The organism is Mesorhizobium sp. M1428 (genome assembly GCF_040317515.1).
GTDB lineage: Bacteria > Pseudomonadota > Alphaproteobacteria > Rhizobiales > Rhizobiaceae > Mesorhizobium.
This window is the reverse complement of the sequence record NZ_JAMYKT010000014.1, coordinates 1-112,364: the sequence shown is the minus strand read 5'-3', so window position 1 is coordinate 112,364 and position 112,364 is coordinate 1. Positions and strand designations below refer to the sequence as shown.

104 protein-coding genes and 1 pseudogene (1 of these 105 running past the window's edge) are annotated in these 112,364 nt (G+C 62.9%); 61 read left to right on the top strand and 44 right to left on the bottom strand.

Annotation, left to right across the window (positions count from 1 at the left end; all coding sequences use genetic code 11):
* Window positions 1–681, top strand: the 3' portion of a protein-coding gene (locus NKG60_RS20415; RefSeq protein WP_352867470.1) for a bifunctional helix-turn-helix transcriptional regulator/GNAT family N-acetyltransferase. 255 nt of this gene lie to the left of the window's left edge; 681 of the gene's 936 nt are visible here — the last part of the coding sequence; its start codon lies off the left edge, out of view; its stop codon occupies window positions 679–681.
* 40 nt (window positions 682–721) lie between these two features.
* On the opposite strand, the gene NKG60_RS20410 is transcribed toward NKG60_RS20415, so the two are convergent.
* Entirely contained in the window at window positions 722–2,110 is a 1,389-nt protein-coding gene (locus NKG60_RS20410) for an FAD-binding oxidoreductase (RefSeq protein ID WP_352663245.1), read from the bottom strand.
* A gap of 150 nt (window positions 2,111–2,260) precedes the next feature.
* Between NKG60_RS20410 and NKG60_RS20405 the strand changes: the two genes are divergently transcribed.
* The 5 genes from NKG60_RS20405 (at window position 2,261) to NKG60_RS20385 (ending at window position 9,675) form a co-directional block, all read left to right on the top strand.
* Window positions 2,261–3,169, top strand: coding sequence for a LysR substrate-binding domain-containing protein (locus tag NKG60_RS20405; RefSeq protein ID WP_352663242.1), 909 nt, complete (start codon window positions 2,261–2,263; stop codon window positions 3,167–3,169).
* Between the two features lie 157 nt (window positions 3,170–3,326).
* Window positions 3,327–3,806 carry a MarR family winged helix-turn-helix transcriptional regulator gene (locus NKG60_RS20400; RefSeq protein WP_023717107.1) on the top strand — a complete coding sequence of 160 codons (480 nt, stop codon included), beginning with the start codon at window positions 3,327–3,329 and terminating at the stop codon, window positions 3,804–3,806.
* Window positions 3,803–4,981, top strand: coding sequence for an HlyD family secretion protein (locus NKG60_RS20395; protein WP_352663240.1), 1,179 nt, complete (start codon window positions 3,803–3,805; stop codon window positions 4,979–4,981). Before NKG60_RS20400 ends, NKG60_RS20395 begins: the two co-directional genes overlap by 4 nt.
* 297 nt (window positions 4,982–5,278) lie before the next feature.
* Complete coding sequence (locus tag NKG60_RS20390; RefSeq protein WP_292653931.1) at window positions 5,279–6,814, top strand: DHA2 family efflux MFS transporter permease subunit; 1,536 nt, start codon at window positions 5,279–5,281, stop codon at window positions 6,812–6,814.
* Window positions 6,815–6,987: 173 nt separating this feature from the next.
* Window positions 6,988–9,675, top strand: coding sequence for an EAL domain-containing protein (locus NKG60_RS20385; protein WP_352663236.1), 2,688 nt, complete (start codon window positions 6,988–6,990; stop codon window positions 9,673–9,675).
* A gap of 45 nt (window positions 9,676–9,720) precedes the next feature.
* Here the strand turns inward: NKG60_RS20385 and NKG60_RS20380 are convergent, their stop codons facing one another.
* From NKG60_RS20380 to NKG60_RS20370, 3 genes are all read right to left on the bottom strand, one after another.
* On the bottom strand, window positions 9,721–10,239 hold the full coding sequence (locus tag NKG60_RS20380; protein WP_352663233.1) for a CAP domain-containing protein: 519 nt from the start codon (window positions 10,237–10,239) through the stop codon (window positions 9,721–9,723).
* Between the two features lie 200 nt (window positions 10,240–10,439).
* A complete protein-coding gene (locus NKG60_RS20375; protein ID WP_352663230.1) occupies window positions 10,440–11,279 on the bottom strand; it encodes a hypothetical protein in 840 nt (279 codons plus the stop codon).
* A gap of 520 nt (window positions 11,280–11,799) precedes the next feature.
* Complete coding sequence (locus NKG60_RS20370; protein ID WP_352663227.1) at window positions 11,800–12,165, bottom strand: winged helix-turn-helix transcriptional regulator; 366 nt, start codon at window positions 12,163–12,165, stop codon at window positions 11,800–11,802.
* A 108-nt stretch (window positions 12,166–12,273) separates the two neighbouring features.
* On the opposite strand from NKG60_RS20370, the gene NKG60_RS20365 reads away from it, so the two are divergent.
* On the top strand, window positions 12,274–12,978 hold the full coding sequence (locus NKG60_RS20365; RefSeq protein WP_352663224.1) for a glutathione S-transferase family protein: 705 nt from the start codon (window positions 12,274–12,276) through the stop codon (window positions 12,976–12,978).
* A gap of 279 nt (window positions 12,979–13,257) precedes the next feature.
* On the opposite strand, the gene NKG60_RS20360 is transcribed toward NKG60_RS20365, so the two are convergent.
* The gene (locus NKG60_RS20360; protein ID WP_352869470.1) at window positions 13,258–13,560 is read right to left on the bottom strand and encodes a winged helix-turn-helix transcriptional regulator; all 303 of its coding nucleotides are present in this window, start codon (window positions 13,558–13,560) and stop codon (window positions 13,258–13,260) included.
* Between the two features lie 163 nt (window positions 13,561–13,723).
* Here NKG60_RS20360 and NKG60_RS20355 point away from each other — a divergent pair, with 163 nt between their 5' ends.
* Together NKG60_RS20355 and NKG60_RS20350 are read left to right on the top strand one after the other, a co-directional pair.
* Window positions 13,724–14,473, top strand: a complete 750-nt coding sequence (locus tag NKG60_RS20355) for an SDR family oxidoreductase (protein ID WP_352663219.1) — start codon at window positions 13,724–13,726, stop codon at window positions 14,471–14,473.
* A 129-nt stretch (window positions 14,474–14,602) separates the two neighbouring features.
* The gene (locus tag NKG60_RS20350; RefSeq protein WP_352663217.1) at window positions 14,603–15,427 is read left to right on the top strand and encodes a DUF2189 domain-containing protein; all 825 of its coding nucleotides are present in this window, start codon (window positions 14,603–14,605) and stop codon (window positions 15,425–15,427) included.
* 6 nt (window positions 15,428–15,433) lie between these two features.
* Here NKG60_RS20350 and NKG60_RS20345 read toward each other — a convergent pair whose 3' ends face one another.
* Both NKG60_RS20345 and NKG60_RS20340 read right to left on the bottom strand, forming a co-directional pair.
* Window positions 15,434–16,066 carry a LysE family translocator gene (locus NKG60_RS20345; protein WP_352663215.1) on the bottom strand — a complete coding sequence of 211 codons (633 nt, stop codon included), beginning with the start codon at window positions 16,064–16,066 and terminating at the stop codon, window positions 15,434–15,436.
* 119 nt (window positions 16,067–16,185) lie between these two features.
* On the bottom strand, window positions 16,186–18,153 hold the full coding sequence (locus NKG60_RS20340) for a pilus assembly protein TadG-related protein (RefSeq protein ID WP_502912319.1): 1,968 nt from the start codon (window positions 18,151–18,153) through the stop codon (window positions 16,186–16,188).
* Window positions 18,154–18,492: 339 nt separating this feature from the next.
* Here NKG60_RS20340 and NKG60_RS20335 point away from each other — a divergent pair, with 339 nt between their 5' ends.
* Together NKG60_RS20335 and NKG60_RS20330 are read left to right on the top strand one after the other, a co-directional pair.
* Window positions 18,493–19,353 (top strand): TIGR01459 family HAD-type hydrolase, encoded by an 861-nt coding sequence (locus NKG60_RS20335; protein ID WP_352663209.1) that lies wholly within the window; start codon window positions 18,493–18,495, stop codon window positions 19,351–19,353.
* A 9-nt stretch (window positions 19,354–19,362) separates the two neighbouring features.
* On the top strand, window positions 19,363–20,346 hold the full coding sequence (locus tag NKG60_RS20330) for a bifunctional riboflavin kinase/FAD synthetase (RefSeq protein ID WP_352663206.1): 984 nt from the start codon (window positions 19,363–19,365) through the stop codon (window positions 20,344–20,346).
* A gap of 73 nt (window positions 20,347–20,419) precedes the next feature.
* Here NKG60_RS20330 and NKG60_RS20325 read toward each other — a convergent pair whose 3' ends face one another.
* A complete protein-coding gene (locus NKG60_RS20325) occupies window positions 20,420–20,974 on the bottom strand; it encodes an HdeD family acid-resistance protein (RefSeq protein ID WP_352663204.1) in 555 nt (184 codons plus the stop codon).
* Between the two features lie 513 nt (window positions 20,975–21,487).
* Between NKG60_RS20325 and NKG60_RS20320 the strand changes: the two genes are divergently transcribed.
* Complete coding sequence (locus tag NKG60_RS20320; protein WP_352663201.1) at window positions 21,488–22,393, top strand: alpha/beta hydrolase; 906 nt, start codon at window positions 21,488–21,490, stop codon at window positions 22,391–22,393.
* A 200-nt stretch (window positions 22,394–22,593) separates the two neighbouring features.
* Window positions 22,594–23,406, top strand: coding sequence for a MipA/OmpV family protein (locus NKG60_RS20315; RefSeq protein ID WP_352663198.1), 813 nt, complete (start codon window positions 22,594–22,596; stop codon window positions 23,404–23,406).
* A gap of 16 nt (window positions 23,407–23,422) precedes the next feature.
* Here the strand turns inward: NKG60_RS20315 and NKG60_RS20310 are convergent, their stop codons facing one another.
* The 3 genes from NKG60_RS20310 to NKG60_RS20300 form a co-directional block, all read right to left on the bottom strand.
* A complete protein-coding gene (locus tag NKG60_RS20310; RefSeq protein ID WP_352663195.1) occupies window positions 23,423–23,857 on the bottom strand; it encodes an RES family NAD+ phosphorylase in 435 nt (144 codons plus the stop codon).
* 2 nt (window positions 23,858–23,859) lie between these two features.
* Window positions 23,860–24,234 (bottom strand): Xre family toxin-antitoxin system antitoxin, encoded by a 375-nt coding sequence (locus NKG60_RS20305; RefSeq protein ID WP_352663193.1) that lies wholly within the window; start codon window positions 24,232–24,234, stop codon window positions 23,860–23,862.
* Between the two features lie 72 nt (window positions 24,235–24,306).
* Complete coding sequence (locus NKG60_RS20300) at window positions 24,307–24,492, bottom strand: hypothetical protein (RefSeq protein ID WP_352649682.1); 186 nt, start codon at window positions 24,490–24,492, stop codon at window positions 24,307–24,309.
* A 43-nt stretch (window positions 24,493–24,535) separates the two neighbouring features.
* On the opposite strand from NKG60_RS20300, the gene ileS reads away from it, so the two are divergent.
* Complete coding sequence (gene ileS / locus NKG60_RS20295) at window positions 24,536–27,526, top strand: isoleucine--tRNA ligase (RefSeq protein ID WP_352869479.1); 2,991 nt, start codon at window positions 24,536–24,538, stop codon at window positions 27,524–27,526.
* Between the two features lie 195 nt (window positions 27,527–27,721).
* Entirely contained in the window at window positions 27,722–28,402 is a 681-nt protein-coding gene (locus NKG60_RS20290; protein WP_352663187.1) for a hypothetical protein, read from the top strand.
* A 69-nt stretch (window positions 28,403–28,471) separates the two neighbouring features.
* Here the strand turns inward: NKG60_RS20290 and NKG60_RS20285 are convergent, their stop codons facing one another.
* Window positions 28,472–28,924: a nucleoside deaminase gene (locus NKG60_RS20285; RefSeq protein WP_352479909.1), complete on the bottom strand. Its 453-nt coding sequence runs from the start codon at window positions 28,922–28,924 to the stop codon at window positions 28,472–28,474.
* A gap of 76 nt (window positions 28,925–29,000) precedes the next feature.
* Here NKG60_RS20285 and NKG60_RS20280 point away from each other — a divergent pair, with 76 nt between their 5' ends.
* The 5 genes from NKG60_RS20280 to NKG60_RS20260 all read left to right on the top strand — a co-directional run bounded on the left by NKG60_RS20280 (window position 29,001) and on the right by NKG60_RS20260 (window position 35,209).
* Window positions 29,001–30,929 carry a pseudouridine synthase gene (locus NKG60_RS20280; RefSeq protein WP_352975397.1) on the top strand — a complete coding sequence of 643 codons (1,929 nt, stop codon included), beginning with the start codon at window positions 29,001–29,003 and terminating at the stop codon, window positions 30,927–30,929.
* A complete protein-coding gene (rsmD, locus tag NKG60_RS20275) occupies window positions 30,910–31,464 on the top strand; it encodes a 16S rRNA (guanine(966)-N(2))-methyltransferase RsmD (protein WP_352663183.1) in 555 nt (184 codons plus the stop codon). Before NKG60_RS20280 ends, rsmD begins: the two co-directional genes overlap by 20 nt.
* A gap of 97 nt (window positions 31,465–31,561) precedes the next feature.
* Window positions 31,562–32,926: a M16 family metallopeptidase gene (locus NKG60_RS20270; protein ID WP_352663180.1), complete on the top strand. Its 1,365-nt coding sequence runs from the start codon at window positions 31,562–31,564 to the stop codon at window positions 32,924–32,926.
* A 166-nt stretch (window positions 32,927–33,092) separates the two neighbouring features.
* The gene (locus NKG60_RS20265) at window positions 33,093–34,343 is read left to right on the top strand and encodes a M16 family metallopeptidase (RefSeq protein WP_502903362.1); all 1,251 of its coding nucleotides are present in this window, start codon (window positions 33,093–33,095) and stop codon (window positions 34,341–34,343) included.
* Window positions 34,340–35,209: a patatin-like phospholipase family protein gene (locus tag NKG60_RS20260; RefSeq protein WP_352663174.1), complete on the top strand. Its 870-nt coding sequence runs from the start codon at window positions 34,340–34,342 to the stop codon at window positions 35,207–35,209. The genes NKG60_RS20265 and NKG60_RS20260 overlap by 4 nt, the downstream gene beginning before the upstream one ends.
* A 249-nt stretch (window positions 35,210–35,458) precedes the next feature.
* On the opposite strand, the gene NKG60_RS20255 is transcribed toward NKG60_RS20260, so the two are convergent.
* Window positions 35,459–36,355, bottom strand: coding sequence for an MBL fold metallo-hydrolase (locus NKG60_RS20255; protein WP_352663171.1), 897 nt, complete (start codon window positions 36,353–36,355; stop codon window positions 35,459–35,461).
* A 144-nt stretch (window positions 36,356–36,499) separates the two neighbouring features.
* Between NKG60_RS20255 and NKG60_RS20250 the strand changes: the two genes are divergently transcribed.
* The gene (locus NKG60_RS20250) at window positions 36,500–37,432 is read left to right on the top strand and encodes a LysR family transcriptional regulator (RefSeq protein WP_352663168.1); all 933 of its coding nucleotides are present in this window, start codon (window positions 36,500–36,502) and stop codon (window positions 37,430–37,432) included.
* 144 nt (window positions 37,433–37,576) lie between these two features.
* On the opposite strand, the gene NKG60_RS20245 is transcribed toward NKG60_RS20250, so the two are convergent.
* Together NKG60_RS20245 and NKG60_RS20240 are read right to left on the bottom strand one after the other, a co-directional pair.
* Window positions 37,577–38,116 carry a dihydrofolate reductase family protein gene (locus NKG60_RS20245; RefSeq protein ID WP_352663165.1) on the bottom strand — a complete coding sequence of 180 codons (540 nt, stop codon included), beginning with the start codon at window positions 38,114–38,116 and terminating at the stop codon, window positions 37,577–37,579.
* 223 nt (window positions 38,117–38,339) lie between these two features.
* Complete coding sequence (locus NKG60_RS20240; RefSeq protein ID WP_352975452.1) at window positions 38,340–40,070, bottom strand: adenylate/guanylate cyclase domain-containing protein; 1,731 nt, start codon at window positions 40,068–40,070, stop codon at window positions 38,340–38,342.
* 454 nt (window positions 40,071–40,524) lie between these two features.
* On the opposite strand from NKG60_RS20240, the gene NKG60_RS20235 reads away from it, so the two are divergent.
* A complete protein-coding gene (locus tag NKG60_RS20235) occupies window positions 40,525–41,424 on the top strand; it encodes an HNH endonuclease (protein ID WP_352663162.1) in 900 nt (299 codons plus the stop codon).
* 416 nt (window positions 41,425–41,840) lie between these two features.
* Window positions 41,841–44,030: an adenylate/guanylate cyclase domain-containing protein gene (locus tag NKG60_RS20230; protein WP_352663159.1), complete on the top strand. Its 2,190-nt coding sequence runs from the start codon at window positions 41,841–41,843 to the stop codon at window positions 44,028–44,030.
* Between the two features lie 42 nt (window positions 44,031–44,072).
* On the opposite strand, the gene NKG60_RS20225 is transcribed toward NKG60_RS20230, so the two are convergent.
* Both NKG60_RS20225 and NKG60_RS20220 read right to left on the bottom strand, forming a co-directional pair.
* The gene (locus NKG60_RS20225; protein WP_352663156.1) at window positions 44,073–44,582 is read right to left on the bottom strand and encodes a YHS domain-containing (seleno)protein; all 510 of its coding nucleotides are present in this window, start codon (window positions 44,580–44,582) and stop codon (window positions 44,073–44,075) included.
* A 27-nt stretch (window positions 44,583–44,609) separates the two neighbouring features.
* Window positions 44,610–45,146 (bottom strand): ankyrin repeat domain-containing protein, encoded by a 537-nt coding sequence (locus NKG60_RS20220; protein WP_352663153.1) that lies wholly within the window; start codon window positions 45,144–45,146, stop codon window positions 44,610–44,612.
* Window positions 45,147–45,773: 627 nt separating this feature from the next.
* Here NKG60_RS20220 and NKG60_RS20215 point away from each other — a divergent pair.
* The 6 genes from NKG60_RS20215 to NKG60_RS20190 all read left to right on the top strand — a co-directional run bounded on the left by NKG60_RS20215 (window position 45,774) and on the right by NKG60_RS20190 (window position 54,003).
* The gene (locus NKG60_RS20215; protein ID WP_352975392.1) at window positions 45,774–47,342 is read left to right on the top strand and encodes a DUF6600 domain-containing protein; all 1,569 of its coding nucleotides are present in this window, start codon (window positions 45,774–45,776) and stop codon (window positions 47,340–47,342) included.
* A 209-nt stretch (window positions 47,343–47,551) separates the two neighbouring features.
* Entirely contained in the window at window positions 47,552–48,601 is a 1,050-nt protein-coding gene (locus NKG60_RS20210; RefSeq protein ID WP_352663147.1) for a LacI family DNA-binding transcriptional regulator, read from the top strand.
* A 70-nt stretch (window positions 48,602–48,671) separates the two neighbouring features.
* Complete coding sequence (locus NKG60_RS20205) at window positions 48,672–49,925, top strand: ABC transporter substrate-binding protein (protein ID WP_352663144.1); 1,254 nt, start codon at window positions 48,672–48,674, stop codon at window positions 49,923–49,925.
* 284 nt (window positions 49,926–50,209) lie between these two features.
* Complete coding sequence (locus tag NKG60_RS20200; protein WP_352975390.1) at window positions 50,210–51,136, top strand: carbohydrate ABC transporter permease; 927 nt, start codon at window positions 50,210–50,212, stop codon at window positions 51,134–51,136.
* The gene (locus tag NKG60_RS20195; RefSeq protein ID WP_352663138.1) at window positions 51,136–51,993 is read left to right on the top strand and encodes a carbohydrate ABC transporter permease; all 858 of its coding nucleotides are present in this window, start codon (window positions 51,136–51,138) and stop codon (window positions 51,991–51,993) included. The genes NKG60_RS20200 and NKG60_RS20195 overlap by 1 nt, the downstream gene beginning before the upstream one ends.
* A 27-nt stretch (window positions 51,994–52,020) precedes the next feature.
* Window positions 52,021–54,003, top strand: a complete 1,983-nt coding sequence (locus NKG60_RS20190) for a glycoside hydrolase family 127 protein (protein WP_352868078.1) — start codon at window positions 52,021–52,023, stop codon at window positions 54,001–54,003.
* Here NKG60_RS20190 and NKG60_RS20185 read toward each other — a convergent pair.
* Complete coding sequence (locus NKG60_RS20185; RefSeq protein ID WP_352975389.1) at window positions 53,990–54,736, bottom strand: gamma-glutamylcyclotransferase; 747 nt, start codon at window positions 54,734–54,736, stop codon at window positions 53,990–53,992. The genes NKG60_RS20190 and NKG60_RS20185 overlap by 14 nt on opposite strands.
* 156 nt (window positions 54,737–54,892) lie before the next feature.
* Here NKG60_RS20185 and NKG60_RS20180 point away from each other — a divergent pair.
* From NKG60_RS20180 to NKG60_RS20170, 3 genes and pseudogenes are all read left to right on the top strand, one after another.
* Window positions 54,893–54,970, top strand: a pseudogene (locus NKG60_RS20180) (hypothetical protein); the annotation flags it as partial.
* Between the two features lie 100 nt (window positions 54,971–55,070).
* Window positions 55,071–56,234 (top strand): putative hexosyltransferase, encoded by a 1,164-nt coding sequence (locus NKG60_RS20175; protein ID WP_352663129.1) that lies wholly within the window; start codon window positions 55,071–55,073, stop codon window positions 56,232–56,234.
* Entirely contained in the window at window positions 56,221–56,853 is a 633-nt protein-coding gene (locus NKG60_RS20170) for a hypothetical protein (RefSeq protein WP_352663126.1), read from the top strand. Before NKG60_RS20175 ends, NKG60_RS20170 begins: the two co-directional genes overlap by 14 nt.
* Here NKG60_RS20170 and NKG60_RS20165 read toward each other — a convergent pair.
* From NKG60_RS20165 to NKG60_RS20145, 5 genes are all read right to left on the bottom strand, one after another.
* The gene (locus tag NKG60_RS20165; RefSeq protein ID WP_352663123.1) at window positions 56,850–57,290 is read right to left on the bottom strand and encodes a GtrA family protein; all 441 of its coding nucleotides are present in this window, start codon (window positions 57,288–57,290) and stop codon (window positions 56,850–56,852) included. The two genes, NKG60_RS20170 and NKG60_RS20165, sit on opposite strands and share 4 nt — an antisense overlap.
* Entirely contained in the window at window positions 57,283–57,975 is a 693-nt protein-coding gene (locus tag NKG60_RS20160; RefSeq protein WP_352663120.1) for a class I SAM-dependent methyltransferase, read from the bottom strand. Before NKG60_RS20160 ends, NKG60_RS20165 begins: the two co-directional genes overlap by 8 nt.
* Window positions 57,950–58,990, bottom strand: coding sequence for a glycosyltransferase family 2 protein (locus NKG60_RS20155; RefSeq protein WP_352663366.1), 1,041 nt, complete (start codon window positions 58,988–58,990; stop codon window positions 57,950–57,952). Before NKG60_RS20155 ends, NKG60_RS20160 begins: the two co-directional genes overlap by 26 nt.
* A gap of 464 nt (window positions 58,991–59,454) precedes the next feature.
* The gene (locus tag NKG60_RS20150; protein ID WP_352663117.1) at window positions 59,455–60,837 is read right to left on the bottom strand and encodes an FAD-binding oxidoreductase; all 1,383 of its coding nucleotides are present in this window, start codon (window positions 60,835–60,837) and stop codon (window positions 59,455–59,457) included.
* Window positions 60,838–61,137: 300 nt separating this feature from the next.
* A complete protein-coding gene (locus NKG60_RS20145) occupies window positions 61,138–62,328 on the bottom strand; it encodes a sulfite oxidase (RefSeq protein WP_352663113.1) in 1,191 nt (396 codons plus the stop codon).
* A gap of 226 nt (window positions 62,329–62,554) precedes the next feature.
* Here NKG60_RS20145 and NKG60_RS20140 point away from each other — a divergent pair, with 226 nt between their 5' ends.
* Window positions 62,555–63,562: an AraC family transcriptional regulator gene (locus NKG60_RS20140; RefSeq protein WP_352975386.1), complete on the top strand. Its 1,008-nt coding sequence runs from the start codon at window positions 62,555–62,557 to the stop codon at window positions 63,560–63,562.
* A gap of 76 nt (window positions 63,563–63,638) precedes the next feature.
* On the opposite strand, the gene efp is transcribed toward NKG60_RS20140, so the two are convergent.
* A complete protein-coding gene (gene efp / locus NKG60_RS20135) occupies window positions 63,639–64,205 on the bottom strand; it encodes an elongation factor P (protein WP_023674374.1) in 567 nt (188 codons plus the stop codon).
* A 114-nt stretch (window positions 64,206–64,319) separates the two neighbouring features.
* Here efp and epmA point away from each other — a divergent pair, with 114 nt between their 5' ends.
* The gene (gene epmA / locus NKG60_RS20130; protein ID WP_352663106.1) at window positions 64,320–65,366 is read left to right on the top strand and encodes an EF-P lysine aminoacylase EpmA; all 1,047 of its coding nucleotides are present in this window, start codon (window positions 64,320–64,322) and stop codon (window positions 65,364–65,366) included.
* 45 nt (window positions 65,367–65,411) lie between these two features.
* On the opposite strand, the gene NKG60_RS20125 is transcribed toward epmA, so the two are convergent.
* Genes NKG60_RS20125 through NKG60_RS20110 form a run of 4 tightly spaced genes read right to left on the bottom strand, consistent with a single transcriptional unit; the run spans window position 65,412 to window position 69,752 of the window.
* A complete protein-coding gene (locus tag NKG60_RS20125; RefSeq protein WP_352663103.1) occupies window positions 65,412–66,239 on the bottom strand; it encodes an ABC transporter permease in 828 nt (275 codons plus the stop codon).
* A gap of 2 nt (window positions 66,240–66,241) precedes the next feature.
* Window positions 66,242–67,522, bottom strand: coding sequence for an ABC transporter permease (locus tag NKG60_RS20120; protein ID WP_352663100.1), 1,281 nt, complete (start codon window positions 67,520–67,522; stop codon window positions 66,242–66,244).
* Window positions 67,523–67,527: 5 nt separating this feature from the next.
* Window positions 67,528–68,577: an ABC transporter substrate-binding protein gene (locus tag NKG60_RS20115; protein ID WP_352663097.1), complete on the bottom strand. Its 1,050-nt coding sequence runs from the start codon at window positions 68,575–68,577 to the stop codon at window positions 67,528–67,530.
* A gap of 5 nt (window positions 68,578–68,582) precedes the next feature.
* The gene (locus NKG60_RS20110) at window positions 68,583–69,752 is read right to left on the bottom strand and encodes an ABC transporter ATP-binding protein (RefSeq protein WP_502903367.1); all 1,170 of its coding nucleotides are present in this window, start codon (window positions 69,750–69,752) and stop codon (window positions 68,583–68,585) included.
* A 312-nt stretch (window positions 69,753–70,064) separates the two neighbouring features.
* On the opposite strand from NKG60_RS20110, the gene NKG60_RS20105 reads away from it, so the two are divergent.
* The 8 genes from NKG60_RS20105 to lpxK all read left to right on the top strand — a co-directional run bounded on the left by NKG60_RS20105 (window position 70,065) and on the right by lpxK (window position 78,538).
* The gene (locus NKG60_RS20105; RefSeq protein WP_352663091.1) at window positions 70,065–71,453 is read left to right on the top strand and encodes an aminotransferase-like domain-containing protein; all 1,389 of its coding nucleotides are present in this window, start codon (window positions 70,065–70,067) and stop codon (window positions 71,451–71,453) included.
* A 10-nt stretch (window positions 71,454–71,463) separates the two neighbouring features.
* Window positions 71,464–72,714 (top strand): NAD(P)/FAD-dependent oxidoreductase, encoded by a 1,251-nt coding sequence (locus NKG60_RS20100; protein WP_352663088.1) that lies wholly within the window; start codon window positions 71,464–71,466, stop codon window positions 72,712–72,714.
* Between the two features lie 239 nt (window positions 72,715–72,953).
* On the top strand, window positions 72,954–74,297 hold the full coding sequence (locus NKG60_RS20095) for a TldD/PmbA family protein (protein ID WP_352457105.1): 1,344 nt from the start codon (window positions 72,954–72,956) through the stop codon (window positions 74,295–74,297).
* Complete coding sequence (locus tag NKG60_RS20090; protein ID WP_352663082.1) at window positions 74,284–75,090, top strand: 3'(2'),5'-bisphosphate nucleotidase CysQ; 807 nt, start codon at window positions 74,284–74,286, stop codon at window positions 75,088–75,090. The genes NKG60_RS20095 and NKG60_RS20090 overlap by 14 nt, the downstream gene beginning before the upstream one ends.
* 74 nt (window positions 75,091–75,164) lie before the next feature.
* Window positions 75,165–75,410 carry a DUF4170 domain-containing protein gene (locus NKG60_RS20085; protein ID WP_023674378.1) on the top strand — a complete coding sequence of 82 codons (246 nt, stop codon included), beginning with the start codon at window positions 75,165–75,167 and terminating at the stop codon, window positions 75,408–75,410.
* Between the two features lie 5 nt (window positions 75,411–75,415).
* The gene (locus tag NKG60_RS20080; protein ID WP_352663079.1) at window positions 75,416–76,195 is read left to right on the top strand and encodes a lysophospholipid acyltransferase family protein; all 780 of its coding nucleotides are present in this window, start codon (window positions 75,416–75,418) and stop codon (window positions 76,193–76,195) included.
* Entirely contained in the window at window positions 76,192–77,508 is a 1,317-nt protein-coding gene (gene waaA / locus NKG60_RS20075; protein ID WP_352663076.1) for a lipid IV(A) 3-deoxy-D-manno-octulosonic acid transferase, read from the top strand. The genes NKG60_RS20080 and waaA overlap by 4 nt, the downstream gene beginning before the upstream one ends.
* A gap of 1 nt (window position 77,509) precedes the next feature.
* Entirely contained in the window at window positions 77,510–78,538 is a 1,029-nt protein-coding gene (gene lpxK, locus NKG60_RS20070; protein WP_352663073.1) for a tetraacyldisaccharide 4'-kinase, read from the top strand.
* A gap of 249 nt (window positions 78,539–78,787) precedes the next feature.
* Here lpxK and NKG60_RS20065 read toward each other — a convergent pair whose 3' ends face one another.
* Window positions 78,788–79,021 carry a DUF2093 domain-containing protein gene (locus tag NKG60_RS20065; RefSeq protein WP_031211156.1) on the bottom strand — a complete coding sequence of 78 codons (234 nt, stop codon included), beginning with the start codon at window positions 79,019–79,021 and terminating at the stop codon, window positions 78,788–78,790.
* A gap of 230 nt (window positions 79,022–79,251) precedes the next feature.
* Entirely contained in the window at window positions 79,252–80,178 is a 927-nt protein-coding gene (locus NKG60_RS20060; protein ID WP_352663070.1) for a LysR substrate-binding domain-containing protein, read from the bottom strand.
* Window positions 80,179–80,268: 90 nt separating this feature from the next.
* Between NKG60_RS20060 and NKG60_RS20055 the strand changes: the two genes are divergently transcribed.
* Window positions 80,269–81,162: a DMT family transporter gene (locus NKG60_RS20055; protein ID WP_352663067.1), complete on the top strand. Its 894-nt coding sequence runs from the start codon at window positions 80,269–80,271 to the stop codon at window positions 81,160–81,162.
* A gap of 243 nt (window positions 81,163–81,405) precedes the next feature.
* Here the strand turns inward: NKG60_RS20055 and mutL are convergent, their stop codons facing one another.
* Window positions 81,406–83,256: a DNA mismatch repair endonuclease MutL gene (gene mutL / locus NKG60_RS20050; protein WP_352663064.1), complete on the bottom strand. Its 1,851-nt coding sequence runs from the start codon at window positions 83,254–83,256 to the stop codon at window positions 81,406–81,408.
* A gap of 80 nt (window positions 83,257–83,336) precedes the next feature.
* Window positions 83,337–84,239: a LysR family transcriptional regulator gene (locus NKG60_RS20045; protein ID WP_352663061.1), complete on the bottom strand. Its 903-nt coding sequence runs from the start codon at window positions 84,237–84,239 to the stop codon at window positions 83,337–83,339.
* Window positions 84,240–84,342: 103 nt separating this feature from the next.
* Between NKG60_RS20045 and NKG60_RS20040 the strand changes: the two genes are divergently transcribed.
* On the top strand, window positions 84,343–85,332 hold the full coding sequence (locus NKG60_RS20040) for a zinc-dependent alcohol dehydrogenase family protein (RefSeq protein WP_352868096.1): 990 nt from the start codon (window positions 84,343–84,345) through the stop codon (window positions 85,330–85,332).
* Between the two features lie 20 nt (window positions 85,333–85,352).
* On the opposite strand, the gene NKG60_RS20035 is transcribed toward NKG60_RS20040, so the two are convergent.
* A complete protein-coding gene (locus NKG60_RS20035) occupies window positions 85,353–86,255 on the bottom strand; it encodes a LysR substrate-binding domain-containing protein (RefSeq protein ID WP_352975381.1) in 903 nt (300 codons plus the stop codon).
* Between the two features lie 92 nt (window positions 86,256–86,347).
* Here NKG60_RS20035 and NKG60_RS20030 point away from each other — a divergent pair, with 92 nt between their 5' ends.
* From NKG60_RS20030 to NKG60_RS20010, 5 genes are all read left to right on the top strand, one after another.
* Window positions 86,348–87,898, top strand: coding sequence for a trimethylamine methyltransferase family protein (locus NKG60_RS20030; protein ID WP_352663052.1), 1,551 nt, complete (start codon window positions 86,348–86,350; stop codon window positions 87,896–87,898).
* A gap of 41 nt (window positions 87,899–87,939) precedes the next feature.
* Complete coding sequence (locus tag NKG60_RS20025; protein WP_352663049.1) at window positions 87,940–89,589, top strand: ABC transporter substrate-binding protein; 1,650 nt, start codon at window positions 87,940–87,942, stop codon at window positions 89,587–89,589.
* A gap of 105 nt (window positions 89,590–89,694) precedes the next feature.
* Window positions 89,695–90,174 (top strand): DUF3828 domain-containing protein, encoded by a 480-nt coding sequence (locus tag NKG60_RS20020; RefSeq protein ID WP_352663046.1) that lies wholly within the window; start codon window positions 89,695–89,697, stop codon window positions 90,172–90,174.
* A 4-nt stretch (window positions 90,175–90,178) separates the two neighbouring features.
* Window positions 90,179–90,736 carry a hypothetical protein gene (locus NKG60_RS20015; RefSeq protein ID WP_352663043.1) on the top strand — a complete coding sequence of 186 codons (558 nt, stop codon included), beginning with the start codon at window positions 90,179–90,181 and terminating at the stop codon, window positions 90,734–90,736.
* Window positions 90,737–90,747: 11 nt separating this feature from the next.
* Window positions 90,748–91,932 carry a mandelate racemase/muconate lactonizing enzyme family protein gene (locus NKG60_RS20010; protein WP_352663040.1) on the top strand — a complete coding sequence of 395 codons (1,185 nt, stop codon included), beginning with the start codon at window positions 90,748–90,750 and terminating at the stop codon, window positions 91,930–91,932.
* A 29-nt stretch (window positions 91,933–91,961) separates the two neighbouring features.
* Here NKG60_RS20010 and queF read toward each other — a convergent pair whose 3' ends face one another.
* A complete protein-coding gene (gene queF / locus NKG60_RS20005; protein WP_023674394.1) occupies window positions 91,962–92,423 on the bottom strand; it encodes a preQ(1) synthase in 462 nt (153 codons plus the stop codon).
* Between the two features lie 114 nt (window positions 92,424–92,537).
* On the opposite strand from queF, the gene NKG60_RS20000 reads away from it, so the two are divergent.
* Window positions 92,538–94,583 carry an oxidoreductase gene (locus tag NKG60_RS20000; RefSeq protein WP_352663037.1) on the top strand — a complete coding sequence of 682 codons (2,046 nt, stop codon included), beginning with the start codon at window positions 92,538–92,540 and terminating at the stop codon, window positions 94,581–94,583.
* Between the two features lie 140 nt (window positions 94,584–94,723).
* Here the strand turns inward: NKG60_RS20000 and NKG60_RS19995 are convergent, their stop codons facing one another.
* Window positions 94,724–95,131, bottom strand: coding sequence for a hypothetical protein (locus tag NKG60_RS19995; protein ID WP_023674396.1), 408 nt, complete (start codon window positions 95,129–95,131; stop codon window positions 94,724–94,726).
* Window positions 95,132–95,249: 118 nt separating this feature from the next.
* Between NKG60_RS19995 and NKG60_RS19990 the strand changes: the two genes are divergently transcribed.
* Together NKG60_RS19990 and NKG60_RS19985 are read left to right on the top strand one after the other, a co-directional pair.
* Window positions 95,250–95,678, top strand: coding sequence for a MarR family winged helix-turn-helix transcriptional regulator (locus tag NKG60_RS19990; protein WP_352663034.1), 429 nt, complete (start codon window positions 95,250–95,252; stop codon window positions 95,676–95,678).
* Window positions 95,679–95,700: 22 nt separating this feature from the next.
* Window positions 95,701–95,943, top strand: coding sequence for a type II toxin-antitoxin system Phd/YefM family antitoxin (locus NKG60_RS19985; protein WP_352663031.1), 243 nt, complete (start codon window positions 95,701–95,703; stop codon window positions 95,941–95,943).
* A gap of 5 nt (window positions 95,944–95,948) precedes the next feature.
* Here the strand turns inward: NKG60_RS19985 and NKG60_RS19980 are convergent, their stop codons facing one another.
* Entirely contained in the window at window positions 95,949–98,021 is a 2,073-nt protein-coding gene (locus NKG60_RS19980) for a putative bifunctional diguanylate cyclase/phosphodiesterase (protein WP_352663028.1), read from the bottom strand.
* Window positions 98,022–98,285: 264 nt separating this feature from the next.
* Between NKG60_RS19980 and NKG60_RS19975 the strand changes: the two genes are divergently transcribed.
* A complete protein-coding gene (locus tag NKG60_RS19975) occupies window positions 98,286–99,473 on the top strand; it encodes a glycine C-acetyltransferase (protein WP_352663025.1) in 1,188 nt (395 codons plus the stop codon).
* A 67-nt stretch (window positions 99,474–99,540) separates the two neighbouring features.
* The gene (gene tdh, locus NKG60_RS19970; protein WP_352975379.1) at window positions 99,541–100,575 is read left to right on the top strand and encodes an L-threonine 3-dehydrogenase; all 1,035 of its coding nucleotides are present in this window, start codon (window positions 99,541–99,543) and stop codon (window positions 100,573–100,575) included.
* A 243-nt stretch (window positions 100,576–100,818) separates the two neighbouring features.
* Here tdh and NKG60_RS19965 read toward each other — a convergent pair whose 3' ends face one another.
* Window positions 100,819–101,262, bottom strand: a complete 444-nt coding sequence (locus NKG60_RS19965) for a MarR family winged helix-turn-helix transcriptional regulator (protein ID WP_352663019.1) — start codon at window positions 101,260–101,262, stop codon at window positions 100,819–100,821.
* 140 nt (window positions 101,263–101,402) lie between these two features.
* Between NKG60_RS19965 and hmgA the strand changes: the two genes are divergently transcribed.
* The 5 genes from hmgA to NKG60_RS19940 all read left to right on the top strand — a co-directional run bounded on the left by hmgA (window position 101,403) and on the right by NKG60_RS19940 (window position 105,834).
* On the top strand, window positions 101,403–102,716 hold the full coding sequence (gene hmgA, locus NKG60_RS19960; protein WP_352663016.1) for a homogentisate 1,2-dioxygenase: 1,314 nt from the start codon (window positions 101,403–101,405) through the stop codon (window positions 102,714–102,716).
* Window positions 102,717–102,726: 10 nt separating this feature from the next.
* On the top strand, window positions 102,727–103,590 hold the full coding sequence (locus tag NKG60_RS19955; RefSeq protein WP_352975378.1) for an MBL fold metallo-hydrolase: 864 nt from the start codon (window positions 102,727–102,729) through the stop codon (window positions 103,588–103,590).
* A 366-nt stretch (window positions 103,591–103,956) separates the two neighbouring features.
* Complete coding sequence (locus NKG60_RS19950) at window positions 103,957–104,979, top strand: fumarylacetoacetate hydrolase family protein (protein ID WP_352663010.1); 1,023 nt, start codon at window positions 103,957–103,959, stop codon at window positions 104,977–104,979.
* The gene (locus tag NKG60_RS19945; protein WP_352663007.1) at window positions 104,976–105,269 is read left to right on the top strand and encodes a hypothetical protein; all 294 of its coding nucleotides are present in this window, start codon (window positions 104,976–104,978) and stop codon (window positions 105,267–105,269) included. Before NKG60_RS19950 ends, NKG60_RS19945 begins: the two co-directional genes overlap by 4 nt.
* 4 nt (window positions 105,270–105,273) lie before the next feature.
* Entirely contained in the window at window positions 105,274–105,834 is a 561-nt protein-coding gene (locus tag NKG60_RS19940; RefSeq protein ID WP_352663004.1) for a DinB family protein, read from the top strand.
* Here NKG60_RS19940 and NKG60_RS19935 read toward each other — a convergent pair.
* From NKG60_RS19935 to hppD, 3 genes are all read right to left on the bottom strand, one after another.
* Window positions 105,813–106,187, bottom strand: coding sequence for a type II toxin-antitoxin system VapC family toxin (locus NKG60_RS19935; protein WP_352663001.1), 375 nt, complete (start codon window positions 106,185–106,187; stop codon window positions 105,813–105,815). The two genes, NKG60_RS19940 and NKG60_RS19935, sit on opposite strands and share 22 nt — an antisense overlap.
* Window positions 106,184–106,411, bottom strand: coding sequence for a type II toxin-antitoxin system Phd/YefM family antitoxin (locus tag NKG60_RS19930; protein WP_352662998.1), 228 nt, complete (start codon window positions 106,409–106,411; stop codon window positions 106,184–106,186). Before NKG60_RS19930 ends, NKG60_RS19935 begins: the two co-directional genes overlap by 4 nt.
* Before the next feature lie 69 nt (window positions 106,412–106,480).
* Complete coding sequence (gene hppD, locus NKG60_RS19925) at window positions 106,481–107,596, bottom strand: 4-hydroxyphenylpyruvate dioxygenase (RefSeq protein ID WP_352662995.1); 1,116 nt, start codon at window positions 107,594–107,596, stop codon at window positions 106,481–106,483.
* A gap of 153 nt (window positions 107,597–107,749) precedes the next feature.
* On the opposite strand from hppD, the gene NKG60_RS19920 reads away from it, so the two are divergent.
* The gene (locus tag NKG60_RS19920; protein WP_023674409.1) at window positions 107,750–108,217 is read left to right on the top strand and encodes an Lrp/AsnC family transcriptional regulator; all 468 of its coding nucleotides are present in this window, start codon (window positions 107,750–107,752) and stop codon (window positions 108,215–108,217) included.
* A 218-nt stretch (window positions 108,218–108,435) separates the two neighbouring features.
* On the opposite strand, the gene NKG60_RS19915 is transcribed toward NKG60_RS19920, so the two are convergent.
* The 4 genes from NKG60_RS19915 to aztA all read right to left on the bottom strand — a co-directional run bounded on the left by NKG60_RS19915 (window position 108,436) and on the right by aztA (window position 111,614).
* The gene (locus NKG60_RS19915; RefSeq protein WP_352662992.1) at window positions 108,436–108,774 is read right to left on the bottom strand and encodes a protein tyrosine phosphatase family protein; all 339 of its coding nucleotides are present in this window, start codon (window positions 108,772–108,774) and stop codon (window positions 108,436–108,438) included.
* Window positions 108,775–108,959: 185 nt separating this feature from the next.
* Window positions 108,960–109,901 carry a zinc ABC transporter substrate-binding protein AztC gene (aztC, locus tag NKG60_RS19910; protein ID WP_352662989.1) on the bottom strand — a complete coding sequence of 314 codons (942 nt, stop codon included), beginning with the start codon at window positions 109,899–109,901 and terminating at the stop codon, window positions 108,960–108,962.
* Window positions 109,902–109,923: 22 nt separating this feature from the next.
* Complete coding sequence (aztB, locus tag NKG60_RS19905; protein WP_023674413.1) at window positions 109,924–110,799, bottom strand: zinc ABC transporter permease AztB; 876 nt, start codon at window positions 110,797–110,799, stop codon at window positions 109,924–109,926.
* Window positions 110,799–111,614: a zinc ABC transporter ATP-binding protein AztA gene (gene aztA, locus NKG60_RS19900; RefSeq protein ID WP_352662986.1), complete on the bottom strand. Its 816-nt coding sequence runs from the start codon at window positions 111,612–111,614 to the stop codon at window positions 110,799–110,801. Before aztA ends, aztB begins: the two co-directional genes overlap by 1 nt.
* A gap of 211 nt (window positions 111,615–111,825) precedes the next feature.
* On the opposite strand from aztA, the gene NKG60_RS19895 reads away from it, so the two are divergent.
* Window positions 111,826–112,170, top strand: coding sequence for a RidA family protein (locus tag NKG60_RS19895; protein WP_023674415.1), 345 nt, complete (start codon window positions 111,826–111,828; stop codon window positions 112,168–112,170).
* Window positions 112,171–112,364: the final 194 nt, after the last annotated feature.

The following is a 112,364-nucleotide window of genomic DNA, read 5'->3' as shown; positions in this document are numbered from 1 at the left end:
CGCGCCACGATCGAGGCGGATGCGCGGCGCTCGTCGATCGCGCTCACCAAGGCCGGGCGGCAGGCTTTCGCGCCGCTGAACCAGGGCTCGCACGACCAGGTCGCGGCTTTGCTCGAACGGCTTTCGGTTGCCGAACAGGACAGGCTGGTCAAGGCCATGCAGACGGTGCAGCGCCTGCTGGACGGGACCGCCGAACCCAAGATTCCCTACACGCTGCGGCCTCTGCAGGTCGGCGACATCGGCTGGATCATCCATCGCCAGGGTCTGCTCTACGCGCAGGAATATGGCTGGGACGAGACCTATGAAGCGCTGGTCGCCGAAATCCTCGGCGCCTTCGTCAAATCCTTCGATCCGAAATGGGAACGCAGCTGGATCGCCGAGCGGGAAGGGGAGGTCGTTGGCTCGGTCTTCGTCGTGCGCCAGTCGGACGCGGTGGCGAAGTTGCGCCTGCTCTATGTCGAGCCGTCGGCGCGCGGCCTCGGCATCGGCAAGCGGCTGGTCGAGGAATGTGTCGGCTTTTGCCGCGCCACGGGTTACGGGACACTGACGCTGTGGACCAACGACGTGCTCGCCGCCGCCCGCCACATCTATGAGGCTGCGGGCTTCAAATTGACCAACGAGGAGCGCCACCATTCCTTCGGCAAGGATCTGGTCGGCCAGAACTGGGATTTGGAGTTGTAGCAGCGCTGCAGAATTTCGGGCATCGGCCTGCGGCGGTCGCTCAGGTCGCAGGCTTGATGTTTTGGTTCAAGCGAAAGAAATTGGTAGGATCATACTTGTTTTTTAGTGCGGCCAACTTCGGATAATTCTCGCCGTAAGCTGCCAGAACCCGATCAGTGCCCTCGTCGCCGAGATTGTTGGCATAGACGCCGCCGGTCGAGAACGGTCTCATTGCATCCCACAGCTCACGCGCCCATCGGATGTGCGTTTCGTCGTCAGACGGATTGTCCCAGATCGATATCGGGAAGCAATCGTAAAGTGCATCTCGGTTGGCGCAGGGCGTTCCGTCCATCGGTACTCGCGAGATGGCGCCGCCAACCTGCTGCAGGACCAGAAGCGATTCGCTGGGTGCAGTCATGTAAGCCGCAAACATGGTATCGATCGCCTGATCTGTGATTTCGCGCATGAACTGCGCCTTCCAGTAGTAGCGCCGACCGCGCGGAAAGAGGCTGTCCGCGGCCGATTGGATTTGAAGATAGGGGACAGGAGCAATCCGGCGCTCAACCGGCGTGCCATACTCTCTCAGAGGTTGAATGATTTGCTGGCCCTCGTCGAGTGGGCCGATGTAGCACGCCGATATGCTGAAGAAGCGTTCGCCCGAGGGCGCCGTCACAAGTGCTGCATCCAGGCTCAGCTCATCCGGGGCGCCGCTCGAGAACGCACGATAGAACCGCATCGCTTCGCGTGCCTCTTCGTACCGGTATAGCATCGATCCCGCGATGAGGAGCGGACCCACGGGATGGAGCTTGTATTCGAAAGTCGTGACTATTCCGAAATTGCCGCCGCCGCCCCGAATGCCCCAGAACAAATCTGCATTTTCGGCCGCGTTTGCCGTGAGCAACCGGCCGTCCGCCGTCACGATTTCGACAGCGACAAGGTTGTCGCAGCTCAGTCCATGTTTGCGGCCAAGCTTGCCGAACCCGCCGCCGAGTGTCAGTCCGGCTATGCCGGTATCCGCGTTGACACCCATGGTCGTCGCAAGACCATGGACCTGCGTGGCTGCGTCGAACTCGCCCAGGTTCAAGCCGGCTTCTGCGCGCGCAACACGACGGATCGGGTCGACTTCGATCCGCTTCATGCGTGACACATCGATCACCACGCCGCCGTTGCATACCGAACTGCCGGCGACGTTATGGCCACCGCCGCGGACGGCGACGAGGAAGCCTTGCGATCGGGCGAAGTTGACGGCCGTGACGACATCGCTGGATTCGGCGCAATAGAAGATAGCCGCCGGCCTCTTATCGACCATGCCATTCCAAACTCTGCGCGCCTGGTCATAGCCAGGGTCGTCCGGAAGGATCAGATCGCCGCGAATCGCCTGCCTGAGGCGGGCGATATCTGGCGCCTGCAACGTCGGCTCGGAACCGTCTATAAGCTTGAACATGCTCATCGAGGGACACCCTTCGTGATTCGGCACGGTTGGACAGGCCGCTTTCGTTCACCGACATGTGTCGGATTATAATGATCTCATGCGGCGCCATTCGCTGCAAAATCGAATATCTCAGTCGCTGGATGAGCTAAATTCATCTAAACTGCCTGGATGAGAAAACTTCCGCCGCTCGGGTCGCTTCGCGCCTTCGAGGCCGCTGCCAGGCTGATGAGCTTCAGGAAGGCCGCGACGGAACTCGGAGTGACGCCAACGGCCATCAGCCACCAGATTCGATTGCTGGAGGAGGTCTGTGGGCAACTGCTGTTCCGGCGGCGCCCACGACCGCTCGTGCTCACAGGCGTGGGCGAACGGCTATTCCCGGTAATTTGCAACGGCTTCGACGCTTTCGCTGCGGCAATAGCATCAGCCTCGGCCGGTGTTGGCCAACGCCCGTTGCGCGTGACGAGCCCAAATGCATTTGCCAGCCGATGGCTGGTTCCGCGCCTGTCGAAGTGGCGCGAACAGCATCCGAACATTCCACTGGAGATCATCGGGACAGACGCCGTTCTGGACCTGCGAGCCGGTGACGCCGACGTCGCGATCCGCTATGCGCGCAGAATGCCGAGGGATGTTCCCGCGCAGGAAATTTTTCGGGACGCATTCTTTCCGGTATGCAGCCCGGAGCTGTTCGCGGAAGGCGACCGACAGATCGAGCGCGCCGCCGATCTGCTGCAACACCCGCTCATCCATTTCAATTGGACGAACCGCGACCCGGAAGCGCCGACTTGGCAGCGATGGCTGGCGATCGCACGCTCGATCGATCCCAGCATCCCCAATGCCAACCAGGCATGGGACTTAAGCTTCCGCGAAGAGCTGCACGCGATCGACGCGGTCGCGGCCGGCCAAGGCATCGCTATCTGCAGCGATGTGGTCGTCAGTGGCGAACTCGAGGCCGGCAGGCTGGTCAAGGCACATGATCTCTCTCTGCCAGGCTATGGCTTTTACCTTGCCTGCGTAGCCAATCACCCCCGACAAGCGCATATCGAAGCCTTTTCCGCCTGGATGAGATCGATGGCCTGAGCATCTGAACGCCGATTTTCTGCACGCTCGTCACAAGCGCTCGACATAATAAATTGCTAACCACGATCGCCCTGCACTGACTGCCATGCACACTTGCCGGCTTCTGGCATAATCCGGGCTCCTTGAATTATGAGCACGCTTATTATATATGTCGCTCATGGTTTCCGACGGCATCGACAGATTGGGCTTTTTGATCCACGACGTGCAGCGCCTGATGCGCAAGCGCTTCGAGGCGCGCGCCAGTGGTTTCGGCCTTTCTTCGGCGCAATGGCGGCTTCTGGTACGTGTCGCCAAGGAGGCGGGTGTCGCGCAGGCGCGGCTTGCCGAGCTTCTCGAAATCGAGCCGATCAGCGTGTCGCGCCTTGTCGATCGCATGGAGGAGGGCGGCTGGATCGAGCGCCGTCCCGACGCAACCGACAGGCGAGTGCGCATGATTTTCCCGACCGCCAAGGCGAACGCGGCCTACGCCCACGTCAAGAGCCTTGCCGGCGAGGTCTATGAGGAATCGCTCGTTGGCGTCTCGCCGGAAGATCGCCGCGTCCTGGTCAAGGCGCTGGAGACAATGGTGCAGAATCTTGCAGATGGTGAGACGCCGCCCTCGGAAAAAGTGAAGAATACGGAAGGCGCAGCAGCATGAACGCGGTAGCCAAACTAGATGAGAATGCGGCCAAGCTGGAGATGGAAGCTCCCGCGAAGCCGGCGGCAGCTCCGGTAACGGTGGCTCCGCAGGTAGCTCCAGCGCCGGTGGCGCCGAAGAAGAAGCGCCGTGCCGGCCGTTTCCTTTTGATGTTTGTGCTGCCGGCTGCGTTGATCGCCGGCGGCAGCTATGTCTGGGTGACCGGCGGCCGCTATCAGGAGACCGAGAACGCCAATCTGCAGCAGGCCAAGGTATCGATAGCCGCCGATACGGCGGGTCGCATCGTTCAGGTCGACATTTTCGACAACCAGTCTGTCAAGCAGGGCGACGTGTTGTTTGCTATCGATCCCGAGCCCTACCGGATCGCATTGGCCCAGGCCGACGCGGCGGTGGCCGGCGCACGGCTCAATGTCGAGCAGCTGCGTGCAGCCTACAGCCAGGCGCTGGCGCAGGAGAAGTCGGACGAAAGCCAGGTCCAGTACGCGCAGTCGCAATATGACCGTGCCGCCGACCTTGCCCAGAAGGGCATCAACGCCAAGTCGTCGCTGGACGAAGCCAAGAACGACCTCGACAAGGCCAAGCAGCAGCTGGCCGTGGCCCAGCAAGGGATCGTCAGCGCCAAGGCGGCACTTGGCGGCAATCCCGACATCGAGACCGACAAGCATCCAACGGTAATGGCGGCGCTCGCCGCACGCGACAAGGCGGCCTACGATCTGGTCCAGACCACGGTCAAGGCACCTGCCGACGGCATCATCAGCCAGGCCGCTTCGTTCAAGGTCGGCCAGTATGTCGGTTCGGGCACGCCGCTGTTTTCGCTGGTCGAGATCGGCGACACCTGGGTCGACGCCAATTTCAAGGAAACCCAGCTCACCAACATGAAGCCGGGCCAGAAGGCCGAAATCGCGGTCGATACCTATCCGGGCAAGACGTTCGAAGCCACCGTCAAGGCGATCGGCGCCGGCACCGGGGCCGAGTTCTCGCTGCTGCCCGCGCAGAACGCCACCGGCAACTGGGTCAAGGTGACGCAGCGCATTCCGGTCCGCCTGGAATTGGCCGATGCCGACGCCAAGACGGCGCTGCGCACCGGCATGAGCGCGACGGTCACGGTGGACACCGGCGTTTCCCGCGGGCTGCCGAGCATTTTCCACCGCGCCACGGCAGGCGAGGCCAAGTAAAGAGGCCTGGTAGCGGCCGCATAGCAAACAGCGAGATGGATGCAGGATTGGTCCGAGGGAGACGCAGGAAAAGTTGAATGCGTAGACGGGCTAGCCCGCCTGAGCAGACAACGCCGCGCAGGATCTTCGGTCCTCAGGTTTCCGGGCGGCAGGCGCCCGCTTTGTCGAGACGCTCAGTCGATGTAACCCCCACATCGATGCTCGCGTCCCACCGCGATGAGGGTCTCTCTACAGCGGGGCCTCGCCGTCCGGAAACCTAATGTACACGTTTTTGTTACCTGCTGGAAGTTTTACGTCATGAGCAGCCCAGAACCCTTTCGCGAAGTGCCGCACCGCGGCCTGATCACTGTTGCGCTCATGCTGGCGACGATCATGCAGGCGCTCGACACGACGATCGCCAACGTTGCGCTGCCGACCATGACCGGCGATCTCGGCGCCTCCCCCGACAACATCAACTGGGTGCTGACCTCCTACATCGTTGCCGCCGCGATCATGACGCCGGTGACCGGCTGGCTGGCCGACCGCTTCGGTCGCAAGGAGCTGTTCCTGACGGCCGTGGTCGGCTTCACTGTCTTCTCAATGCTGTGCGGCATCGCCTGGAGCCTTGAGACCATCGTTTTGTTCCGGCTGATGCAAGGCGTGTTCGGCGCGGCCATCGTGCCGCTGTCGCAGACCTTCCTGCTCGACATCAACCCCAGGGAACGCCACGGCCAGGCCATGGCCATCTGGGGCGCCGGCATCATGCTGGGACCGATCCTTGGCCCGACGCTGGGTGGCTGGCTGACCGAGAATTTCAACTGGCGCTGGGTGTTCTTCATCAACCTGCCGGTCGGCATCATCGCCTTCCTCGGCATGGCCGCATATCTTCCCAGCGTCGCCCGGCGGGTGCGCAGCTTCGATTTCTTCGGCTTCACCATGCTCTCGCTCGGTGTCGGCGCGCTGCAGCTGATGCTCGATCGCGGCGGCGAGGTCGACTGGTTTTCCTCGATCGAGATATGGATCGAGCTTGGCCTTTCCATCACCGGCTTCTGGGTATTCACCATTCATACGTTGACGGCGGAGCACCCCTTTATCGACCCCAAGATTTTCCTCGATCGCAATTTCGTCACCGGGCTGGCGTTCATCTTTGTCATGGGCGTGCTCATCCTGGCGAGCATGTCGCTGCTGCCGCCCATGCTGTCGACCATCTTCGGCTATCCGACACTCACCATCGGCATCGTTCTGGGGCCGCGCGGTGTCGGCACGATGATTGCGATGCTGTTCGTCGGGCGGATCATGCACAGGATCGATGCCAGGATCCTCGTCGTCATCGGCTTCCTGCTGACCGCGCAATCGCTCTACACCATGTCCAGCTTCTCGCCGCAGATGGACAACTGGCTTATCCTCAGCTCCGGCGTCATCCAGGGCCTTGGAATGGGAATGGTGTTCGTGCCGCTGTCCACCGTGGCTTTCGCTACGCTCGACGCACGCTTCCGCACCGATGCCACGGCGTTGTTCAGCCTGGTGCGCAATCTTGGCTCGTCGATCGGTGTGTCGGTGGTGACGGTTCTGCTGGTGCGTAACACGCAGATCAACCACGCCGAGCTCTCGGCCTATGTCAATCCGTTCAATCCCAACCTCTGGGCGGCATCGCCGGCAGCGGCGGGCGGCGATCCGACGGCGCTGTCGCTGATGGATCGCATGGTCAATATCCAGGCGATGATGATCTCCTACGTCAATGACTTCAAGTTGCTGATGATGATGACACTGCTTGCTGTCCCGTTTGTTTTCCTGCTGCGCAAGCCAAAGGCTGCGCCGCCCGCCGGTGGGGCGCCTGCCGCGCACATGGACTAAGCCTCACAGCTCCGGCACCGCGACCGGCTCACGGGTTCCGTTGCCTGTGCCGGTCGCGTCGGCGTTGAGCAAGGTTCACCTGCCATTAGTATATCCGGACCAATATGCACTCGCTTCTGGGTTGAAGGCGAGCCTCCATTGCTTGCTTCAAGCATCAGCGGGAGGAATTGTGTTTGGCCACGAAATCATCCAGGCAAACCGCCGAAGCGCCTGAATCCGCCAATTTGACGACGCTGGCAAAACTGGCGACTGCCTCATATGAGGCCCTCGAGCGCGAGCTTCGCACCACGATTGCGGCACTTCAGGACCAGGCACTGCGGTTCCAGACCGCGATCGAGAACATCTCGCAAGGCATCTGTTTCTTTGACGCCGATGAACGGCTGATCCTGTGCAACCGACGCTATGCGGAAATCTATCGCCTTGCGCCGGAGCAATTGCAGCCGGGTGCGGCGCTGCGCGAAATCGTCGAGCGGCGCGTCGCTGTCGGGACCTCGGCAATGAATGCGGACGCTTATCTGGCGTTGGCGCGGGCGGTCAATTCGGGCACGGCTTCGGGGAACTGGACAGCCGACCTCGCCGATGGCCGGACAATCCAGGTCTGCCATCAACCGATGCCTGACGGCGGCTGGGTGGCCACGCACGAGGACATCAGCGAGCTCAGCGCCAATCGCCTGGTCGTCGACGAGCGTATCTCGCTGCAGACGCTGATCGACCTGGTGCCTGACTACATGTGGGTGAAGGACACCGAAAGCCGCTTCGTCGTCGCCAACCGAGCCATTGCGTCCGACAGCGGTCGGGACAGCACGAGCGACATGATCGGTCTGAGCGACTTCGACCTTCACGCGCCGGATCTTGCGCAAAAATTTCGCTCCATCGAGCAGCAACTGATGCGTGATGGACAACCGATGATCGACGAGGAGGAGTTCGTCGTCGATGCGTCAGGCACCGGCAAATGGTTCCTGTCGACGAAGCTGCCGTTGCGCAACGTTCAAAACAACATTTTCGGCCTCGTCGGCATTGCCCGCGACATCACTGCGCGCAAGCAGGCCGAAATCCTTCGCGACGGGCAGGCGCATATCCTCGAGATGATCGCAAAGAGCGCCCCCCTCGAAGACGTGCTCGAGCGGCTCATGCGTCTGGTCGAGTCCCAACTGGCGGGGATATTCGGTTCGGTCTTGCTGCTCGACAAGGATGGCACCCACTTGCGCCACGCAGCCGCGCCGAGCCTGCCGAGAGACTACACCGACGCCGTCGACGGCGCCGCGATCGGCCCTCGGGCCGGGTCTTGCGGAACCGCTGTCTATCGGCGCGAGCCGGTGATTGTCGCTGACACCATGCACGATCCGCTTTGGCAAGATTATCGCGAACTCGCGCGGCCGCACGGTTTGCGTTCATGCTGGTCGACCCCGATCCTGTCGCATCAGGGCGCCGTGCTCGGCGTCTTTGCGATGTATTCGATGACGGTGCGCGAACCGACCGAGGCCGAGACACGCCTCATCGATTTCACGACGCGCATCGCCGGGATCGCCATCGAACGCAAACAGGCCGAAGACCGCATCCACTTCATGGCCAACCATGACGTGCTGACCGGGCTTCCCAATCGCGCCTTGCTCGAGGACCGGCTTTCGCAGGCGGTCTTGTACGCCCAGCGATACGGTCGCTGGGTGACGGTGGTGTTCATCGATCTGGACAACTTCAAATTCGTCAACGACACGCTCGGCCACAATGCCGGAGACGAGCTTCTGAAGATCGTCGCAAGCCGCATGGTCGACTGCGTCCGGGCGACCGATACCGTCGTGCGGCTTGGCGGCGACGAATTCGTCGTCGTACTGTTCGACCAGCCGGCGAACGTCGATCTCGTCTCCGAGACCTTGCAAAAGCTCAGGGCTTCACTCGCCGAGCCGGTTCAGCTCGGAGCGCATCTTGTACGGGCGACGGCCAGCATCGGCATTGCCAACTATCCCAAGGATGGGACGGATCCCGATACGCTGCTGGCAAATGCCGACGCGGCCATGTATCGCGCCAAGGAGTTCGGCCGCGACAACTTCCAGTTCTACGCTCCGGAGTTCAACACCAGGGCGCATGAAAAATTCGTGCTTCAGGAAGAGTTGCGAAACGCCTTGGCGCGTTCGGAATTCACGCTGCTCTACCAGCCGCAGGTGGACCTTCGGTCAGGTCGGGTTTTTGCGGTCGAGGCGTTGATACGCTGGAACCATCCAACGCTTGGCACGGTAATGCCGACGACGTTCATCCCGACCGCCGAGGAGACAGGTCTGATCGTACCGATCGGCGACTGGGTTCTGCATGAGGCGTGCCGGCAGAACAAGGCCTGGCAAGACGCAGGGCTGCCGCCCTTGACCGTTTGCGTGAACGTGTCGCCGCGGCAATTCAGGGAACGCAACCTGATCGATCGCATCGTCAGCGCGTTGAAGGGCAGCGGCCTGGAGGCCAGGTATCTCGAGCTGGAGGTGACCGAGAGCCTTATCATGCAGGATATCGAGCTCGCGGTCGCGACCATGAACGCCCTGCAAAGCCTGGGTGTCCAGATCTCGATCGATGATTTCGGCACCGGCTATTCCAGCCTCAGTGCACTCAAGACCTTTCCCGTGGCGCGGCTGAAGATCGACAAGTCCTTCATCAAGGATCTCGCCGCCGACGAGAACGACCAGGCTGTGGCCAGCGCGGTGATTTCATTGGGGCAAAATCTCAACCTGAGGGTCATTGCCGAAGGCGTTGAGACGGATGATCAGGTGGCCTTCCTGCGCAGGAACAATTGTGACGAGATGCAGGGTTATCATTTCAGCAGGCCGGTTTGTGCGCAGGACATCGAGGAATTGCTCGGCGGCGGTCGCAAAGACTGATGGGTCGGCCATCCTGCAGGCTTCCGCCGACCCAAATGGCGGAAATTATCTGCCGAGCACAAGGCACCAATAGCGAAGCGTGCTGTCGCGGCCGTCGCGTACATAGGCGAGGCCGAAGCGCGTGAAGCGCGGGTCGAGCATGTTGCGGCGGTGGCCTGGCGAATGCACCCAGATATCGAACAGCTTCTGCTGGTCGAAGCGGCCTTCGGCGATGTTTTCGGCGGCCGCGCCGGCAATGCCATTGTCTTTGACGCGCGAGGCAAAGTCCTTGCCCCAGCCGGTGGTGTGGTTCATGCGGCCGCCGCGCGCCATATAGCCGGCCTGCTGCAGCGCCGCCTGTTCGAGCTGAGGATCGGCGACAACCGGCGCGAGACCCGCCGAAGCGCGGATGCCGGCCAGCGTGCCGGCGGCGGAAGCAGAGACACCGGCGCCTTCGCCGGTAGGCAGCACTGCGGTTGCGCAGGCGGTGAGCCCGGCAAGGGCGCCAAGGCCGGCAGCTCTGAGCAGCACGCGCCTGTTTAGGCCAGGTTGGGCCTCATGATTTTCGATTTTCGTAACGGTCATGCCCGCCTGACATAACCGCGATCATGGCTTTTGCCGGGCAGGGGACTAACCGCTGCGGATAAGTTTGCAGTTGGACAATAATGGCCAGCCGGGCGATCCCGGTATTTAGCGTTGCTTCGGCGAGTCAATACTGAGCCTGCGCTTGCGCGCCGTCCCTCTCGACAAGACCAACGGTTGGACGCGATCGAGCGCAGGCGGGTTCAGTTGGGGCTGGTTGTGGCGGTGAACCCGCACTGCTTCTGTTCCATATCGATCTGCTTCGTGATGCGAATGGCGTTCTGTGCATAGGCCTCCGTCACGGAGCCACTATTCACGGTCTTGTCCTTCAGCGGACTCACGCCTGCGCAGAGGTGGAAAACATGCGGCTCGGCGGACTTCGCGGCTCCGTTTTCGGGCGCGATCCAGTAAACGACATCCTGACCGGCGGGGTGGCTCGCGTCCCGCGTCGCCGCCGCCACCGCGGCGGTGTCCGTCGCGATCGCCTGCGCCTGAGCGGCGACATCGGGCGAACAGGCGGTGGTCGGCTGCCCCGACTTGATCTGGGCTGCGCACGTGTTCATATCCTGAGTGTACTGTTCGACCGACGGGGGTTTGAAACTGATCCCCGTAACCGTCGCGAGCACAGCCAGCGCAGCGCCGACGCCGCCGGCAATCTTCTTGGTCCGCGGATCCATGTTTTTGTCGGTGAGGATCAGGAAAACCAGTGGGAGGAAGGCAATCAGCGTGATGATTGCGCCGAGCTGGTTTTGGAAGAAGAACCTGGCCGCGTCGGATGCGCGGGCCGGATCGTGCCTGTTGGCCGCCTTCCACAGCAAGTTGCCGGCGATTGCGAAAATCGCGATGCCGACCAGAAGGCCGATGATCAGCGACAGGTGTCCCTGGTCGAACTTGTTCTGGCGAAGCAGCATAATTCCGTAGATCTCGCCGCCAATGGCGACGATCCACGAGAGTGCGGCGAAAAGGCGAAGACGCGTGGCGGAGGACTTCTGGCCCTGCGTCGCTTGCCAATCCTTGGTAACGTCTGGCTTGTTGTCGGTCATTGACCAGATCCCCTGATATCGACACTTCTGCCGGCGGCGTCAGACCAGAAGCCCAACCGCCCTGCGCAGCGTCATTGAACGAGCGTTACCTGCCTTGGCGACACGGCGAAAATGTGAGCGCCACGGCAGGCCTCATCTCCATTCATAATTCATATTGCGCATGAGTGAATCCGTCCATACCCACGCAGGCAGACGCCTATGCGGCGATGGCTCTGTTCTTCTTAATCTCTGGCTCGAACTTGACGCTGCCTTCCCTCGCTTGCCTCGCTTTTCTGGCGATCCGGTGGAAGCCGCGGTGGTCACAGGACCGGTCGAAAGCAACGTCGGCAGAACTGAGGCCGGCTCGATGGTCCAAGGACCTGAAAGCGGCCAGTCCGCTTGCGGCCCAAAATGCGACGTTAGAGTATCTGCTCGGCAATGAAGCTTCTGGCGCTGCCGGTGCATTCCGGTAGTCGGCCCGGATCCGACGCGAAGCGGCTGTCCAGGCTCGGATATCAAGCGTCAGATTTTCACTATCGTGCTAGGCGGCTGTGTCCAGACTCGTTTCCGGCGTCGATGAGGCCCGGCTGGCCCGATCGTCCTCGGTATCTTCCCACCAATCGCCCAGGGCATCGATGAGCGGCACGAGCTTGAGACCGGGCTCCGTGAGGTCGTAATCCACGCGTAGCGGATAGCCGGCATGCGCCGTTCGCCGCACGATCCCGGCTTCCTCCAGCTTGCGCAGTTCGAGCGCCAGGATGCGGTGCGACACGGTTGGGTTGTCACGCCTCAGGTCGCTGAAGCGCTTGGTCCCGTCCTTGAGATAGTAGAGCAGCAAGGTGGGCCAGCGACCGCTGAGCACACGCATTGTCTCTTCGATCGGGCAGCGAGAGACGACATCTTTCATGGCGGGAACCTGGTTACAGAATAGTGCGTAATTTACATGGGGCGACCAGCGTTTAGGGTCAAGTTTCGCTGCGCAGCGTGATCCCTAAATCATGGAAGAGACAAAGAAATGGAACCTATCCTCCTTTACGGCTTCCCGCTGGGAAGTTCGATGGGGCTCGTCGCTGCTTTTGAACGCCTCGGACAACCCTATCGCCTGTGTCGCGTCGATATGCTCACTGAAATGAAGGATGACGCCTATGCCAGCATCAACGGCCGTCAGGAAACGCCGGTGTTGATCACGGACGAGGGCAGGGTGCTCACCGAGACCATGGCGATCGCCGCCTGGCTCGAAGCTCGTGACACGCAACGCCGTATCAGCTTCGAGCCTCGCTCGCCGGAGGCCGACCGGATGCACCAGTTGATGGCTTTCGTGAACACCGGTTTCACCACCGCTTTCACCCCTCTCTGGGCTGCATATGAAATGGAATCGGCCGAACCGCTGCTGCTGACAACCTTGCGTGACTTTGGCCGCAAGATCGTTGCCAACCGCCATTACCAGCTCGAGGCGATGATCGCCGACACGGAATTCCTGATCGGCGATCGGCTGACGCTTGCGGATACCACGCTGATTGGCGTGGCGCGCTGGGCGGAGTTCCACAAGGCGGTCGACGGCGCGAGCTACCCCAAGCTGGCCGCATTGCGCGGCAGGATCGAAGCTGATCCGGCAGTGGGTTACGCCCAGGCCATCGAGGATGGCGAAAAGCCGGCGGGTTCGGGTGCCTGTCTTGGCCATGTCCCGTTGACCGAAGTGATCGATCGTTTCGCTGCCTAGCTTTTGTCACGCAGCTCAGCCGCGGGGGGGGGGGGGGGGGGGGGGGGGGGGGGGCGGGGGGCGGGGGGGGGCGGGGGGGGCCGCGCCGCCGCCCCCCGCACTACCGGGGTGGTGGGGGGGGGGCCGGGTGTTTGCCATGCGCCGTGGCCCCAGTGGTCCCCTGCTGTGCCTCCCGATTTTTGTCCCCCCCCCGCCCCGGCGGGGCCCACAAGGGGGCCCCCCGCGCGGTGACCGCCCGTGGCTTTGGCCGGGCAGGGCAAACAATCCGTCCACGATCAGTCAGGTGATCAGGTGGGATGCGTTGGCACGCATCCAGTCGGCTAGCGAATCCAGCGTGCCACGCAAGGTTCTGCCCAGCGGCGTTATCTCATACTCCACGCGCGGCGGCATCTCGGCATAGACCCTCCGATAGACCAGACCGCGATGTTCGAACAGGCGCAGCTGCCGCGTGAGCTCCTTTTGCGTAATCGGTGCGACGGCCCTCTGGAGCTCGCCGAAGCGGATCGGACAACCGGTGACGATCAGGCGATAAAGAATGGGAATGGCCCATTTTCCCGAAACCAGATTGACGAAATCGATCATCGGGCAACGATCGGTCGCGCCATTTCCGCTTTCGACTGGCCTTACCTCGATAGCTTTTGCCTGCGCCATGAAATTATCTCCTTTAGTACCCATTCGGTGCCTACTATACAAAGCATACTATCGTGTCGACAATGCCGTTCTCATCTCTTTGGGAAGGCAAGTCATGGGTCGCTTGAATGGCAAATATGCCCTCATTACCGGGGCAACCAGTGGCATCGGCCTCGAAACCGCGCGCCAGTTCCTGGCCGAGGGCGCTACCGTGGCAATCACTGGCAGGAGCCCGTCCGGGCTGGAAGCTGCGCAGCGCGAGCTGGGTGGATCGGCGCAGGTGATCAGGAATGATGCCGGCAATCTCGCCGATCAGCGTGCGCTTGCCGCCGAGCTCGCGCAGTGCTGGCCTCGGCTCGACATACTGAACATCAACGCTGGCGATGTGATGCATCAGCCGCTGCAGGATTGGGACGAGGTGGTCTATGACCGTCTGATGCGGACCAATCTCAAGGGGCCGTTCTTTTTGATCCAAGCCCTGTTGCCGATGTTGTCCAACCCGTCGTCGATCATCCTGTGCGGTGCGGTCAGTGCCCATATCGGCCTGCCCCAGAGCAGCGCCTACGCCGCCAGCAAGGCGAGCCTCCTGTCGTTGGCGCGCACCCTCTCGGGTGAGATGATCGAGCGCGGTATTCGCGTCAATGGCCTCAGCCCCGGCCCAACCGAGACGCCGGCCTTGGGCAAGCTGGGTCTGCCCGAAGCGGACGAGAAGGCGCTTGGCGATCAGATACGCGCGCTAGTGCCGATCGGCCGCATGGGCAAACCCTGGGAACTCGCCAAGGCGGCGGTGTTTCTGGCATCGGACGAGTCGAGCTTCGTCGTCGGCACGGAACTGCTCGTCGATGGCGGCGTCGGAAACCTATAACCAGATTCATCGTGACCATCGACTTGGCGACAATCACCCCTAAATCGACTATCATAGCGCCTGTTCTTGAAGTGGCAGCTACGGGCGGCCATCCCGGCGGCGGCCGCCCCGACACACGGGAGAATGGTTATGGCCAGCTTTCATGTCATGGCGGACGCACGTGGAATGCATGTACAGCCCACGGTGCGCCGCATCAGCACCGAGGATCTGCTCGATGCGCTCCGTCTCGGCGTAGAGGATTTCTGGGCCAAGCCGTCGCATTACGTGTTCCTGTGTCTGATCTATCCGGTGGTCGGCCTGATCCTGACGCAGTGGACATCGGGCTCGAACGCCATCCAACTCATCTATCCGCTGATGTCCGGCTTCGCTTTGGTCGGTCCGTTCGCCGCTATCGGCCTTTACGAAATCAGCCGCCGGCGCGAGTTCGGCATGGATACATCCTGGTGGCATGCGCTCGACGTACGCCACTCCCCGGCGCTGCCCGCGATTGCGGTCATCGGTATCATGCTAGTGGTACTGTTCCTGCTCTGGCTGTTCACCGCGCAATCGATCTACACCAGCCTGTACGGCAATCAGCCTCCGGCCTCTATCGTCGGCTTTATTCGCGAGGTGCTGACGACCAGCAAGGGCTGGACACTGATCCTGCTCGGCAACCTGGCCGGGTTCGCCTTCGCCGCGGTCGTGCTGGCGACGACGGTCGTCGCCTTTCCGCTGCTGCTCGACCGCGATGTCGGCGCGGTCTCGGCAGTCGAGACGTCGGCGCGCGCAGTTTTGACAAACCCGCTGCAGATGGCGCTGTGGGGCCTGATGGTCGCCGTGCTCCTGGTCATCGGCTCGATCCCGCTATTTGCTGGGCTTGCCGTTGTCATGCCCATCCTTGGCCACGCGACCTGGCATCTCTACCGCAGGGTGGTCGAACCGGAGCGGGCAGAGCAGGTCAGGCGGCCGATGTAGGACCGATCAGCGTTGCGCGTCGGTTGCCATCTTGACGGCCAGCGCGGTCAGCACCGTGCCCATCATCCAGCGCTGGATCACCAGCCATAGCGGCCGCCCGGCGAGGAAGATGGCGATCGAGCCGGCCGTCACTGCGATGATGGCGTTGACGGTCAGGCTGATCGCGACCTGCGTGGCACCGAGCACCAGAAGCTGTGACAGCACGTGGCCCATGCCGGGGCCGATGAATTGCGGCAGCAGCGACAGATAGAGCACTGCCACCTTTGGGTTGAGCAGGTTGGTCATCAGGCCCATGGCGAACAGATTGCGCGGTCTGTCTTTCGGCAGTTCGCGGATCTGGAAGGGCGAGCGCCCGCCGGGCTTCACCGCTTGCCAGGCGAGCCACAGCAAATAGAGCGCGCCGGCAAGGCGCAGCACATCATAGGCGAAGGGCACGGCGAGCAGCAGCGCGGTGATGCCGAACGCCGCCGACAGCACGTAGAACAAGAAACCGAGCGCCACGCCGCCCAGCGAGATCAGCCCTGCCTTCGGCCCTTGCGACAGCGAGCGCGAGATCAGATAGATCATGTTCGGGCCGGGCGTCAGCACCATTCCGAGGCAGACCAGCGCGAAGGCAAGGTGGTTGGCGGGTTCAGGCAAGAGCGCATCTCCGGGTGGGGACACTCACCACATGGTTCCATCAGCCGCAAGGGCATGAGGGCAGGAGCCTTTGCGCCAGCGCGCCAGGCCCCCTGCCTTAGTCGCCAATCCCATCGCCTTCAGCCGACGATGCGCAGGTTCGACAATTCGTTGGCGATTTCCTTGAAATTGTCGGACAGCGTCGCGCCGGTTGCATTCCAGAACAGCTTGGCAGGCTTGCTCGGGTCGGTCGAATCCTTGCGGAAGCGCGAATCCGATGAACATGCCTTCAGCGCATCGATTGCCTTCTTGTCGCTGGCATCTGTGGGCGACAGGTCGAGCGCCACCGTCATCACCAGAATGTTCGAATTCTTTGCATTTGCGCAGAGCGTTTTCAGCTGCTCGTCGAGTGCTGCCGTGTAGTTGGCACCGGTAAAGGTGGTCTTGCCGATATCGGTGCTGGTATTCATGAACAGGCGGGTCACGCTTCCAGATCCCGGATAGGTCAGGCCAGTGTAGCCGTAGGCGGCGTAGGTCGACCTGTTGTTGGCGTAGCTGCCATCGCTGATGGCGCTATAGGTATTAGCTCCGTCGGTCAGCACCACGACCACCTTGTCGTTGCCCCTCTCGCTGTTCGGCCGGCCATCGGTGAACGGTGGGTTGCTCGATACCGTTCGCCAGCCCCAGGCAAGTCCCTCCGGTACGTTGGTGTTGCCGTTCGGCGCCATGGCGTCGATGGCGTCCTTGATCTCCTGCTTCTCGACGTCCTGGCTGACGTCCTTCAACGGCGTGATCGGGTTTGTGGTGCAGGAGGAGTTCGGGCCATCGCCGGCGGCTGCGGATTGCGAACCGTATGGTTTTACCAGGAAATATTTGCGCATGTCAGACTGGCGCTGGGAAGCGGTAGGACCGGCGACATAGGGCCAATCGGCCCACCAGTTGTTGCCGTAATTGTAGGACGTGCTGATGACGTCGTTGATGCCGTCACGGTTGAAATCGAGCCACAGAGTGCCAGCCTCGTCCGGGGCGAACATCGGCACGAAAAGCGTGGCCGGCGCGGCTGTGTCGGGCGTGGTGTCGTCGACATTGTAGGGATATGGCCGTGCCTCGACGCAACCTGGCCAGCTCGCATAGCGGCTTGTGGTATAGATATATTCCGGTGCGCTCCAATGGCCGTACTGGCAGGTGCCGTTCTTCTTGTATGTGTCGCAGACATATTGCTTCGAATTGGGTACCTCTTCGCGGCCCGATTCGACCGTCATGTCGGCGTAGAGGCTGAAACGGGTCAGCGGCTGGTCCTTGGTCTCGCCCCAGCCGGCGCCGCGCTTGTACCAGATGCCATTGAGCTTCTCGGCGTATTTGTCCGGATTGTTGGCGGCACTCATCGTCGTCCAGTCGAAATCCTCGTGCTGGATCGGGGAGATGCCGTCCTGATCCATCCAGCCGTCCTGGTCGTGGGTAGGGCCGACATTGACCGAGGCCGCAAACGGCACGAGAGAAAACTGCACCGGTTTGGTGATCTGCTTCATCTGCTGCGCTTGAAGCGCCAGCGTATCGACAAGCTGCTTTGCGGCCAACTTCAGCAAGTCTATTCGCTTCTCGCCGGTGCCGGAGCCGAGATCGCTCATCGAGCCTGAATTATCCAGCACAAGCGCGACTTCGAGGGTGTTCTTGAGACGGAGTTCCGAACATTCGGTGAAGGTCGTGTCGCTTGCCGTGCCGCCGATCAGCAGGCTGGCGGCCGGTAGAAAATAGGGGTGGAAGGTGAGACCGGCGCAGAGCTTCAAGGTGCCGCCGCCGGCATTGTTGTTGGGCAGCGTGACGGTCAGCGCTGTGTTCGCCGGGTCGATACGTGCGAGATTGGTTTCGAAAAATGTCTTGGCGTAGGCCTTGATGTCATCGTCGCTGGCGCCGGCAACGATCTGCTGGGCGGCGGCTAGGCCGGCCGCATCAAGTGCGTTCAGCGTTTCGTGCTTTTGGCGCAGCAACTCCCCGTAATCGACACTGAGCGCCAGACCGGCCATCAGCGGCACAATGGTGATTGCAGTCATTAAGGAGTAGTTGCCACGTCTGTCGTATCGGAATTTTCCGATTATTGCCTTCAGCATTCCCGCCCGCCCCATTTTTCCCGGACGGTGCCATGCATGTTTAAATTTCCGATTGCTGAAATGCGTTCAAGGCCGGTACGGTTTTTCAATCCCCGTTAACCACGCGTCCGCAATCGGCAATGCTGCTCCGGGCTTCCAGCAGCAAAGCCTCTAAAAAACGGGATAAGGCGCTGGAAAAGAAAAGCTTTCACCATCACTTCCACGCCGGCGTCGCCGGACGACAATCTTGCGGACACAACGAAAGCTGGTGACATGGCGAAGCGCTTCGGTTAATCCGGGCCGGCCGCTACGGACCGTCGGTCGCGGCGCTTGCAAGCATCATGGTACAGGGACAACGGCATGGCGGATTCGCCCGACATCATCGGTTCGCTCGCAGACTTGTCGGGAGCCTATTCAGCCATCCTGTGCGACGTCTGGGGCGTGGTGCACAATGGCGAATGGCATTTCCCGGCGGCGGCTGCCGCGCTGATCGCTGCTCGCGCGGCGAAAATACCTGTCGTGCTGATCACCAATTCGCCGCGCCGCAGCGCCGACGTCGTGGCGCAGATGAACGCTATAGGCGTTCCTCCCGCTGCCTATGACCGTGTCGTGACGTCCGGCGACGTTACCCGCGACCTCATTGCCGAAGGGCCGCGAAAGATCTTCCATATAGGCGCCGATCGGGATTTCACGCTCTATGAGGGCCTCGACGTCGAACTCGTCGAGGAGTTCGAAGCATCCGGCGTGGTCTGCACCGGCCTGTTCGATGACGAGGTGGAGAAGCCGGAAGATTATGCCGATCTTCTGCAGAGGCTGCGTGCTAGGAACCTGCCCTTCATTTGCGCCAATCCCGACATCGTCGTCGAGCGCGGCGAACGCATGATCTGGTGCGCAGGCGCTTTGGCCCGCGAATACGCACAGCTTGGCGGACGCACGCTGATCGCCGGCAAACCCTACGCGCCGGTCTATGACGTCGCCATGAAGGAGATCGCCGTCATTCTCGGCCGCCCGGTCGAGCGTTCGCAAGTTCTGGCCATCGGCGACGGTATGATGACCGACATCAAGGGCGCGGCCGACAATGGCTTCGACGTGCTCTACGTATCGGGCGGCATCCATGCCCGCGATTACGGTGAAGCGCTGCAGCCGGATCCGGCAAGGCTCGCGGCCTTTCTGGAAAAATACGGCTACAGGCCGGTCGCGGTGATTCCCAGACTGCAATAGGTTCAAGCCATGACGGCAATGTTCGAACGCATTTCCGCAACCGCGCCGCTGCCCGCCCATCTGCGCGGCGGCGTGGTGGCTATCGGCAATTTCGACGGCGTCCACCGCGGCCACCAGGCCGTGCTCGAACGCGCGCGCGCCGAAGCGGAGCGTCGCGGCGTACCCGCCCTGGTGCTGACCTTCGTGCCGCATCCGCGAAAAGTGTTCAGGCCGGACATGCCGCTGTTCGTGCTGACGCCGCCGCCGATGAAGGCGCGGCTGTTGTCGCATCTGGGCTTTGCGGCGCTGGTCGAGCAGCCGTTCACACGCGAGTTCGCCTCCTTGTCGGCGGAGGCGTTCGTCACCGGCGTGCTCGAGCGCAACCTCGGCATAAGCCACGCCGTCACCGGCTTCGATTTCCATTTCGGCAAGGACCGCCAGGGCGGCCCGGCCTATCTGATGGCTGCCGGCGAGCGCCACGGCTTCGGCGTCACGCTGGTCGATGCGTTTCGCGACGAAAGCGCCGAGGTGGTGTCGTCGAGCCGCATTCGCACGCTGCTGTGCGAGGGCAATGTGGCCGAGGCCGCCGGCTTGCTCGGCTATCGTTTCACCGTCGAGGCGGAGGTGATCGGCGGCCAGCAGCTCGGCCGGACGCTCGGCTTTCCGACCGCAAACATGAGGCTTTCGCCGGAAGCCACCCTTAAGGAAGGGATTTATGCCGTCCGCTTCCGCCGTGCCGACGGTTCGATTCATGATGGCGTCGCCAGCTTCGGCCGCCGGCCGACGGTCGACGACAGTGGCGCGCCGCTGCTGGAGACCTTCGTCTTCGACTTTTCCGGCGACCTTTATGGCGAGATTTGTGCCGTGTCCTTCTTCGGCTACCTGCGCTCGGAGGTGAAGTTCGATGGGCTTGACGCGCTGGTCGCGCAGATGAAGCGCGACGAGGCCGAGGCGAAGGCACTGCTCGCCGGCGTCAGGCCGCTTTCCGGGCTGGACGCGGCCATAGCTTTTTAGAGCATGGTCCGGAACTGAAGGTCAGCGAAGCAAAAAGTGGGAACCGGTTTTCCGATTAAGCTCAAACCAGAATTTATCTCTTCAGCGCCAGGCCAAGGGCGATGAAGGTCCAGCCCTGGAAGATCAGGTCGACGGCCAGGAACAGCCCCAGCACCCACACGCTGTTGACCGGCCAGCCCATGGCGATGACCAGTCCCGCCAGCGCGCTGATGATGCCGGCCGCGACCACCCAACCCCAGCCCGGCTGCGGCCGGTGGCTGTAGCCGACCCAGGCCCTGAGCACGCCTGAGGCAAGCAGCGCGACCGCCAGGAGGAAGGTCAGCACCGTCGAGGCGAGGACCGGATTGTCGAAGGCGAAGAAGCCGGCGACGGCGTAGAGGAGGCCGCTGAGCAGCCAATAGAAGAAGCGGCCCCATGTCTTCACGCCGAAGGCATGGATGATCTCGACAATGCCGGCCATCAGCATCAGCCAGCCTACGACAAAGACCGAGGCGACGGTTGCGATGAATAGATTGCCGAAGGCAATGCCGCCGAAGACAAGCAGCAGCACCCCGAGCGCGACGAACCATCCCCATTTCGCCCGCGTCTGGCTGATCGCATCTTTCAAGGCATCGCCGTGCAGTGTCATCGCCCTCTCCCTCAAGACTACTTGGCCTTTTTTGCCGGCTTTGAAGGTAACGCCGATAGGGCTTCTCGTAAAGCGAGCAGGGTGTGAGGGCCACACCCATGCTGGGGCCGTACGCCTGCGAGACGTCTGCTTTTGGCAAGAGCAGCCGCTTGCGAGTTCATTTCCGTAAAACGTGGGCTTGCGCCCTCGGGCCAAACCGGTGGTCACGCCGAGGTTTAGTTGGAGAATAGCTCCTGTCCGTAAAAAGCGGCCGCAACGTCGAGCTTTGATACTGAGCCAGACCTCCACGCCACGCAACGCCGGTCGCATCCGCATCCGTATGTCACAACCTTGCGTCAAGGTCTTAGTAATCGCCGCCCTCGTCGGGCGATTTCTCCCTGACGTTGATCTGGCTGATCGCAAGATGATCGTGGCGCTGCTTCGTCGCTATATTTGCAAGCAGGCAATCGGTATCTTGTCGATGACATTTGGCTGTTCGCCTTTCTCGGCGCTTGGCAAGACTGGGGAAGCAAAATGAGCGATGTGGACGAACACCTCGATCTGACGGAGATCAACGCCGTCCGCAGGCTGTTGACGTCAAAACCACGAACGGTCCGCTGGGACGAACGCCGGGCGCGGCTCGACGAAGTCGGTTCGGTCTGGCCGGTCGCGGAGGACATCCGATGCGAGGATGTGGTTTTCGATGGCCTCGCGGGAGAGTGGTCGCTGGCGCCCGGGAGTGACAGGGACAAGGTTCTGCTGTTTTTCCACGGTGGTGGCTACTGCTCCGGCTCTCTTAAAAGTCATCGTCGAATGGTTACCGAGGCAGGTCGGGCAATGGGAATGCGCACCCTCGCGATCGACTATCGCCGCGCACCGGAACATCCTTTCCCCGCGCAACATGAAGACGCACTCGCGGCATGGCGCTTTCTAAGGCGGCAAGGCATCGCACCGGACCGCATCGTAATTGGCGGAGACAGTGCGGGCGGCAACCTCACTCTGTGCCTGGTCAGTATATTGCGCACGGCAGGCGAGCCGTTGCCGCGATGTCTTTGGCTGGTTTCGCCCTGGACGGACCTTTCGATGTCCGGCGCGACACTATCAACGAAGGACGCGATCGACCCTATCATCCACCGGGCGTATTTGGAGGAACTGGCAGCCGCCTACGTTCCTCATGGCGTTAGTCGGCGCGATCCCCAGATCTCGCCTTTGTTCGCCGATCTGAGCGGATTTCCCCCAATGCTGATACAAGCCGGTTCGGCCGAGACGCTGTTGTCGGACGCAACTCGGCTCGCCGAAGCCGCCGGCGCGGCCGACATCAAAGTACGTCTCGAAATTTGGCCGCATATGATTCACGCTTGGCCGGTTTGGAATGCGGGGTTGAGCGCCGGTCGCCGCACTCTTCAGAGCGCAGGCATGTTTGTCCGCGAATGTTTGTAACTCCTGCCGAGGCATCTGCCAGCGTATTCCAGACATCCTAATCTGGTGCCTTGGTGCGCCAAACAATCGACTGCAATGCGGAACAGGCCGGCCAACGCCGCCGATGTTGCGGATATTAAGTCAAATTTTACCGAACTGGCGCCATGGCTTCAGTCAAGGCTGGTTGTATCGGCCCAATGCGTTCGACGTATGGAGTAACGATGCGGTCTGTCCCGACGATCCCGACGGTCTTGGCCGCATTCATGCTCGGCACCTGCGGCGTTGCCAAGGCCGGCGAGGGCACCTTCGGCTGGCTGTCCGGAGACTGGTACCTGACGGTCGGCGCGACCGGCATGGTTGCCCCGAATTTCGAGGGCGGCAAGAAGTACTTGCTCAGCGCCTCGCCGATTATCTCGCTCGGCAAGGCTGGTCCCGCGGCGCGCTTCACCTCGCGCAACGACAATATCTCATTGGCATTGATCGACGATGGCGGCGTCCGCGCCGGCCTGACGGGCAAGTTCCTGTTTTCCCGCGACGGTGGTGACGCCGACGAATTGAAAGGCCTCGACCCGGTGCGCTGGGGCGGCGAGGCCGGCGGCTTCTTCGAATTCTATCCTTTGGATTGGCTGCGTGCCCGCGCCGAATTGCGGCACGGCATTCGCGCCCATAACGGCTTTGTCGCCGACATCACCGCCGACGCCTTTTATGATGTGACGCCCGATGTCAGGATTTCGGCCGGGCCGCGCGTCTCGTTCGCCTCATCGGACTATTTCGACGCCTATTATGGCGTTGATGCCAAGGAGTCCCTGGCCTCGGGGCTCAGCGAATATCATCCCGGCGGCGGGGTGAGGTCGGCGGGCTTGGGCGGCGCAGTGACCTGGAAGGTGACCGAGCCGATGACGGCCAGCCTGTTCGGCGAATATTCTCGCCTGATGGGCCCGGCCGCCGATTCCAGCCTGGTCAAGGAGCGCGGCTCCAGGGATCAATTCATGATCGGCGTGTCGACGACCTATCGCTTCGATTTCTCGATGTGAGCGGGTAGGCCTCGGCTCATTTGATCAAACGGCTGTCGAACGGATAACGGTATAGGCCCGCAATCGTAATGCGTGACGCGTCGTCATGGGTCGGATTGAGCAGATAGTTGTTTGCTTTGCGCATTATGATCGAAGGAATTTTCATGAGGGCGTAACGATTGGCCGAGAGAAATTCCGTGCCCTGTCGCCGTGTCGATTCCATGTCCTTGTCCCAGCCGTCATGGAAAACCGGTTCGGTCATTTCTATTCCGTCCGGAACGTCGATTTCGATAAGCTGGTAGGTTTCCGGAACGGTTTCGCGCGTCGCATGCACCAGTATCTCCAGCAGTGCTGTCGAAGGGTGGTCGGTGCAATAGACGATGGGCATCCCGCGCCTGTTCCATCTTCCATCAACGAGCGTTCCGCCACGACCCGAGAGATCCGCGAAATTGGAGATGCGCCAGATGCGCATCGTCAGGCAAGCATGCCAAAGTCGATACGGATAAGCTCTTCGGAAACGACGTGGGCGCCGGTCTCTGTCTCAAGGAGGTCGATCGGCCTTGCACCATCCAATGCTATGATCTCGCTTCTCAGCCAACGCTGGGCTTTCTCATGGCTGCCGAATACCCGATCCGCCTGCTCGGCGATGCGTTCTAGGCGCAGGGCGCGGTCGGATTCAGCTGGCGAAAGCGGCTCGGCATGTTCCTTGCGACGCGCCAGCGTGCGGCGGGGGGCAACGATACGATAGAGTTCTTCGCTACTGAAACCCAGACTGCGCAGATGATCGATCTTGTCCGTAGGGACGGAAAAGTCGTGTGTTGCGCCAATTGCCCTTGCTGCGACCGACATGAACGTCTCCTTGGCACTGCAGGCCATTTGCCTACAAATGTATGCGCAATTGGCACATAGCGCAAGGAAGTATCAGAGTTCGGGCTTTTCAATATCGCCTGTCTCGGTTAAAAGCCCAGCCATGACGAGCTTTTCGCGCCTTCTCGCGACTGCGATACGAATTACAGGCCCGGTGTTCCGGGCGGCCTGACCGCCGCCGGAGCCGCCGGGAATCTTGCGCGCGGCCTCTCGCGCTTTTTCCAGATCATGATAGTTCAACGCCCGGGCTCTTTTGCCGCCGGGCAACGCATATGGCAGACGAATGACTGATACCGAGACCGCCGAGACGATCGACTATTCCAAAACGCTCTACCTGCCGCAGACGGATTTTCCGATGCGCGCCGGTTTGCCGGAAAAGGAACCGCTGCTGGTCAAGCGCTGGCAGGATATGGACCTTTACCGCAAGCTGCGCGAAGACGCAGCTGGCCGCGAAAAATACGTGCTGCACGACGGCCCGCCCTATGCCAACGGCAACATCCATATCGGCCATGCGCTGAACAAGATACTCAAGGACGTCATCACCCGCTCGTTCCAGATGCGCGGCTATGACTCGAACTATGTACCCGGTTGGGATTGCCACGGCCTGCCGATCGAATGGAAGATCGAAGAGCAGTATCGCGCCAAGGGCAAGAACAAGGACGAGGTGCCGGTCAACGAGTTCCGGCAGGAATGCCGCGAGTTTGCGGCGCACTGGATCAAGGTGCAGGGTTCCGAATTCCAGCGGCTCGGCGTCGTCGGCGACTTCGACCATCCCTATACGACAATGGCTTTCCATGCCGAGTCGCGCATCGCCGGCGAGCTGCTGAAATTCGCCATGTCCGGCCAGCTCTATCGCGGCTCCAAGCCGGTGATGTGGAGCGTCGTCGAGCGCACCGCGCTGGCCGAGGCGGAGGTCGAATACCAGGACTATGAGTCGGACACGATCTGGGCGAAGTTTCCGGTCGTCAGCCTCGCTCGCCAGGTCATCAACATCGAAGAGGGGCAGCCAGCCCTGGATCCCAAGCTGACGCAGACGTCGCTCGATCTGCTTGATGCCAACGTCGTCATCTGGACCACGACGCCGTGGACAATCCCCGGCAATCGCGCCGTCAATTACTCGCCGCGCATCAATTATGGTCTCTACGAGGTTACGGCGGCCGAGAACGCCTTTGGTCCTCAGCCCGGCGAAAAGCTGATCTTTGCCGAGAAGCTTGCTGACGACGCTGCCGCGAAGGCCAAGGTCACTCTGAATCGGCTTCGCAACGTTGGCGCCGAAGAGATTGAAAACCTTACGCTTTCGCATCCCCTCAAAGGTCTGGGCGGTGGCTACGATTTTCCCGTGCCGATGCTGGCCGGCGATCACGTCACCGACGATGCCGGCACCGGTTTCGTCCACACCGCGCCGGGACACGGCCGGGAAGACTTCGACGCCTGGATGGATGCCGCCTCTGATCTTCGCCAGCGTGGCATCGACACCACGATCCCCTTCACCGTCGACGATGCCGGCTTGTTCACCAAGGACGCGCCGGGCTTTGGCCCGGACCGCGAGGATGGAGCGGCGCGCGTCATCGACGACAATGGCAAGAAGGGCAACGCCAACCAGGCCGTCATCGACGAGCTGATCAAGCGCAACGCACTATTCGCGCGGGGCCGGCTGAAGCACTCTTATCCGCATTCCTGGCGCTCGAAGAAGCCGATCATCTTCCGCAACACGCCGCAATGGTTCGTCTATATGGACAAGGAGCTTGGCGACGGCACGACGCTGCGTAGCCGCGCCCTGAAAGCCATCGACGATACCCGCTTCGTGCCCGCCGCCGGCCAGAACCGCATCCGCGCCATGATCGAGGAGCGCCCTGACTGGGTGCTGTCGCGCCAGCGCGCCTGGGGCGTGCCGATCGCCGTCTTTGCCGATGCCGACGGCAACGTGCTGCGCGACGAGGCAGTCAACCAGCGCATCATGGACGCCTTCGAGAAAGAAGGCGCCGACGCCTGGTTCGCCGCCGGCGCCAAGGAGCGGTTCCTCGGCAATCACGATGCCTCGAAATGGCAGCAGGTCATGGACATCCTCGATGTCTGGTTCGATTCAGGCTCGACGCATGCCTTCACGCTTGAGGACCGGCCCGACCTGAAATGGCCGGCCGACGTCTATCTTGAAGGCTCCGACCAGCATCGCGGCTGGTTCCACTCCTCGCTGCTCGAAAGCTGCGGCACCAGGGGCAGGGCGCCCTACGACACCGTCGTCACCCATGGCTTCACCATGGATGAGGAGGGGCGGAAAATGTCGAAGTCGCTCGGCAACACCGTCGTGCCGCAGGACGTCATCAAACAGTCCGGCGCCGACATCTTGCGGCTGTGGGTGGTGACGACCGATTATTGGGAAGACCAGCGCCTCGGCAAGAACGTGCTGCAGACCAATATCGACGCCTACCGCAAGCTGCGCAACACCATCCGCTGGATGCTGGGCACGCTCGCCCATGACGATGGCGAGGAGGTGCCGCTGGACAAGATGCCGGAGCTGGAGCGGCTGATGCTGCATCGGCTTGCTGAACTCGATGAAGTCGTACGCTCGGGCTACGACGCCTTCGAATTCAAGCGCATCACCCGCGCGCTGCTCGACTTCATGGTGGTCGAGCTGTCGGCCTTCTATTTCGACATCCGCAAGGACGCGCTTTACTGCGAAGCGCCTTCCAGCGTGAAGCGCAAGGCTTCCGTCCAGGTGGTGCGCCATCTCTTCGACTGCCTGGTGAAATGGCTGGCGCCGATGCTGCCCTTCACCATGGAAGAGGCTTGGCTCGACCGTCATCCGGATGCGGTCTCCCTGCATCTCGACCAGTTCCCGGAAATCCCGGCGGACTGGAGGAACGAGGCGCTGGCGGAGAAATGGCGCAAGGTTCGGCAGGTTCGCCGTGTCGTCACCGGCGCGCTGGAAATTGCCCGCGCGCAGAAGGTCATCGGTTCTTCGCTGGAAGCGGTGCCGGTCGTCACCCTCGACGATGCCGCGCTCGAAGCGGCGATCGCCGATGTCGACATGGCCGAGATGGCGATCACCAGCGATCTGGTTATCGTGCACGGCAAGGCGCCGGCGGGCAGCTTTACCCTCGACGACGTCAAGGGCGTCGCCGTGGTCGTCGAGAAGGCGGAGGACCGCGGCCTGGTGAAGTGCGCGCGCTCCTGGCGCTACACCGCCGATGTCGGCTCAGATCCGGAATTCCCGGATGTTTCGGCCCGTGACGCCGCTGTCCTGCATGAGCTGAAGGCTTTGAGCCGCCTTTAAGGCGGTGCACAAATGCCACGGCGGGCGGCCGATCGGCCCCCGCGCGTTGCCCTTAACGAGTGGTTGAGGTAAACACGCGAAACTCCGGACGACAAATTGTCGCCGGAATTCCGTCGGAAGAGCATGGGCGGTGGGGACCGGACCTTTCTTTGGCCGGCGGCAATCGAGAGGCTGTCTACAGTGGGACTTTTTGGCATGACCGAGAGAACTTACGCGCGCGTTGCGCTGCTGGCGCCGCTTGTCGTATCGGGCCTCGCTTTGTCCGGCTGCATGGGCTCGCCCACTTACGGAACCGACAAGACCGCGGGCGCGCAGCTTGCTGGCGACCTCACCGGGGCTTTTTCCTTCGCACCCAAGCGCAAGGATAGTATCGACTACAAGCCGCGCCCCACGCTGGTGAAGCCGGGGCCGGGGCAGAAGGAAGTCTTGCCGCCGCCGCAGGAAAGCATCGAGACGGCGAGTGCCGAATGGCCCGAATCGCCGGAGCAGCGCCGTGCCCGCCTGCGCGCCGATGCCACCTTGCATCAGGACGACCCGGCCTACCAGGCGCAGGTCATCGATGACGTGCAGACGGATCCGGCGTCGGTCAAGGCCGCGCTGAAGCAGTCGGGCTCGAGCCACCCGCCAGCCTGGACTCCGGCCGATTCGGACAAGAGCCGCGCCGCGGAAATCATGCGCCGCCGGGCTGAAGGCAAACAGGGCGACCCGACCACCCGTAGATATCTGAGCGAGCCGCCGGTGCAATACCGCGCTGCTGCCGCCACCGCGCCGCAGGGCGACCTCGGCGAGGACGAGTACAAGAAGGAACGCCGCCTCAAGAAGGAGGCGGCCGCCAAGAGCAAGAGCGGCGGCATGTTCGACTGGCTGCCCTGGTAGGCTGACGGCGCTAGAGGCGTTCTTGGCTGGCTGGATTGGCTGACTTGGATTTGGATCGTCGGCCGGAAATCAGGGTCCGCGTCGCTCCCGAAAAAAGTCTTTCAGCAGCGCTGCTGCAGCGTTTTCGGCCATGCCCGGATAGATGTCGGGCACATGGTGGCAGGTCGGTGACGTGAAGAAGCGAACGCCGTTGACCACTGCGCCGCCCTTCTCGTCGGCAGCGCCGAAATAGAGCCGGCGCAGCCTGGCGAAGGAGATGGCGCCGGCGCACATGGCACACGGCTCCAGCGTCACGTAGAGATCGTGGCCGCTGAGCCGCTCGCTGGAAAGCTTGCGGCAGGCCTCGCGGATCGCCAGCATCTCGGCATGGGCGGTGGGATCGGCAAACTCGCGCGTGCGGTTGCCGGCACTCGCAACGACCGTATCGCCGCCGACAACGACCGCGCCAACCGGCACCTCGCCACGCTGGGCGGCGGCTTCGGCTTCTTTAAGCGCCAGCGCCATGAAATCCTGCCGCTTCACGCGGTTTCCATTCCGATTATCTCCTCGCCACTAGAGCGCGATCCTGTTACTACCCGCGCAAACGAGCAAAGGCCACATGGACGACAAAAACAAGAAATTCCCGCGCAAGGCCGGCCCGAAGCCGGCAGGGCCGCGCGGTCGCGATAGCGCTCCCGGCAAGGGCGGCAAGCCGTCCTTCGGCGCCAAAAAACCCTACACTCCGCGCGGCGACCGGCCAGCAACTGCCGAAGGCGAACGGCCGAAGCGCGACTTCAAAGGTGGCGACCGGCCGTTCAGCAAAGGGCCGCGTCCGGAAGGCAAGCCTTATGAAAAGCGCGAGGGTCCACGCAAGCCTTATGCGCCGCGCGGCGACCGGCCAGCAACTGCCGAAGGCGAGCGGCCGAAGCGCGACTTCAAGGGCGGCGACAGGCCGTTCAGCAAAGGGCCGCGTCCGGAGGGCACGCCCTATGAAAAGCGCGAAGGTCCACGCAAGCCTTACGCACCGCGCGGCGACCGGCCAGCAGCTGCCGAAGGCGAGCGCGGCGAGAGGCGCTTCGACCGTCCCAAGCGTGACTTCGGCGATCGTCCTAAACGTGATTTTGGCGGCGATCGGCCCCATGGCGCACAAAGGGCAGAGGCGGCATCGGATGGTGGCTTCAAGCCGCGCCCGCGTCGCGTCGAGGCAAGGGAAGAAGCCGGAGAACGCATTGCCAAGCGGCTGGCGCGTGCCGGCCTGGCCTCGCGCCGCGACGCCGAGGAACTGATTGCGGCCGGCCGCGTCAAGGTCAATGGCAAGATGTTGTCCTCGCCGGCCTTCAACGTCATGCCCGGCGACATCATCCATCTCGACGGCATGGAGATCCCACCGATCGAGCGCACCAGGCTGTTCCTGTTCCACAAGCCGGCCGGCGTGGTCACGACAAACCGCGATCCCGAAGGCCGCAAGACCGTCTTCGACGTGCTGCCGCCCGGGCTGCCGCGGCTGATGACCATCGGCCGGCTCGACATCAACACCGAAGGCCTGCTGCTGCTCACCAATGATGGCGGCCTGTCGCGCGTGCTCGAACTGCCGGCGACCGGCTGGTTGCGACGCTACCGCGTGCGCGTCCACGGCAAGGTCGAGGAAAGCGCACTCGCGGGGCTGCGCGAAGGCATTGCCGTCGACGGCGTCTTTTATGGTGCCATCGAAGCGACGCTCGACCGCGAGCAGGGCTCAAACGCCTGGCTGACACTCGGCCTGCGCGAGGGCAAGAACCGCGAGGTCAGGAACATCCTGGGCGCGCTCGGTCTCGACGTGACGCGGCTGATCCGCATTTCCTATGGGCCGTTCCAGCTCGACGATTTGCCGGAGGGGCATGTGCTGGAGATCAAGGGCCGCGTGCTGCGCGACCAGCTCGGCGAGCGCCTGGTCGAAGAGTCCGGCGCCAATTTCGATGCCGATATCGCCAAGCCGTTTTCCAACAAGCCGGTCAGGCGTGAGCGCGAGGAGGAGCCCGAGCGGCCGAAATTCACCCGCGACGGGGAACGCCGGCCGATCGGCGAGGGCGGCCTGATCAAGAACCGCAAGCGGCGCGAGGGCAGCCGCGACGAAGCGCTCGGCAAGCTGTCGACAAGCCCTGACAGGAGCTTTGGGCCGAAAAAGAGCTTTGGCGAGCGTGGCCCCAGACCTGAACGCAGCGACTTCGCGGACAAACCCCGTGGCGACAAACCTCGTGGCGGCTTCGGTGGGAAAAAATCCGAACGCGAGCAGCGGCCGATCGAACCGCCGGGCCAGCGCAAGGCCAATGTCTGGATGGCGCCGGGCGCACGGCCGATCGGCAAGGGCAGGGCAGAGGCAGACGCCGCCAAGGCGGCAGAAAACAAGGCGCGCAAGGCATCGTTCAAGCCGTCTTACGGCAAGCCCGGCGGCAAACCGCAAGGCGGCGATGCAAAGCCGTTCGGCAAACCGCGTGGCGAGCGCCCGGATAGTGGTGGCGACCGGCCGCGTGGCGGCCCGAAGGGAAGCAATGCGGATCGTCGGCGGTGAGTTTCGCGGGCGTCCGCTGGCGACGCCCCGCACTTTTGCCATCCGCCCGACCACCGACCGCACGCGTGAGGCGATCTTCAACGTGCTGGCGCATCGCTTTCCTGAAAAACTGGACGGCGCGCGCGTGCTCGACCTGTTCGCCGGCACCGGCGCGCTCGGCCTCGAAGCGCTGTCGCGCGGCGCCTCCTACGCTGTCTTCATCGAGGAATCCGCCGAAGGGCGCGGCCTGATCCGCACCAATGTCGAGGCCTTCGGCCTCACCGGCCGCACCAAGATATTCCGCCGCGACGCGACGGGCTTGGGCGAGGCGGGCACTATCGCCGCATTCGGCCTGGTCTTTGCCGATCCGCCCTATGGCAAGGGCCTTGGCGAACAAGCCTTGCGCTCCGCCAAGGCAGGCGGCTGGCTCGCCCCCGGCGCGCTCTGCGTCATCGAGGAAGCGGCGGCGGCGCCGTTCGAGGCAGGGCCGGGCTTTTCGGTTGTCGACGAGCGCAACTATGGCGAGACGGTCATCCGGTTCATCGAGGCCGCCTGAGTTCGGCTTCCGCGATGGCGCCTTCAAAATGACGAACAATTCGCTTTGCCTCGACCAGCAACCCCGCCTATCGTCCCACCACGAACCGGAGCCACCTATGACATTTCAGGCTGAATGGCTGCGCGGAACGCTCTTGGGGCTGGCCTTGGTGATTGCCGCGCCGGCTCTGGCGGATAACAATCCTGACGACGGCGTCGTCACCGATTTCCTGCTCGACAACGGCATGGAGGTCGTCGTCATCCCCGATCACCGCGCCCCGATCGTCACCCATATGGTCTGGTACAAGATCGGCAGCGCCGACGAGCCGCCGGGCAAGTCCGGCATTGCCCATTTCTTCGAGCACTTGATGTTCAAGGCGACCAGCAACCATGCGGCCGGCGAGCTCGACCGCGCCGTCGCTTCCATCGGCGGTTCGGACAACGCCTTCACCTCCTACGACTACACCGCCTTTCATGAGACGGTGGTGCCGCAGGCGCTGGAGCAAATGATGGGTTTCGAGGCCGATCGCATGCGCAATCTCATCCTCAACGACGACGTCATCAAGACCGAGCGCGACGTCATCCTCGAGGAGCGCCGCTCGCGCATCGATTCCAATCCGCAAGCGGTGCTCGACGAGGAGGTCGACGCCACGCTGTGGCAGAACCAGCCGTACCGCATTCCGGTCATCGGCTGGATGCAGGAGATGGAGAAGCTGAACCGCATCGACGCGATGGCTTTCTACAACAAATATTATACACCCAATAACGCCGTGCTGGTGGTGACCGGCGATGTCGAGCCGGAAACGGTCAAGGCGCTGGCCGAAAAGACCTATGGCAAGATCGCGCGCGGCCCGGATCTGCCGCCGCGCATCCGCCCGGTCGAGCCGGAGCAGAACACCAGGCGCACGGTGACGCTGACCGACGGGCGTGTCAGCGTGCCGAGCTTCACCACGCAATGGGTGGTTCCGTCCTATCACACGGCAAAGCCCGGCGAAGCCGAAGCGCTCGACGTGCTGTCCGAAATCCTCGGCGGCGGCAACCGCAGCCGGCTCTACCAGGAGCTTGTCGTCAGGCAAGGCATCGCCGCCGAGGCCGGCGCCTTCTTCCAGGGCACCATGCTCGACGACACCAATTTCACTGTCTATGGCGCGCCGCGCGGCGATGCCAAGCTTGCCGACATCAAAGCCGCGGTCGACGCCGAGATCGCCCGCATCGCGAAAGACGGCGTTACCAGCGACGAGCTGGAAAAATCCAAGGACCGTTTCGTACGCTCGATGATCTTTGCCCGCGACAAGCAGGAGGACATGGCCAACATCTACGGCTCGACGCTCGCCACCGGCGGCAACGTCCAGGACGTCCAGCAATGGCCGGACCGCATCCGCAAGGTCACCGCCGACCAGGTCAAGGCGGTCGCTGCCCGCTATCTCAATCTCGACCACGCAACCACCGGCTATCTTCTGCCGCAAACCCAGGCTGGGAATTGATGTGATGATGAGCCAGCATGGTCCCGCTCTGCCTTCTCCCCTCGTGGGCTCCTTCCCTTCTCCCAAAAGGGGAGAAGGGAAGCGCGCTCTCACCGGTCCTCTTCTAGCAACCCTGTTCCTCTCCCTTCTCTTCCTCATTCTGCCGGCGCTGTCGGCCCGCGCCGCCATGAACATCCAGGAGGTGACCTCGTCCAAGGGCATCACCGCCTGGCTGGTGGAGGATTATTCGGTGCCGATCGTCGCCATCCGCTTCGTCTTCGATGGCGGCGCGACGCAGGATCCGCCCGGCAAGGAAGGGCTTGCCAATCTGATGAGCGGCCTGTTCGACGAAGGTGCCGGCGACCTCGATAGCGAGGCCTTCCAGATCAAGCTCGACGATGTCGGCGCCGAGATGAGCTTCGATGCGCAGCGCGACGGCATCTACGGCTCGATGCGCATGCTGGCCGAGCAGCGCGACGGCGCGTTCGACCTGCTGCGGGTGGCGGTGAACCAGCCGCGCTTCGACCAGGTGCCGATCGACCGCATCCGCGCGCAGATCCTGTCCGGCATCATCGCCAACGAGCGCGATCCCGATACGCTCGCCCAACGCAAATGGCTGGACGCGATCTACGGCCGGCATCCCTACGCGCGGCCCGACCAGGGCACCAGGCAAAGCGTCGCGACGATCACGCCGGCCGATCTCAGCGCCTTCCACAAGGCGAATTTCGCCCGTGACGGCCTGCATGTCGCGGTGGTTGGCGCCATCGACGCCGAAACGCTGAAGCAGAAGCTCGACCTGGTGTTCGGCAGCCTGCCGGAAAAGCAGGCGCTGACGCCCGTTCCCGACATCGACCTGAAGCTCGGCCAGCAGCTCGAGGTCGTTTACGACCAGCCGCAGGCCTCGCTGCAACTCGCCTATCCCGGCGTGAAGCGGAATGCGCCGGATTTCTTCGCCGCGGTGCTGATGAACGAGATCCTCGGCGGCGGCACCTTCACCTCGCGGCTGTTCGATGAGGTGCGCGAAAAGCGCGGCCTGGCCTATAGCGTCAGCTCCGACCTCGTCGACCACGAGCACTCCGAGGCGCTGTCCATCACCACTTCGACCCGCGCCGACAGGGCGGCCGAGACGCTGGCCGTGGTGCGCGACGTGGTCAAGCGCATGGCCGAGGAGGGGCCGACCGAAGCCGAGCTGGCGGCGACCAAGAAATACATGATCGGCGCCTATGCCATCAACAATCTGAATTCCTCCGGCGCGATCGCCTCAACGCTGGTCGAGATCCAGCTCGGCAAGCTCGGCATCGACTACATGCAGCGCCGCGCCGCGCTGATAAACGCGGTGACACTGGACCAGGTCAAGGCAGCCGCGAAAAAGCTGCTCTCCGCCGAGCCGGCCATCATGGTGGTCGGGCCGAAGCTCGGCGCGGCCAACAAGGGATGAGCCCTAGCTTCGGCATCGCCTTTGGCGGCGGCGGCGCGCGCGGGCTGGCGCATATCCATGTCATCGAGGTGCTGGACGAGCTGGGCATCAGGCCGGCGGCAATCGCGGGTTCGTCGATCGGCGCCATCATGGGCGCCGGCATGGCCTCGGGCATGACCGGCAAGGACATCCACGACTACACGCGCTCGATCCTCGGCCGCCGCGCCGAAGTGGCGACGCGCATGTGGCGGGCGCGGCCCGGCACTTTTGCCGAGGCGGTGCAGGGTGGCCTGCGGGTCAGCCAGTTCAATGTCGAGCGCATCCTCAAGGCGTTCCTGCCCGACGCCATTCCCGAGACCTTCGCCGAATTGAAGATACCGCTGAAGGTGACGGCAACCGATTTCTATGGCCACCAGCTCGCGGTGCTCGACGAAGGCGAGCTGCATTCGGCGCTGGCCGCCTCGGCGGCGATCCCGGCGGTGTTCCGCCCGGTGATGCGCGACGGCAGGCTGCTGATCGATGGCGGCATCTACAATCCCGTGCCGTTCGACCTGATCGAGCTCGACGCCGACATCATCATTGCCGTCGACGTGGTCGGCGCGCCGAGCGAGGCGGGCCGCAAATTCCCGACCTCCGTCGACCTGATGTTCGGCGCCACCCAGCTTATGATGCAGTCGATCATCGCCAGCAAGCTGAACCAGAGTCGCCCCGATATTCTGATCCGGCCGGCGGTGTCGAAATACCGGGTGCTCGATTTCATGAAGGTCGAGGCGCTGATGGCCGAGACGGCGGCGATCAAGGACGAGCTGAAGCGCGAGATCGAAAAGGCGGTCGAAGCGCGCGCCAAAGCCGAAGCCAGCAAGCGCACCAACCGTCTCGGCGGATGATAGGCGTCAGGCGTCCGGCGTCAGCGCCCGCTGGACCATGAGCGTGTCGACATCAGGCGGGCAGGGGCGGTAAGATTGGGCGCGAAGGCCGGCGTTCCTTCGCGCCCCCCTCTGCCCTGCCGGGCATCTCCCCCACGAGGGGGGAGATTGGCTGTCATCGGCGCTTTCGCCTATCACCAGCGTTGCAGGATTGAGCGCCGAGGCTGAAGCTTCCGATCTCCCCCTCGAGGATCGAGATCGGCGCCGTTCTCAGCCCCACTTCATCTCGCCGGTGGCAACCTTGGAGCCGATGTCGAGCGCAACGCCCATGCCGAGGCCGGGAAAGCGGGCTTCCATGGCGCTCTTCAGCGCGGCAGCGTCCTTGGCCTTGGCCAGTTCTTCCTCGAAGGCGATGAGATAGGTCTTGGTGTGCTCGACGCCTGAAAGGTCCGTAGCGGCCTCAGGCGTCATGTGCCCGGGCACGACGATCGCCGGCTTGCGCGCCGCGATCTTTTCGAGATTGGCCAGCCAGGCGGCGCGCAGTTCCCTGGTCGGCGTATCGGCGGTCCAGACATGCACGCCAGCAAAGATCATCACCCCGCCGAACACCGCGTTCAGTGCCGGCACGAAGAGATAGCGCCGATTGGCGAGGCCCTCCGCGGCGACGATCTCGATGCTCTCGCCATCGACGCTGAGCGTCTTGCCGTCGAAAGCTTCGGGGATGACGACATCGGCGAGCGCCTGCGGGCCATTCTCCTTCAGCTGCGGCCCCCAAACGGCGAGTTTCTTTTCGACATTGCCGTTGATGGCGGCCACTGTCTCGGCTGCGGCAATCACCCGTGCCTGCGGGAACGCCTGCTTAATCGGCTTGAGGCCGAAATAATAGTCGGGGTCGGACTGGCTGACATAGATGGTGGTGAGCGTCTTGCCGGTCGCCTTGATCGCCTCGGCCACGGCTCGCCCGTCGGGGTAGGTGAAACCGCCGTCGATCAGCACGGCTTCAGTCGCCCCGGAGATCAGCACCGGCGCGCGGAAGAAGCCGTTTTGCCCGGCCGGAAAATGCTTCCAGGAAAGCCCGCCGGCCGCATGGCCGAACCCGGCGGGAGCAAAGACCGCGGCAGCGCCGGCGGCGAGGGTGGTTTTCATGATGGCTCTCCGTGTGAACATGGATGTCTCCTGGGAATGCGGTACTCGGCGGCGCGCAGCCTCGATGCCTGCAAGATGGCAAAAACGGAATGCGTATTGAAGGCCGACAAAATAGACGTAATGTATGCCATTGCCTGACAATGAGGCATCTGCCATGAGCGAAGCATGAACCTGAACCGGCTGGCCTATTTCGCGGCGGTGGTCGACGCCGGCTCGTTCACGCGGGCTGCCGAGCGGCTGGGCATCACCAAGGCGGTGGTCAGCCAGCAGGTGGCGCGGCTGGAGCGCGATGTCGGAACGACGCTGCTGATCCGCACGACGCGGCGCGTCCATCCGACCGAAGCCGGCCGGACATTCCATGCCCGCTGCCTGCAGGTCCTGCAGCAGGCCGAGGACGCCTTCAACGAGCTCGCGCAGGCGGCAGCAGAGCCGACCGGCACGCTGCGCATCGCCGCCTCCAACGACTACGGCACGTCGGCGGTGGTGCCGGTGGTCGCCGCCTTCAGCGCGCGCTATCCCGCCTGCCGGGTGGAGCTGACGCTGGGCGACGAGACGATCGACCTGGTTTCCGGCCACATCGACGTGGCCATCCGCGTCGGCTGGCTGGCCGATTCCAGCCTGCAGGCGCGGCGCATCGGCACCTTCCAACAGTTCATGGTATGCGGCGCCGGCTTTGCAGACCGGTTCACCGCCGGCGAACCGCAAGACCTTGCCGGGCTGCCCTTCGTCGCAAATATGGCGCTGCGCGAACCGCTGCTATGGCAATTTTCGCGCGGCGACAACGAGCAGCAGGCCGTGCGCATGCAGGCAACGATTTCGATCGACGCGACGCCGGCAGTGCTGGCGGCCGTCCGCGCCGGCGCCGGCCTGTCGGTGCTGCCGGACTTTTTGGTGCGGGACGACCTTGCCGCCGGGCGGCTGGTGCAGATCCTGCCCGAGTGGCGGCTGCCCTCCGGCGGCATCTACACAGTCTACCCCGCCGCCCGCTTCCGCCCGCCCAAGGTGACGAGGTTTGTCGAGATGCTGATTGCGGCCGTGCAGAAGGTGGAGGCAGGCGGGCGGGGGCTGATGGCCGAAGCTGCCAATCTCCCCCCTTGAGGGGGAGATGTCGCCGAAGGCGACAGAGGGGGTCGTCTCGCGTGATGCGCCAACCCCCACTATTGCAAAAGAGGAGCCGCGCCCGGTCAAACCGAACCCCTCTGGCCTGCCGGCCATCTCCCCCTCGAGGGGGGAGATCGGCTGTCACGACCCCAGCCCAGCCGCGTACTCCAGCGCCACCACGCCGTTGCTGAATTGCTTGGCGGAGATCAGCTCGAGCGGCAGTTGCGCGCCGGGCGGGAACAGCAGCTTGCCCTGGCCGACGGCACCGGGGTAGCTGAGCAGCCTGATGCGGTCGACCAGGCCGTGGCGCAGCAATTCCTGCGCGACGCTGAGGCTGCCATGCACATAGATGTTGCCGCCGCTGCCTTGCTTCAGCCCTCTGACCGCGTCCGGCAAGGCGCCCTGCAGCAGCTCTGCCGGCTGCCAGTCGAGCGCCGTCAAGCTGGTCGAGGCGATATATTTCGGCAGCGCGTTGAACCGGTCGGCGAAGTCTCCGGTCTCCTTGGGCCACGAGCCGGCAAAGATCTGATAGGTCGTGCGCCCCAAAAGCATGGCGCCGCTGTCGGCCAGCTCGTCGTCCTTGAATTTTTGCATCTCATCGTTCCAGGCGACGCTCGGCAGCTTCTCGACCTCGGCGATGCCATCGACGCTGATGAATTCGGTGACGATGAGTTTTCGCATGGCGGGTTCCTTTCTGCCGGAGGCGGGCGCGGGTCTTGTGCGAACTGCGCCGTCAACTAGCGCCGCGCTTTGTCAGGGGGAGGGGCTTTCCCCTTCAAAGACCGATACCGTGGGAAAAGCTTCTCCGGCCCGCCCGTCGTTCGGTCATGCCGCAAGGTCCGCTTCGGGTGGGGCCGGTCTTTTTGCCTGTCCCCGATTGGATCTGGTCGTAATCACGGGCTGCCTACAGCTTGGCAATACCGGCTTTCAGCAGTCCTTCGCGGACGTGCTGCACATCAGACTCCTGGGCATAGTGCAGGGTGGCGATAAATGAATCGAGGTCGAATTGGGGATCGAGCGTTCTGATCTTGCCCAGATGCGCCGCGGCCGCGATTTCGTCGCCGAGCCAGCCGTAGCAGGCAGCGGCGAAAGCGTGCTGAGCCGAGTCCATGGTCGACAGATGCATGAAAGCTGCGATCGCCTCGCCATACTGGCGCGCGGCGAAATGCGCCTTTCCCAGATGGCTCCAGAACCTCTCCGGGTGGTGCGGGTTCAACTGCATGGCCTTGCGGATCCATTCGATTCCCTCTTCCGGCCTCCCCAGCCACGTCAATAACTCGCCTTGCTGCACCACCACGAGGTCGTAATTGGGATTGAGGGCCAGTGCCCGCTCTTGATGGTAGCGCGCTGTGGTCAGCTCATTGTTGTTCACGTTCACTGCCGCGAGGATGCGGTGGACATCGGCATCGTTGTTGTCCAGCGCCAGCGCCCTGTCCAGCGCTGCCGAAATGTTGTTCCAGACGGCATCCCTGTCTTTGCACCAGTTATGGACCCAGGCCTGGCCAAGAATGCAGGCCCGCCAGGCATGGGCATGGGCATAATCGGGGTCGAGCGTGACGGCCCTTTCTATCAAGGTTTGCGCGCGTTCATTATCCGCAATCGTGCTTCGGTGATGCAGCACCTTGGCAGCAAGCACACATTCATACGCGGCCATGTTTGCAGGTTTCGCCCGCGCGAGCTGGTCCCGCTGAGCCGCCTCGACACGACCGGGCAGCGTGGCTGCGATCGCCGCCGTCACCTCATCCTGAATCGCGAATATGTCGTCCAGCTTCCGGTCATATTTGTCTGCCCAGATATGAGCGTCATTCGCCGTGTCGATGAGCTGAACCGTCACGCGCACCCTGTCGCCGATCTTGCGGACGCTTCCCTCCACCAGGTATTGGACGGCGAGTTTTTCGGCCACCTCGCGCACATTCACGGCGCGGTTCTTGTAGACGAAGGCGGAATTGCGCGAGATGACGAACAACTCATGGTGGCGAGACAATTCGGTGATGATGTCCTCGGTCAGTCCGTCCGCGAAAAATTCCTGCTCGGGGTCGCCGCTCATGTTGCTGAAAGGCAGCACCACTATCGAAGGTTTCGAGATGGATCGCTTTGCCTCGACTTCTGGCAGGGCAGGACTGTCAAACCCAACGCGATAGAGGCGAACCGGGCGGCTGATGTTCTTTAACGTCTTCTCGCCCAGGTCCTCCATGGCAATTTCGAGCCGGTCGGCAATTTGGGTCGCCACCGCTGCGGTCACGCAGATACCGCCGACGTCGGCGAGTTGCTCGATGCGCGAGGCAATATTGACGCCGTCGCCGAAAATATCATCATCGTCGAAAATGATGTCGCCGAGATTTATGCCGATCCTGAATTCGATACGCCGTTCTTGCGGCACATCCGAATTGCGGCGTTTCATGCGCTGTTGGATTTCCACGGCGCATTTCACGGCATCGGTCACGCTCTGGAACTCAACGAGCATGCCGTCCCCGGTGGTCTTGATGATCCGGCCCTTGTTCTTGGCGATGGCGGGATCGACCAGTTCTATGCGATGGGTCCGAAGACGTGCGAGCGTGCCGGATTCGTCGGCCTCCATTAGCCGACTGTAGCCCGCCATATCGGCAGCCAGAATTGCGGCTAGTCTCTGTTCCATCGCTGAACCAAGAACCAAGCCTACGCTTCCTGGGCTGCCAAATCCAGCACTTTGGGCTTGTGGCTGGAATCAAGAAGTCTTCCTACCGCAGCAGCAAGAAAGGGCGCCTTCCGCCTGGTGGCTGCGAACTCGATCGCATCAATCGCGGGAGGCGCCCCGATCCGCGCGCCAGACCACGCTCGGCAGCTTCTCGACCTCGGCGATCCCGTCGACGCTGATGAATACGGTGACGATGAGTTTTCGCATGGCGGGTTCCTTTTGGCGGGGGCGGATGGCGCTGGTCTTGTGCGAACTGCTCCGTCAACTAGCGCGGCACTTTTCAAGGGGAGGGCTTTCCCTATTCGCTCCCAAAGACCGATGCCGTGGGGAAAAGCTTCTCCGACCTGGACTAAGCTCCCAAGATCGGATTGGTATCTGAGGCAGATATCTCCAAAGAACGAATTGTAAAAAGATCATGGGATTCGGGGTCTTCATTCATCGGTCAGATTCGATCTACAACGACCGCCCCGCTGAGCAATACCAGTTTCCTAGCCAGTATCTGCGCCGCGTCGAAGCATGCGTCGGCGACTGGATTATCTACTACGAGCCAAGCAAAGTAGACGAGAGCCGCGGGTATTTCGCGGTGGCCAAGGTCCAATACGTCATCCCAGACCCCGCGAAGCCTGACATGTACCTCGCTCTGATTGAGCCCGGGACCTATCTCGACTTCGCCAATCCTGTTCCGTTCAACGGGGCGAATGGCATCGTGGAGAAGAGTGTACTCAACGAGGAAGGACGGATTTCCGGTCGCGCCCAATCTGCCGTCCGCCCAATCGGTCCAAGTGATTTCAATCGCATTATCGATCTCGGCCTGGACAACAGTGGGGCATTGCTCCCGCGCATTGATGAGATCGGCACGTCTTTCGGCTTTCAGGATGAGCAGGCGCCATTTGAGTTGGAGCTGAGCCGCGACCGCGTGAGTTACATTGGCTCGCGAATCGTACGGGATCGTATTTTCCGCCGCATCATCTTGCGGGCCTATGACGAACGCTGCGCGATTACGGGACTCAAGTTGATAAATGGTGGCGGGCGAGCAGAGGTTTCTGCCGCGCATATTCGACCGGTTGAAGCCAATGGACCCGATATCATCAACAATGGAATCGCACTGTCTGGTACAGCGCATTGGATGTTCGATCGCGGGTTGATCAGCCTATCCGACGATCTGGAAATCATGATCTCCCGGCAGGTTAACGACCTCGAGAGCGTGCAGGGATTTATAAACAAAACCGGTCGAGCACTTACGCCCAGTCGACATTTTGAACGCCCGCATCCTCATTTCCTACAATGGCACCGCGAGCACTGCTACAAGCAGTGAAAGCACCGTCGGCGTGGGAGTGTGTTGGTGGGCACTTCTGACTCGTCGGAGGCCTTCATTCTCTCGTTGCGAATGGCAGCAATGCGCCCAATATCGGCCGTCGGGATCAGTTTTGCTCTTCCTGCAAGCAGACAGACCGTGGGCCAGTCGTGTTTGCGCCTGATGTCGGCCGTAGGGCAAGCTTTGCCGTCGCCCGAAAGTCTGACGTCGGCGAATACGCTGTAGGTCGCGGTTGCACCATGAGCCGACATTCCGTCGAACATCACCTTTTCGGAATTCAAGGCGAACGCTCGTAGCCGATTTTGTAACGTACCTCATCGGAGAAACGGGTGTGGCTGCTAAGTGTGTATGGTCTTGCCATTGGGCTTTCCTTATAATTCTGCCCAGTGGAACAGGTTCAACATCTCGAACGGAAGTTGGTCGCTATCCTCGCCGCCGACGTGGTGGGGTACAGCCGGCTGATGGGGCTGGACGAGACGGGCACACTCTCGCGGCTCAAGGCGCTCCGGCGCGAATTCATCGAACCCGCGATCGAGGGCTATCATGGCCGCATCGTCAAGCTCATGGGCGACGGCGCTTTGGTCGCGTTCGAGAGCGTCGTCGATGCCGTAGCATGCGCCGTTGAAATCCAACGGGTCACCGCGCAGCAGAACCTCGGTCTTCCCGAAGATACCCGGATCGTGTTCCGCATCGGGATCAACCTTGGTGACGTGATCCCCGACAAGGACGACTTCTACGGCGACGGCGTCAACATCGCGGCCCGGTTGGAAGGACTGAGCGATCCTGGCGGCATCGTCATCTCGGGAACGGCCTACGATCAGGCTCACAACAAGCTCGGCCTGACCTTCAAGTCTCTCGGCGAACAGCGTCTCAAGAACATTCCAGAGCGGGTCCGCGCCTATCGGGTTCTGCTGGAACAGACCGCAGGAGCCAATAAGTCGCGCTCTCGGCGATGGCCTGTGATCGGCGCCACGGTGCTCGTTCTGGCTCTGATAGCGGGGATTGCGGTGATTCTCTGGCCGCAAGCGATTGCCCTGCTGCCCGGTCACGGTTCCACCCCGGTCGGTTCGTCGGTCGGCGAGCCCTCCATCGCCGTGCTGCCGTTTACGGATCTTAGCGAGAAGGCAGGCCAGGATTATTTTGCGGAAGGGCTCGCAGACGATCTCATCACCGATCTCTCGAAGATCTCGGGGCTCCTCGTCATCGCACGCAACTCCGCGTTCTCCTTCAAGGATCGATCCCTCGACGTCGACGAGATCGCGGCGCAGTTGAACGTCCGTTACGTGGTCGAGGGCAGCGTCCGGCGGGAGGAAGATCTAGTCCGCATCAATGTCCAGCTCATCGATGCCCAAACGGGGAGCAACATCTGGGCCGAGCGATACGACCGCGACTACTCCAGGATATTTGCACTTCAAGACGAAGTGATCGGGCGTATCGTTGAGGCACTTTCGGTGCGTCTGACGGAAGGCGAACGAGCACAGATTGCTCGCCTCCCCACGCGAAGCCTGGAGGCATACGATTTCTACACCCGAGCCGAGCAGAAGGTTTATGTGGTCGACAACAGGTCTCTCGGAGAGACCCTGTCCCTGTATCAAAAGGCGATCAAACTCGATCCTACGTTTGCAGATGCTTACTCGGGCTATGCCCGCGCCACGGTGGACGTGCTCGGCTTCGACTACCAGGTGCTCATGCTCAGCGCCGTCGCTCGCCAGCGCTCCTACGAAGCGGCAGGGCGGGCGCTGGAGCTCAATCCGCAATCTGCGCGCGCCTATGCCGTGCTCGGCATCCTGCAGATGCTGGACGGCGAATGGGACCAGGCGATCGCGTCGGTCCAGAAAGCCGTCGCGCTGGACCCGAATGGCGCGGAGGCGGAGCTCAATCGGGCGATCGTGCTGACCTACGCAGGACAGAACCTGGAGGCGCTGGCAGCGATGGAACGCGTGTTGCGGCTCGATCCCAAGCCGCGCGCTCAGGTCTTCGACTATTACGGCTTCGTGCTCTACATGAACCATCAGTACGAGAAGGCTTTGCAGGCGCTGAGCAAGGTCCAGCCGGGAGAGCGCAGCGACCTTGGTCTCGAAACGCTGGCCATGGCAAATGCGCGGCTTGGCCGCATGGCCGAGGCGCACGATGCGGCTGCAGCTATCCTGAAAGAGATACCCGAACAGAACCTCGCTGGTTATCGTGTCGTTTACGCCCACCATCGGCGGCAAGAGGACCTCGATCACCGGCTGGGCGCCCTTCGCGCCGCGGGGATTCCCGAGCGGAGCTTCGATTTTCGCGGGCGGGAGGAGGACCGCCTGGGTGCCGCCGCGATCCGAGCCCTAACGGGCGATCGGACATGGGTAGGACATCAACACAATGGCGCAGCCTTCGTCATGGAGCTGAGTGCAAATGGAGATGTCGCACTGAGCTCGCAAAGCAGCATCATCACCGGCACGTCCAGCGTGGATGGCGACCTCTTCTGCACGCAATCCACCGCGACCTTGCTCGGCCGCAAGTTCTGCGCCCCGGTCTATCGCAATCCCCAAGGGAGCAGCGATAAGCAGGACGAGTATGCTTGGCCGGACTCCGTCACAGTCTGGTATTTCTCGGTGTCTCCGTGACGGGCGCCATTCAACTTGCGGGCTCACGACATCGCGCCGGAGCTAGTTGGCGGCCGCTCTAGCCTCGAATTCCTTCGCCTCCACTGCGGGCCATTCGGCTTCCCCTTTCGCAATGACAGGCGCCGGGTTGGCATCGAAGTCTTCCTCCAGGCCCTCCTTTCCGGAGAACAGGAAGAGCTTGCCATTGACGATGCGGAAGGCTTCCGGGTCAAGGTTCGCGGATGCCTCCTTAACTGACATTCCCCCGGTGCAGAAGCCGCCGAACTGAGGGGCATAGCGCACCGGCTCGGAAACAAAGGCATCCCGGTGTTGGACGCTGGCGAAGTACCACGTTGCTCCGAGCCACTTCCTCGAGATCTTGGGCGAACCCATCGTCGCGCGACCGTCGGTGAAATATGCTACCGGATCATAACCCAGGATGGCGACATTGCCGAAGTATCCGGTGTTCACTCCGTCGCCGGCGTGGGATCCACCGGTGCCGAAGAGGAGGAAGGCGGCGGCTACTCCCGCGCAAAGCAAACTGTCAAACGTTCTGGAACGGTTCTCTGTCATGTTCTCCTCCAGTAGCCTTTCTCGATGTCAGTTGCCGAGGGCGATGCACACCTTGTACGACGACCCCATCGTTTCCTTGGGTTGGCATTTTGCGCCGTGCTTCTTGAGCAAAACCATCACGTCGGTGCTCTGATAGAATGTCGCGCGGCTGAGAGGCGTGTACCCGTATTCCTGGATTGCCTCGACCTGTGCGCCGTGCGAGATCAACAGCTCCGCGATGGCCGTCTGGTTCTCTTCTGCTGCCACATGCAGCGGCGTGATCTTGTGCGTGCTCAACGCGTCGACCTCGGCCCCGTGGTCGAGCAGCAATTTTGCTATGTCCAGGCTTCCTGAGTAGGCTGCCGCATGTAGCGCGGTGAAGCCGCGATCGTTGCGGGCTTCGATGTCCGCCTTGGCCCCGATCAACGCAATGGCGACCTCGGTCTTGCCGGCAAGCGCCGCATCGATCAGCGGGGTCTGACGGCTCTCGTCGCGATCGTTCACATTGGCGCCTTGTGCCAGGAGTTCGGCAACCTTTCCGGCGTCGCCCTCCCGAGCAGCGTCGTTGAGCGGCCCGGCCGTCACCGCACCGACGGCAAACCAAGAAATGAAAGCAACGACCAGAGCCCGACTGACAAGCCGAAGCCAACCGGTTTCGAAAAGCCTGACCCGGATCGGGAAGGCCCTCGGCAGCAACAATCGCCTGTAGACCGTCATCGTCTGACCCTCCGGGCGCGCTCGCCCGCGGATGGACGTGTATGAGATCAGTCTAATACATTTGGCGCAGCGGAGCCATAGGGTGTCCGGGTTATGCGCGAGTCGAAGTCGCGCGAGGCGCCCTGTGTCACCCCCGGCAGCGGGCTATCCGGGCACCAGCACCACGACCGCTAGAATGGCCATCAGCAGGCAGGCGGCCAGGCCGATCATATCGTGCTGCCGGAAGCGCCAGACGGCGTGGCGAGCATTAGGACGCCGATGACGGCGATTTAGAGTGGAACGAGGTTCATCCTTTAAAAGGGCAGCCCACCAGCCTTGCGCTTGTGCGTAGGCGCGAAGTTTAGTGTCAGCTTCTTGATGGGCGCGCTGGCAGTGTCGCTTGGGGAGAACCCTGTGTTTCCGTAGAAAAAGGCGATGTCGAACTGACCATCCTTCGCGAAAAAGGGGGCCGAATGTCTGGAATGGGTCAAACCCGGGGGCCGCCTAACCCAGGCAATGTCCGCTTATGCGCCTTTAGTTACCCAAAGTGGACCGACGGCTTCCGGCCCGATTGAGACGTCCACAAAGCTTCGTGCGATGCCAAGCCGCGCGCGAGCGGATGCGGGCAACGTCGGCAAAGTGGAACAATCCGGCAGCCGGCGGGTTTGTAGGATGAAGGGCGATCTGTTTCGGAGGAAGATTACGATGAAACGCGTCCTTGCCCACCATGCGGTGCGACTGATGCTCGGCGGCGTAACCGCCTGTCTGCTGACGGTCGCCCAAATTCCCAACCCGATTGCGCCATCGTCGCTCGTGTCCGAGGCAAGGGCTGCCACCACCGTTTCGATCAGCACATTCTACGAAGACCTGTCTTCCTATGGTGATTGGGTGTCGTATCACGGAGCGACCGTTTTCGTGCCGGTTGATGTACCTGACGGTTGGCGTCCGTATACCGTTGGACACTGGGCCTATACCGAGCAGTATGGCTGGCTGTGGATATCCGACGAGCCATTCGGCTGGGCGACGTACCATTACGGCCGGTGGGGCTATGCCGACGATATCGGCTGGTACTGGGTTCCAGGCACCCGTTGGGCGCCGGCTTGGGTGAGTTGGCGTCGTGACAGGGAGCATATGATTTGGGCTCCGCTGCCGCCGCGCCGCGATCCGGATTTGATTTCGATCGAGGTGACCTTCGACACGACGCCGGATTATTACTGGGTTGTGGTCCCCACCCGCGAATTCCTTGCTGCGGACATTTCTACCGTCGTCATCCGTGATGAGCCGGAGTTTGTGCGCATTGTCGAGGCGGCCGAGCCGGCCGGCGACGTGACGATCCAGAACAATGTGGTGATCAACAAAGTCATCGATGTTGATGTGATCGAGAAGGAGACGGACCAGAAGGTGACTGCCGTCAAGGTCAGCAAGACCGACGCACCCGAGCAGTCCGGCAAATTGAAAAACGATACGGTCACGGTCTTTCAAGGTGAGGTGAAAGCCGATGCCGATGCCAAACCAGCTAAGCTCAAAGACATCGAGGAGGTGAAGCAGGTTCAGGCTGGCCGCAAATCGAAGCCGACCGAAGGCGCAGCAACGACCGAGCAGGCCGAGCCGGAAAAAACCGCCAAGCCTGAGAAGCCGACGACCAAGGAGCAGCCCGCCGCCGGGCAGCAGCAGACCGAGCCCGAGCAGGCGGCCAAGCCTGAGAAGCCGAAGACCAAGGAGCAGCCGGCCGCAGAGCAGCAGGCCGAGCCTGGCAAGGCGGCCAAGCCTGAGAAGCCGAAGACCAAGAAGCAGCCCGCCGCCGAGCAGCAGCAGGCCGAGCCGGAACAGGCGGCCAAGCCTGAGAAGCCGAAGACCAAGAAGCAGCCCGCCGCCGACCAGCAGCAGGCCGAGCCGGAACAGGCGGCCAAGCCTGAGAAGCCGAAGTCCAAGAAGCAGCCCGCCGAGCAGCAGCAAGTCGAGCCGGAACAGGCGGCCAAGCCTGAAAAGCCGAAGGCCAAGGAGCAGCCCGCCGAGCCGGAACAGGCGGCCAAGCCACAGAAACAGAAAAACAAGGCGTGCGATCCGCAGACTGAGAGTTGCTAGCCGTACGGGTAGACTGCGGCACCGCGATTATTCGATCGCGGTGCCCGCTGAACGGCCATTCCCCCCTTGCAATCCCCACATCCTTCGTCCTAATCTCCCTGAGAAAACCTTTTCCCAACCGCCCTCGTAGCTGCTGACCTCACCAATCAGCACTCCGCAGGGCCATAAGAGAAAAGCTTTTCTCAATGGGGAGGATCGATATCCAAATCATGGCGTCCGATGCGCAGCCAACGCCTGTCAAGCAGCCCGTCACTCTCCGTGAGGTGGCAGCCATTGCTGGCGTCAGCGTTGCCACGGCGTCGAAAGCGCTGAACGGGCAGGGGCGGATGACGGCCGAGACGCGAACCCGGATTCGCGAGACGGCGCAGCGGCTTGGCTTTCGCCCGAACAGCCTGGCGCAGAGCCTGCTCAGGCGGCGCTCCTTTACCGTCGGGCTGTTGACCAACGACACCTATGGCCGCTTTTCGCTGCCGCTGATGGCCGGCGTTTCCGATGCGCTGGTCGATGCCGGCGTCTCGGTGTTTTTGTGCAATGTCGAGGACGACCCGCGCCTTGCCCAGCTGCATGTCGATGCCATGCTCGACAAGCGCGTCGACGGCATCATCGCCACTGGCAAGCGCATCGACCGCCACCTGCCGGTCGACCTCGCCAATCTCGGCATTCCGGCGATCTACGCCTTCACCGAGCCCGATCCCAATGCCATCGCTTTTGTCTCTGACGATGCCGGCGGGGCGCGGCTGGCGGTCGAGCATTTTTGCCGGCTTGGACGCCGGCGCATCGCCCATGTCAGCGGTCCCGCGAGCTTTGCCGTGGTGCATGCGCGGGCCGAAGCCTATCGCGAGGTGCTGGCCGAAAACGGCCTGCCGGTCATGGAACCGCTGCTCGGCCCGTGGTCGGAGGCCTGGGGCCACGAGGCGGTCAGAAAACTGTTCGACGGCGACGACGGCACGCGCGAAAAGCCCGATGCGGTGTTTTGCGGTAACGACCAGATCGCGCGCGGCGTCATCGATGCCTTGCGTGAGCGCGGTATCGGCGTGCCGGACGAGGTCGGCGTCATCGGCTTCGACAATTGGCAGATCGTGGCCGAGGCGACCCGGCCGCCGCTGACCTCGGTCGACATGAACCTGGCCGCGCTCGGCCGCGAGGCCGGCCTTGCCTTGCTTTCGCTCGTCGGCGGCGAACCCGCTTTGCCGGGCATCAGAAAACTGCCGTGCCGGCTGGTGGTGCGTCAGTCATGCGGCCGTCCGCCGGACGGCTGAACGAAACGGGCCGTGTCGATAGTCACCCGCTTGGGGGCGCGGCTGAATTAAAACCATGTGGAGGAGAAGCATGAGAACCACCATTACCGGGCTCGCCATCGCCGCGAGCATTCTGGGCACGCTGGCAACAGCCGGCTCGGCCGCCGCCGACACCGCCAACATCTGGGTTCGCGCCGACGGCTCGAACTTCATGCCGCGCATTGTCGATGCCTTCAACAAGGGGCATCAGAACCAGATCAAGCTCGACATCATCCCCAATGCCGAGATCATCCCGAAATACGGCGCAGCCGCCGCCGGCGGCACCGCGCCCGATGCGCTCTCGCTCGACCTGATCTACACGCCGTCCTTCGCCGCCGCCGGCCAGCTCGAAGACATCACCGACTGGGCGAAATCGTTGCCTTATTTCGCCAGCCTGTCGCCGGCGCATGTCAAGACCGGCACCTATAAGGGCCGCATCTACGGGCTGCCGTTCTCGGCCGATAGCTCGGTGCTGATCTGGAACAAGAAGCTGTTCAAGCAGGCCGGCCTCGATCCGGAAAAAGGCCCGACCAACTGGGCCGAGATCGAAGCCGACGCCGAAAAGGTCAACGCGCTCGGCGGCGACATCAAGGGCTTCTACTTCTCCGGCAATTGCGGCGGCTGCAACATCTTCACGTTCACGCCGCTGATCTGGGCCTCGGGCGGCGATATCCTGACCGAGGACGGCTCCAAGGCGACGCTGGATACGCCGCAGATGCGCGGCGCCATCGACCTCTACCGTTCGATGGTCAAGAAGGACCTGGTGCCATCAGGCGCGCAGACCGACACCGGCTCCAACTTCTTTGCCGCCTTCGCCACCGGCAATATCGGCATCTCGCCGTCCGGCGCCTTCGCCATCGGCGCGCTCAACACGCAATATCCCGATATCGACTACGGCATCACCTTCCTGCCCGGCAAGGATGGCGGCTGGTCGTCGTTTGCCGGCGGTGACAATTTCGTCGTCACCAAGGGCACCACCAAGGTCGCGGTGGTGAAGGAGTTCCTCGACTTCGCCTATTCGCTCGAAGGCCAGACCATCCTGGCGAAGTACGGCAGTCTGCCGGTGCGCGGCGACATCGCCAATGAGGCGCTGAAGGACCTCGACCCGCGCTACAAGGTCGCCGCCGAAGCCATGTCCAAGGGCCGCACGCCCTATTCGGTGGTGTTCAACGATCTGATCAACTCGGCCAACGGGCCGTGGAACCAGATGATGAACGAGGTCTTCTTCGGTGAAGACGTCGACGGCGCCATCGCCAACGCGCAGGAGACCATGCAGTCGATCATCGATTCGGCGCCGCAGAAGTAAAGCGCCCACCTCCCCCTCGAGGGGAGGTCGGACCGCAGGTCCGGGTGGGGTCGTTGCGGCAGTGCTCGACGTTCTTTTCTGTTGGCGCACTTCGCAGGCGACCCCACCCGCAGCACTCCACCTCCCCTTAAGGGGAGGTCGGACCGAAGGTCCGGGTGGGGTCCTCAGTGAAACGCGCCGACAGAAAGAAAACGTCGGCGCACGTCGCAGAGGACCCCACCCCCGGCCTTCGGCCGGACCCTCCCCTCAAGGGGAGGGGGACGTCCCACTAATGGAAGACCCGCATGACCACCATCACAGCAATCTCCGCCCCGGCACGCCCCCGCAAACTGGTCGGCGCCGGGCGCCGGCAGTGGATCGGCCTGCTCTATGTCGCGCCGGCCGTTGCCCTTGTTGTCGTCTTCTTCATCGTGCCGCTTTGCATGACCGCATGGATGTCGCTGCACAACTGGCCGCTGATGGGCGCGCATAGTTTCATCGGCCTCGACAATTACTGGGCGATCCTGCGCGATACCCGCTTCTGGAACGCGCTGAAGTTCACCGGCTATTACACCGTGGTGGTGACGATCGCGATCTTTGCCGTCGCCTTTCCGCTGGCGCTGTTCATCGAAAGGCCGCGGCAGCTGACCGGCTTCTACCGCACGTCCTTCTTCATGCCGGCGGTCATCGGTTTTGCCTCGGCCAGCCTTTTGTGGTCGTGGCTGCTCAACGTCGATTCCGGCCTGTTCAGCCCGGCCGCCTTCGAGCTTGGCCTGACCGAGAAGAAATTCAACCTGCTGGCGACCTTCCAGCCGGCCTTCTGGTCGATCATCGCCATGGTGGTGTGGAAGGTGGCGGGCTTCACCATGATCATCCTGATGACGGGCCTGCAATCGATCCCGCCCGACCTGCAGGAGGCGGCGATGATCGACGGGGCAGGGCCATTCGCGCGGTTCCGGGCGATTACCTTGCCGCTGATGCGCCGCACGCTGGCGCTGGCGCTGATCCTGTCGGTCGCCGGCTCGATCCTCGCCTTCGACCAGTTCTACATCATCCTGCGCGGCGGCCCGCGCAACCAGACGCTGACCGCCGTCTACTGGATCTTCAACCAGTCCTTCGTGTCGTTCAAGCTCGGCTATGGCGCCGCCCTATCGATGGTGCTGCTGGTCATCCTGGTGGCGCTCAGCCTCATCCAACTGCGGCTGCTGCGCCAGCACGAGGGGGGCGACTGATGGCGCAGGCAAGGAGCCGCAAACGCCGCATCGGCATGCAGATCGCCGAGCACGCGACCGGCATCATCGCGTCGATATTGTTCCTGGCGCCGATCGCCTGGACGGTGCTTTCGGCCTTCAAGCCGGCGCAGGAGGCGCGCCAGCCGCCGCTGCCGCCCTGGCCGACCAGCGGCATCTCGCTCGAGAACTACGCCACGCTCAACACCTTCGGCGATGGCCTGTGGCTGCCGGCGCAAAACAGCATCTATGTCTCGGTGATGACGGTGGTGCTGTCGGTAATCGTCAGCGTGCTCGCCGGCTACGGTTTCTCGCGCTTCCGCTTTCCGCTGAAGAACCTGCTCTTCGTCGTCATCCTGTCGACGATCATGATCCCGTTCCAGTCGATCCTGACGCCGATCTTCCTGGTGCTGACAAAAATCGGCCTGCACAACACACTGACCGGGCTGGTCTGCGTCTACGTCACGCTGCAGCTGCCGTTCTCGATCTTCATGATGCGCAACGCCTTCGACGCGGTGCCGCGCGAGATCGAGGAGGCCGCGCGCATGGACGGCGCCAACAATGTCACCATGCTGCTCAGAGTGATGCTGCCGCTGGTCTGGCCGGGCATCGTCACCATCGCGCTGTTCGCCTTCCTCGGCGCCTGGAACGAGTTTCTGGCGGCCCTGGTGCTGATGACCGACCAGTCCAAATTCACGCTGCCGATCATGATGACCGCGCTGCAGTCCGGCCGCTTCGGCGCCATCGACTGGGGCGCGGTGCAGGCCGGCGTCACCGTGATGATGGTGCCGTGCCTGGTGCTCTTCTTGGCTCTGCAGCGCTTCTACATCCGCGGCCTCATGGCAGGGGCCGTGAAGTGACCACAAGAAATCGAACGGAGTAAATTGATGACCGCATCGCAATCCGCCAGTCAGGGCGCCAAGCCGAAACTCGCCTTCCGCCCGCTGCCGGTGCCGCAGGTCGACGTGCGCGGCTTCTGGGGCGACCGCGTCGATGCCGTCGCCTCAAAAACCGCCGGCATCCTCTACGATCGCTGCGTCGAGGCGTGCATGCTCGAGCAGATCGACCCGGACCGACCGTCGCCCGGCGTCGTCATTCCGTTCCACTCACCCTCGCCGGACGAGGCCGCCACCGCCGGCAACGAGTTCACCGGATCGACGGTGACCACTCAGATGTTCTGGGACTCCGATTGGGGCAAGACCATCGAGACCGCCGCCTATTCGCTCTACCGCCGGCGCAACGACGAGCTCGAAAAGAAAATCGATGCCGTCATCGACATGTACGGCAGGCTGCAGCAGCCCGACGGCTATCTGTCGAGCTGGTACCAGCGCATCCAGCCCGGCCTGCGCTGGACCAATCTGCGCGATTGCCACGAGCTCTATTGCGCCGGCCACCTGATCGAAGGCGCCGTCGCTTACTACCAGGCCACCGGCAAACGCAAGCTGCTCGACATCATGTGCCGTTATGTCGACCATATCGCCGAGACGTTCGGTCCCGAGCCCGGCAAGAAGAAGGGCTATTGCGGCCATGAGGAGATCGAGCTGGCGCTGGTCAAGCTGGCGCGGGTGACCGGCGAGCGCAAATACATGGAGCTTGCCAGATATTTCATCGATCAGCGCGGCCAGCAGCCGCACTATTTCGACGAGGAGGCGCGCGCCCGCGGCGCCGACCCCAAGGCCTATCATTTCAAGACCTACGAATATAACCAGTCGCACAAGCCGGTGCGAGAGCAGGACAAGGTCGTCGGTCACGCGGTGCGGGCGATGTATCTCTATGCGGGCATGGCTGACATCGCCACCGAATATGGCGACGACACGCTGCGGGTGGCGCTCGACCGGCTGTGGGACGACCTCATGACGAAGAACCTCTATGTCACCGGCGGCCTCGGGCCGTCGGCGCACAATGAAGGTTTTACTGCCGACTACGACCTGCCCAACGACACCGCCTACGCCGAGACCTGCGCTTCGGTCGGCCTGGTGTTCTGGGCAAGCCGCATGCTCGGCATGGGTCCCAATGCGCGCTACGCCGACATCATGGAGCGGGCGCTCTACAACGGCTCGATCTCCGGCCTGTCGCTCGACGGCTCGCTGTTCTTCTACGAGAACCCGCTCGAAAGCCGCGGCGCCCACCACCGCTGGAAATGGCATCGCTGCCCGTGCTGCCCGCCAAATGTCGGGCGCATGGTCGCCTCGATCGGCAGCTATTTCTATGGCCTGTCGGACGACGCACTCGCCGTCCATCTCTATGGAAACGGCACGGCTCGTTTCGATATTGCGGGCACGCAAATAGAGCTCACCCAGACCAGCAATTATCCGTGGGACGGCGCGGTCTCGATCTCCGTCGAACCGGAAGCTCCGACCGAGTTCACCTTGCATCTGCGCATGCCGGGCTGGTGCCGCAAGGCAGCGCTCAAGGTCAACGGCGCAGATGTCGATCTGGCTGCCATCAGCAGCGACGGCTATGCCGCGATCCGCCGCGAATGGCGCAAGGGCGACCGCGTCGAGCTCGATCTCGAAATGGCCGTCGATCGCCTCTACGCCAACCCGCAGGTGCGGCAGGATATCGGCCGCGTCGCGCTGGCGCGGGGTCCGCTGATCTATTGCGTCGAGGAGACCGACAATTCCAGCCAGCTGCATCGCATCGCTCTGCCGCGAACGGCCGACATCGAGGCGCATCAGCAGCCGAACCTTCTGGGCGGCGTCGTGACACTTTCGGCGATTGCCAAGAAGGATGCTTTCGAAAACTGGGAGGAGGGGCTCTACCGCACCGAACCGCCGGCGATCGAGGAAGCGAAAGTCACCGCCGTGCCGTATTTCGCCTGGGACAACCGCGACCCCGGCGAGATGCTGGTCTGGCTCAGGGACGAATGAAGCCCGACGGCGGCGCCCGACCGATCTCCTCGGCCACAAGTTCCTGCAGCTGCCAGAGATTGCGGTCGCGGATGCCGCAGGCGTCGAGATGGCGAATGGTCTCGAACAGATATTCGGCGCCCGAACCCCAGTGGCCGACGGCCGTGGCCAAGGTCGCCGCTATCGCTCGCTTTTCGAGCTTGCCGGCATAGCGTGGATTGGCGGGATCGACAACGAAACCAAGCGCTTGGCCCATCCCGTCGCTTGTCCTGACCTGCAGCCAGCGCGGCACGTTGACGGACGGCAGGATGGTCATCTCGCGGCGCAGCAGCGTTTCGAGATTGGCCGCCACCGGCTCGGCGATCTCGAAGACCATGCCCTGGCATTGGCCGCCGCGGTCAAGCGCCATCATCAGGCCGGGCTGCTCGACCGTGCCCCTGAAGCGTTGCACCGTAAAACAGAACGAACGTTGCCAGCCTGTCGCCACGGCCCGTTCGCCACCGCTGACCTCGCCGGCCGGCTTCCACAGCAGTGAACCATAGGCGAACAGCTTCACCGGCCCGGCCGGCGCGCCGGCCAGCACCTCGTCGCGAATGCGCGCGTAATCGGCATCGGTCATGTAGACCATGCCCGGCGTCGGCCCGGCGTCCTCGACCGCCCGCAAGGTGCGGGCGACCAGCGCCTCGGTCAGCGCCATCGGTGACTTGGGCGGCGCCGACCGACGCCGCGATGCGGCGGAAATGACCTTGCTCATCCTCGTGCTCTCAGCCCTGCCGCCATGTTGCCGAAGGCTGAAGGATTCTCAAGGGCCGAATACACCGGCGCAGTCGGCAATTGCCGAAGAGGAGGCATTCGAAAACCGGGAAGGAGGCTGTACCGCACCGAACCGCCGGCGGTCTAGGAAGCGAAGGTCACCGCTGTGCCGTATTTCGCCTGGGACAACCACGACCCCGGCGAGATGCTGGTCTGGCTCGGGGACGCCGGATAGGTATCGCAGAATTGAGCCGCAATGCATGCCTTGAATTCGCCAGGGCGCGCGTCATCTAGCTTTGAGTGGCGCCGGCCACTTGAACGGGTGGAGGCAGATTTTGGCGCTCGAAGCTGTGGCGCGTCCGAACGCCGGTCGCCGCTTTATTGCGGTAGCCGTCGTGGCGGTGCCGTTGCTGTTCGTCGTCAGTGGACTGGCCATTCGCTATGCCGCATTCACTTCGGTCTCGTCGGAGGCAGGCTTCGCGGCCTACGCCCAGGCGCTCTGCCGCTGGGATTGCGCGTGGTATGTCGACATTTCCGAACTCGCCTATGAGCGCTTTCCCATTCCAGGCCAGAGCAATGTCGGACGCTGGGGCTTCTTCCCGCTCTATCCGATGCTGGTGGCGGCCATCCGGTCTGTTTTCCCTTTTCCGACCATCCTGGTCGCATCGATCACATCGATTGCGTGCAGCTATGCCGCCTGTCTGGTGGCGTGGCCGCTGCTCGAGAAGAACATGCGCGCCTATGTGCTGTATTGCGCCTTTCTGCTCAGCGGCCCGTTCTCCTATCACTTCACGACTTTCCTGACCGAACCTCTTTTCGTGCTCCTGACGTCGTGCGTTTTTCTGGCGCTCAAACGCTCCAGCTATCTGGCCGCGGGACTATCGTCGGCTCTCCTGTCGGCAACCAGGCTTGTCGGGGTGCTTGTTGTATTCGCGACCGTCATTCAGATGTTCAGGGATTACCGCGCCAAGGGCGGGTCGACGCTGTCGTTCCCGCGTTGGCTGCTCGGCCGACCGGATCTGCTTGTCGCGATCTTCATCTCGCCGGCCGGTCTATTCGCCTACATCCTGTTCCTCTATCTGACGGTCGGCGACGGCTTTGCCTTCCTGCACGTGCAGCGCGCGTTTGGACGGGTGCCGGGTAATCCGCTCGCCTTTATATGGGATGGGCTCTCGGCCGTTCCGACGGATGGATGGCTCCCCACAGCCCCGCAATGGAGCGCGCTCGCCGCACTCATAGGACTGGCGCTATCGGCGGTTCTGGCGGTTCGCAGGCAATATGGCGCTGCGTTGTTCTGCGCCTGTTGCATCATCCTGCCGCTGATCACGAACCTGGCCTCAATGGTCAGATACGTCGTTGGGCTTGCACCTCTGACAATGTTGCTGGCCATGCTGTTGTCGGCGTCGAAGCTGACATTTCTTGCGGCTCTGGCTCTCTTCCTGGGCGCCTGTTATTTCATGACCGTGGCATGGATCGGGGGCTATCTTGCCCTGGTCTAGCACTCCGGACCCATATCGGCGCTCCGCCTTCGTCGGCGGCTACGCGCTCGCGGCGGTTCTGGCCGGGTCCGAGGTCGTCATCCTTACGCTTGCTCTCAATCCGAACGTCAACGCCGATTACCGCGCCTACTACATTGATCGGACAACGACCTGTCTCAATCGCGATGCGGTCGGCAGCTACACACTTGGCGAGACGGTGTCGTTCCGGTCCGACGGCGCCAAAAAGACAGCCGGCATGATGGTCTGCGGCTGGTCGGGCCCGGTTGCCGACGGCACCCATTCGCTGGGCGAGACTTCGCGGCTTCGCCTGAAGATATCGCCGCTCCGCGACGGCCTGACGGCCACGCTGCAAATGGCCGCCGTCATTCGCTCGCCACAGGTCACGCAAAGAGTGGTGATTTTGGTGAATGGCGTTCGGGTGCATGCGGTGACGTTGTCCGGCAAAGAGCCGCGAACGGTCTCGTTCGTCATCCCACCAGCGACTCTCGCCGAGGCTAAAACACTCGACATAGCTTTCGACTACCTCGACGGCATTCCGCAAACTCCGGCCGCCAGCAACATCTACAAACGCTCGATCAAATTGTTGTCGTTACGGCTCGATCCCATTGAGGCGAGTTAGGGCGGGCGATCACGCTGCTGGATGCGTCTTCGCTGCTGAAAAACCCAGCGGTCGAGCATGAGAAGATTGACCGCTGGAACAAGCAGGCATGTAACCAGAATGGCAATGATCGGCGGCAGGCCGAGTTTGGCCGTCAGAAGCGCCGGCGCCGCGTAGGCGACGGCGAAGCCTGTCGCCGTCAGCAAGAAAAAACGCGGAGCTTCAGTTCGATGCGATCCGCTCGACGCGAAGGTTACGAACTTATGCGCGAGGTAAGAAAACAGGGCGGCTACCGTGTAAGCTACGAGCGAGGCACCGACCGGCGAGAGGTCGAACCGTTGCGATTTTACCAAAGCGGTGGCCATCACGGCATACAGGATCGTTGCAGCAATGCCGACCGACCCGAAACGCGCCAGTAGCCTCAGCCCGGCGTTGCTGGTCGAACGGCGCTCAGACATGCGCACTGCACGCATACTGCGCCCCAAGCGGCAAAGGCGCGAATACCCGCTCGACTCTTCTGGCCAAGGGCCTTGCCGATGGCAGCAGCAGGAAATGCTCGGATCGGATGTCCCTGAAGCCTGTGTCCTGAAAAAGAGACCTTGCTCTCGCCGCGTTGAGCAGGACCGCGTCCTGGTCGAAAGGGCACCGAAACACCGCAAGGCGCGTCATCGGATTGTAGGGGTTGTGCTCGATGACACAGGCGACGCCGCCTGGCCGCACGACGCGCCGCATTTCCATGAAGAAATCGAGCCAGGAGGAGGGCGGAACGTGATGGACGACGCAACTGGCGAAAGCCAGATCGAACGCGCCATCCTCGTAGGGCAGTCTCGGCGTGGTGCAGGCCCTGTAGGTCACACCTGGATTGTCCTGGCCGGCGCGCAAAATTGATTGCTCCGACACGTCGCAGCCATCGAGGCTGTCGAAAGCGCCGTCGAGGTAGGGGTGGAGCGAACCGACGCCGCAGCCGACATCCAGCGCCCTTACAGCCGACCCACCCTGGCGAAGCTTTCGCTCGACCACCAGACGCCGCAGCAGGTCCGCCTTGGCGACAAGGAAGAAGTCGTGGCTGAGCCCGGAAAACCGGATGGAGCCTTCGACCGCCTCGCCATATTCGGATTCATAGCTGTCGAAGAGTTCGGCCATTGGCGGGGACTCCACTCCTGGACTTGTGAAATGACCGGCGGCGCTCACCAGAGGCGGCACGCATCGGCTCGTCGAAGCCGGTGAGCCGATCGATCACATAAAGCGGGCGGCGTTTGACCTCGGCGTGGATGCTGCCGACATAGAGTCCGACCACGCCGGTCATGAAAAGATTAATCCCGCACAGAAGCGACACGATCACCACGGTTGATGTCCAGCCGGCAATGATGCCGGTTTCAAAAAACCAGGCAAAGACGGCGTAGGCGCCGAAGGCCCCTGCAAGCGCGGAAATGGCCAATCCGCCCCAGAGCGCCAGGCGCAACGGCTTCTCGGAGAAGCTGACGATGCCGTGAACTGCGAGGTGCATCATTTTCCAGAATGGGTATTTGGTCTGGCCCAGGGTTCGCGCGTGGCGCTCAAATGGCACAGCCGTCTGCTTGAAGCCCATCCAGCCGAACATGCCCCTGACGAAGCGGTCATGTTCGGGCATACGCTTGAAGGTTTCCAGGGCCTTGCGGCCGACCAGGCGGAAGTCGCCGACGTCGCGCGGAATATCGACCGAGGTCATTTGCTCCAGCAGTCGATAGAATAGACTTGCCGTAAAGACCTTGAACCAGGATTCGCCGTCGCGCTTGACCCGGCGGGCATAGACGATCTCAAAGCCTTCCTTCCACTTAGCCACCAGATCGAGAACGACTTCCGGCGGGTCCTGCAGGTCGGCATCCATGACGATGACGGCATCGCCCGCAGCGGCGTCCATACCGGCGGTAATCGCCACCTGGTGGCCGAAATTGCGGGAAAATTCGATCAGCCGAAAGCGCGGCTCGGCGGCGACCACTTTTTGAAGGTATTCGACGCTTCCATCGACGCTTCCGTCATCGACGAAGATGGCCTCCGTTTCGCCGTCCAGCCGGCGGATAAGCGAACTGATCCGCTCGATCAGCCGAGGCAGCACCTGTTCTTCATTGTATATGGGCAAGACCAGCGAGTAGCGCGGCGGTGACCTGTTCACCGTCATTCCAGCCCGTTGCACCACAGAATCTCGCATGCGGTTGAAAATGGAACGCAAGCTACAAAGTTCCAAAGGCACTTAAGAAATTGCTAATTTAGCTAATTCTGAAGGGGATATGGTGCTCGAGGAGGACTGAAGGGTGTCGTGGTGACGTCGGACGTCCGCATCGAAGCGTGGAATTGTCGGTAGGCTGCCGGCGCAATCGGCCTGAAGGGAAGCAGCCGCTGAGGCATATCCCTTTGACCGCCTTGCCTACTCCCGGGCTTGCCGGTTGAAGCAGCGCTACGGGTGACCTGAGCGTGCGGGCCGACCGCTTTTGCTGCATGTCAGACATGGCTCATGGAACATGGTGGCCGAGCCCGGCCGAGTATCGCGCTTGCAAGGCCGGCGAGCGTCCGGACCGGCAACCTATCGTACCGGCCGAGCCGGCCGGTACGATACAACACTTGCCGGCCTGACGAGGGCCGCCGTCAAGCAGCCGGCCGGATGTTCTGGTTCACCCGGAAGAGGTTGTTCGGGTCGTATTTCTTCTTCAGCGAGGCCAGGCGCTCGTAGTTATCGCCATATGCCGCCTTGATTCTTGCATCGCCCTCGTCATCCATCATGAAGTTCAGGTAGGCGCCACCCAGATCGAATGGATGCACGGCCTCCCAGTAGGCCTTGGTCCAGCGTGTCACCGGTCCCGCTTTCTGTGGGTCCGGATCGATCCCGGCGATGACCATCGACCAGGTCGCATCGCGGTAATTCCAGGGTGTCTCGTCTTTGCCGACGCGATGGACCGCGCCGTCGATCGGATAGAGATGCATGAGCGATAGCTCGCTCGGTGTTTTCGCCGCCTGCTCGAGATGGGCGTCGATCGCCTCGTCGGACAGCGTCTTGACGAAATCGCCCCGCCAGTACCACTGCATTCCCTTCGGGTAGAGCCCATCGAACATGCTCTGCACGGCGGGATAGGGCATCATTCCCATCCAATTGAACCAAGGCGCGGGGAGCGCATCGAGTAGCGGAGCCAGCGCCTCTCTGCCCTTGTCCTCCGGGCCGTTATAGCAGCACATCAGCAGACACATCCGCTTTCCCCAAAACTCTTCCGGGAACGGTGCGCTCGAGAGGATGGTCTTGAGCCCGAGAAAGATGCCGAGTTCTTCGGGCGCGTTCGGCAGGAATTCGCGATAATGCTGCATGATGGTACGGGCGTGGCGCTGATCCCATGCGATCGGCCCCGCAAAGACCATGCTGACCCGGTGAAGCTGGAACACAAAGCTGGTGACGATGCCGAAATTGCCGCCGCCGCCGCGAAGCGCCCAGAACAGGTTGGGGTTCCGCTCCTTGCTGGCGGTGACGAAGCTTCCGTCGGCAAGCACGACATCGGCCTCGACCAGATTGTCGATGGTCAGGCCATATTTGCGCGTCAGATAGCCATGGCCGCCGCTCAGCGTCAGTCCGGCGACCCCGGTGGTCGAGATGATGCCCGCCGGTACGGCCAGGCCAAACGCATGGGTGGCGTGATCGAGGTCGCCCTGGGTGCAGCCCGGACCCACCCGCGCCGTACGGGCGTCCGGATCGACGCGCACGCCGTTCATCGCCGACAGGTCGATCACCAGACCGTCGTCGCAGCTCCCCAATCCGGGTCCGTTATGGCCGCCGCCACGTACCGCAACCAGCAAATTGTTGTCGCGGCCGAAATTCACCGCTGCGATCACGTCTGCGACGTCCACACAGCGGGCGATGATCAGCGGCCGCTTGTCGATCATGCCGTTGTAGAGCTTGCGGGCCTCGTCATAGCTGGCGTCGCCGGCGCGGATGACTTCGCCCCGCAGGCTTGCTGCGAATTTGGTGATATCTTCATCGTGCATGACATTCCTCCCTATTATTGGACCTGTCGGCCGGCTGATGAAACGCTAGTCCCGTCCGTTGTTCCCGCAAATGTCACATCGTCCATTTCTGTTGCCCGATCGTTCAGGGGAGGATCAGCCATATGTGCGCTTGCTCATATGGCCATATTGCGCTCTTCAAACCGCCGTCCCGGACGATTGCGAGCGCAATGTTCCCGCCAAGTTTCATGAAACCGCTGCGGTGTCGCGAGGCGGTCTCATCCAACTGTCTGACGCTCATTCGGCAATGCCCGACGCAATTGCCGCACTTGGCCCAAATCCTCAGTCGACGCGTAGGCGGCGCGTCACTTGGCCATTGCTTTCCCAATATGTGTGTTTCTTGGCGATCCACGGATCGTTCATCGCCGGCTGAATGTTGCCGCTCATGTCGATCGCGCGCGAGGTCACGGTGTGCTCCCCGGGCGAAGGCTTGGGCCAGTCAAGAGACCACATCTTCCAGGCGAATTCCGCCTCGTCGCTGCCGATTGTCGCCGGCATCCACGGCCCATCGTCGATCTTCACCTCGACCCGGTCGATCGGCGCGCCCCAGGCGGCTCCGACGATCCGGTAATCGTTGCCGATATGGGTGACCCGGGCCGGCGCCGATTTGAGGCGCGCCCGTCCGACGGACGTTTCTACCCACACGGTCTCGCCGTTATGGTCTTCCTCGCGGAGCGTGACGTAGTCGCGTCCCATGAACCGGTTCTCGAAGCGCTGGTCGCGCACGTCGATGCGCTTGAGCCATTTCACGTTGGCGACCCCGTACCAGCCCGGCGCTATCAGCCGCAGCGGGAAGCCATTATCGGCCGGTAGGGCAGCTCCGTTCATCTCGTAGCAAAGGACATTCTTTGGGTCCATCGCATCTGCCAGCGACATGCTGCGCGCGAAATTCTGCTTGAACTTGACGTCGTCGGTCCGCTTGATCTCGCCTTCGTCGGCGGCCCAGAAGACCACTTCGATGCCGCTGTCGAGGACGCCGGCCTCCTTTAGGATCGGGGCGAGCGGCGTACCCGCCCAGCGCGCATTACCGATGCCGCCATTGAAAAACGGAAGGCCGGTATTGCCCGAACATTCGATCGTGAACGTGACTTCCTGGCGCGGCCGTGCCTTGATATCGGCAAGCGTCAGGGTCGTCGGCTTTTTGACCAGGCCGCCGATTTCGAGCTTCCAGGTGCCTGCGTCGATGACTGGCCGGTTGAAATGCGCGATTGAAAAGAACTTGTCATTGGGCGTTACCCAGGAATCGAGATCCTCCCAAACGAGCTGATTCTTGATGACCTCCGGAACCGGGTTCGGTGGCAGTTGGTCGAGCCATTTGACGACTTTCTCGCCGGGCCGGCTTGGAAAGGCATAGGCGTGTTGGCTCGCGAAGAATGCCGCTAGGCCCGCCAGCGCCGCGCTGCCCTTTGTGATGAATTCTCGACGCGGAATCCGCAGGCTTGCTGCGGATTTGGTGATGTCTTGATCGTGCATGGTATTCCTCCCCGTTAGTGGACCTGTCGGCCGGTCGATGAAACGCTAGTCCCGTCCGTTGTTCCCGCAAATGTCACATCGTCCATTTTTGTTGCCCGATCGTTCAGAGGAGGATTAGACCGGATGGGTAGTTGCTCGGGCGGCTGTATTGCCGGATAGTTCGAGATGCCTGGCCGAAAAACGCGTTGTCAAAGGGAGCAGCCGATCGTTTCCGGAGGTGTAGTGCATGGATGTCCTTTCCGATGTGCTCCGAGCCGTTCGCCTCACCGGTGCGATCTATTTCGACGTCGACGCCAGCTCTCCCTGGGTCGGCGAGTCGCCGGGCACGGCCGACATTGCCGCCGCCGTCATGCCGGAGGCAGAGCACATCATTTCTTTTCATGCCGTGATGTCGGGCTCGTGCTGGGCCGCGCTGGCAGACGATTCGGTGCCCCCGGTGCTGGTGAACGCCGGTGATGTCGTTGTCTTCCCCGGTGGTGTTCCGAACGTGTTGAGCTCCTCGCCCGGGGCGCGGGGCGAACCCAATATGGCGATGTATTATCGGCCGATAGGCGAGAGCCTGCCGTTCGCGGTGATCCATGGTGGCGGTGGAGACGAGCGGACCCGGTTCATTTGCGGGTATCTTGGCTGCGATGCGCGTCCCTTCAATCCTCTCCTCGCCGCGTTGCCGGCCATCCTGTGTGCCCGCAAGCCCGCCGATGGAAGCAGCTGGGTTATCGACCTTTTTCGGCTGGCGCTGGCCGAAGGTGGCAGTGGGCGGGCGGGCTGTGAAACGATCCTCGCCAAGCTGAGCGAGCTGATGTTCGTCGAGATCATCCGCCGCCATCTCGAGACCCTCCCCGACGATTCGCGCGGCTGGCTGTCAGGCCTGCGGGATCAACATGTCGGCGAGGCGCTCCGGCTCATCCACGCTCGCCCCAGGGAGGAATGGACATTGGACCGGCTCGCCCGCGAAGTAGGGCTCTCGCGCACGGCCTTTGCGAGCCGCTTTACCCACTATGTCGAGGTCTCGCCCATGCACTATCTTGCTCGTTGGCGTCTGCAACTGGCAGGACGTTTGCTCGAACGGCCCGAAATGAGCATCGCGCAAGCGGGGGCCGAGGTCGGCTACGAGTCGGAAGCCGCCTTCAATCGTGCCTTCAAAAAGTTCGTCGGCATTCCACCTGGCACCTGGCGAAAGGGGCGGTCGGCGTTGCTGGAGGCTCAGAGATTGCCCGCTGGCGTCGTGCAATAGGCGAAGCCCTGGCACAAAGAGGAAGACGTGACCGGCAGCCTCGACGTTTTCGGCGAGGCGTTTCAGGTTTCGCGCCTCAATCCTTCGCGCGCTCGACATAGGCGCCATCGGCGGTCATCACCACCACGCGGGTGCCGGCGCTGATGTGTGGCGGCACCAGGGTGCGCACGCCGTTGGACAGCGTTGCCGGCTTGTAGGACGAGGACGCCGTCTGGCCCTTGGTCACCGGCTCGGTCTCGACCACCTCGAAAGTGGCGCGCTGCGGCAGCACCAGCGAGATGGCGATGTTGTTGTACTGCGAGATCTGCACCGGCATGCCTTCGACCAGATAAGGCGCCATGTCGCCGACCACGCTTTCCGGCACCGCGACCTGGTCGTAAGTCTCCGGATTCATGAAGTGAAAGCCTTCGCCGTCGCGGTAGAGGAACGTGTGCTCGCGCTCCTCGACATAGGCGCGCTCGACCTGCTCGGTGGTGCGGTAACGCTCGGAAACCTTTACCCCGTCGGAGATACGCCGCATGTCGAGCTGGGTGACCGGCGTACCCTTGCCAGGATGAATGTTTTCGGCAAAGAGGATCACATAAAGCTTGCCGTCCTTTTCGACGACGTTGCCTTTGCGTAAGGAGCTGGCGATGACCTTCACGGGTTTCCATCCTGATAAAATTTGTTGGCGCAAATCGGCTGGAGAGGCCGTTGCGTGCGGCCTAGCGCATCTTGGCCGCAATCGCCAGCCCTCTGTGCAATTCCCCTGAAGCCGATGACCGTCGCCTCGCCGTGGTGGACGCCGCATGTCCACGCCGACCGCCGGCCGCGGCTGATCCTGCGCAATGCCATTGCCGCCGGCATGCGCGATTGGTTCGCCCGCCGCGACTTCGTCGAGGTGGAGACATCGGCCCTGCAGGTCTCGCCCGGCAATGAAGCGCACCTGTCGGCCTTTGCCACCGAGGCGATCGGGCCGGACGGGCGGCGCCAGCCGCTCTACCTCCACACTTCGCCGGAATTCGCCTGCAAGAAGCTGCTTGCCGCCGGCGAGGAGCGCATCTTCAGCCTCGGGGCTGTCTGGCGCAACCGCGAGCACGGCCCCTTGCACCATCCTGAGTTCACCATGCTCGAATGGTACCGCGTCGGCGAGACCTATGAGAGCCTGATGCGCGACTGCGCCGAGCTCGTCGCGCTGGCGGCCGAACGGACCGGAGCGAAGCGTTTTAGCTTCCGCGGCCGCGAGGTCGACCCGTTTGCCGAGCCGGAAAGGTTGAGCGTCGCCGAGGCCTTTATGCGTCACGCCGGCATCGATCTGCTGGCGACGGTTGCAGCCGACGGCAGCACCGACCGCGCGGGGTTGGATGCCGCCCTGGTCCAGGCCGGATTGCGGACCGCGCCCGACGACAATTGGGCAGACCTGTTCAGCCGGGTGATGGTCGAAAAAATCGACCCGGCGCTGGGGCAGGGCCGCGCCACCATCCTTTTCGGATATCCGATCTCGGAGGCGGCATTGGCCCGGCCGAGCGCCGACGATCCGCGCACCGCCGAGCGCTTCGAGCTCTATTGCTGCGGCGTCGAACTCGCCAACGCCTTCGGCGAGTTGACCGACCCGGCCGAGCAGCGCCGGCGCTTTGCCGCCGAAATGGACGAAAAGCAGCGTGTCTACGGCGAACGCTACCCGATCGACGAGGACTTCCTCGCCGCGCTCGCCATCATGCCGCAGGCGAGCGGCGCGGCGCTCGGCTTCGACCGGCTGGTGATGCTCGCCACCGGCGCGCTCAGGATCGACGACGTAATCTGGACGCCGGTGGCCGCTTCCTGATGATAGGTTGGGCAAGACCGATCTCGCCCGGCTTGAAACCCAGGATTAGATGCTCGGTCCAGGCCGCCGCCGGCTGCGTCTAGCCAGAAGATTGGCGACGACCAGGAGGATGATCGACAGCCCCATCATCAGTGTCGCTGCGGCGGTGATTGCCGGGGAGAGCTTTTCGCGCAAGCCAATGAACATTTCGAGCGGCATGGTGCGTTGGTTGGCGCTGGCCAGGAACTGCACAACGACGACCTCGTCGAACGAGGTGACAAAGGCAAAGGCGGCGCCGGACAGCACGCCGGGCAGGATCAGCGGCAGCATCACCCTGAAGAACGATGTGACGGGCCTTGCTCCGGAGATGGCGGCAGCGCGCATCAGATTGCGGTCGAAACCGGTGAGGCTCGCTCCCACCGTGACAACGACGAACGGGCTGGCGAGCGCGGTGTGCGCCAGGATGATGCCGGCATAGGTGCTGGCTAGGCCGACGCGGGCATAGAACAGATACGAGCCGACGGCGGTGATCACCACCGGCACGATCAGCGGCGACAGCAGCAGCGGCATCACGATGCGGCGGCCGGGAAACTTTTCGTCGGAAAGCGCAATCGCCGTCAACGTGCCGAGTATCGTTGCGATCAGCGTCGTCCCGAACGCAACGATCAGGCTGTTGCCGATCGCCGATTGCCAGCGTTGGGTGCCAAGCACGACCGCGTACCAGCGCGTCGAAAATCCCTCCAGCGGAAAGATGAAGAAGGCGCCGCTGTTGAACGACAAGGGGACAGGAACGAGGATCGGCACGAGCAGGAACAGGATCACCATGCCGCACCATAGCCAGAGCAGGGTTATGCGGATTCTTTCGCCTGTTGTCGGATAGGGAGACAGCAGCATGGCTACACCAGCTTGAGACGGTCGAGGCCGAGGATGCGGGCGAAGACGCCGAACAGCGCCAGGGTGAAGACGAGCAGGATGAAGCTCAGCGCTGCCGCCATCTCCCAGTTCAGCTCGACATTGACGTAGTTGGCGATGAAATTGCTGATCAGCTGGTCGCTTGCCCCGCCGATGAGCGCCGGCGTGATGTAGTAGCCGAGGCAGAGAATGAAGGTGAGCAGGCAACCGGCCATGACTCCTGGAAAAACCTGTGGAAGATAGACGCGGCGGAACGCGGTGAAGGGTTTTGCGCCGAGCGAATAGGCGGCCTTCATCTGCGAGGCCGGGATCGTGCGCATGACGCTATAGATTGGCAGCAGCGTGAACGGCAGCTGGATATGGGTCATGGCGATGATCAGTCCGATGCGGCTGTACATCAGGTCAAGCCGGTCGTCGGCAATGCCGAGCCACAACAGCAAATCATTGACCAGGCCGAATTTCTGCAGGAGCACGGTCCAGGCCGCGGTTCGCACCAGGATCGACGTCCAGAATGGCAGCAGCACCGCGACGATGAGGATGGCGGCGAGGCCCTTGGGCACCGAGGCGATGAGATAGGCGAGGGGGAAGCCCAGTATCAGCGTGGCCAGCGTCACCGCCGCGGCGACGAAGAATGTGCGCATGAACACCTGCAGGAAGATCGCCTGTTGCGGCGGCACTCTGTCAATGCCTCCATCGGCGTTCCAGCGCAGATCAAGCGCGCTAAGCAGGTAGAACGACGTCACGCTATGGGTGCCGCTCTCGATGGCCGGCCACGTGCCGGGCGCCGACCAGAACGGCACGCCTTTCATCACCTCCAGCGGCGGCCTGTCGGCAGCCTCAAGTTGGCGTACCGTCTTGAGCACCTGGCTGCGCGCACCGGGCAGGCGGGCGTTGAGGCTCTTGGCGAGTTCGTAGGCGGTGCCCTTGGCCTGATTGTCCCTGAGGTCGGCGGCAAGGGCCAGGAAGGCGGCATCGCCTGGCAGTCCCGCGCCGTTCCAGCCGCGCAGCGCCTGGCTGGTCTGCGGCAGGGCGTCAGCAATCGTCGGATCATAGACGGCGCGCGACAGCAGCAGGACGATCGGGATGCCGAAGCTCAGCGCCAGCAGCACAAGCAAAGGTGCCGCCAGCGCCAGCGACCGTAATCGATCGCCGAACTCAGCGCGCCGAAGCTTTGCCGTGACGGATTTCGCCGCCTTGGCATCGGCAGCCGACCGGTCGCGCACGATGCGCGGCCGATTCAGTTCCGTGGGCCCAAGCGCCGTCATTTTTCCTACTGCGCGAGCCAGGCGTTGAAGCGCTTGACCAGATCCTCGCCGTAGTCGCCCCAGAATTCGGTGTCGGCGACCAGATAAGCGCTCATATGGTCGGGCGCGTTCGGCAATTTGGGCAGCGCGTCCGGCGCGACAAAGGAAGCTGCATCGGTGCGCACTGGCCCGTAGGTGATGTAGCTGGCCAGCTTGGCGTTGATTTCCGGCTGGCTGATATAGGCAAGGTACTTGTAGGCCAGGTCCGGGCTCTTGGCCCCCTTCGGAATGGCGATCATGTCGTATTCGAGGATCTGGTTGTTCCAGACGATCTTGAACGGCGCCCCGTCCTTGTCGATGGCATTCTGGATACGGCCGTTCCAGGCGGTGGTCATCACCACTTCCTTCGAGGCGAGGAGCTGGGGCGGCTGTGCGCCGGCGTCCCACCAGACGATGTCTTTCTTGATGGTGTCGAGCTTCTTGAAGGCGCGGTCGACGCCTTCCGGCGTGGCCAGCACCTTGTAGACATCGGCCGGCGCGACGCCATCGGCCATCAGCGCCCATTCCAAATTCTGCGCCGGGAACTTGCGCATCGCACGCTTGCCGGGAAACTTGGTCGTGTCGAAGATATCGAGCACCGAGGTCGGCGCCTCCTTCAGCACGTTGGGATCGTAGGCGAGCACGTCGCCATAGGCGTCGAGACCGACACCGCAGTCGAGCGCGGAGCCTTCGAGGAATTTCTCGCGCGGCGCGATCTTGGAATAGTCGAGGCGCTCGAGAATGCCGGCGTCGCAACCTTGCAGCACGGTCGCAGTCTCGACCGTCACTAGATCGATCGGCACGTTGCCGGTGTCGACCATGGCTTTGACCTTGCCGAGATCGCCGAGATATTCCTGCTCGACGATCTTGACGCCGGTCTCCTTGCTGAATGGTTCGAACCACGCCTTGCGCTGGGCATCCTGCCAGGCGCCGCCGCTGGCCATGATCGAAAGCTCGTCGGCGAAGGCGACATGTCCTGAGGTGATGAATGCTGTGGCTGCCGCAAAGGCGAACAGCCGTGCTTTGGTGATTTTCATTGTTGTTATTCCCCTGTTTTCGAGATGGAACCGCCCGTTCCGGCATCTGTCGGGAAGGCGCGGCAGTCGTTGGGCGCGCAGGAAACCGTGACCGGTTCCCCGTTGCCCATGGTCGCTTCGGGGCCGACCTTGACGGTCAGCACCTGTCCGTTTTCCAGCCTGGCCAGAAGACGCTGGTGGTCGCCGAGATAGATGCGGCCATCGACCGTGCCGGCCAACGCATTTGCTCCGTTCGAAGCGGGCGCAAGCTTCAGCCGCTCCGGGCGGATAGCGATATGGCAGGCCGCGCCCTCCGCAACACCGATGGCCAGCGCCGTTACCGAACCGCCGCCGTCCAGCGCAACGCGGCACTCCTTGCCAGAGACGCGGTCGACCTTGCCGAGCAGCGTATTGTTCTCGCCGATAAAGCTTGCGACAAACGAAGTTTGCGGCGCGTTGTAGAGATCATCAGGCGAACCGAGCTGGGCAATCCCGCCATTGTTGAAAACGGCGACGCGGTCCGACATGGTCAACGCCTCGCTCTGGTCGTGTGTCACATAGACAATGGTGACACCGAGCATTGTGTGAAGTTGCTTGATCTCGAGCTGCATATGCTCGCGCAGCTTCTTGTCGAGCGCACCGAGTGGCTCGTCCATCAGCACCAGGCTCGGCTCGAACACCAACGCGCGGGCAAGCGCTACGCGCTGCTGCTGGCCGCCGGAAAGCTGTGCCGGCCGCCGGTCGCCGAACTGCCGCAGCCGCACCATGTCGAGCGCACGGCCGACGCGGGCCGCGACTTCCGTCTTGGTAATCTTGCGGACGGAGAGCGGGAAGGCGACGTTCTCTTCAACGCTCATATGCGGAAACAGCGCGTAGTTCTGGAACACCATGCCGATGTTGCGTTCGTAGGGCGGCAGCCTGTCTACCGACCGGCCTTCAAGCGTGATGACGCCGCTGGTCGGCCGTTCGAACCCTGCAAGCATGTTGAGCGTCGTCGTCTTGCCCGAACCGGAAGGTCCGAGAAGGGTAAGGAACTCGCCGCGCGCTACGCCGAGGTTCAGCCGCGTTACCGCGAAGGTCCGGCCGTCATATGATTTCTCGACATCGACAAATTCGACAAATCGCTGGCTGCCGGCATCGCCCGCCCGTGCAGAACCGGCACTGTCGCGTGACAGGGCTGTCGCTTCGGCCATCACGGACGTAAGTCCGTCGAGCTGCGGCAGAAGCTGCTTGTCGAAACGGGGTGGCGCTTGCCGTGCATATATCGGTCTCGCATGACGCTGCCGCACAATGGCGGCAAACCAAACTTGTATGCTCACACAATCGATCGCTAAAGAACCATAGATGCAGACAAGTTTGGCCGTCAAGCGGCTTTCTTCGCGATTGTGTGAGATTTTCCGGGCCGGATTTTGAAAATACCTACCGGACAAGTGCTATTGTCTGGAGCATTGTCTTATGCTAGATGCGCCGATAGCCAGAGCGTCAACACACCGAATCCGTCAATCCGCATGCTTCAGGACCTGCAACTCGCCTCGGATGAAGGCCCGGTGTACCGGCGCCTTGCCGACGCTATTGCCGAACGGATCACGTCCGGCACACTTGCAGTTGGAGACCGGCTGCCGCCGCAGCGCGAGATTGCCCGCGCACTGGGTATCAATGTCACCACGGTGACGCGCGCACTGTCGACGCTCCAGCAGCGCGGCTTGCTCGAAGCACGGCCTGGGCGCGGCACGACGGTCGCGGCCCGCGACGCCGGCGAAAGACCCGGCTTCGTCTCGGCGCCAAGCGACGACACCGGCGTCATCGACCTTTCCGTCAACCGGCCGGCAACCTCGGCCTATCTCGATGCGCTAGCGCTGCTGCTGCCGCGCCTGTCGAAGGACCGGCACTATGCCACGCTTCAGGATTATCATCCGCCCGAGGGGCCGCTTTGGGCGAGGACGGCAATCGCCGAGTGGATGCGACCGGTAGCGGGGGAAGGCGATCCCGGCCGCGTGGTGCTGGCGGCGGGCGCCCAGCACGGGCTGGATTGCGTGCTTGGCGCGGTGACCAGGCAAGGCGAGGTCGTGCTCGCCGACGAAGTGACCTATCAGGGCATCAACGCGCTGTGCCGGGTGCATGGGCTCGACCTCAGAGGCGTCGCGATGGACCGTGGTGGCATGCGGGCCGACGCATTCGACGCGGCCTGCGCGCAGCTCCGCCCACGCGCGGTCTTCCTGGTGCCGACCCTGCACAACCCGACGACCATTACGCTATCCGAGGATCGCCGGCACGAGCTGGTGACCGTGGCCCGCCGCCACAACGTCCTCATCATCGAAGATGACGTCTACCGGCCGCTGGCAGACAATCCGCTGCCATCGCTTGCCAGCCTCGAGCCCGAATTGACGGTTCACGTCGGCGCCTTGTCGAAATGTCTTGCCCCAGGGCTGCGCCTCGGTTTTGTTATCGCGCCACGCGCCATAGCCGGCCAGGTCGCAGCGGCTTTGCGCATCAACTGCTGGAGCATCAGTCCCTTGACGGGGCTGATCGGCGCGCGGCTGATAGAAGAGGGCTTGGCGGCGCGCATCATAGAAACGCAGAAGCAGGAGCTTCGCCAGCGCCAGGCCATCCTCACCGAAATCCTCGGCCGCTTCGATGTCCAGAACCACCCCACTTCGACGCATGCCTGGCTGCGCCTTCCGGAGCCGTGGCGTGGCGCCGGTTTCGCTCGCACCTGCCTGGAACGTGGCGTTGCTGTGCTCCCGGGTGACGCCTTCGCGGTTGGGCGCGAGCCGGTACAGCACGGCGTGCGCATCAATGTCGGCGCCGCGCGCTCGCTCGACGATCTGCGCACGGCCCTGAACACCATGGCCGAACTGTTATCGGCGGGCCATCTGCAATTGCCTGGCTTCGTCTAGGAATTTAATGATGGCAGCGTCGGAAAGGGTCGAAAGCGCCATCGTCGGCGCCGGTGTTGTCGGACTGGCAACGGCACTCCGGCTCGCAGCTGAGGGTCGCAAAGTCCTGCTCATCGACCCCAATGAGCCGGGCTCCGGGGCCTCCTTCGGCAATGCCGGAACGATTGCCGAATATGCCTGCATGCCGGTGGGCAATCCGGCTGTGCTGCGCGCGCTGCCAAAGCTGCTTCTCGATCCTGACAGCCCTTTTTCCTTGCGCTGGCCGGCGCTGTTGCAGCTTGCGCCATGGCTGGTTCAGTTCGTGAGGCAATCGCTTCCGGCGGCCACCCGCGCCAATGCGCTGGCGCTCGCCGGCCTACTGGCCGAGGCCCTGCCGGCCTGGGAAGAGATGGTGGAGGAGGCTGACTTGGCCGACCTGCTGCGCCGCAACGGCTGCCTCTACCTGTATCGCCGCGAGAGCGATTTCGCCAAGGCCGCCGGGGGCAGGGCGCTGCGCGCCGGGTTTGGCGTCCATCAAGAGGTTCTGACACCGGAAGAGGTCGCCGCGCTGGAGCCTGGCCTGCCCGCGACCGGGGCCAGCGGCCTGTACTTCCCCGACTCGATGAATGTCACCGATCCCAAGACAGTGATGCGGCGGCTGCTCAATGCCGCGACCGCCCGCGGCGTTTCGGTAGCGCAGGCTGAGATAACCGGGCTGCGGGTCGAGGCGGACGGTGTCAGGCTCAGCGGTTCCGGCTTTCGCATCAAGGCGAACACGGTGGTGATCGCCGCGGGCGCGCAAGCGCGGGCGTTGGCCATGCAGGCCGGCGACAGGATCCCGCTCGAGACCGAACGTGGTTATCATCTCGAATTCCCGACCGGGGCGCCCCTGCTCCATCGCCCGGTCTGTCCTGTCGATCTCGGCTTCTACATGACGCCGATGAACGGCCGGCTGCGTGTCGCCGGAACCGTCGAGCTCGGCGGGCTTGCAGCGCCGGCAAATCCACGCCGGCTGGCGCTGCTCGATCGCGGTGTCAGGCAGTTCTTTCCACAACTCGGCCGGCCGTCATCCGAGTGGCTCGGGTTCCGGCCGTCGCTGCCCGATTCCCGGCCGGTCATCGGCCCGTCGCGCGGCAGCTCCAGGGTGATTCATGCCTTCGGTCATGGCCACCTTGGCCTGACACTCGCTCCGATCACTGCACGCCTGGTCGCTGAACTGATCAGTGGTCGCGGCGATCCAGCGCGTGTCGCGGCGTTTTCGGCTGGTCGCTTCCGCGCCTGATCGATCGAACATTTCGCCTTCGGGTTGATCAGGAGTCTATTTCCGATCAGGCCAGCGTAGGTGCAAAATCAAAGATCTTGTGCGTCTAGAAGGACGCACCAGCTCTAGATCGGTCGCGCCGACCTGGGGCTAGATGCCTCCTGATTGTCCGCTTCTCCCATTGCAGAAGCGGCACCGGGACAATAGATGGTGCAGCAGCGGCTGCCCTTCAGCCAGCCGGAAATAACAGGATTATGCGCATGACCGATACGCTCGACGCAGCGAAACTGACCGATCGCGTCGCGGCCCTGGTCGAGGCTGCCAAACGGGCCGGCGCCGATGCCGCCGATGCGGTTGCGGTGCGCGGCCGTTCGACCGGCGTCTCGGTGCGGCTCGGCAAGGTCGAAGGCACAGAAGCGTCCGAGAGCGAAGACGTCTCGCTGCGTGTCTTCGTCGGCAAGCGGGTAGCGAGCGTTTCGGCAACGGCGGCATCCGACCCCAATATGCTGGCCGAGCGCGCCGTCGCCATGGCCAAGGTGTCGCCTGAGGATCCCTATCAGGGCCTCGCTGACCCGGCCTTGCTGGTCAAGAAGCCGCGCGACCTCGATCTGTTCGACGCCACCGAGGTGTCGGCGGACCAGCTGAAGGAGGCAGCGCTTGCCGCCGAAGCGGCGGCGCTTGCCGTCAAGGGCGTCACCAATTCGGCCGGTAGCGGTGCCAGTGCCGGGCTCGGCGGCCTGGTGCTCGCCACCTCGCACGGCTTCGTCGGCCATTACGTCGCCTCGCGTTTTTCGCGCTCGACCAGCGTGATCGCCGGCGAGGGAACCGGCATGGAGCGCGATTACGAATTCTCCTCGCGCCAGCATTTTTCCGATCTCGACGCGCCGGAAGACATCGGCCGCAAGGCCGGTGAGCGCGCTGTCCGCCGCATTGGCGCACGCAAGGCGGCGACCGGGCCGGTCGACGTGGTGTTCGATCCGCGCGTCGCGCGCGGCATTGCCGGCCACCTTGCCGGTGCCATCAATGGCGCCGCGGTGGCGCGCAAGACCAGCTTTCTGCGCGACATGATGGGCAAGAAGGTGGCTTCGGCCGCAATCACCGTCACCGACGAGCCGCTCCGGCGCCGCGGACAGGCCTCGCGCCCGTTCGACGGCGAAGGCGTCGAGGGCGAGAAACTGTTCATGGTCGACAAGGGCGTGCTCAACCACTGGTTCCTGTCGACCTCGGCGGCTCGCGAACTCGGCCTCGTTACCAATGGGCGCGGCTCGCGCAGCGGTTCGTCGGTCTCGCCATCGTCGACCAATCTCGCGATCGAGCCCGGGGAAAACACGCCGGAAGAGCTGATCAAGTCGCTTAAGACCGGCTTCTACGTCACCGAAGTGTTCGGCCAGGGCGTCGACATGGTGACGGGCGAATATAGCCGCGGCGCTTCCGGCTTCTGGATCGAAAACGGCGAGCTGGCCTATCCCGTCGCCGAGGTGACCATTGCCTCCAATCTGAAGACGATGTTCCTCAACATGGTTCCGGCGAGCGATCTCGACCGCAATTTCGGCACTGCCGCGCCCACGCTTTTGATCGAAGGAATGACCCTTGCCGGAGCTTGACCCGGCCGTCTCGGCCGGCGCTACTGAAGACTTGCAGCTGTTGCGCGATGCCGCCCGCGAGGCGGGGCTCATCGCCATGCAGTACTTCAACAACAATCCGCAAGTGTGGATGAAGGGCGGCACCTCGCCGGTCAGCGAAGCCGATCACGCCGCCGACAAATATCTGCGCGAGACCTTGCTGACGGCCCGGCCGGATTATGGCTGGCTGTCGGAGGAAACCGTCGACGACCCGGTAAGGCTTGTCGCGCGCCGCACCTTCGTCGTCGATCCGATCGACGGCACGCGCGGCTTCCTCGAAGGGCTGCCCACATGGTGCGTCAGCGTCGCGGTGGTCGAGAAAGGCCGAACGCTTGCTGGCGTGCTCGACTGCCCGGCGAAGGGCGAAATCTATTGGTCGCTGCCGGGCGAGGGCGCATTCCTGAACGGCCAGCGCATCAGCGTGCGTCCGCCGTCGGAAACGGCCGAAATTGCCGGACCGAAGCCGATGATCGACCTGATGCCGGCGAAATGGCATAAGCGGCTGAGGCGGGTGCCCTATATTCCTTCGCTCGCCTACCGGCTGGCGATGATCGCCGGCGGCCAGCTCGATGCCACCTTCGTTAAGGCCAATGCGCATGACTGGGACATCGCCGCGGCCGATCTCATCCTGCGCGAGGCAGGCGGCGCCTTGCTCGATCGGCACGGCCGCGCGCCGCTCTATGCCGGCGAAGTGATCCGTCACGGACCGCTCGCCGCCGGCAGCGGCGAACTCCTGGCCGTGCTCGCCGGCGTCATCGCCGGGCTGGACAATTGACCACTATCAATAGTTCCAAAGTCGGCGGCTTTGGTCTAGACCTGTCCCAAACTCACGATATGTGAAGGATCGACATGGCCGCTGAAGACGGAAAGAAACAGCTTTTGCACCTGGTGTTCGGCGGCGAACTCAAGAAGCTGGGCGGCACCGAATTCCGCGATCTCGACGCGCTCGACATCGTCGGCATCTATCCGGACTATCAATCGGCGCACGCCGTCTGGAAGGCCAAGGCGCAAGCCAGCGTCGACAATGCCCATATGCGCTATTTCGTCGTTCACCTGCACCGCCTGCTCGACCCCGAAAACAAGGCTGTCGGTTGACATCGATGAACCATGAAGCGGTCAAGCGGTCAGCCCCGCGGTCGGCGGTCAGACGTCGCAAGCCGAAGACGTTCTGGCGCAAGATCCGCGAACCGCTGGCGCAGTCGCGATTCGTCAAGAATGCGCTTGCCGCACTGTTTGCGTATTTCGTCCGCCTTGTCCGCGTGACCAACCGCCTGGTCGAAGGATCGGCGAAGTTTTCCGGCGGCGCCTATGCGCAGCTCGAGCCTGGCATCATCGCACTCTGGCACGGGCAGCATCTGCTGACCCCGGCCTATTATCCCAAAGGACGGCCGCTGGTTGCCATGGTATCGCGCAGCGCCGATGCCGAGCTCAACGCCCTGATGGTCGAGAAATTCGGCATCGAGGCCGTTCGCGGCTCTGGCGGGCGCGAAAGCGCAAGGCATCTCGACAAGGGCGGTGCCAAGGCGCTCATCGCCCTCAAAAAGTCGCTCGCCACCGGCAAGAATGTCGCCATGATTGCTGATATTCCCCACGGCACACCGCGCGATGCGGGGCTCGGCGTCGTCCTCCTGGCGCGGCTGTCCGGCCGGCCGATCCTGCCTGCCGCGATAGCCACCAGCCGCCGCAAGGTGATCGAGGGCAGCTGGGACAAGACGACGATCAACTTGCCCTTCGGCCGCTCCTCGATTGTCGTCGGCACGCCTGTCTTCGTGCCGGCCAACGCCGACGCCGCGGAAATGGAACGCAAGCGCCAGGAGGTCACGGCCTCGCTCAATGCCGCGACCGCCGAGGCCTATCGCCTTGTGGACGGTTCGAAATGAGTATGCGCTGGGCGCGCGCCTTCCTGACGGCCTACCGCTTCGCCGGGGCCGTCGCCTACCCGCTGGTCGGACCTTACGTCGCCTGGCGCACGTCCAGAGGCAAGGAGGACCGCATTCGCCGGCGCGAGCGCTACGGCGTCGCCGGACGCGAGCGCCCCGAAGGCCCGGTGATCTGGATCCATGCAGCCAGCGTCGGCGAGACCATCGCCGTCGTGCCGCTGGTCGAGAGCATTCTCGATTACGGCGTCAACGTCGTGCTGACGACGGGCACCGTCACCTCGGCACAGGTCGCCGAAGAACGGCTGGGCGACCGCATCATCCACCAATATGTGCCGCTCGACCTCAAGCCGGCGGTCAGCCGCTTCCTCGACCATTGGCAACCGGACCTGGCGATCATCGCCGAATCGGAGATCTGGCCGATGACCATCCTGGAACTCGGCGCCCGCCGCGTGCCGCAGGTTCTGGTCAACGGCAGGCTGTCCGACCGCTCCTTCAAGTCCTGGAAGAAGCGCGCCAACATTGCCGAAGCATTGTTCGAAAATCTCGCCCATGTCGTCGCCCAGTCGGATCTCGATGGCGAGCGCTTCCTTTCGCTCGGCGCCCGGCCGGTCACCGTGTCCGGCAATCTCAAGGTCGACACCGCGCCGCCGCCGGCCGACGAACGGGCGTTGGCGGCGCTGAAACGCCAGATCGGCGGCCGCCCGACCTGGGCGGCGATCTCGACCCATGACGGCGAAGAGGCGGTCGCCGCCGAAGTTCACGCCATGCTGCACAAGCGCCACCACGGGCTCTTGACCATCATCGTGCCGCGCCATCCCGATCGCGCCGGTCAGCTGGCCGCCCAGATTTCCGGCATGGGCCTGAAGCTGGCGCAGCGCAGCAAGGGCGACAGGATCACCGCCGATACCGATATCCTGCTCGGCGACACGATCGGCGAGATGGGGCTTTATCTGAGGCTGACGGAAATCGCCTTTGTCGGCCGTTCGCTGACTTCCGAGGGCGGCCAGAACCCGCTGGAACCGGCCATGCTGGAGACGGCGGTGCTTGCCGGCCGCAACGTCCAGAATTTTCGCGAGGCTTATCAGCGCCTGCTCGACAGTGGCGGCGCCAAGCTGGTGCGCGACCGCGATATGCTGGCCGGCGCCGTCAATTTCCTTTTGACCGACGAGGCGGCCCGCCATGAGATGATGGCGGCGGGTGCGGCGACGGTCGACGAGATGCGCGGTGCGCTGGCGCATACGCTCAGGTCGCTCGAGCCCTATATCCAGCCGCTGGTCGTCAAGTCGCGCCTGAAGGGCGCGAACGGGCGCTGACGTGACCTCGGAAGCGCCACCCTTCTGGTGGGAAGAGCCGGACTGGCGGGTGACGGCGCTGTCGCCGCTCTCCGCCGTCTATGCGCTCGTCGCCGGTCGCCGCATGCGGCACGCGCCGCGCGAAAAGGTCGAGGCGCCGGTGCTCTGCGTCGGCAACTTCACCGTCGGCGGCACCGGCAAGACGCCAGTGGCGATCGCATTGGCCGAGCAGGCCCGGCGCATGCAGCTCAATCCGGGTTTCCTGTCGCGCGGCCATGGTGGCTCCTTCGCCCAGCCGCATATCGTCGATCCGCACCACGACGCCGCCAAGCATGTCGGCGACGAGCCGCTGCTTCTCGCCGAACACGCGCCGGTCGCGGTGACGCCGAACCGGGCCGCCGGCGCCAGGCTTCTGCTGGAGAAGCTCGGCTGCGATTTCCTGATCATGGATGACGGTTTTCAGAGCGCGCGCATCCACATCGACTATGCGCTCGTCGTCGTCGACGCGCGCCATGGCATCGGCAATGGCCGCGTCATCCCCGGCGGGCCGCTGCGGGCAAACATCGTCGACCAACTGGTCTTCACCAGCGCCTTGCTGAAGATGGGCGAGGGCACTGCGGCCGATACGGTCGTGCGCCAGGCAGCGCGCGCCGGCAGGCCGATCTTCGAGGCGCACACCGCGCCGACCAGCAAGGTGACGCTGGCCGGCAGGCGGTTCCTGGCGTTCGCCGGCATCGGCCATCCCGACAAGTTTTTCGACACGGTAAGCGAGGCCGGCGGCGAGCTTGCGCTGACCCGACCATTTCCTGACCATCATTTCTACAGTGCGGACGAGCTTGCTGAATTGACGGCGACGGCGCGTAAAGCCGGTCTTGGCCTCATTACCACCGCCAAGGACGCTGCCCGCCTGCGTCACGGCGCAGCACCGCCGGAATTCCTCGACGGGCTCGACGTGCTGGAGATCGACACCGTCTTCGAGCTCGGCCACGTGCCGCAACGCATCATCGACGAGACGCTGGATGCCTGGCGGCAGCGCCGGCTTAAAGGCTGACCAGCAGCTCAGCACCGCGATGCGGGGACTGGAATTTGCAACTTTCCGCCGGTCGAACGTATTTTGTTCTTGCTTTGTGCCGGCAGCTATGCTACTAATTTGGGTATAGTGATGATTCACCGACGACCCGCCCTCGGCCCCGAGGCGGGTTTTTTATTTCAAGATAATCTCTAAGGTTTCGGTGTTGCCGGCCTGACGCCGCGGCAGAGCGCGAAGGGTCGCAACGGGGCGGCTTCCATTTGCGTCGGACTAGCGTCGGCGGCGTAGTTCCGGATGCGCTTCGATCTCGCGGCGCAGCGAGGCAGCGGCGTTCACATAAGGTTCCTGCCTGGCGACACTCCAATATTTAAGCTCGTCGAGCGGGATGCTCTCGCCGGTCACCGCGCAGCGCACGAAGGCGCCGGGGCTGGTCACCTGGAAGTCGCCGTCGAGATAGCGGATGCGGGCTTCCTTGCCGCCGGGGCCTTCGAAACGGTTCATCATGGGGTGGTGCCGAAATTCATGACGATGTCATCGCCACAAATTGCGGCGAGGTCAAGCTCGCTTGGCTTTGCCTGGTTCTGTTTCTGGCGGCACTTGTTCGAACAAGCCGGCAAAGCGGATGCCAATGCATGTCGCGCAAAAGTGTGCAGCGGTTTTGCGCGACATGCATAAACACAAGTACCTGAAGCGCGCCGCATCAGGCCGGTCGAACGCGACGCGCGTTAGGCATCTCATTCCTCGGCGATGATAAACTCTTCGATCTTCTCCGCTGGCAGCCCGGCCTGGACGGCGATGCGCCGGGCGAGTTCGGCGGCGGCGGCGCGCGGGCGCCCCAACGGCCGGTCGAGCCAGTAAGATATCGGGCTCAGCGCAGTGCGCTCGTCCACGGCGACGATGCGGCCCGATTTCAATTGGTCCACCGTCAACGGCGGACGCGCCAGCGCAATGCCGAGCCCGTGCGCGGCGGCGTCGAGCACGAGGTTGTAGTCCTCGAAACGGCGGTCGTGCGGCCGCGGCCGATAGTCCATCTCCTGCGCGGCGAACCAGGCGCGCCAGGCCGAAGCGTCGGAATCGTTGATCACCGGATAGTCGAGCAGCCGGGCAGGATCTCCGCGGCCGATCTCCCTGGCCAATTCCGGCGAGGCGACCGGGAACACATATTCTTCGAAAAGCTGCACCGAGATCCGGCCCGGAATGCGACCGCGCCCGCAGCGAATCGACAGGTCGATGCCTTCGTCGGCAAGATCGCCCTGGCGGATGTCGACGTCGAGCACGATGCGCAGCTTGGACGGGTGGTTCTCCAGCGCCGCCATGCGCGGCATCAGCCACAGCCCGCTGACCGAGGGGATCGAGGTCAGCCGCACCACCGCCGTACCGCGCGGCTCGACCCAACGGTCCGAATTGCTGGCGATCAGGGCAAAGGCTTCCGTGGTGCGCAGATGCAGGCGGTTGCCTTCGACGGTCAGAGAGACGCCGCGGGCGCCGCGATCGAAGACTTTCAGCCCGAGCCAGCCCTCGAGCTTGGCGATCTGCCGGCTGACGGCGCCGTGGGTAATGTTGAGCTTCTCGGCCGCCGCCGAAAAGCTGCCGGTCCGAGCGGCGGCGTCGAAGGCGCGCAGTGTTTCGAGCGGCAGCATCGGGTCTAAGCTGTGATCCATAGTCACAGCTGATCCTCGATTTGTTCGTTTGTCAACCGGCCCGCAATAGCGTTTCTCTACTTCATGGCATTGGATCGCGAGGACACCCAGATGAGCGCTTACACCGGCACGTTGAATACGACACAGCGCATGGATGCCAAGGCTGCCATCGCGGTGACGCTGACGGTGGTCGGCTGGGCCTCCGCCTTTCCGGCGATCCGCGCCGGCCTTGCCGCCTTCGGGCCGCTGGAACTTGGCGCGCTGCGCTTTGCCATCGCCGCGGTTCCGGCGGCGATCTTCCTCGCGGTCAAGCGGCCGGTACTGCCCAGGCTCGATGAACTCTGGCGCTTTACCTTCGGTGGTGCCGTCTTCGTCGCGCTCTACACGGTGATGCTCAATTTCGGCGAACTGACCGTTTCGGCCGGTGCGGCCGGCTTCATCATCAATGTCAGCCCGATCTTCACCGCCATCATGGCCATGGCACTGCTCGGCGAACGCTTCTCGGGCCTGGCCTGGGCCGGCACATTCCTGTCCTTCGCCGGCATCGGCATCATCGCCATAGGCGAGGGGCAAGGCTTGCATTTCAACAGCGGTGCGCTGCTTGTCCTCGGCTCGGCGCTGTGCTCGGCCGTCAACACCATCGTCCAGAAGCCGCTGTTTGCCCGCCACCACCCGCTGACCATCTCGGCCTCGAACATGGTGCTTGGAGCGCTCTGCCTGTCGCCGTTCCTGCCGAGCGGCCTGGCGCAGGCGGCGGCCGCCGATACCGCCGGGCTCGGCGCGGTCATCTTTCTCGGCATCGTACCCAGCCTGATTGCCTATGCCGCCTGGGCAACCGCACTTTCCCGGCTGCCGGCGGCGCGTGCCTCAAACTTCCTTTATCTGGTGTCGCCGGTGGCGACGCTGATCGGCTTCTTCTGGCTGGGCGAGGTGCCGACGCTGCTCGGCATAGTCGGCGGGGCGCTGGCGCTGGGCGGCATCGTCGTCGTGAATTTGAAGAGGTAAGTCAGAGGGTTCGGAGGCTTGCTTGAATTAAAAAGAGCCGTATCGAACGGCTCTTTTTGATTTCCCCTCTCCGGTTTGCTTCGCAAACCACCTCTCCCCACCTTGTGGGGCGAGGAACCCAAGGTTTTCAAGATTGCGGCCTTTGGCGATTGGCGTTTCCTCGCCCCCACCAAACTGGGGGACAGGTGGCCGCGGAGCGGCCGGAGAGGGGGCTGCGCCAGCGGACGTCGTAAGCCGCAGGCCCTACCGTCGCCCGAACAGCCGCTCGATGTCGGCGAGCTTGAGCTCGATATAGGTCGGGCGGCCATGGTTACAGGTGCCGGAGCCTGGCGTCGCCTCCATCTGGCGCAGCAGCGCGTTCATCTCTTCCGGTTTGAGCAGGCGGCCGGAACGCACCGAGCCGTGGCAGGCCATGGTCGCGGCTATTTTGTCCAGCCGCCCTTTCAGCGTGTCGACTGTGTCGTTGTCGGCGATCTCGTCGGCGAGGTCGCGCACCAGCTGCTGGACGTTGGTTTCGCCGAGCATCGACGGCGTCTCGCGCACCGCAACGGCGCCGGGGCCGAAGCGCTCGATGCCGAGGCCGAACCGGGCCAGCGTCTCGGAATGCATGGCAAGCCGCTCGGCGTCTTCCTCCGGCAGATCGACGATCTCCGGCAAAAGCAGCATCTGCGACGACACCGCGCGTGAGTGGAGGGCGTTCTTCAAGGCCTCGTAGACCAGCCGCTCATGCGCCGCATGCTGGTCGACGATGACAAGCGAATCCCTGGTCTGGGCGACGATATAATTCTCGTGCACTTGCGCGCGCGCCGCGCCCAATGCCGTGCCGAGCAGCGTCTCCGCCGCTTCGTTTTGGCCGGCGCGCGCGTCGGCACTGTGCAGCGGTCCGGCATCGAAGGCCGTCTGCTCGTCCTCGCCGAACCCGCCGCCCACATCGAGCGGCCGCTGTGGCGAGCGGCCAGGATCGAACCCGGCAAAGCCGGAGGCCCGATAGGCGGCCTCGTAGCTGCGGTGGCCGTTGGCCGGCCCGCCATGCGCATAGGATGCCGCGCCTGGCCGGAACGCCGCCATCATGCCGGCGGCCCCGGTGGTGGCGGCGCGGATGCCGGCATTGGCCAGCGCTTCGCGGATGGCGCCGACGATCAGCCCGCGCACCAGCCCCGGGTCGCGGAAGCGCACGTCTGCCTTGGCCGGATGGACGTTGACGTCGACGATCGCCGGATCGAGCGTCAGGAACAGCACGGTGACGGCATGGCGGTCGCGCGGCAGCACGTCGGCGAAGGCGCCGCGAATGGCGCCGGCGATCAATTTGTCACGCACCGGGCGGCCGTTGACATAGGCGTATTGCTGTAGCGCGTTGGCGCGGGTGAAGGAGGGGACCGAGACATGGCCGGCGAGGTGCACGCCGTCCCGCATCGCGTCGATGGCGATCGCATTGTCCGGAAAGTCGGCGCCCATCACCTGCGCCACACGGCGCAGCCGGCCTTCCGGGCTGTCGTCGGTCGCCGGCAGCTCCAGCGTCGAGCGGTCCGGGCCGGCCAGGGTGAAGCGCACGGCGGGGAAGGCGATGGCGATGCGCTTGACCACGTCGCCAATGGCCGAGCTTTCGGCGCGCTCGCCCTTCATGAATTTGAGCCGCGCCGGCGTGGCGAAGAACAGGTCGCGCACCTCGACCGTGGTGCCGCGATTGGCCGCCGCCGGCCTGACGGCGGAGACGCGGCCGCCGTCGATGCCGATCTCGGCGGCGTTTTCACTGGACGCGGTGCGCGAGCGGATCGACAGCCGCGCCACCGAGCCGATCGACGGCAAGGCCTCGCCGCGGAAGCCAAGCGAGCGAATGTCGTGAATGTTGTCGGCGAGCTTGGAGGTGCAATGGCGCGCAATCGCCAGGGCCAGTTCCTTTTCCGGAATGCCCGAGCCGTCGTCGCTGACGCGGATCAGGTTCAGCCCGCCACCGGCGGTGACGATCTCTACGCGCGTCGCGCCGGCGTCGAGTGCATTCTCGACCAGTTCCTTGACCACGCTTGCCGGACGCTCGATGACTTCGCCGGCGGCGATCTGGTTGATCATCGTTTCGGAAAGCTGGCGGATGGGCATGGCAGCACTATAGGCGGATTCGTGGTCGATGCGGGAGGGCGGAATTGAGGAAATCCACGCAGCTGAACGCGCTCGTGCACTCAACTCATGAGCTTGGGCAGCGCTGCCGCCAGTGCGTCGACGGCAAGGCGGACTTTCATCGGCAGATGTGGCGTCTGCAACCAAACGGCATGAACGTCGTAGAGAAACTTCGGCTGTTCCGGCAACAGCGGGACAAGCGCGCCCGCCTGGATGCGCTGGCGCACCAGCCAGTATGGCAGCCAGGCGAGCCCCATGCCGGCGGCCGCGGCATCGGCGATGGCATCGAGATCGTCGAGCCATAATCTGCCGACGGGCTTAACCTCCATCGCGGGCTGGCCGTTGTGCGGAAACAGCCACGGCTGAACGGCACGCCCGGAACGGCGGTAGATGATCGCATGATGGCTGCCGAGGTCATCTATCTGCTGCGGCTGGCCGTGCCGCTCAAGATAGGGCGGCGACGCGCAGACGACCATATGCTGGCGCGCGATGCGACGCGCTATCACCCCGGTCTGGTCCTCCAGATCGCCCGTGCGGACAGCGAAGTCGCAGCCATCCTCTACGAGATCGGCGATGGCATCGCTGAACGATAGGTCAAGTTCCAGCGCGGGATATTGCTGCGCAAGCCCGAACAGGATCGGGGCAACGCAGCGCCGGCCGAAATGCATCGGCATGAGCACACGCAGCTTTCCGCGCGGCTCGGCAAGCTGGTCGGCCGCCAACGCATCCGCGGCCTCCGCTTCAGCAAGCACCAGCCGGCAGCGTTCATAATAGGCGCGCCCGAAATCCGTCAGGCTTTGGCGGCGCGTGGTCCGGTTGATGAGGCGCACGCCCAGGCGCTCCTCGAGAAACCGGACATGCTTGCCGACCATCGGCCCGGACAGATCGAGAGCGGCGGCCGCGGCCGCGAACGAGCCCAGGTCGACGGCTTTGACGAACACGGCCATGCTCGTAAGGCGATCCATATTCAAAACCCACAGTTTCTGCTGATCTACTCAAACGGCCATTTATCCGCCTGATCGCCGCTGGCATAGCACATTCAGTTCAAATATTTTGGAGTCGTGACCGATGGCACGTGTCGTTCGTTTTTATGAGCTGGGTGGTCCCGAGGTTCTGCGCATCGAGAATGTCGACATGTCCGCGCCTGGGCGGGGCGAGGTTCAGATCCGTGTCAAGGCGTTGGGCCTCAACCGGGCCGAGGCGCTGCTGCGTTCAGGCAGATATATCCAGACCGCGCCGTTGCCTTCCGGTCTTGGGCTCGAGGCGGCGGGTATCGTCGAGATGGTCGGTGAAGGCGTGGACGGCTTTGCGCCGGGCGATGCCGTCAGCGTGGTGCCGCCATTGTCGATGGCCCGCTGGCCTGCCTATGGTGAGATTGCCACATATCCCGCCGAGCTCGTCGTCAAGCACCCGCCATCGCTGAGCTGGGAAGAGGCCGCCGCAGCGTGGATGCAATATCTCACGGCCTGCGGTGCGCTGGTCGACATTGCCAAACTTGGCAGGGAGGACTTTGTCGTTATCACCGCGGCGTCGAGCAGCGTCGGACTTGCGGCGATCCAGATCGCCAACATGATTGGCGCGACCCCGATCGCGGTCACACGGACATCTGCCAAGAAGCGGGCTTTGCTTGAGTTCGGCGCGACCCACGTCATCGCCTCGGCAGAGGAGCATCTGGAAGCCAGGCTGAAGCAAATCGCCGGCCCGGACGGCGTGCGCGTGGTGTTCGACGCGGTCGGCGGGCCGATCTTCGAGCCTCTGACGGCAGCGATGGCTCCGGGTGGCATTCTCATCGAATATGGCGGCTTGAGCCTCGACCCGACACCTTTTCCGCTACCTGCAGTGCTGGCAAAGACACTGACGCTGCGCGGTTATCTCGTCCACGAGATCGTGCGCGATCCAGTCCGGCTGCAGGCCGCCAAGGCGTTCATCCTTGACGGACTGAGCTCGGGTTCGCTGAAGCCGGCAATCGCCAGGACCTTTCCGTTCGACCAGATCGTCGAGGCGCACCGTTATCTCGAATCCAACGAACAATTCGGCAAGATCGTCGTGACGGTTTGACCGGGCATTGTGGGATAGCCTCACGCCTGCGCCGCCAGCCAGTCCCGCACCTTGCGGGCGTTGTCGCTGAGCTCGCGGTTCCTCGACCAGATGACATGAAAGCCCTTGCCGGTCGTCATCGTGTGGCCGGTGACGCGCACCAGCAGCCCTGATGCCAGCAGCCGCTCGGCGAGGTGACCCCAGCCGAGCGCGATGCCTTGCCCTTCCATCACTGCCTGGATCACCAGCGCATAGTCGTTGATACGCAAGCCACGCCCGGCATCGGCGATGTCGACACCGGCCGAGGCGAACCACTCGTCCCAGCTGGCGGCCTCGCGAAACGGCTCTTCGAGATGAATGAGGCGGTGCGATGGAAGGTCCGCGACGCGCTCCGGCAGCCCGAACCGGGCCACATAACTAACGCCGGCGACGGGGAATATCACTTCATCGGCCAGCGGCAGCGAATGATAATCCGGCCATTCCCTGGGCTCGCCGCCGCGGACACCAAGCGGGATATCCTCGGCGATGATGTCGAGATCGCGATCGGCGGTCTGGATGCGCAGGTCGATGCCCGGCAATTCGTCGCGAAACTGCTGCAGGCGCGGCATCATCCAGAACGAGGCGAAAGCGGTCGAGGCGGCGAGCGTCACATGAGCGCCGACGGCGATCTGGCGCAGGTCTTCCGCCGACTTGCGAATGTGGGACAGGCCGAGCGAGACGTCGGCATGGAAGCGGTCGCCGGCCTCGGTAAGGCTGACTTGCCGGTGGCGGCGCTGGAAGAGTTTCGCGCCGAGCTGCTCTTCGAGCCTGCGGATCGCATAAGACACGGCAGCCTGCGTCATGCCGAGCTCGCGCCCGGCGGCGGTAAAGCTCGACAGCCGCCCGGCGGCCTCGAAAACGATCAGGCTGCCGGCCGACGGCAGCAGGTGGCGCAAGCTTCGCATAAGCTGAGCTTATACAAGAGATCAGGATTTTCCAGCGTCACAGCTGCATTTTGTCTGGCTAGATTGGTCACCAACAGGAATATGGAGCCTCCATGAACGCACCGGCCGTTGAAGTGAGCGAACACACCAATCGTCGCGCGGGTGGCCGCCTGGGGCGCAAGGCGCTGCGGGGAGCTCCCGTAGCGTCATTTCCGACCCTGGTTCGCAAGATTCCGGTGTATCAGATGGTCCCGGACGAGGCGGTGGAGCTCATCCACCAGGAGTCGCTCTCGATCCTCGAAGAGGTGGGATGCGAGTTCCGCGACGACGAGGCTATCGCACTGTGGAAGGCGGCGGGCGCCGATGTCTCGGAGACAAGGGTCCGCATAGACCGCGCCCTGCTGATGGACCTCGTATCGAAGGTCCCGTCGGAGTTCACGCTCAATGCGAGGAATCCCCAGCGTTCCGTACGTGTGGGTGGCAACAACTCCATCTTCGTGCCGATGTACGGGGCGCCTTACGTGCGCGACCTCGACAACAACAGGCGCTACGGCACACTCGCCGACCTCAACAATTTCCACAAGCTCGCCTACATGGCGCCGGCGCTGCATTCGTCGAGCTCGATCATCTGCGAGCCGATGGAAATCGCGGTGCCGAAGCGTCACCTCCACATCATCCATTCGGCGCTGAAGCACTCCGACAAGCCGTTCATGGGCATCGTGACCTCCAAGGATCGAGCCGAAGATACGATGGCGATGGCAGGCATCGTGTTCGGCGAGGACTATGTCCGCGACAACCCAGTCCTGGTGGCCATCACCAACTGCAATTCGCCGCTGGTCTGGGATGCCACCATGCTGGACGCGATGAAAGTCTATGCGCGCCACAACCAGCCGCTGATCCTCGCGCCCTTTGCCCTTTGCGGCGCCTCGACTTCGGCCTCTGCCGTCGGTGCGGTCGCGCAGGTCAATGCCGAAGCGCTGGCGGGCGTCGCGTTCACACAGCTCTTGCGTCCGGGTTCGCCGCAGATCTACGGACAGTTCATGGTGACGGTCGACATGAAGACCGGCGCTCCCATGGGCGGCACGCCGGAGGCGGCCCAGATGATGTATCTCATGGGCGCGCTCGCGCGGAAGTATCGGCTGCCGTGGCGCACGTCCGGTTTCCATGTCGGCTCGAAGCTCAACGACGCCCAGGCGGGCTACGAGGCGAACATGCTGATGCATGCCGCCATCCTTGCCGGCGCCAACTACATCTGGCACTCCGCCGGTTGGCTCGAGGCCGGCCTGACCTGCGGCTATTCGAAATTTGCGACCGACTGCGAGCAGCTTGTCGGCTGGTACAAATATGCTGGCGGGCTGCCGTTCGACGATTTCAAGGAGGCTATGGCGGCGATCCGCGAGGTCGGACCGCAGGGCCATTTCCTTGGCACCCAGCACACGCTCGAACATTTCGAGTCCGCCTTCTTCATACCGAGCATCATGGACTTCAATTCGTTCGAACAGTGGAAGGCGGAAGGAGCAAAGGACCACGACACCCGCGGCCGCGAGAAAGCGCGCAACATGCTCGCCGATTACGAGGAGCCGAAGCTCGATGAGGGCATCGCCGATGGTCTCAAAGATTTGATTGCGCGGCGCGAGGAGAAACTGCCGGACAGCGTTAGTTGATAACGGGCGAAGACCCGATGGGAACCATAACGGAGGAAAAAATGACACTCTTCAGAAGCAACGGTGATCGCGTACCGAGCGCCATCGAAGCGATGGCCAGCGAGGCTCGTGCAGGTCGTGTGGATCGGCGCGAGTTTCTGGCTCTCGCAAGCGCCTTCGGCGCATCGACGGCCTTTGCCTACGGCATGATCGGCCTCGCCGTGCCGCAGCGGGCCTTGGCTGAAGAGCCGAAGAAAGGCGGCACGCTCCACGTTTCGATGTCGGTGAAGGCACAAAAGGATCCGCGCACCTACGACTGGGTGGAACTTGCGAACATTTCGCGCTGTTGGCTGGAGCCGCTTGTCCGCTACACGCGCCAGTTCACTTTCGAGCCGGTTCTGCTCGAAAGCTGGGAGGTCAACGACGACGCCACCGAATACGTGCTGCATGTGCGCAAGGGCATCGCCTGGAACAACGGCGATGCTTTCGGCGCCGATGATGTGGCCTATAATCTGACGCGCTGGTGCGAGAAGGCTGCCGCCGGCAATTCCATGGCCGCGCGCGTTGGTGCGCTGATCGATGCAAAGACCGGCAAGGCCAGGGAAGGGGCGATCACCAAGGTCGACGACAACACGGTGAAGCTGAAGCTGAACGAACCGGACATCTCGCTGATCCCGAACTTCACCGACTATCCGGCGCTCGTGGTCCATCGCAACTTCGACGCCGACGGCGCCAATCCGATCGAGAAGCCGATTGGCACCGGGCCGTTCGAACTGGTGTCCTATTCGGTCGGCCAGAAAGCGATCGTCAAGCGTCGTGAGACTGGCAAGTGGTGGGGCGGTGAAGCGCTTCTCGACGGCGTCGAATTCATCGACTACGGAACCGATTTCAACGCCTCGATAAATGCATTCGACTCCGGCGAAATCGATCTCAACTTCGAGACGCCGGCCGACTTCATAGACATTCTCGACAAGATGGGGCTGGTAAAATCGGAGGTCGCGACAGCGACCACGCTCGTCGCCCGGACCAACATCACGAACAAGCCCTATGAAGACAAGCGGGTTCGCAACGCCCTCCAGATGGCCGTCGACAACAAAGCGGTGCTCGAACTTGGCTACGCCGGGCGAGGCACTGTTGGTGAAAACCACCACGTCAGCCCGATTCATCCGGAATACTACGCGCTGCCCAAGAAGACACGCGACGCCGCGGGCGCCAAGAAGCTTATGACGGAGGCCGGGCAGGACGACTTCGAGCATGAACTGATCACCGTCGAGGACGATTGGCAAAAGAACACCGGCGACGCTATTGCCGGCCAATTGCGCGATGCCGGGATCAAGGTGAAGCGCACCGTGCTGCCGGGGTCGACCTTCTGGAACGACTGGACGAAATACCCCTATTCGATGACCATCTGGTACATGCGCCCGCTTGGCGTCCAGGTGTTGGCGCTCGGCTATCGCACCGGCGAGGCCTGGAATGAAACCGGCTACTCGAACCCTGATTTCGACGCCAAGCTCAAGCAGGCTCTCTCGCTCATCGACGTCGAGAAGCGCCGCGAGGTCATGAAGGACATCGAGCAGATCCTGCAGGATTCGGGCGTCATCATTCAGCCGTTTTGGCAGAAGCTGTTCAGCCACATGAACGAGAAGGTGAAGGACTACGGTGTCCACCAAACCTTCGAGATGGATCTCCAGAATGTCTGGCTGAACGCCTGAGTTGCCAGCAGAGGAGGCGTTGCAGGATTTCATGGACCGCAAGAAAGCCGACGGGCAAGATGCGTGGTACTGATAGCTTCCGTCAGTGAACAATCGGGGACACGCATGAAACTGCCACTTTTTGTTGCCGCGCTTTCGATGGCCTTGCCGGCGGCCGCGTTTGCCGGCCCGGCTGCCAACGCCGTGAAGTTCTTTTATGTCCCGTCGGTCAAATTCGAGGCCGATGCGCAATATCGCGACCGCTTCACCGCGCCAGTGACGAAACTGTTTGAACTGAACGACAATGCGGCAAAGAACCATCCGGATGAAGTTCCCTGCATCGACTTCGCCCCTGGTCTCGATGCGCAGGACTATGACGAGAAGACCGTGGCCAAGACGCTGACCCTGGCTGAAACGCTCAATGGCGACAGCGCCGAGGTGACGGCGACGTTCAACCTTTTCCCGGAAGGCGATGATTCCAAACGCGAAATGGTCTGGTCGTTGAAGAAGATCGACGGCCAGTGGAAGGTCGCCGACATTACCTCGAAGACCAGCGGCTGGACGCTGAGTGCGCTCGAATGCCTGGCCGGGCAGCCCCCGGAGTGATGCCGTGCCTTGCCGCCGTCCCTGGGTTCTGGCGACTGCGTGCCTGCTGGCCGGATTGAGCAGCGCCGCCGCTCAGGGCCTGTTGGGCGCGCCACCAGCAGACGCGCCGGCCGACAATGCGGCACCTCCGCTCGCAGTTTTGCCGCCGGCAGAAAACGCGCCGGCCGCACCCGTGCAGCCGGGCTCGCCGACTGCGGTGGTGAAGCCGTTCTACGAGCATGCCGGGCTCGAGGTCGATCCGGCTCAGCGGGGCCATTTCACCGACCCGGCAAAGTCGGTGCTGGACAAGAGCGACGTGCTGCGCAAGTCGGGGCAGGGCGAGTGCCTCGATGCCAACATGGCGCTCGACAATGCCGAATACGACAAGGCGGAGATCGACAAGAGCCTGAAGACCATCGAAGCGGTCAGGGGCGACGAGGCCAAGGTCGTCGTCGCCTTCGTCGTCTCCGGCAATCCGCACCGGCTGGAATGGAAGTTCAAAAAGGTCGACGGCGACTGGAAGATATCGGACCTGCTCTCGGTGACCGGCGAATGGGCGCTAAGCCAATACCAGTGTGAGTGAGAACGGAACCGATGAAGATCAGCAACATCCGCGTCACCCACGTCAACGTCCCGCTCGATGCTCCGTTCTGGTGGACGGCTGGTCTCTACGGCGGCGCCTCGAAATCGATCGTAGAGGTCGAGACGGACGAAGGCGTGGTCGGACTGGGCGAGGCGCCATGGTGGCATTTCGGCGAGGTGATCAAGGCCGAGATCGCGCCGGCGCTGATTGGCGCCGATCCGCTCGACATCGCCGACTGCGAGGCGCGCTGTGTGCCGCCCTGGCAGATCACCGCCAACACCGGCGAAAACGCAGCCACGGTGGCGTTCGGCGCCGTCGAACTGGCGCTGTGGGATATAAGAGGCAAGGTCTTCGGTATGCCGCTCTATAAGCTGCTCGGCGGCGCGGTGCGCAAGGACATTCCGTTTTCGGAATATTTCGCCTTTCGCGCCGCTCAAGGCGGAGCCGGCGGCGAGATGACCGCCGAAGCGATCGTCGACTACTGTCTCGGCATGCGAGAACAGCACGGCTCGACGATCTTCGAGGGCAAGCTGATTATGGGCGATCCCGAGCTCGAGATCAGGACAGTGCGCACGCTGCGCGAGGCGCTTGGCGATAAGGCGCAGATCAAACTCGATTCCAACATGCAGTGGTCGCTGACCACAGCGCGTTGGGTACTGCGCGAGATCGAGCCATTCAACATCCGCAATTACGAGGATCCGGTCGCGACCTTCGAGGAGATGGCAGCGCTGCGCCAGCATTCGCGCATTCCTTTCTCCACGCACATCCCGGATATCAGACGGGCAGTCGCGCTCGGTGCGCCGGATTACTTCGTCTGCAATTTCGCAGCACTCGGCGGATTGTCGAAAACTCTGAAATTCATCGCCGCCTGTGAGGCGATGGGCAAGGGGTTCTGGTGCTATTCGAACGATCTCGGCATCATGACATCGGCTTATCTGCACGTCGTGGCGGCGACACCGTGGATCACCGAAGCATCGCAGTCGCTGTTTCGCTGGCAGATCGGCGATGTCATCAAGGACGGTCCTTTCCGCCAGACGGGCAATACGGTGCGCGTGCCGGAGGGTGACGGGCTGGGCGTCGAACTCGATCCGGCTGCGATGAAGCGCTGGGCGGGCCACTTCGCTGAACACGGGCCGATGGGCCATTTCAGTGACCCGAACAATCCCGGCCGCTACCGGCGGCTCCCGCTCAACTGATGCTACGTATTTTCCTCAGAAACTCAGGCTCACCCGCGCCCGCGATAGGGGGCGACGCCGGTGTCGGGCAGCCACACACCTTCCGGCGGCGCGCCGGTTTGCCAGAACACGTCGATCGGAATGCCGCCGCGCGGATACCAGTAGCCGCCAATGCGCAACCACAACGGCTTGGTCGCGGCGATGATGCGGCGGCCGATCATGACGGTGCATTCTTCGTGGAAGGCGCCATGGTTGCGAAACGAGGTCATGAACAGCTTGAGCGACTTCGATTCCACCAGCAGCGCATCGGGTGCGTAGTCGATGACGATATGGGCGAAGTCCGGCTGGCCGGTGACCGGGCAGAGCGAAGTGAATTCCGGGCAGGTGAAGCGAACGATGGCCGGCGGGCCGTCGCCGCGCGAAAACGGCACGGTTTCCAGGACTGCCGCTTCGGGGCTCTGTGGCGCCTCGACGTTGGTGCCGAGCTGGGTGAGGTTTTTCGTATCGGTCATGGGCAGGTTCCTTGCTGCATGTCGCCCAAAACTGCGCAGCGATTTTGGGATAGCGACATGCGTAAAAACAAAAATTTGCCGCTCATTAGCACAATTTGAAACAGCAGGAAGACGATGACTAGCAACGACCCGCTCCTCCAGCCCTATCAGCTCAAGCATCTGACGCTGAAGAACCGGGTGATGTCGACCAGCCATGAGCCGGCCTATTCCGAGGACGGCATGCCGAAGGAACGCTACCGGCTCTACCATGCCGAAAAGGCCAAGGGCGGCATGGCGCTGACCATGACCGCCGGTTCGGCGATCGTCTCGCGCGACAGCCCGGCCGCTTTTGGCAATCTGCATGTCTATGACGACCGCATCGTGCCATGGCTCGCCGAGCTTGCCGATGCCTGCCACGAGCACGATTGCAAGGTGATGATACAGATCACCCATCTCGGCCGCCGCACCGGTTGGAACAAGGCCGACTGGCTGCCCGTTCTGTCGGCTTCGCCGGTGCGCGAACCGGCGCATCGCGCCTTTCCCAAGACTATCGAGGACTGGGATATCGAGCGCATCGTCGCCGACTATGCGGCGGCCGCCCAGCGCTGCCAGGCAGCCGGTCTCGATGGCATCGAATTCGAGGCCTACGGCCACCTGATGGACGGCTTCTGGTCGCCGGCTACCAACCAGCGCGACGACGATTTCGGCGGCTCGCTCGACAACCGGCTGCGCTTCACCGGCATGGTGCTCGATGCGGTGCGTGCCGCGGTCGGCGAAAAGTTCGTCGTCGGCATCCGCATGGTCGCCGACGAGGACTTCGAGAAAGGCCTGTCGAAACAGGAAGGCGTCGAAATCGCCAGGCGGCTGGCCGGCTCCGGCAAGGTCGATTTCCTCAACATCATCCGTGGCTCGATCGAGACCGACGCCGCGCTGACAAAAGTCATCCCGGTGACCGGCATGCGGTCGTCACCGCATCTCGACTTCGCCGGGGAAGTGAGGGCGGCGACGAAATTCCCGACCTTCCATGCGGCGCGGATTTCCGACGTCGCCACCGCGCGCCACGCCATCGCCGCCGGCAAGCTCGACATGGTTGGCATGACGCGTGCCCACATTGCCGACCCGCACATCGTCAGGAAGGTGATGGAGGGCCGCGAGCACGAGATCCGCCCTTGCGTCGGCGCCACCTATTGCCTCGACCGCATCTATGAGGGCGGCGAGGCGCTGTGCATCCACAATGCGGCGACGGGCCGCGAGGCTGATATCCCGCATATCATACCGAAAACCGAGGGACCGAAGCGGAAGGTGGTCGTCGTCGGCGCCGGCGCCGGCGGGCTGGAGGCAGCGCGCGTCGCCGCCGAACGCGGGCACCGGGTGACGGTGCTGGAAGCGTCGGGCCAGGCCGGCGGCCAGGTACGGCTGGCAACGCAGAACCCGCGCCGCAAGGAATTGATCGGCATCATCGACTGGCGCCTGGCCGAACTCGACCGGCTCGGTGTCGAGATCCGCTACGATACCTGGGCGGAGAAGGACGACGTACTGGCGCTGTCGCCGGACGTGGTGGTGATCGCCACCGGCGGCCTGCCGCAGAACCCGCCTCTGACGGCCGGCGACGATCTCGTCACATCGAGCTGGGACATCATGGCTGGCAGCGTCAAGCCGGCCGAGAATGTACTGCTCTATGACGACAATGGCGGCCATCAGGGTATGGGTGCTGCCGAACTGATCGCCAACAGCGGCGCCAGGCTGGAGCTGGTTTCACCCGAGCGCTTCTTCGCCCCAGAAATGGGCGGAATGAACCATGTGCCCTACATGCGCGCCTTCCAGGAAAAGGGTGTCACCGTCACCATCAACACACGGCTGCGTTCGGTGCGGCGCGAGGGCAACCAGCTGATCGCCGAGCTCGCTTCCGACTTCGCCGATGGCTGGCGCGGCGAGCGGCGAGTCGATCAAGTGGTGGTCGAGCACGGCACGCTGCCGCTCGACGATCTCTATCTGGCGCTGAAGCCGCTGTCGAAGAACGCCGGCGCGATCGATTACGAAAAACTGATCAATGGCGGCGACATCTTTCCGGTCCGCAATCCGCAGAGTGGCTTCGTACTCTTCCGCATCGGCGACGCTGTCGCCTCCCGCAACATCCATGCCGCCATCTACGACGGCATCAGGTTCGGCTTGCGGATCTGAGGAATATTTTGGATTGATTGGTGGCGCGCAGCCGAACCTCCGTACGGAGAGCCACCACGGTACTTCGGTCCGGTCTGCGCGCCGCGCACGCCGCCGGCCATCGCCGGGCACCGTACGATCTTGCGATTGCGGCAGGACGCTCAAAACATCCTGGCGGTGGCCATGCAGAACACGGTGATGACCAGCAGTCCGCCGGCGATGCGCTCGCCTTTTGTCATCTTCGCGCGCAACTGGGTTTGCTTCGCGGCATCAGCGCCAGCCAACTGCCTGCTGGCGGAACCCACCAGCGCGCCCTGAACCCCGGCGGCGATCAACGCCGTCAAGATGCCCAGCGCCAGTACCTTCTCCATCGAGCCGAAAGAGCCGTTGTGGAAGAAATACCACAGCAGCAAACCCGTGAGGAAAACCACGCCGGCCGCGCCCATTTGCGGCCGGAAGAAACGTTCCGCCCTGATCTCCGGTTCGCGGGCAACCGCGATGGTGGTGCCGGCCCAGAACACACCCGCCATGACGTGAAGGCCGAGGACGATAATGTAGACATATTGCATGACCGCATTTCCTCTCTTGCCCACCGCTAACCGTATTGATAGATATCAAATGATTAGATGTCAATGCATAAGCTCCGAGCCGGTTCCATAGGCTTTGCCCTTGTTCTAGTGTTGGACCATGACGCCGTTTGACCGCCCGCCGATCGGGATGAATCTCGCCCGCACCGCCAAGCTGGTCGCGCAGGCTTTCGACGCTGCCTTGGTCGAGGCCGGCGGCACGCTGCCGGTCTGGGTCACTTTGCTGTCTGTCAAGTCGCGGGAGCTGGCCAACCAACGCGAGCTCGCCGGCATGATCGGCATCCGGGGCGCAACGCTGACCCACCACCTCAACGCCATGGAGACCCAAGGCCTGCTGATGCGGCGCCGCGATCCCGAGAACCGCCGGGTTCACCAGGTGGAGCTGACCCAAGCCGGAGAAGCGTTGTTCCTGAAATTGCGCACCGCCGCGTTAGCCTTCGACAAACGGCTGCGGAAAGGACTGTCCGACGACAGGCTGGTGGAGTTTGCAGCGGTGCTGGCTGCGCTGCGAGCCAATGTCGAGAGCTAGAAATTTAGGCTAGGAAAACGCTATGCGCGTAATTTCGCTGAAGGACGCCAGGGCCACACTCTCGGCGGTGCTCGATCAGGTCATCACGGGAGAACCGGCCGTCATCACCCGGCGTGGCCGCAAGCAGGCGGTCATTCTGTCGTTCCAGGACTACGAAAGACTGGCGCTTGTGCCCAGCTTTGGACAATTCCTGGCAGCATTTCCCGGCGATGAGGGTGACCTTCCGCCTCGGCTCATCAGGTCGGTTCGCAAAGCCGGACCATGACGGATCTACGCCAGGCGGCCCTGCAGCACCGTCAGCCTGGCCTTTTTCGGCGTTCGCGCCACCAGCCATTCGCGCACCCTGTCCGGCGGCATCGGGAAAGCAATGGAATAGCCTTGCACCTGGTCGCAGCCGATCGCCATCAGCGAGTCGAGTTCGGCTTCGGTTTCAGCGCCCTCGGCAACGATCGAGATGCCGAGACCGCGAGCCAGTTCTGTGAGGGCTCGCACGATCTTGGTGTTGCCGCCGTTCTCGTTGATATTCTGGACGAAACGGCGGTCGATCTTCAGCCGGTCGATCTCGTTTGGATTGACATGGCTGAGCGATGCGTAGCCGGTGCCGAAATCATCGAGCTCAAGATGGATGCCGGCCGCGCGAATGTGCCGCAGCTTTGCCGCGATACCGGTCTTCTCGTCGTCGAGAATGACGGATTCGACGATCTCCAGCGATAGTTTGTGCGCTGGCAGGCCAGCCCTCTCCAGCATGTCGAACAGGAAGACTTCGAAATCTGTCTCGCGCAGCTCCGAGCCGGACACATTGACGGCGATCCGCCCGAAGCCGATGCCTGCGCGGTTCCATTCGGCTGCTTCGTCGATCGCCTTGGTAATGACGATGCGGCCAATCTCGGACATCAAGCCGCATTTTTCTGCGATTGGAATGAACTCGCCCGGCGCGATCATACCGCGCTCCGCATGCCTCCAGCGAGCCAAAGCCTCGATGCCACTGATGGCGCCGTCCGACAGCGACACCTGCGGCTGGAAATAGACCTCGAACGCCTTCTCCGAGATGGCGACCCTAATGTCGAGCTCGAGCTGCTTTCGATTGTCGAGTTCGCGCCTCAGCTCATCGGAGAAGAACGACAAACTGCCGCCGCCCTGCTTCTTGGCTGAATACAGCGCCAGATCGGCATGGACGAGCAGGTCCTGCGCATTGTCGGCATCGATCGGGTAGACCGCAATCCCGGCACTTACACCCGGATGGATCGTCGTGCCTCGGAATATGACCGGCTCATTGAGTTTGGCCAGCATGCGCCTGGCGACGACATCGATGTCTTCGGTGCTGCCGGCGTCGTTGAGGACCACAACGAATTCATCGCCTCCGAGACGCACGTTGAGATCCGACGTCCGGCAGGAATCGCGCATACGCTGCGCGGCCACCACCAGCACATAATCGCCAGCGGCATGGCCGAGCGTGTCGTTGATCTGCTTGAACCGGTCGAGGTCGAACTGCACCACGGCAACCCGTTCACGCCTTCGCCGCGCGCCGTTGATGAACGTATCGAAATGGTCGGTCAGGAAGGTGCGGTTGTGCAGGCCGGTTAGCCCGTCATGCACCGCAATAAAGGCCATGGAATTGCGTGCATCGACCAGCTCGCGCGTCCGGCGCAGGATGGCGTTCGACATCGGCCGGAAAATGAAAAGTGCCACCATCAGGATAACGCCGATGGTCGAGTAGAACAATGTCCGATGAAGATCGAGGAGCCTTTCGGAGCGCTGGTCCGCGTAGGCGCTGATGCGCTGGCCGAGTGCTGCGTAGCCCGACAATGTTGCGTTGGCAACGGATGCGTTCAGGTTGACGCGCTCCTCTCCACCTTTGTAGCCGCCGCTGCCAGTCGTGTTGAGCCGCGATTCGAATGAAGAGATCAGGCGCTCGCCGTTGGCGATAAGCCCAACCGAGAAGTAGTCGAGATGGTACGGCTTGGCGAAAAGCACGCTCTCGATCGATTTCGGATCGAACCTTGCCGGCGACACCGGATCGGCGGCGGTCCGCTCGAGTAGCAGATCGTAATTTTTCTCGAACTCCACCGTCGCTTGCTTGAGCGCGGTAACCAGGGCGCGCTGTTGATCGCGCGAGGCGCTGCCTGTCGCGCCGGCAAGGAAGACGATGCGCTGCGACAGGGCTTTTTGTGTGCTGACGATATCGAGCAGCGCTTGATTGTGCCGTTGGGTCGCCATCACCTGTTGCAGCAGGATGAAGGAGGCCACGACCATGGCGGCTATGATCAGCAGAGCCAGCCAGTAGCCCGATTTGATGAGGAGTATGAGCCTGCCTGAAACGGCGTGCACCGGCTGCTGCGACATTTTCTGAGGCGGCCTCTTGCCAACGAATTCTTGCGCGACAACCTTTGGCTTCAAAGTGTTAACAGGTTTGGGACGGCAACAGGCCGGCGGCGGCGACCGTGGCGGGAAACCCGCAAAGTGGTTATTGCAATCTTTCGCGGCGCCTCCGCATTTGAACATCGTGGCCTCTGCCGTGCCATTGCCGCCACCGGAGCGGTCGCTTTTGCGATGGATTTTTCGCCCGCGGGGCGCGACAGTCCTCATCGATCTCAACAGGGCCTGATCATGACCGAAGCATTCCTTTCCCACATCGACAGCGAGCTTGAAGGACTGAAAACGGCAGGCCTCTATAAATCCGAGCGGGTGATAAGCTCGACCCAATCGGCCGAGATCGAGGTCGGCGGCGAGAAGGTGCTGAATTTCTGCGCCAATAATTATCTCGGCCTCGCCGACAGCGCCGAACTGCGCGAGGCGGCCAAGCAGGCGCTCGACCGTTACGGCTACGGCATGGCGTCGGTGCGCTTCATCTGCGGCACGCAGGAAGAACACAAGCAGCTCGAGGCGACCATTTCTGACTTCCTCGGCATGGAGGACACCATCCTCTACGGCTCCTGCTTCGACGCCAATGGTGGCCTGTTCGAGACGCTGCTCGGCGAGGAGGATGCGGTCATCTCCGATGCGCTGAACCACGCCTCGATCATCGACGGGGTGCGGCTGTCGAAGGCAAAGCGCTTCCGCTACGCCAACAACGACATGGCCGATCTCGAAGCGCGGTTGAAAGAGGCGCGCGACTGCCGGTTCCGGCTGATCGCCACCGACGGCGTGTTCTCGATGGATGGCATCATCGCCAATCTGAAGGGCGTCTGCGATCTCGCCGACAAATATGATGCGATGGTCGTGGTCGACGACAGCCATGCAGTTGGTTTCGTCGGCAGGAATGGCCGTGGCTCGGCCGAACATTGCGGCGTCGAGGGCAGGGTGGACATCATCACCGGCACGCTTGGGAAGGCATTGGGTGGGGCGTCCGGCGGCTACACGTCGGGCAGGAAGCAGGTGGTCGACTGGCTGCGCCAGCGCTCGCGCCCCTATCTGTTTTCCAACACGCTGATGCCGGCGATCGCCGGCGCCTCGATCCGGGTGTTCGAACTGATCCGCAATGGCGATGCATTGCGTCAGCGCCTATATGCCAACGCAGCGCGGTTTCGCTCCGAGATGGGCAGGCTCGGCTTTACACTGGCTGGCGCCGACCATCCAATCATCCCGGTGATGCTGGGCGACGCGACGCTGGCGCAGGAGATGGCGGCGCGGATGCTGAGGCGCGGTATCTATGTCATCGGCTTCTCCTTCCCGGTGGTGCCGAAGGGCCAGGCGCGCATTCGCACGCAGATGTCGGCCGCCCATTCCAGCGCCGACATCGATCGTGCGGTTGAGGCGTTCGCCGCAGTCGGTCGCGAACTCGGCGTGATTTCCTGAACGGCCGGGACCGAAAAGCGATTCCGGATCAAGAGATTCAAGCGACTAAGGTTCTGGGGACGAAAGAATGTCGAACATGATGAAGGCGCTGGTCAAGGCCAAGGCCGAGCCGGGCATCTGGATGGAACAAGTGCCGGTGCCGGAGATCGGCCCCAACGACGTGCTGATCAAGATCAGGAAAACCGCGATCTGCGGTACCGACGTCCACATCTACAATTGGGACCAGTGGGCACAAAAGACGGTGCCGGTGCCGATGGTCACCGGCCATGAATTCGTCGGCACGGTCGCCGATTTCGGCGCGGCGGTGACCGAATACAAACTCGGCCAGCGCGTTTCGGGCGAAGGCCACATTGTTTGCGGCCATTGCCGCAACTGCCGGGCGGGCAGGGGGCATCTGTGCCGCAACACGCTTGGCGTCGGCGTCAACCGGCCGGGCGCCTTTGGCGAATATCTGGCGATCCCGCAGCACAATGTCGTGCCGATCCCCGACGACGTGCCCGACGAGATCGCCGCGATATTCGATCCCCTGGGCAATGCGGTTCACACCGCATTGTCCTTCGATCTCGTCGGCGAGGACGTGCTGGTCACCGGCGCCGGGCCTATCGGCATCATGGGCGCATTGGTGGCGCAGTGCGTCGGCGCGCGCAAAGTGGTCATCACCGATATCAACCCGGTGCGCCTGGCACTGGCGAAAAAGCTCGGCGTCCAGCATGTCGTCGATGCCTCGAAGGAGAAGTTGCGCAATGTCATGCCGGCGCTCGGCATGACCGAGGGTTTCGACGTCGGCCTCGAAATGTCGGGCGCCGCGCCTGCCTTCCGCGACATGATCGATACCATGAACAATGGCGGCAAGATCGCCATTCTCGGCATCGCGCCGACCGGCTTCGAGATCGACTGGAACAAGGTCATCTTCAAGATGCTGCATCTGAAAGGCATCTACGGTCGCGAGATGTTCGAGACCTGGTACAAGATGATCGCGCTGGTGCAGGGTCCTCTCGATGTCAGCGGCCTGATCACCCACCGCATCGGCATTGACGACTATATTTCCGGGTTCGAGGCGATGAAGAGCGGTAACTCCGGCAAGGTGGTGATGGACTGGTGACGCCGAAGAAACACCGTGCGGGCTGAAAGCTGTTCCGTAGCGATCCTTCGCGCCCCCCTCTGTCCTGCCGGACATCTCCCCCACTTGGGGGGAGATTGGCCATCGTGCTGGCTTTCGCCAATCTCCGACGTCGCAAGACGAGCGGAGCGCCGAAGCTGCCGATCTCCCCACTTGTGGGGGAGATGTCCGGCAGGACAGAGGGGGGCGCTGTCCCGCCAGCGTGCCAGCAATTCTGCCAGGAACCTAGCTTTTTCCCAATGCCGCCTCCAATGCTGCCACTCCGCTTACAACGGCCGCTCGCTGTTCCGTGCTCAGCCTTGCCAGCAGCTCCCGCTCGAACGCTTTCGCCAGCGGCACCATTTCGCGATAGGCGGCAACGCCAGCTTTGGTCAGCGTCAGATGCTCGACACGGCGGTCTTTTTCGTCTGGCGTCCGGACGAGCCAGCGCCGCCGCTCGAGTTCGGCGACCGCGCGCGAAACCTTGGTCTTGTGCATGGCAGATTGCTCGCCGAGCGCCGTCGCCGTCATCGTGCCGTGCTGTCCAAGTCCGGCCAGCGTGCGCCATTCGGGTCGGGTCAGGCCGTGACGGTCCTTGTAGATCCTTGAGAATTCGCGGCTGACGGCATCGGCAAGCCGATAGAGCCGGTAAGGCAGGAAGGATTGGAGTTCGAGGATTTCCGGTTTCATTTTGGCCTTGACTGAGCAGGCTGGCGCCCCACGCCGAAATCACCATTGATGGTTACATTTTCAATGGTTACAAATGAAACCAGTTTGGTCAACTCGGAGCGCCCTTGGACGCTCCGGGACTATGAATTCGGGAGGATGCCATGGCCTTTTCCTACATGCCGGGTTTCGGCAATGACTTCGAAACCGAGACTTTGCCGGGCTCGCTGCCGCAGGGGCGAAACTCGCCGCAACGGCCGGCCTATGGCCTCTATGCGGAGCAGCTGTCGGGCTCGCCTTTCACCGCGCCGCGCGGCACCAATGAGCGCTCCTGGCTTTATCGGATAAGGCCGAGCGTCAGGCATACCGGCCGCTTCAAAGCGGCGAATTATCCGTTTTGGAAAAGCGCGCCGAATGTCGGCGACCACCAGCTCGCGCTCGGCCAGTATCGCTGGAGCCCCGTGCCCATGCCGAAGGAACCGACGGACTTCATCGCCGGCATGCGCTCGATCACCACCGCCGGCGACGTGCTCGGCCAGACCGGCATGGCGGCAAATGTCTATGTCGCCAACCGTTCGATGGCCGACGACCATTTCTTCAACGCCGACGGCGAGTTGCTGGTCGTGCCCCAGGTTGGAGCCTTGCGCTTCGTCACCGAGATGGGCGTCATCGAACTCAGGCCGGGCGAGATTGCCGTGCTGCCGCGTGGTCTGGTGTTCAAGGTCGAACTGGTCGATCCGCAAGTGCGCGGCTATGTCTGCGAGAATTACGGCGCCAAGCTGACGCTGCCGGATCGCGGCCCGATCGGCGCCAATTGCCTGGCCAATCCGCGCGATTTCAAGACGCCCTGCGCCTGGTTCGAGGACAAGGAGACACCGTGCCGGCTGATCGCGAAATGGTGTGGTCAGTTTCATGTCACCGAGATCGACCATTCGCCGCTGGATGTGGTGGCGTGGCACGGCAATTATTCGCCCTACAAATATGATCTTGCGACCTTTTCGCCGGTCGGTGCGATCCTGTTCGACCACCCCGATCCGTCGATCTTCACCGTGCTGACCGCGCCGAGCGGCGAGGAAGGCACCGCCAATATCGATTTCGTCATCTTCCCGCCGCGCTGGCTTGTGGCGGAAAACACTTTCCGGCCGCCCTGGTATCACCGCAACATCATGAGCGAGTTCATGGGCCTGATCCACGGCCAGTACGATGCCAAGGAAGAGGGCTTCGTGCCCGGCGGCATCAGCCTGCACAACATGATGCTGGCTCACGGACCCGATGCGTCTGGCTTCGAAAAAGCCTCGCGCGCGGAGCTGAAACCGGTCAAGCTCGACAACACCATGGCCTTCATGTTCGAGACACGCTTTCCGCAGATGGTGACCCGCTATGGCGCCGAGCTCGAAACCCGGCAGGACAATTACATCGACTGCTGGGCCGATCTGAAGAAACGCTTCAACGGCACGCCCGAGGGCGACTGGTCTTGAGCGCCGTCGCATGACGGATCGTCTGGTGCTTCTCGGCTCGAAGGGTGGCCCGGCGCTCCGGCCGGGCGGACCGTGGCCGAGTTCGTCGCTGCTGGAGATTGGCGGCCGCACCCTCGTCGTCGATTGCGGGCTGGGCGTAACGCGCGGGTTGACCGACGCCGGCGTCAGTCTGAAGGCGCTCGACCTGATCTTCATCACGCATTTGCACTCCGACCATGTGCTGGAACTCGGACCTCTCATCCACACCGCCTGGACGGCCGGCCTGGCGGCGCCCGTCACTTTGTTCGGCCCGCCCGGCATCGGCCATTATTGGCAGCGCTTTTGCCAGGCAATGGAATTCGACATCGAGATCCGCATCGCCGATGAAGGCAGGCCGGATCTCCGCGACCTGGTGTCGATCGTCGAGTTTGCTGAAGGCCAAGTGGCCGAAGAGCGCGGTCTCAAAATATCGGCCTTGCGCGTCGACCACCCGCCAGTGACGGACTGCTTTGCGCTGCGCTTCGATCATGCGGGGCAAGGCGTCGTCTTTTCGTCGGATACGGCGTTCTTTCCGCCATTGGCGGATTTCGCCGAGGGCGCCGACGTCCTGGTCCACGAGGCCATGCTGGAAGAGGGTATCGAGCGGCTGGTCGCGAAGACCGGCAACGGCGCAAGGCTGAGAGAACACCTGCTTGCCAGCCACAGCTTTGCCGAGGAAGCGGGCCGCATCGCCAGCGATGCAGGCGTCAAAAGACTGGTCCTCAACCATCTCATTCCCGCCGACGATCCCGAGATCGGCGAGGCCGACTGGATTGCCGCCGTCAGGAAAACATGGGCCGGCGACTTGACGATCGCCCGCGACGGCCTTGTTGTGGGGCTTGGGAGTGAGACGTGACCAACGACAAGCTTTGGGAAGAGGTGCAGAAATCCGAGGAGACATCCTGGGTGCAGCTCTCCTTGTTTCTCGATAGGGTGGAAGACTTGCCGTCTTTCGTCCGGTTCCTCGATGCGCTGCGAAACGACCGTGAGGACGCCGACCGCAAGGAGGCATTGCGGTCGGCAGGACCTGACATCAGCTGGAATGGCTGGGAAAACAATTCGTTAGCCACTTTTCTTGAATCGGCTGTCGCTTGGGCGTCACCTGGACCGATGGTAGTCGGCGCGGCGACCTGGCATTGCTGGCAAATGAAAATCCCTGGAGAGCCGCAGCCAGAATTATCTATGCCGGCAAATATTACGAATAAACGCCTTGGGAGGAAGCATGAAGCTTGCCACATTGAAGGACGGGACGCGCGACGGAAAGCTCGTCGTCGTATCGCGCGACCTGACGCGATTTACCGATGCGTCGTTCCTGGTGCGGACGCTGCAGGCCGCGCTCGACGACTGGCGTCGCATCGCGCCGCACCTCGCTGCCATGGCCGAATCGCTGGAGAACAATGCGGTGCCGTCTGCCCGCTTTCACGAGCATGACGCCCATTCGCCGCTGCCGCGTGCCTATCAATGGGCCGATGGCTCGGCCTATGTGAACCATGTCGAGCTGGTGCGGAAGGCGCGCGGCGCCGAGATGCCGGCAAGCTTCTGGACCGATCCGCTGATCTACCAGGGCGGCTCGGACTGCTTCCTCCGGCCGCGCGACCCGATCCGCATGACCGACGAGACCCTTGGCATCGACATGGAGGGCGAGGTCGCTGTCATTGTCGACGACGTGCCGATGGGTACAGGCCTCGATGAGGCGCGGGCAGCGATCCGGCTGGTCATGCTGGTCAACGACGTGACGCTGCGCGGCCTGACCGGACCTGAACTCGCCAAGGGGTTCGGCTTCTTCCAGTCGAAACCCTCATCGGCCTTTTCGCCGGTTGCGGTGACGCCCGATGAGCTGGGCGATGCCTGGGATGGCGGCAAGGTCAGCCTGCCGCTGCTGGTCGACCTCAACGGCAAGCCGTTTGGCCGGGCGAATGCCGGCATCGACATGACCTTCGATTTTCCGGCGCTGATTGCGCACGCCGCCAGGACACGACCACTTGCCGCCGGCACGATCATCGGCTCGGGCACCGTTTCCAACAAGCTCGGCGGCGAGCCCGGAAAACCTGTCCCTGCAGGCGGCGCCGGCTATTCCTGCATCGCCGAATTGCGCATGATCGAGACCATCGAAGCCGGCGCGCCGAAAACGCCGTTCCTGCGCTTTGGCGACACGGTGCGCATCGAAATGAAAAACAAGGCCGGACAGTCGATTTTCGGCGCCATCGAGCAGAAGGTCGAGAAATACGAGGGGGCAAGAGAATGACGGGCGAGACATTCTATCTGCTGTACGGTGTCTGGGCCCTTGCCATGCTGGCGATCTTCATCCTGGCGATCCGGCTGAGCTATCGCATCGAGGCGCGCTCGCCCGGCCTGACCAACCGCAGCGGCTTTCCGCGCAAAGCGATGATGTTTCACACCGTCACCAACACGAATGTCGCGCTGGACCAGGAAACGCAAGCCATGCGGCGGCGCATGATCGGGCTGCTGCTGATTGTTTTGGCTGGGTTTGCGCTTCTATGGGCGGGTGTGTCGCTGTTCCGGATCGCGCCGTGAAGTCATGGACCTGCTGAGCCATTTCCGCCGCATGGCAGCTAACAATCTGTGGTCCAACGACCGGCTCTATCGTGCCGTGCTGCAGCTTGAGCCCGGCGAATTCGAGGCTGAAAGGATAAGCTTCTTTCCCTCGATCAAGGCAACGCTCAATCACATCCTGGCCGTCGATTATCTCTATCTCGATTTTCTCGAAGAGGGCGGCCTCGGCGCCGCGGCTTACGATGAGTTCTTGCTCTTCGACGAAGCGGACGCGCTCTTTGGCGCGCGGGCGGAGGCCGACCGGCGGCTGATCGCTTTTTGCGACCGCCTGTCGACGGACGATATCGAGCGCCGCGTCGTCACCGACCGGCGCGAGAACGGCATGATACCGGAACGGATCGGCGATTTGCTCGCCCATCTCTTCATCCACGACATCCATCATCGCGGCCAGGTGCACGCGATGCTGTCCGGCACCTCGGTGACACCGCCGCAACTCGACGAGTTCTTCCTCGATTACGATGTGAAGTTGAGGAAAGCCGAAGTCGAGCGGCTGGAGCTGGATGATCAGACCAACGCGACGTCGTAGGCTGAGAAATGTCGATCCGCAGTGATCACCGTCAGACCTTCAATTTGAGCCTGTGCGATGAGCAGACGGTCGAAGGGATCGCGATGATGGAACGGCAGATGCTCAAGCCTCGCTGCGTGTAGTTCATTCACACTGAGGATCGGAATGCCGTTCGATCGCAGGATTTCCACGATGTTGCCTGTGAGCGTGACTTTGCCGAGCGATTTCTTAATGGCGATCTCTGCTACCGAGACGACGCTGACGACCACATCCTCGCCCGCAAGAAAGATCTCGCGATGGTGATCCGAAAGGCGTGAATCCGCGTTGAGTACCCAAAGCAGAATGTGAGTATCCACCAGATATTGGCGGCTCATTTAATGTACTCGTCCCATTCGGGACCGAGTTCATCAAAATCATCCGATATCCGAATTTGGCCTTTCAGGGCCCCAAAAAGGCCTTTGCTCCCGCCAGCCCGGGTGGGCGCGCTCAGGGTCGCCACCACCTCTCCATGCCGCGTCAGATGGATCTCTTCGCCGGCCTGGGCACGTTTCACCAACTCGGAGAGTTGCGCCTTCGCTTTTGCCATCGGAACATTCATGGTCAAACCTCTTATGACCAGAATTTAGGTCATAACTGATCAAACCACAAGCCACCTCGGCCGAGCTGGCTACGCTGCCTTGCCGTCCACCTTCAGCACGCCGCGCTTGATCTGGTCCTGCTCGATCGATTCGAACAGAGCGCGGAAATTGCCCTCGCCAAAACCTTCGTCGCCCTTCCTCTGGATAAACTCGAAGAAGATCGGGCCGATCACGGTTCTCGAAAAAATCTGCAGCAGGATCTTGGTCGTGCCGCCGTCGACCACGCCTTCGCCGTCGATCAGGATACCGTGCTTTTTCATGCGCTCGATCGGCTCTTCATGGCCGTTCACGCGGGCATAAGACATGTCGTAATAGGTCTCGGGCGGGCCCGGCATGAACTTCAGGCCGTTGGCGGCCAGCCTGTCGGTGGCGCCATAGATGTCGTCGGTGCCGACGGCGATGTGCTGGATGCCCTCGCCATTGTACTTCTTCAGATATTCGGCGATCTGGCTGGTCTCGTCCTTGGACTCGTTCAGCGGGATGCGGATCTTGCCGCAGGGCGAGGTGATGGCGCGGCTGACCAGGCCGGTGATCTTGCCGTCGATGTCGAAGAAATGGATCTGCTTGAAGCCGAACAGGTCGCGGTAGAAATCCCACCATTTGTCCATTTGGCCGCGATAGACATTGTGGGTGAGGTGGTCGAGATAGTAGAAGCCGACGCCTTCAGGCTTTGGATCGCGCTCGCCCAGCCAGTCGAACTCGGCGTCGTAAGCCGAGCCCTTCTCGCCGTAGGTTTCGATGAAATAGAGCAGCGAGCCACCGATGCCGACGATCGCCGGCACGTCGAGCGTCTTGTCGGCGCCTTCATAGGGCGTCGCGCCCTTGGCTACCGCGTGATCGAAGGCATGCCTGGCATCGACCACGCGCCACGCCATCGAGGCGGCGCAAGGGCCGTGCTTGTCGACGAATTTCATCGCATGCGAGCCGGGTTCGGCATTGACGACATAGTTGATGTCGCCCTGCCGCCAGACGGTGATGTCCTTGCTGCGGTGCTTGGCCACCTGCACATAACCCATGCGGGTGAACAGCTCGGCGAGCTTTTCCGGCTCGGCATGCGCGAATTCGACGAATTCGAAGCCGTCGGTACCGGCGGGATTGGTTTTGCTGATCTTGGCGGGCGGTGCGTCGTGCGGGAAGGGACCCATGGCATTGCTCCGAAATCTGGCCCGAAATCTGGCATTGGCCGCGTCGGCCATGTCTGAGCGCAATTATAGCGCGGAGCGAGTGCAAATTGCTTGCATTCAAACGCTTGAAATGCTCTGGTCATGCGCGAGTTGTGCATTGCGGAGCCGAAATTCATGGATGAGGCGCGCATCGACCAGTTTGACCGCAAGATAATGGCTCTGCTGCAGGGCGATGCGCGGCTGACCAACAACGATTTGTCGGAACGGGTGAACCTGTCAGCGTCGCAATGCTCGCGCCGTCGCCAGCGGCTGGAGGAGGACGGTTATATCAAGGGCTACCGGGCGGTGCTCGACCGCGACAAGCTCGGCTTTTCCCTGGTCAACGTCATTTCGGTGACGCTCGCCACCCACAACCGCGACAATGCGCGGCGTTTCGGCGAATTGGTGGCGCGGCTACCGCAAGTGCAGGAAGCGCACGCGCTGACCGGCGAGATGGACTACATATTGAAGGTGGTGACGCCCGATCTCAAATCATTGTCGGAGTTCGTCAACGGCGTGCTGCTGCCGCACGAATCCGTGCAGCATGTGAAGACGGCGATCGTGCTGGAGACGCTAAAGGAAACCGGCGCGCTGCCGATTTAGGCTGGGTGAATTAAGCGCGATATGTCGGAGGGACAGCACCCCCCTCTGGCCTGCCGGCCATCTCCCCCGCAAGGGGGGAGATCGGCAGCTCTGACCTCGTGCCCCACTCCGCAACATTGAAAATTGGCGAAAGCCAACGCGGCATCCAATCTCCCCACTTGCGGGGGAGATGTCCGGCAGGACAGAGGGGGGTGCGAAGGATCGCGGCGGCTAGCCAGTCACCCCTTCTGCTGCTGGATCAGCCCATACAGATTGGTGCAACGGGCGCCGGACCGGCAGTAAGCGAAGACCGGGCCATCAAGCTCATCCAGCGCCTCGGCCTGGTCCTCGACATTCTCGGCCGTGATCTGGCCGCTGATCACCGGGATGTAGCGGAAGGCGAGCCCGGCTCCTTCGACCGCCGCTTTGACGGTGTCGGCGGATGGCTGGCCCGGTTGCTCGTTGTCCGGCCGGTTGCAAATCACGCTCTTGAAGCCGGCATCCTTGATGGCGGCGACATCCTCGGGCTGGATCTGGCCCGAGACCGAATAGTCCTCGCTGATCTGACGGTATTCCATGGCTGGGGTCCTCGCAATTTGGTTAGCGGCAGTCTTGCCACTCCCTGACCCGGTCGGCAATCCGCGCGAAAAGAAATCCATCCGCGCAGATAGAGATTTCGATGCCAGAAATCCAGCCGGGCTAACGCCGCATGTCGCCAGACGCATCATGCGCCAGCCCGGCTGGATGAACCGGATCGGTCGGCTCAGCTGCCGAGGATCGCGCCTTTGATCTGGGCGATGTTGTTGTGCATCAGGTCGATATAGGTCGCGGCCGGGCCGTCGGGCTGTGACAGCGCATCGGAATAGAGCGTGCCGCCCACCTTGATGCCGGTCTCGCTGGCGATCTGCTCGATCAGCCGCGGGTTGGTGATGTTCTCGACAAAGATCGCCGCCGCCTTGTCCTGCTTCACCTGGCTGACCAGCTTGGCGACGTCGGCAGCGGAAGGCTCCGACTCGGTCGACACGCCTTCCGGGGCCAGGAACGTCAAGCCGTAGGCCTTCTCGAAATAGCCGAAGGCGTCATGCGAGGTAATGACGACGCGCTTCTCTTGCGGGATCGACTGGATCGCCGCCTGCACTTCGCCCTCAAGCGCATTGAGCTTTTGTGTATAGGCGGCTGCATTGGCTTTGTAGCTGTCGCAACCGGCAGCGTCGGCCGTGCAGAAGGCGTCGGCGATGTTCTTCACATAGATCTTGGCATTGGCGATCGACTGGAAGGCATGCGGATCGGTGACCGTCTTGCCGCCATCGGTTTCCGCGCCTTCGGCGGCATCGGCCTCGGCGAATTCGGGTTTGAAATTGATCGGCGTGACCCCCTTGGTCAGCACGGCAATCGAAGCCTTGGTGGCGCTGGCGTCGACCAGGCGCTGCAGAAAACCTTCGAAATGCAGGCCGTTGACCAGCACGATGTCGGCCTTGGCCATCGCCACCGCATCGGCGGGGCTCGGCTCGTAGACGTGGGCGTCGCCGTCCGGCCCGACGACGGTGGTCAGATCGATCCGGTCGCCGCCGACATTCTTGGCGAAATCGGCGATGATGGTGAAGCTGGCGACGACTTTCAACGGCTCAGCAAAGGCCGAAGATGAGCCAAGGGCGGTTAATGTTATAACGCTCACGGCCAAGGAGGCGCGGATCGATTTCAGCATGGACAGGTTCTCCTTGTTGGGATCAGGCGGTTCTGTGGCGGTGATGGACGATACGGGCGCGCAGGATGCCGCGCGTGCCGAACAGGATCGAGGCGAAATAGACGACGCCGGCGGACAGGATGATGGCCGGGCCGGAGGGCAATGACGCATGGTAGGACAACAGCAGCCCGGCAATGCAGGAGGCAAAGCCGATCACTGTGGCCAGCACGCACATCGGCTCGACGCGTGAGGTCCAGAAGCGGGCCGCCGCTGCCGGCAGCATCATCAGCCCGACCGACAGCAAGGTGCCGAGCGCCTGGAAGCCGCCGACGAGGTTGAGCACGACGAGGCCGAGGAAGATGAAATGCACCGGGCTGCCCATCCGGCTGACCGAGCGCAGGAACAAGGGGTCGAGGCATTCGGCGACCAGCGCTCGCCAGAAGATGGCGAGACTGACCAGCGTCACCACGACGATGCCGCCGATCAGCGTCAACGCCTCGTTGTTGAGTGCCAGCACGGTGCCGAAAAGCACATGCATGAGATCGACGCTGGAGCCGCGGATCGACACCATAAGCACGCCGATCGCCAGCGAAATCAGATAGAAGGCCGCCATCGAGGCGTCCTCGCGCTGGATGGTGAAGCGCGAGACGGCGCCGGCGCCGAGCGCCACGATGATGCCGGCGATCAGTCCGCCGATGGTCATCGGCAGGATTTCCAGGCCATAAAACAGGAATCCGGCGGCGGCACCCGGCAGGATGGCATGGGCCATGGCGTCGCCGGACAGGCTCATGCGCCGCAGCATCAGGAACACGCCGACCGGGCAGGCGCCGAGCGACAACATCATCGAACCGGCGAGCGCCCGCTGCATGAAGGCGTAGTCGGCAAACGGGGCGACGAAAAGACCATAAAGCACGTCCATCATGCCGCCCTCGGCCCGGAGCCGTGATGATGGTCATGGCTGTGCTCGTGGCTGCCGTGCTCGTGCCCACTGTGATCATGCTCGCCGGGCTCACACCATGGCGCGTTGTCTTCCCAGGCTTCGTGGAAGCGGCGCGCGCGCAACAGATTCTCCGGCCGCAGCGTCTCCCTGGTCTCTCCCCAGGCGACCGGCTGGCGCGCCAGCAGCAGCGTTTCGGGGAAATTCTGCCGCACCAGATCGAGATCGTGAACGACGACCATGATCGTGCGTTCCTCGCCGTGCCAGCGCTTGATCAGCGCGATCAGGTCGCCGACGGTCTTGCTGTCGACCGCGTTGAACGGCTCGTCGAGCAGGATGAGCTCGGCATCCTGCAACAGCACGCGGGCAAACAGGGTGCGCTGCAGCTGGCCGCCTGAGAGTGTGTCGATCGGGCGCTTCTCGAAACCGCCGAGGCCGACGGCCATCAGCGCCTCGCCGACCGAGTCGCGGTCTTCTCTTGTATAACGGCCGAGCATGCCGCGCCGCGGCCACAGGCCCAGCGAAACCAGGTCGACGACCCGGGCCGGAAAGGAGCGGTCGAGCTCGGACTGCTGCGGCAGGTAGGCGGCGCGCACGCCCGGCGCCCGGATCACCGCACCGGCCATCGGCTTCAGGACGCCGACAATGCCCTTCATCAGCGTCGACTTGCCGGAGCCGTTGGCGCCGACGACCGCTGTCAACGATCCCTTGCGGATCGTACCATCGAGGTGGTGGATCGCCGGATGGCTGTTGTAGCCCAGCGTCAGGTCGCGGAAGGTCAGGCAGGTTTGGCTCATGTGACGATCCATGGGGCGACGATCTGTGCTGCAGGGGCGGATTCGATATGTGATGTTATTACATTAGTCAACAAGCCAATCGGGCGGAATTGCGGCCGGCCGTCATGTTGTGTGCTTTGGCTTGGCTCAAGAAGTTCCGCTCGAGCGACCTTGCTCCCGGCGAACCCGGCCCCTAAACAGGCGCAGCTGACAAGAGGAGAAGGAATATCCAATGAGCATTCGTCGTATCGATGTAGGCCCGCGCATGAGCCAGATCGTCATCCACGGCAACACCGTCTATCTGGCCGGTCAGGTCGGCAAGCCGGGCGGAAACGTCGGCGCCCAGACCAGGGACATTCTAGCGGCGATCGACGAATTGCTGGCCAAGGCCGGCACCGACAAGACCAAGATCCTGCAGGCGATCATCTGGCTGGCCGACATGAGCACCTTCGCCGAGATGAACGCGGAGTGGGACAAGTGGGTACCACAGGGCAACACGCCGGCCCGCGCCACCGGCGAAGCCAAGCTTGCCGGACCGGAATATCTGGTCGAGATTATTGTTACTGCGGCGATTTGAGAATGCGGCTCTAACCCTCCCCCTCGAGGGGAGGGTCGGCGAGTAGTCGAAGCGAAGCGGAGACTGCGAGACGGGGTGGGGTCGGCGAGGTTGCTCCGACCCCCCCCCCCCGGACAAAAAAGCCGCCGGCGGCCAAATTGAACCCCGCCCCCACCCGCACAGGAGGGCGTATAAAAAAAGACCGCGGCCAAGAA

Coding starts and splice junctions, on each gene's coding strand:
- aztB (WP_023674413.1), bottom strand. CDS start 110,799: ATGGACGTGCTTTATGGTCTTTTCGTCGCCCCGTTTGCCGACTACGCC.
- NKG60_RS20330 (WP_352663206.1), top strand. CDS start 19,363: ATGACGGCAATGTTCGAACGCATTTCCGCAACCGCGCCGCTGCCCGCC.
- hppD (WP_352662995.1), bottom strand. CDS start 107,596: ATGGGTCCCTTCCCGCACGACGCACCGCCCGCCAAGATCAGCAAAACC.
- NKG60_RS19945 (WP_352663007.1), top strand. CDS start 104,976: ATGACGGGCGAGACATTCTATCTGCTGTACGGTGTCTGGGCCCTTGCC.
- NKG60_RS20350 (WP_352663217.1), top strand. CDS start 14,603: ATGGCCAGCTTTCATGTCATGGCGGACGCACGTGGAATGCATGTACAG.
- NKG60_RS20260 (WP_352663174.1), top strand. CDS start 34,340: ATGAGCCCTAGCTTCGGCATCGCCTTTGGCGGCGGCGGCGCGCGCGGG.
- NKG60_RS20405 (WP_352663242.1), top strand. CDS start 2,261: ATGAGAAAACTTCCGCCGCTCGGGTCGCTTCGCGCCTTCGAGGCCGCT.
- tdh (WP_352975379.1), top strand. CDS start 99,541: ATGTCGAACATGATGAAGGCGCTGGTCAAGGCCAAGGCCGAGCCGGGC.
- NKG60_RS20235 (WP_352663162.1), top strand. CDS start 40,525: ATGGGATTCGGGGTCTTCATTCATCGGTCAGATTCGATCTACAACGAC.
- NKG60_RS20320 (WP_352663201.1), top strand. CDS start 21,488: ATGAGCGATGTGGACGAACACCTCGATCTGACGGAGATCAACGCCGTC.
- NKG60_RS19955 (WP_352975378.1), top strand. CDS start 102,727: ATGACGGATCGTCTGGTGCTTCTCGGCTCGAAGGGTGGCCCGGCGCTC.
- NKG60_RS20370 (WP_352663227.1), bottom strand. CDS start 12,165: ATGAAAGATGTCGTCTCTCGCTGCCCGATCGAAGAGACAATGCGTGTG.
- NKG60_RS19975 (WP_352663025.1), top strand. CDS start 98,286: ATGACCGAAGCATTCCTTTCCCACATCGACAGCGAGCTTGAAGGACTG.
- NKG60_RS20265 (WP_502903362.1), top strand. CDS start 33,093: ATGAACATCCAGGAGGTGACCTCGTCCAAGGGCATCACCGCCTGGCTG.
- NKG60_RS20190 (WP_352868078.1), top strand. CDS start 52,021: ATGACCGCATCGCAATCCGCCAGTCAGGGCGCCAAGCCGAAACTCGCC.
- NKG60_RS20025 (WP_352663049.1), top strand. CDS start 87,940: ATGACACTCTTCAGAAGCAACGGTGATCGCGTACCGAGCGCCATCGAA.
- NKG60_RS20290 (WP_352663187.1), top strand. CDS start 27,722: ATGACCGAGAGAACTTACGCGCGCGTTGCGCTGCTGGCGCCGCTTGTC.
- NKG60_RS20395 (WP_352663240.1), top strand. CDS start 3,803: ATGAACGCGGTAGCCAAACTAGATGAGAATGCGGCCAAGCTGGAGATG.
- NKG60_RS20280 (WP_352975397.1), top strand. CDS start 29,001: ATGGACGACAAAAACAAGAAATTCCCGCGCAAGGCCGGCCCGAAGCCG.
- NKG60_RS20030 (WP_352663052.1), top strand. CDS start 86,348: ATGAACGCACCGGCCGTTGAAGTGAGCGAACACACCAATCGTCGCGCG.
- aztA (WP_352662986.1), bottom strand. CDS start 111,614: ATGAGCCAAACCTGCCTGACCTTCCGCGACCTGACGCTGGGCTACAAC.
- NKG60_RS20185 (WP_352975389.1), bottom strand. CDS start 54,736: ATGAGCAAGGTCATTTCCGCCGCATCGCGGCGTCGGTCGGCGCCGCCC.
- NKG60_RS19990 (WP_352663034.1), top strand. CDS start 95,250: ATGACGCCGTTTGACCGCCCGCCGATCGGGATGAATCTCGCCCGCACC.
- NKG60_RS20100 (WP_352663088.1), top strand. CDS start 71,464: ATGGCAGCGTCGGAAAGGGTCGAAAGCGCCATCGTCGGCGCCGGTGTT.
- NKG60_RS20055 (WP_352663067.1), top strand. CDS start 80,269: ATGAGCGCTTACACCGGCACGTTGAATACGACACAGCGCATGGATGCC.
- NKG60_RS20105 (WP_352663091.1), top strand. CDS start 70,065: ATGCTTCAGGACCTGCAACTCGCCTCGGATGAAGGCCCGGTGTACCGG.
- NKG60_RS19935 (WP_352663001.1), bottom strand. CDS start 106,187: ATGAGCCGCCAATATCTGGTGGATACTCACATTCTGCTTTGGGTACTC.
- NKG60_RS20125 (WP_352663103.1), bottom strand. CDS start 66,239: ATGCTGCTGTCTCCCTATCCGACAACAGGCGAAAGAATCCGCATAACC.
- NKG60_RS20215 (WP_352975392.1), top strand. CDS start 45,774: ATGTCCGCTTATGCGCCTTTAGTTACCCAAAGTGGACCGACGGCTTCC.
- NKG60_RS19985 (WP_352663031.1), top strand. CDS start 95,701: ATGCGCGTAATTTCGCTGAAGGACGCCAGGGCCACACTCTCGGCGGTG.
- NKG60_RS20200 (WP_352975390.1), top strand. CDS start 50,210: ATGACCACCATCACAGCAATCTCCGCCCCGGCACGCCCCCGCAAACTG.
- NKG60_RS20255 (WP_352663171.1), bottom strand. CDS start 36,355: ATGTTCACACGGAGAGCCATCATGAAAACCACCCTCGCCGCCGGCGCT.
- NKG60_RS19915 (WP_352662992.1), bottom strand. CDS start 108,774: ATGGAATACCGTCAGATCAGCGAGGACTATTCGGTCTCGGGCCAGATC.
- NKG60_RS20160 (WP_352663120.1), bottom strand. CDS start 57,975: ATGGCCGAACTCTTCGACAGCTATGAATCCGAATATGGCGAGGCGGTC.
- NKG60_RS20195 (WP_352663138.1), top strand. CDS start 51,136: ATGGCGCAGGCAAGGAGCCGCAAACGCCGCATCGGCATGCAGATCGCC.
- NKG60_RS20205 (WP_352663144.1), top strand. CDS start 48,672: ATGAGAACCACCATTACCGGGCTCGCCATCGCCGCGAGCATTCTGGGC.
- NKG60_RS20305 (WP_352663193.1), bottom strand. CDS start 24,234: ATGTCGGTCGCAGCAAGGGCAATTGGCGCAACACACGACTTTTCCGTC.
- NKG60_RS20000 (WP_352663037.1), top strand. CDS start 92,538: ATGACTAGCAACGACCCGCTCCTCCAGCCCTATCAGCTCAAGCATCTG.
- NKG60_RS20120 (WP_352663100.1), bottom strand. CDS start 67,522: ATGACGGCGCTTGGGCCCACGGAACTGAATCGGCCGCGCATCGTGCGC.
- NKG60_RS20360 (WP_352869470.1), bottom strand. CDS start 13,560: ATGATCGATTTCGTCAATCTGGTTTCGGGAAAATGGGCCATTCCCATT.
- NKG60_RS20035 (WP_352975381.1), bottom strand. CDS start 86,255: ATGCGAAGCTTGCGCCACCTGCTGCCGTCGGCCGGCAGCCTGATCGTT.
- NKG60_RS20095 (WP_352457105.1), top strand. CDS start 72,954: ATGACCGATACGCTCGACGCAGCGAAACTGACCGATCGCGTCGCGGCC.
- NKG60_RS20340 (WP_502912319.1), bottom strand. CDS start 18,153: ATGCTGAAGGCAATAATCGGAAAATTCCGATACGACAGACGTGGCAAC.
- NKG60_RS19965 (WP_352663019.1), bottom strand. CDS start 101,262: ATGAAACCGGAAATCCTCGAACTCCAATCCTTCCTGCCTTACCGGCTC.
- NKG60_RS20060 (WP_352663070.1), bottom strand. CDS start 80,178: ATGGATCACAGCTTAGACCCGATGCTGCCGCTCGAAACACTGCGCGCC.
- NKG60_RS20355 (WP_352663219.1), top strand. CDS start 13,724: ATGGGTCGCTTGAATGGCAAATATGCCCTCATTACCGGGGCAACCAGT.
- NKG60_RS20145 (WP_352663113.1), bottom strand. CDS start 62,328: ATGCACGATCAAGACATCACCAAATCCGCAGCAAGCCTGCGGATTCCG.
- NKG60_RS20225 (WP_352663156.1), bottom strand. CDS start 44,582: ATGACAGAGAACCGTTCCAGAACGTTTGACAGTTTGCTTTGCGCGGGA.
- NKG60_RS19940 (WP_352663004.1), top strand. CDS start 105,274: ATGGACCTGCTGAGCCATTTCCGCCGCATGGCAGCTAACAATCTGTGG.
- mutL (WP_352663064.1), bottom strand. CDS start 83,256: ATGCCCATCCGCCAGCTTTCCGAAACGATGATCAACCAGATCGCCGCC.
- NKG60_RS20245 (WP_352663165.1), bottom strand. CDS start 38,116: ATGCGAAAACTCATCGTCACCGAATTCATCAGCGTCGATGGCATCGCC.
- NKG60_RS20115 (WP_352663097.1), bottom strand. CDS start 68,577: ATGAAAATCACCAAAGCACGGCTGTTCGCCTTTGCGGCAGCCACAGCA.
- hmgA (WP_352663016.1), top strand. CDS start 101,403: ATGGCCTTTTCCTACATGCCGGGTTTCGGCAATGACTTCGAAACCGAG.
- NKG60_RS19995 (WP_023674396.1), bottom strand. CDS start 95,131: ATGCAATATGTCTACATTATCGTCCTCGGCCTTCACGTCATGGCGGGT.
- NKG60_RS20080 (WP_352663079.1), top strand. CDS start 75,416: ATGAACCATGAAGCGGTCAAGCGGTCAGCCCCGCGGTCGGCGGTCAGA.
- NKG60_RS20020 (WP_352663046.1), top strand. CDS start 89,695: ATGAAACTGCCACTTTTTGTTGCCGCGCTTTCGATGGCCTTGCCGGCG.
- NKG60_RS20410 (WP_352663245.1), bottom strand. CDS start 2,110: ATGAGCATGTTCAAGCTTATAGACGGTTCCGAGCCGACGTTGCAGGCG.
- NKG60_RS20375 (WP_352663230.1), bottom strand. CDS start 11,279: ATGACCGACAACAAGCCAGACGTTACCAAGGATTGGCAAGCGACGCAG.
- rsmD (WP_352663183.1), top strand. CDS start 30,910: ATGCGGATCGTCGGCGGTGAGTTTCGCGGGCGTCCGCTGGCGACGCCC.
- NKG60_RS20365 (WP_352663224.1), top strand. CDS start 12,274: ATGGAACCTATCCTCCTTTACGGCTTCCCGCTGGGAAGTTCGATGGGG.
- NKG60_RS20250 (WP_352663168.1), top strand. CDS start 36,500: ATGAACCTGAACCGGCTGGCCTATTTCGCGGCGGTGGTCGACGCCGGC.
- NKG60_RS20040 (WP_352868096.1), top strand. CDS start 84,343: ATGGCACGTGTCGTTCGTTTTTATGAGCTGGGTGGTCCCGAGGTTCTG.
- NKG60_RS20270 (WP_352663180.1), top strand. CDS start 31,562: ATGACATTTCAGGCTGAATGGCTGCGCGGAACGCTCTTGGGGCTGGCC.
- epmA (WP_352663106.1), top strand. CDS start 64,320: ATGACCGTCGCCTCGCCGTGGTGGACGCCGCATGTCCACGCCGACCGC.
- NKG60_RS20400 (WP_023717107.1), top strand. CDS start 3,327: ATGGTTTCCGACGGCATCGACAGATTGGGCTTTTTGATCCACGACGTG.
- NKG60_RS20010 (WP_352663040.1), top strand. CDS start 90,748: ATGAAGATCAGCAACATCCGCGTCACCCACGTCAACGTCCCGCTCGAT.
- NKG60_RS20155 (WP_352663366.1), bottom strand. CDS start 58,990: ATGACGGTGAACAGGTCACCGCCGCGCTACTCGCTGGTCTTGCCCATA.
- NKG60_RS20140 (WP_352975386.1), top strand. CDS start 62,555: ATGGATGTCCTTTCCGATGTGCTCCGAGCCGTTCGCCTCACCGGTGCG.
- NKG60_RS20240 (WP_352975452.1), bottom strand. CDS start 40,070: ATGGAACAGAGACTAGCCGCAATTCTGGCTGCCGATATGGCGGGCTAC.
- NKG60_RS19920 (WP_023674409.1), top strand. CDS start 107,750: ATGGATGAGGCGCGCATCGACCAGTTTGACCGCAAGATAATGGCTCTG.
- NKG60_RS19930 (WP_352662998.1), bottom strand. CDS start 106,411: ATGAATGTTCCGATGGCAAAAGCGAAGGCGCAACTCTCCGAGTTGGTG.
- aztC (WP_352662989.1), bottom strand. CDS start 109,901: ATGCTGAAATCGATCCGCGCCTCCTTGGCCGTGAGCGTTATAACATTA.
- NKG60_RS20335 (WP_352663209.1), top strand. CDS start 18,493: ATGGCGGATTCGCCCGACATCATCGGTTCGCTCGCAGACTTGTCGGGA.
- NKG60_RS20380 (WP_352663233.1), bottom strand. CDS start 10,239: ATGACCGTTACGAAAATCGAAAATCATGAGGCCCAACCTGGCCTAAAC.
- NKG60_RS20310 (WP_352663195.1), bottom strand. CDS start 23,857: ATGCGCATCTGGCGCATCTCCAATTTCGCGGATCTCTCGGGTCGTGGC.
- NKG60_RS20065 (WP_031211156.1), bottom strand. CDS start 79,021: ATGATGAACCGTTTCGAAGGCCCCGGCGGCAAGGAAGCCCGCATCCGC.
- ileS (WP_352869479.1), top strand. CDS start 24,536: ATGACTGATACCGAGACCGCCGAGACGATCGACTATTCCAAAACGCTC.
- NKG60_RS20390 (WP_292653931.1), top strand. CDS start 5,279: ATGAGCAGCCCAGAACCCTTTCGCGAAGTGCCGCACCGCGGCCTGATC.
- NKG60_RS19950 (WP_352663010.1), top strand. CDS start 103,957: ATGAAGCTTGCCACATTGAAGGACGGGACGCGCGACGGAAAGCTCGTC.
- queF (WP_023674394.1), bottom strand. CDS start 92,423: ATGACCGATACGAAAAACCTCACCCAGCTCGGCACCAACGTCGAGGCG.
- NKG60_RS20045 (WP_352663061.1), bottom strand. CDS start 84,239: ATGGATCGCCTTACGAGCATGGCCGTGTTCGTCAAAGCCGTCGACCTG.
- NKG60_RS19895 (WP_023674415.1), top strand. CDS start 111,826: ATGAGCATTCGTCGTATCGATGTAGGCCCGCGCATGAGCCAGATCGTC.
- NKG60_RS20165 (WP_352663123.1), bottom strand. CDS start 57,290: ATGTCTGAGCGCCGTTCGACCAGCAACGCCGGGCTGAGGCTACTGGCG.
- NKG60_RS20325 (WP_352663204.1), bottom strand. CDS start 20,974: ATGACACTGCACGGCGATGCCTTGAAAGATGCGATCAGCCAGACGCGG.
- NKG60_RS19980 (WP_352663028.1), bottom strand. CDS start 98,021: ATGTCGCAGCAGCCGGTGCACGCCGTTTCAGGCAGGCTCATACTCCTC.
- waaA (WP_352663076.1), top strand. CDS start 76,192: ATGAGTATGCGCTGGGCGCGCGCCTTCCTGACGGCCTACCGCTTCGCC.
- NKG60_RS20210 (WP_352663147.1), top strand. CDS start 47,552: ATGGCGTCCGATGCGCAGCCAACGCCTGTCAAGCAGCCCGTCACTCTC.
- NKG60_RS20085 (WP_023674378.1), top strand. CDS start 75,165: ATGGCCGCTGAAGACGGAAAGAAACAGCTTTTGCACCTGGTGTTCGGC.
- NKG60_RS20150 (WP_352663117.1), bottom strand. CDS start 60,837: ATGCACGATGAAGATATCACCAAATTCGCAGCAAGCCTGCGGGGCGAA.
- NKG60_RS20315 (WP_352663198.1), top strand. CDS start 22,594: ATGCGGTCTGTCCCGACGATCCCGACGGTCTTGGCCGCATTCATGCTC.